Annotated in this window: 111 protein-coding genes, 6 tRNA genes, 1 other RNA gene and 1 pseudogene; 57 read left to right on the plus strand and 62 right to left on the minus strand. The window is 44.2% G+C overall.

Annotation, left to right across the window (positions count from 1 at the left end):
* Positions 1-287 precede the first annotated feature (287 nt).
* A complete protein-coding gene (locus CSUNSWCD_RS04680; RefSeq protein ID WP_009494634.1) occupies positions 288-1,844 on the minus strand; it encodes a flavocytochrome c in 1,557 nt (518 codons plus the stop codon).
* A 334-nt stretch (positions 1,845-2,178) separates the two neighbouring features.
* Here CSUNSWCD_RS04680 and CSUNSWCD_RS04685 point away from each other — a divergent pair.
* The 5 genes from CSUNSWCD_RS04685 (at position 2,179) to CSUNSWCD_RS04705 (ending at position 6,139) form a co-directional block, all read left to right on the plus strand.
* Positions 2,179-2,254, plus strand: a tRNA-Val gene (locus tag CSUNSWCD_RS04685).
* 474 nt (positions 2,255-2,728) lie between these two features.
* Positions 2,729-4,549 (plus strand): threonine--tRNA ligase, encoded by a 1,821-nt coding sequence (thrS, locus tag CSUNSWCD_RS04690; RefSeq protein ID WP_009494636.1) that lies wholly within the window; start codon positions 2,729-2,731, stop codon positions 4,547-4,549.
* A 172-nt stretch (positions 4,550-4,721) separates the two neighbouring features.
* Positions 4,722-5,237, plus strand: coding sequence for a translation initiation factor IF-3 (gene infC, locus CSUNSWCD_RS04695; protein ID WP_009494638.1), 516 nt, complete (start codon positions 4,722-4,724; stop codon positions 5,235-5,237).
* The gene (locus tag CSUNSWCD_RS04700; RefSeq protein ID WP_009494640.1) at positions 5,234-5,629 is read left to right on the plus strand and encodes a hypothetical protein; all 396 of its coding nucleotides are present in this window, start codon (positions 5,234-5,236) and stop codon (positions 5,627-5,629) included. The genes infC and CSUNSWCD_RS04700 overlap by 4 nt, the downstream gene beginning before the upstream one ends.
* Positions 5,630-5,749: 120 nt before the next feature.
* Positions 5,750-6,139, plus strand: coding sequence for a hypothetical protein (locus CSUNSWCD_RS04705; protein WP_009494642.1), 390 nt, complete (start codon positions 5,750-5,752; stop codon positions 6,137-6,139).
* A 24-nt stretch (positions 6,140-6,163) separates the two neighbouring features.
* Here CSUNSWCD_RS04705 and CSUNSWCD_RS11255 read toward each other — a convergent pair whose 3' ends face one another.
* The 6 genes from CSUNSWCD_RS11255 to CSUNSWCD_RS04735 all read right to left on the minus strand — a co-directional run bounded on the left by CSUNSWCD_RS11255 (position 6,164) and on the right by CSUNSWCD_RS04735 (position 13,300).
* On the minus strand, positions 6,164-6,301 hold the full coding sequence (locus CSUNSWCD_RS11255; RefSeq protein ID WP_009494643.1) for a hypothetical protein: 138 nt from the start codon (positions 6,299-6,301) through the stop codon (positions 6,164-6,166).
* Between the two features lie 54 nt (positions 6,302-6,355).
* Positions 6,356-6,676, minus strand: a complete 321-nt coding sequence (locus CSUNSWCD_RS04710; RefSeq protein ID WP_009494644.1) for a hypothetical protein — start codon at positions 6,674-6,676, stop codon at positions 6,356-6,358.
* Between the two features lie 156 nt (positions 6,677-6,832).
* Positions 6,833-7,951, minus strand: a complete 1,119-nt coding sequence (locus CSUNSWCD_RS04715; protein WP_009494645.1) for a DUF3137 domain-containing protein — start codon at positions 7,949-7,951, stop codon at positions 6,833-6,835.
* 8 nt (positions 7,952-7,959) lie between these two features.
* On the minus strand, positions 7,960-8,841 hold the full coding sequence (locus CSUNSWCD_RS04720; protein ID WP_009494646.1) for a methylenetetrahydrofolate reductase: 882 nt from the start codon (positions 8,839-8,841) through the stop codon (positions 7,960-7,962).
* 228 nt (positions 8,842-9,069) lie between these two features.
* Positions 9,070-11,343, minus strand: coding sequence for a 5-methyltetrahydropteroyltriglutamate--homocysteine S-methyltransferase (gene metE / locus CSUNSWCD_RS04725; protein WP_009494648.1), 2,274 nt, complete (start codon positions 11,341-11,343; stop codon positions 9,070-9,072).
* Positions 11,344-11,800: 457 nt separating this feature from the next.
* Entirely contained in the window at positions 11,801-13,300 is a 1,500-nt protein-coding gene (locus CSUNSWCD_RS04735; RefSeq protein ID WP_009494650.1) for a C69 family dipeptidase, read from the minus strand.
* Between the two features lie 212 nt (positions 13,301-13,512).
* Between CSUNSWCD_RS04735 and rpmI the strand changes: the two genes are divergently transcribed.
* From rpmI to CSUNSWCD_RS04750, 3 genes are all read left to right on the plus strand, one after another.
* Positions 13,513-13,704, plus strand: a complete 192-nt coding sequence (gene rpmI / locus CSUNSWCD_RS04740; RefSeq protein WP_002944195.1) for a 50S ribosomal protein L35 — start codon at positions 13,513-13,515, stop codon at positions 13,702-13,704.
* A gap of 82 nt (positions 13,705-13,786) precedes the next feature.
* On the plus strand, positions 13,787-14,140 hold the full coding sequence (gene rplT / locus CSUNSWCD_RS04745) for a 50S ribosomal protein L20 (protein ID WP_002944116.1): 354 nt from the start codon (positions 13,787-13,789) through the stop codon (positions 14,138-14,140).
* A 157-nt stretch (positions 14,141-14,297) separates the two neighbouring features.
* Positions 14,298-14,786 carry a hypothetical protein gene (locus CSUNSWCD_RS04750; RefSeq protein ID WP_009494656.1) on the plus strand — a complete coding sequence of 163 codons (489 nt, stop codon included), beginning with the start codon at positions 14,298-14,300 and terminating at the stop codon, positions 14,784-14,786.
* 122 nt (positions 14,787-14,908) lie between these two features.
* Here CSUNSWCD_RS04750 and coaE read toward each other — a convergent pair whose 3' ends face one another.
* Positions 14,909-15,577: a dephospho-CoA kinase gene (gene coaE, locus CSUNSWCD_RS04755; RefSeq protein WP_009494659.1), complete on the minus strand. Its 669-nt coding sequence runs from the start codon at positions 15,575-15,577 to the stop codon at positions 14,909-14,911.
* A gap of 73 nt (positions 15,578-15,650) precedes the next feature.
* Here coaE and purM point away from each other — a divergent pair, with 73 nt between their 5' ends.
* Both purM and CSUNSWCD_RS04765 read left to right on the plus strand, forming a co-directional pair.
* A complete protein-coding gene (gene purM, locus CSUNSWCD_RS04760) occupies positions 15,651-16,634 on the plus strand; it encodes a phosphoribosylformylglycinamidine cyclo-ligase (protein ID WP_034964432.1) in 984 nt (327 codons plus the stop codon).
* 401 nt (positions 16,635-17,035) lie between these two features.
* On the plus strand, positions 17,036-18,280 hold the full coding sequence (locus CSUNSWCD_RS04765; RefSeq protein WP_009494664.1) for a M20 family metallo-hydrolase: 1,245 nt from the start codon (positions 17,036-17,038) through the stop codon (positions 18,278-18,280).
* 125 nt (positions 18,281-18,405) lie between these two features.
* Here the strand turns inward: CSUNSWCD_RS04765 and CSUNSWCD_RS04770 are convergent, their stop codons facing one another.
* From CSUNSWCD_RS04770 to CSUNSWCD_RS04780, 3 genes are all read right to left on the minus strand, one after another.
* Positions 18,406-19,809, minus strand: a complete 1,404-nt coding sequence (locus CSUNSWCD_RS04770) for an alanine/glycine:cation symporter family protein (protein WP_009494668.1) — start codon at positions 19,807-19,809, stop codon at positions 18,406-18,408.
* A gap of 362 nt (positions 19,810-20,171) precedes the next feature.
* Positions 20,172-21,356, minus strand: coding sequence for a replication-associated recombination protein A (locus CSUNSWCD_RS04775; RefSeq protein ID WP_009494671.1), 1,185 nt, complete (start codon positions 21,354-21,356; stop codon positions 20,172-20,174).
* Positions 21,357-21,400: 44 nt separating this feature from the next.
* On the minus strand, positions 21,401-21,820 hold the full coding sequence (locus CSUNSWCD_RS04780) for a helix-turn-helix domain-containing protein (protein WP_034964391.1): 420 nt from the start codon (positions 21,818-21,820) through the stop codon (positions 21,401-21,403).
* Between the two features lie 110 nt (positions 21,821-21,930).
* On the opposite strand from CSUNSWCD_RS04780, the gene CSUNSWCD_RS04785 reads away from it, so the two are divergent.
* A complete protein-coding gene (locus CSUNSWCD_RS04785; protein ID WP_034964393.1) occupies positions 21,931-22,284 on the plus strand; it encodes a hypothetical protein in 354 nt (117 codons plus the stop codon).
* Positions 22,285-22,498: 214 nt separating this feature from the next.
* Here the strand turns inward: CSUNSWCD_RS04785 and CSUNSWCD_RS04790 are convergent, their stop codons facing one another.
* Entirely contained in the window at positions 22,499-24,652 is a 2,154-nt protein-coding gene (locus tag CSUNSWCD_RS04790; RefSeq protein ID WP_009494674.1) for a TonB-dependent receptor domain-containing protein, read from the minus strand.
* A gap of 154 nt (positions 24,653-24,806) precedes the next feature.
* On the opposite strand from CSUNSWCD_RS04790, the gene CSUNSWCD_RS04795 reads away from it, so the two are divergent.
* Positions 24,807-25,076, plus strand: coding sequence for a DUF5339 domain-containing protein (locus tag CSUNSWCD_RS04795; protein WP_009494676.1), 270 nt, complete (start codon positions 24,807-24,809; stop codon positions 25,074-25,076).
* A gap of 112 nt (positions 25,077-25,188) precedes the next feature.
* On the opposite strand, the gene CSUNSWCD_RS04800 is transcribed toward CSUNSWCD_RS04795, so the two are convergent.
* Positions 25,189-25,707: a pyridoxamine 5'-phosphate oxidase family protein gene (locus CSUNSWCD_RS04800; RefSeq protein ID WP_009494678.1), complete on the minus strand. Its 519-nt coding sequence runs from the start codon at positions 25,705-25,707 to the stop codon at positions 25,189-25,191.
* Between the two features lie 80 nt (positions 25,708-25,787).
* On the opposite strand from CSUNSWCD_RS04800, the gene CSUNSWCD_RS04805 reads away from it, so the two are divergent.
* The gene (locus tag CSUNSWCD_RS04805; RefSeq protein ID WP_009494680.1) at positions 25,788-26,093 is read left to right on the plus strand and encodes a hypothetical protein; all 306 of its coding nucleotides are present in this window, start codon (positions 25,788-25,790) and stop codon (positions 26,091-26,093) included.
* A 208-nt stretch (positions 26,094-26,301) separates the two neighbouring features.
* Here CSUNSWCD_RS04805 and ung read toward each other — a convergent pair whose 3' ends face one another.
* Positions 26,302-26,988 carry a uracil-DNA glycosylase gene (ung, locus tag CSUNSWCD_RS04810; protein ID WP_009494686.1) on the minus strand — a complete coding sequence of 229 codons (687 nt, stop codon included), beginning with the start codon at positions 26,986-26,988 and terminating at the stop codon, positions 26,302-26,304.
* Between the two features lie 203 nt (positions 26,989-27,191).
* On the opposite strand from ung, the gene CSUNSWCD_RS04815 reads away from it, so the two are divergent.
* The 4 genes from CSUNSWCD_RS04815 to CSUNSWCD_RS11410 all read left to right on the plus strand — a co-directional run bounded on the left by CSUNSWCD_RS04815 (position 27,192) and on the right by CSUNSWCD_RS11410 (position 29,473).
* Complete coding sequence (locus tag CSUNSWCD_RS04815; RefSeq protein ID WP_009494690.1) at positions 27,192-27,680, plus strand: YbaK/prolyl-tRNA synthetase associated domain-containing protein; 489 nt, start codon at positions 27,192-27,194, stop codon at positions 27,678-27,680.
* 657 nt (positions 27,681-28,337) lie between these two features.
* Positions 28,338-28,661 (plus strand): hypothetical protein, encoded by a 324-nt coding sequence (locus CSUNSWCD_RS11400; RefSeq protein ID WP_167536551.1) that lies wholly within the window; start codon positions 28,338-28,340, stop codon positions 28,659-28,661.
* A 25-nt stretch (positions 28,662-28,686) separates the two neighbouring features.
* Positions 28,687-29,025: a hypothetical protein gene (locus CSUNSWCD_RS11405; RefSeq protein ID WP_034964395.1), complete on the plus strand. Its 339-nt coding sequence runs from the start codon at positions 28,687-28,689 to the stop codon at positions 29,023-29,025.
* 7 nt (positions 29,026-29,032) lie between these two features.
* Positions 29,033-29,473: a DUF4209 domain-containing protein gene (locus tag CSUNSWCD_RS11410; RefSeq protein WP_167536552.1), complete on the plus strand. Its 441-nt coding sequence runs from the start codon at positions 29,033-29,035 to the stop codon at positions 29,471-29,473.
* Positions 29,474-29,597: 124 nt separating this feature from the next.
* On the opposite strand, the gene CSUNSWCD_RS04840 is transcribed toward CSUNSWCD_RS11410, so the two are convergent.
* The 5 genes from CSUNSWCD_RS04840 to CSUNSWCD_RS04855 form a co-directional block, all read right to left on the minus strand.
* Positions 29,598-29,687, minus strand: a tRNA-Ser gene (locus CSUNSWCD_RS04840).
* A 30-nt stretch (positions 29,688-29,717) separates the two neighbouring features.
* Complete coding sequence (locus CSUNSWCD_RS11415; RefSeq protein WP_004321784.1) at positions 29,718-29,873, minus strand: hypothetical protein; 156 nt, start codon at positions 29,871-29,873, stop codon at positions 29,718-29,720.
* A gap of 19 nt (positions 29,874-29,892) precedes the next feature.
* A tRNA-Cys gene (locus CSUNSWCD_RS04845) sits at positions 29,893-29,966 on the minus strand.
* A gap of 10 nt (positions 29,967-29,976) precedes the next feature.
* Positions 29,977-30,063, minus strand: a tRNA-Leu gene (locus tag CSUNSWCD_RS04850).
* Between the two features lie 25 nt (positions 30,064-30,088).
* Positions 30,089-30,163 (minus strand) — tRNA-Gly (locus CSUNSWCD_RS04855).
* Between the two features lie 118 nt (positions 30,164-30,281).
* On the opposite strand from CSUNSWCD_RS04855, the gene CSUNSWCD_RS04860 reads away from it, so the two are divergent.
* The 16 genes from CSUNSWCD_RS04860 (at position 30,282) to CSUNSWCD_RS04935 (ending at position 46,016) form a co-directional block, all read left to right on the plus strand.
* Positions 30,282-30,357 (plus strand) — tRNA-Ala (locus CSUNSWCD_RS04860).
* 139 nt (positions 30,358-30,496) lie between these two features.
* Complete coding sequence (locus CSUNSWCD_RS04865) at positions 30,497-31,192, plus strand: response regulator transcription factor (protein WP_009494700.1); 696 nt, start codon at positions 30,497-30,499, stop codon at positions 31,190-31,192.
* Positions 31,176-32,615 (plus strand): ATP-binding protein, encoded by a 1,440-nt coding sequence (locus tag CSUNSWCD_RS04870; RefSeq protein ID WP_009494701.1) that lies wholly within the window; start codon positions 31,176-31,178, stop codon positions 32,613-32,615. Before CSUNSWCD_RS04865 ends, CSUNSWCD_RS04870 begins: the two co-directional genes overlap by 17 nt.
* A gap of 97 nt (positions 32,616-32,712) precedes the next feature.
* Positions 32,713-34,779 carry a cytochrome c3 family protein gene (locus CSUNSWCD_RS04875; protein WP_009494702.1) on the plus strand — a complete coding sequence of 689 codons (2,067 nt, stop codon included), beginning with the start codon at positions 32,713-32,715 and terminating at the stop codon, positions 34,777-34,779.
* Positions 34,780-34,833: 54 nt separating this feature from the next.
* A complete protein-coding gene (locus CSUNSWCD_RS04880; RefSeq protein WP_009494703.1) occupies positions 34,834-35,646 on the plus strand; it encodes an FKBP-type peptidyl-prolyl cis-trans isomerase N-terminal domain-containing protein in 813 nt (270 codons plus the stop codon).
* A gap of 36 nt (positions 35,647-35,682) precedes the next feature.
* On the plus strand, positions 35,683-36,366 hold the full coding sequence (locus CSUNSWCD_RS04885) for a 4Fe-4S dicluster domain-containing protein (protein WP_009494704.1): 684 nt from the start codon (positions 35,683-35,685) through the stop codon (positions 36,364-36,366).
* Between the two features lies 1 nt (position 36,367).
* Complete coding sequence (gene nrfD / locus CSUNSWCD_RS04890; RefSeq protein ID WP_009494706.1) at positions 36,368-37,339, plus strand: NrfD/PsrC family molybdoenzyme membrane anchor subunit; 972 nt, start codon at positions 36,368-36,370, stop codon at positions 37,337-37,339.
* 18 nt (positions 37,340-37,357) lie between these two features.
* Entirely contained in the window at positions 37,358-40,054 is a 2,697-nt protein-coding gene (ccsA, locus tag CSUNSWCD_RS04895; protein ID WP_009494709.1) for a cytochrome c biogenesis protein CcsA, read from the plus strand.
* Positions 40,055-40,066: 12 nt separating this feature from the next.
* Positions 40,067-40,897 carry a tetratricopeptide repeat protein gene (locus CSUNSWCD_RS04900; RefSeq protein WP_009494710.1) on the plus strand — a complete coding sequence of 277 codons (831 nt, stop codon included), beginning with the start codon at positions 40,067-40,069 and terminating at the stop codon, positions 40,895-40,897.
* On the plus strand, positions 40,894-41,457 hold the full coding sequence (locus CSUNSWCD_RS04905; protein WP_244263911.1) for a hypothetical protein: 564 nt from the start codon (positions 40,894-40,896) through the stop codon (positions 41,455-41,457). The genes CSUNSWCD_RS04900 and CSUNSWCD_RS04905 overlap by 4 nt, the downstream gene beginning before the upstream one ends.
* A gap of 11 nt (positions 41,458-41,468) precedes the next feature.
* The gene (locus CSUNSWCD_RS04910) at positions 41,469-42,605 is read left to right on the plus strand and encodes a nitrous oxide reductase accessory protein NosL (RefSeq protein WP_009494712.1); all 1,137 of its coding nucleotides are present in this window, start codon (positions 41,469-41,471) and stop codon (positions 42,603-42,605) included.
* Positions 42,602-42,790, plus strand: coding sequence for a hypothetical protein (locus CSUNSWCD_RS04915; RefSeq protein ID WP_009494714.1), 189 nt, complete (start codon positions 42,602-42,604; stop codon positions 42,788-42,790). The genes CSUNSWCD_RS04910 and CSUNSWCD_RS04915 overlap by 4 nt, the downstream gene beginning before the upstream one ends.
* Complete coding sequence (locus CSUNSWCD_RS04920) at positions 42,780-43,889, plus strand: ABC transporter permease (RefSeq protein WP_034964399.1); 1,110 nt, start codon at positions 42,780-42,782, stop codon at positions 43,887-43,889. Before CSUNSWCD_RS04915 ends, CSUNSWCD_RS04920 begins: the two co-directional genes overlap by 11 nt.
* Positions 43,886-44,560, plus strand: a complete 675-nt coding sequence (locus CSUNSWCD_RS04925; protein ID WP_009494717.1) for an ABC transporter ATP-binding protein — start codon at positions 43,886-43,888, stop codon at positions 44,558-44,560. Before CSUNSWCD_RS04920 ends, CSUNSWCD_RS04925 begins: the two co-directional genes overlap by 4 nt.
* On the plus strand, positions 44,557-45,510 hold the full coding sequence (locus CSUNSWCD_RS04930) for a hypothetical protein (RefSeq protein WP_009494718.1): 954 nt from the start codon (positions 44,557-44,559) through the stop codon (positions 45,508-45,510). Before CSUNSWCD_RS04925 ends, CSUNSWCD_RS04930 begins: the two co-directional genes overlap by 4 nt.
* A complete protein-coding gene (locus tag CSUNSWCD_RS04935) occupies positions 45,507-46,016 on the plus strand; it encodes a hypothetical protein (RefSeq protein WP_009494719.1) in 510 nt (169 codons plus the stop codon). The genes CSUNSWCD_RS04930 and CSUNSWCD_RS04935 overlap by 4 nt, the downstream gene beginning before the upstream one ends.
* A gap of 401 nt (positions 46,017-46,417) precedes the next feature.
* Here CSUNSWCD_RS04935 and CSUNSWCD_RS04940 read toward each other — a convergent pair whose 3' ends face one another.
* The 4 genes from CSUNSWCD_RS04940 to rsmA are packed head-to-tail and all read right to left on the minus strand — an operon-like array spanning position 46,418 to position 51,123.
* Positions 46,418-47,191, minus strand: a complete 774-nt coding sequence (locus tag CSUNSWCD_RS04940) for a pseudouridine synthase (RefSeq protein ID WP_009494721.1) — start codon at positions 47,189-47,191, stop codon at positions 46,418-46,420.
* A 1-nt stretch (position 47,192) separates the two neighbouring features.
* Positions 47,193-48,152: a KpsF/GutQ family sugar-phosphate isomerase gene (locus CSUNSWCD_RS04945; protein ID WP_009494726.1), complete on the minus strand. Its 960-nt coding sequence runs from the start codon at positions 48,150-48,152 to the stop codon at positions 47,193-47,195.
* Between the two features lie 9 nt (positions 48,153-48,161).
* The gene (locus CSUNSWCD_RS04950; protein WP_208853714.1) at positions 48,162-50,312 is read right to left on the minus strand and encodes a ribonuclease J; all 2,151 of its coding nucleotides are present in this window, start codon (positions 50,310-50,312) and stop codon (positions 48,162-48,164) included.
* The gene (gene rsmA, locus CSUNSWCD_RS04955; RefSeq protein WP_009494728.1) at positions 50,260-51,123 is read right to left on the minus strand and encodes a 16S rRNA (adenine(1518)-N(6)/adenine(1519)-N(6))-dimethyltransferase RsmA; all 864 of its coding nucleotides are present in this window, start codon (positions 51,121-51,123) and stop codon (positions 50,260-50,262) included. The genes CSUNSWCD_RS04950 and rsmA overlap by 53 nt, the downstream gene beginning before the upstream one ends.
* Before the next feature lie 199 nt (positions 51,124-51,322).
* Here rsmA and hisF point away from each other — a divergent pair, with 199 nt between their 5' ends.
* The 5 genes from hisF to CSUNSWCD_RS04980 all read left to right on the plus strand — a co-directional run bounded on the left by hisF (position 51,323) and on the right by CSUNSWCD_RS04980 (position 55,182).
* Complete coding sequence (hisF, locus tag CSUNSWCD_RS04960) at positions 51,323-52,078, plus strand: imidazole glycerol phosphate synthase subunit HisF (RefSeq protein ID WP_009494729.1); 756 nt, start codon at positions 51,323-51,325, stop codon at positions 52,076-52,078.
* Positions 52,079-52,115: 37 nt separating this feature from the next.
* Positions 52,116-52,781, plus strand: coding sequence for a purine-nucleoside phosphorylase (locus tag CSUNSWCD_RS04965; RefSeq protein WP_009494730.1), 666 nt, complete (start codon positions 52,116-52,118; stop codon positions 52,779-52,781).
* Entirely contained in the window at positions 52,778-53,869 is a 1,092-nt protein-coding gene (gene rlmN / locus CSUNSWCD_RS04970) for a dual-specificity RNA methyltransferase RlmN (RefSeq protein WP_009494731.1), read from the plus strand. The genes CSUNSWCD_RS04965 and rlmN overlap by 4 nt, the downstream gene beginning before the upstream one ends.
* A gap of 81 nt (positions 53,870-53,950) precedes the next feature.
* Entirely contained in the window at positions 53,951-54,280 is a 330-nt protein-coding gene (locus CSUNSWCD_RS04975; RefSeq protein ID WP_009494732.1) for a hypothetical protein, read from the plus strand.
* A gap of 2 nt (positions 54,281-54,282) precedes the next feature.
* On the plus strand, positions 54,283-55,182 hold the full coding sequence (locus CSUNSWCD_RS04980) for a DUF6985 domain-containing protein (RefSeq protein ID WP_009494733.1): 900 nt from the start codon (positions 54,283-54,285) through the stop codon (positions 55,180-55,182).
* 209 nt (positions 55,183-55,391) lie between these two features.
* On the opposite strand, the gene CSUNSWCD_RS11695 is transcribed toward CSUNSWCD_RS04980, so the two are convergent.
* Together CSUNSWCD_RS11695 and CSUNSWCD_RS04990 are read right to left on the minus strand one after the other, a co-directional pair.
* On the minus strand, positions 55,392-55,589 hold the full coding sequence (locus tag CSUNSWCD_RS11695) for a hypothetical protein (RefSeq protein WP_244263912.1): 198 nt from the start codon (positions 55,587-55,589) through the stop codon (positions 55,392-55,394).
* A gap of 416 nt (positions 55,590-56,005) precedes the next feature.
* On the minus strand, positions 56,006-56,914 hold the full coding sequence (locus CSUNSWCD_RS04990) for a pseudouridine synthase family protein (RefSeq protein ID WP_009494736.1): 909 nt from the start codon (positions 56,912-56,914) through the stop codon (positions 56,006-56,008).
* A 124-nt stretch (positions 56,915-57,038) separates the two neighbouring features.
* On the opposite strand from CSUNSWCD_RS04990, the gene purB reads away from it, so the two are divergent.
* The 3 genes from purB to CSUNSWCD_RS05005 are packed head-to-tail and all read left to right on the plus strand — an operon-like array spanning position 57,039 to position 62,558.
* On the plus strand, positions 57,039-58,370 hold the full coding sequence (purB, locus tag CSUNSWCD_RS04995) for an adenylosuccinate lyase (protein WP_009494737.1): 1,332 nt from the start codon (positions 57,039-57,041) through the stop codon (positions 58,368-58,370).
* 11 nt (positions 58,371-58,381) lie between these two features.
* Positions 58,382-60,757, plus strand: coding sequence for a ribonucleoside-diphosphate reductase subunit alpha (locus CSUNSWCD_RS05000; protein WP_009494738.1), 2,376 nt, complete (start codon positions 58,382-58,384; stop codon positions 60,755-60,757).
* Between the two features lie 19 nt (positions 60,758-60,776).
* Positions 60,777-62,558 carry an AAA family ATPase gene (locus CSUNSWCD_RS05005; RefSeq protein ID WP_009494739.1) on the plus strand — a complete coding sequence of 594 codons (1,782 nt, stop codon included), beginning with the start codon at positions 60,777-60,779 and terminating at the stop codon, positions 62,556-62,558.
* A gap of 94 nt (positions 62,559-62,652) precedes the next feature.
* On the opposite strand, the gene tpx is transcribed toward CSUNSWCD_RS05005, so the two are convergent.
* Positions 62,653-63,177, minus strand: a complete 525-nt coding sequence (gene tpx, locus CSUNSWCD_RS05010) for a thiol peroxidase (RefSeq protein ID WP_009494740.1) — start codon at positions 63,175-63,177, stop codon at positions 62,653-62,655.
* 148 nt (positions 63,178-63,325) lie between these two features.
* Between tpx and nrdD the strand changes: the two genes are divergently transcribed.
* Both nrdD and CSUNSWCD_RS05020 read left to right on the plus strand, forming a co-directional pair.
* A complete protein-coding gene (nrdD, locus tag CSUNSWCD_RS11265; RefSeq protein WP_009494742.1) occupies positions 63,326-63,487 on the plus strand; it encodes an anaerobic ribonucleoside-triphosphate reductase in 162 nt (53 codons plus the stop codon).
* Between the two features lie 17 nt (positions 63,488-63,504).
* Positions 63,505-64,191 (plus strand): anaerobic ribonucleoside-triphosphate reductase activating protein, encoded by a 687-nt coding sequence (locus tag CSUNSWCD_RS05020; RefSeq protein ID WP_009494743.1) that lies wholly within the window; start codon positions 63,505-63,507, stop codon positions 64,189-64,191.
* A gap of 38 nt (positions 64,192-64,229) precedes the next feature.
* Here CSUNSWCD_RS05020 and CSUNSWCD_RS05025 read toward each other — a convergent pair whose 3' ends face one another.
* From CSUNSWCD_RS05025 to CSUNSWCD_RS05030, 3 genes are all read right to left on the minus strand, one after another.
* The gene (locus CSUNSWCD_RS05025; RefSeq protein WP_009494744.1) at positions 64,230-64,529 is read right to left on the minus strand and encodes a hypothetical protein; all 300 of its coding nucleotides are present in this window, start codon (positions 64,527-64,529) and stop codon (positions 64,230-64,232) included.
* A gap of 192 nt (positions 64,530-64,721) precedes the next feature.
* A complete protein-coding gene (locus CSUNSWCD_RS11270; protein ID WP_009494745.1) occupies positions 64,722-64,859 on the minus strand; it encodes a hypothetical protein in 138 nt (45 codons plus the stop codon).
* A gap of 87 nt (positions 64,860-64,946) precedes the next feature.
* Positions 64,947-65,381 (minus strand): hypothetical protein, encoded by a 435-nt coding sequence (locus CSUNSWCD_RS05030; RefSeq protein WP_009494746.1) that lies wholly within the window; start codon positions 65,379-65,381, stop codon positions 64,947-64,949.
* 53 nt (positions 65,382-65,434) lie between these two features.
* On the opposite strand from CSUNSWCD_RS05030, the gene ffs reads away from it, so the two are divergent.
* Positions 65,435-65,532: signal recognition particle sRNA small type (gene ffs / locus CSUNSWCD_RS11010), an RNA gene on the plus strand.
* A gap of 6 nt (positions 65,533-65,538) precedes the next feature.
* Here ffs and CSUNSWCD_RS05035 read toward each other — a convergent pair.
* From CSUNSWCD_RS05035 to dnaA, 6 genes and pseudogenes are all read right to left on the minus strand, one after another.
* Positions 65,539-66,768: an HD domain-containing protein gene (locus tag CSUNSWCD_RS05035; protein ID WP_009494747.1), complete on the minus strand. Its 1,230-nt coding sequence runs from the start codon at positions 66,766-66,768 to the stop codon at positions 65,539-65,541.
* 305 nt (positions 66,769-67,073) lie between these two features.
* Positions 67,074-67,472 (minus strand): annotated as a pseudogene (queF, locus tag CSUNSWCD_RS11700) (preQ(1) synthase); the annotation flags it as partial.
* Positions 67,473-67,481: 9 nt separating this feature from the next.
* Positions 67,482-68,873, minus strand: a complete 1,392-nt coding sequence (locus CSUNSWCD_RS05045) for an EAL domain-containing protein (RefSeq protein ID WP_009494749.1) — start codon at positions 68,871-68,873, stop codon at positions 67,482-67,484.
* A gap of 1 nt (position 68,874) precedes the next feature.
* On the minus strand, positions 68,875-71,184 hold the full coding sequence (gene gyrB / locus CSUNSWCD_RS05050) for a DNA topoisomerase (ATP-hydrolyzing) subunit B (RefSeq protein ID WP_009494750.1): 2,310 nt from the start codon (positions 71,182-71,184) through the stop codon (positions 68,875-68,877).
* Between the two features lie 17 nt (positions 71,185-71,201).
* Complete coding sequence (dnaN, locus tag CSUNSWCD_RS05055; RefSeq protein WP_009494751.1) at positions 71,202-72,269, minus strand: DNA polymerase III subunit beta; 1,068 nt, start codon at positions 72,267-72,269, stop codon at positions 71,202-71,204.
* 138 nt (positions 72,270-72,407) lie between these two features.
* Complete coding sequence (dnaA, locus tag CSUNSWCD_RS05060; protein ID WP_009494753.1) at positions 72,408-73,718, minus strand: chromosomal replication initiator protein DnaA; 1,311 nt, start codon at positions 73,716-73,718, stop codon at positions 72,408-72,410.
* 113 nt (positions 73,719-73,831) lie between these two features.
* On the opposite strand from dnaA, the gene ruvC reads away from it, so the two are divergent.
* Positions 73,832-74,305 carry a crossover junction endodeoxyribonuclease RuvC gene (ruvC, locus tag CSUNSWCD_RS05065; protein ID WP_009494754.1) on the plus strand — a complete coding sequence of 158 codons (474 nt, stop codon included), beginning with the start codon at positions 73,832-73,834 and terminating at the stop codon, positions 74,303-74,305.
* Positions 74,306-74,399: 94 nt separating this feature from the next.
* Here ruvC and CSUNSWCD_RS05070 read toward each other — a convergent pair whose 3' ends face one another.
* The 8 genes from CSUNSWCD_RS05070 to CSUNSWCD_RS05105 all read right to left on the minus strand — a co-directional run bounded on the left by CSUNSWCD_RS05070 (position 74,400) and on the right by CSUNSWCD_RS05105 (position 82,832).
* The gene (locus CSUNSWCD_RS05070) at positions 74,400-75,419 is read right to left on the minus strand and encodes a DUF6892 domain-containing protein (RefSeq protein ID WP_009494755.1); all 1,020 of its coding nucleotides are present in this window, start codon (positions 75,417-75,419) and stop codon (positions 74,400-74,402) included.
* Between the two features lie 90 nt (positions 75,420-75,509).
* Positions 75,510-76,973 (minus strand): P-loop ATPase, Sll1717 family, encoded by a 1,464-nt coding sequence (locus tag CSUNSWCD_RS05075; protein ID WP_009494756.1) that lies wholly within the window; start codon positions 76,971-76,973, stop codon positions 75,510-75,512.
* Between the two features lie 11 nt (positions 76,974-76,984).
* Entirely contained in the window at positions 76,985-77,605 is a 621-nt protein-coding gene (gene thyX, locus CSUNSWCD_RS05080; RefSeq protein WP_009494757.1) for an FAD-dependent thymidylate synthase, read from the minus strand.
* A gap of 135 nt (positions 77,606-77,740) precedes the next feature.
* Positions 77,741-78,004: a Txe/YoeB family addiction module toxin gene (locus CSUNSWCD_RS05085; protein WP_009494758.1), complete on the minus strand. Its 264-nt coding sequence runs from the start codon at positions 78,002-78,004 to the stop codon at positions 77,741-77,743.
* Complete coding sequence (locus tag CSUNSWCD_RS05090) at positions 77,997-78,245, minus strand: type II toxin-antitoxin system RelB/DinJ family antitoxin (protein WP_009494759.1); 249 nt, start codon at positions 78,243-78,245, stop codon at positions 77,997-77,999. Before CSUNSWCD_RS05090 ends, CSUNSWCD_RS05085 begins: the two co-directional genes overlap by 8 nt.
* A 111-nt stretch (positions 78,246-78,356) precedes the next feature.
* Positions 78,357-80,726: a flagellar hook protein FlgE gene (flgE, locus tag CSUNSWCD_RS05095; protein WP_009494760.1), complete on the minus strand. Its 2,370-nt coding sequence runs from the start codon at positions 80,724-80,726 to the stop codon at positions 78,357-78,359.
* 285 nt (positions 80,727-81,011) lie between these two features.
* Positions 81,012-82,352, minus strand: coding sequence for a Na+/H+ antiporter family protein (locus CSUNSWCD_RS05100; RefSeq protein ID WP_009494761.1), 1,341 nt, complete (start codon positions 82,350-82,352; stop codon positions 81,012-81,014).
* Between the two features lie 84 nt (positions 82,353-82,436).
* Positions 82,437-82,832: a hypothetical protein gene (locus CSUNSWCD_RS05105; protein WP_009494763.1), complete on the minus strand. Its 396-nt coding sequence runs from the start codon at positions 82,830-82,832 to the stop codon at positions 82,437-82,439.
* A gap of 112 nt (positions 82,833-82,944) precedes the next feature.
* On the opposite strand from CSUNSWCD_RS05105, the gene CSUNSWCD_RS05110 reads away from it, so the two are divergent.
* A complete protein-coding gene (locus CSUNSWCD_RS05110; RefSeq protein ID WP_009494764.1) occupies positions 82,945-83,763 on the plus strand; it encodes a CsgG/HfaB family protein in 819 nt (272 codons plus the stop codon).
* Between the two features lie 268 nt (positions 83,764-84,031).
* Here the strand turns inward: CSUNSWCD_RS05110 and CSUNSWCD_RS05115 are convergent, their stop codons facing one another.
* Both CSUNSWCD_RS05115 and CSUNSWCD_RS05120 read right to left on the minus strand, forming a co-directional pair.
* The gene (locus tag CSUNSWCD_RS05115) at positions 84,032-85,069 is read right to left on the minus strand and encodes a hypothetical protein (RefSeq protein WP_009494767.1); all 1,038 of its coding nucleotides are present in this window, start codon (positions 85,067-85,069) and stop codon (positions 84,032-84,034) included.
* An 8-nt stretch (positions 85,070-85,077) separates the two neighbouring features.
* Positions 85,078-86,529: an MBOAT family O-acyltransferase gene (locus CSUNSWCD_RS05120; protein WP_009494768.1), complete on the minus strand. Its 1,452-nt coding sequence runs from the start codon at positions 86,527-86,529 to the stop codon at positions 85,078-85,080.
* A 108-nt stretch (positions 86,530-86,637) separates the two neighbouring features.
* On the opposite strand from CSUNSWCD_RS05120, the gene ilvD reads away from it, so the two are divergent.
* The 3 genes from ilvD to CSUNSWCD_RS05135 all read left to right on the plus strand — a co-directional run bounded on the left by ilvD (position 86,638) and on the right by CSUNSWCD_RS05135 (position 90,432).
* On the plus strand, positions 86,638-88,311 hold the full coding sequence (gene ilvD / locus CSUNSWCD_RS05125; RefSeq protein ID WP_009494769.1) for a dihydroxy-acid dehydratase: 1,674 nt from the start codon (positions 86,638-86,640) through the stop codon (positions 88,309-88,311).
* A gap of 89 nt (positions 88,312-88,400) precedes the next feature.
* Positions 88,401-89,321 (plus strand): DNA (cytosine-5-)-methyltransferase, encoded by a 921-nt coding sequence (gene dcm, locus CSUNSWCD_RS05130; RefSeq protein WP_009494770.1) that lies wholly within the window; start codon positions 88,401-88,403, stop codon positions 89,319-89,321.
* Positions 89,314-90,432 (plus strand): hypothetical protein, encoded by a 1,119-nt coding sequence (locus tag CSUNSWCD_RS05135; RefSeq protein ID WP_009494771.1) that lies wholly within the window; start codon positions 89,314-89,316, stop codon positions 90,430-90,432. Before dcm ends, CSUNSWCD_RS05135 begins: the two co-directional genes overlap by 8 nt.
* A gap of 26 nt (positions 90,433-90,458) precedes the next feature.
* Here CSUNSWCD_RS05135 and CSUNSWCD_RS05140 read toward each other — a convergent pair whose 3' ends face one another.
* The 6 genes from CSUNSWCD_RS05140 to CSUNSWCD_RS05160 all read right to left on the minus strand — a co-directional run bounded on the left by CSUNSWCD_RS05140 (position 90,459) and on the right by CSUNSWCD_RS05160 (position 95,142).
* Positions 90,459-90,695, minus strand: coding sequence for a bifunctional hydroxymethylpyrimidine kinase/phosphomethylpyrimidine kinase (locus tag CSUNSWCD_RS05140; protein ID WP_009494772.1), 237 nt, complete (start codon positions 90,693-90,695; stop codon positions 90,459-90,461).
* Positions 90,696-90,922: 227 nt separating this feature from the next.
* Positions 90,923-92,068, minus strand: a complete 1,146-nt coding sequence (locus CSUNSWCD_RS05145; protein ID WP_009494773.1) for an iron-containing alcohol dehydrogenase — start codon at positions 92,066-92,068, stop codon at positions 90,923-90,925.
* A 79-nt stretch (positions 92,069-92,147) separates the two neighbouring features.
* On the minus strand, positions 92,148-92,276 hold the full coding sequence (locus CSUNSWCD_RS11880; protein ID WP_002943393.1) for a hypothetical protein: 129 nt from the start codon (positions 92,274-92,276) through the stop codon (positions 92,148-92,150).
* An 8-nt stretch (positions 92,277-92,284) separates the two neighbouring features.
* Positions 92,285-93,403 (minus strand): cytochrome d ubiquinol oxidase subunit II, encoded by a 1,119-nt coding sequence (locus CSUNSWCD_RS05150; protein ID WP_009494774.1) that lies wholly within the window; start codon positions 93,401-93,403, stop codon positions 92,285-92,287.
* On the minus strand, positions 93,396-94,925 hold the full coding sequence (locus CSUNSWCD_RS05155; RefSeq protein ID WP_009494775.1) for a cytochrome ubiquinol oxidase subunit I: 1,530 nt from the start codon (positions 94,923-94,925) through the stop codon (positions 93,396-93,398). Before CSUNSWCD_RS05155 ends, CSUNSWCD_RS05150 begins: the two co-directional genes overlap by 8 nt.
* Position 94,926: 1 nt before the next feature.
* Positions 94,927-95,142: a DUF4492 domain-containing protein gene (locus CSUNSWCD_RS05160; RefSeq protein WP_009494776.1), complete on the minus strand. Its 216-nt coding sequence runs from the start codon at positions 95,140-95,142 to the stop codon at positions 94,927-94,929.
* A gap of 132 nt (positions 95,143-95,274) precedes the next feature.
* Between CSUNSWCD_RS05160 and CSUNSWCD_RS05165 the strand changes: the two genes are divergently transcribed.
* Positions 95,275-96,939, plus strand: coding sequence for a CTP synthase (locus CSUNSWCD_RS05165; RefSeq protein ID WP_009494777.1), 1,665 nt, complete (start codon positions 95,275-95,277; stop codon positions 96,937-96,939).
* Here the strand turns inward: CSUNSWCD_RS05165 and CSUNSWCD_RS05170 are convergent.
* Genes CSUNSWCD_RS05170 through CSUNSWCD_RS05185 form a run of 4 tightly spaced genes read right to left on the minus strand, consistent with a single transcriptional unit; the run spans position 96,855 to position 100,698 of the window.
* Positions 96,855-97,763: an ATP-grasp domain-containing protein gene (locus tag CSUNSWCD_RS05170; protein WP_167536553.1), complete on the minus strand. Its 909-nt coding sequence runs from the start codon at positions 97,761-97,763 to the stop codon at positions 96,855-96,857. The genes CSUNSWCD_RS05165 and CSUNSWCD_RS05170 overlap by 85 nt on opposite strands.
* Before the next feature lie 3 nt (positions 97,764-97,766).
* Positions 97,767-98,540: an ABC transporter ATP-binding protein gene (locus CSUNSWCD_RS05175; RefSeq protein WP_009494778.1), complete on the minus strand. Its 774-nt coding sequence runs from the start codon at positions 98,538-98,540 to the stop codon at positions 97,767-97,769.
* On the minus strand, positions 98,534-99,589 hold the full coding sequence (locus CSUNSWCD_RS05180) for a FecCD family ABC transporter permease (protein WP_009494779.1): 1,056 nt from the start codon (positions 99,587-99,589) through the stop codon (positions 98,534-98,536). Before CSUNSWCD_RS05180 ends, CSUNSWCD_RS05175 begins: the two co-directional genes overlap by 7 nt.
* Positions 99,586-100,698 (minus strand): ABC transporter substrate-binding protein, encoded by a 1,113-nt coding sequence (locus CSUNSWCD_RS05185; protein WP_009494780.1) that lies wholly within the window; start codon positions 100,696-100,698, stop codon positions 99,586-99,588. Before CSUNSWCD_RS05185 ends, CSUNSWCD_RS05180 begins: the two co-directional genes overlap by 4 nt.
* Positions 100,699-100,873: 175 nt before the next feature.
* On the opposite strand from CSUNSWCD_RS05185, the gene CSUNSWCD_RS11420 reads away from it, so the two are divergent.
* From CSUNSWCD_RS11420 to CSUNSWCD_RS05200, 4 genes are all read left to right on the plus strand, one after another.
* Positions 100,874-101,026 (plus strand): hypothetical protein, encoded by a 153-nt coding sequence (locus CSUNSWCD_RS11420; RefSeq protein WP_009494781.1) that lies wholly within the window; start codon positions 100,874-100,876, stop codon positions 101,024-101,026.
* Positions 101,016-102,587 carry a single-stranded-DNA-specific exonuclease RecJ gene (gene recJ, locus CSUNSWCD_RS05190; protein ID WP_009494782.1) on the plus strand — a complete coding sequence of 524 codons (1,572 nt, stop codon included), beginning with the start codon at positions 101,016-101,018 and terminating at the stop codon, positions 102,585-102,587. Before CSUNSWCD_RS11420 ends, recJ begins: the two co-directional genes overlap by 11 nt.
* Before the next feature lie 573 nt (positions 102,588-103,160).
* Positions 103,161-103,352 (plus strand): hypothetical protein, encoded by a 192-nt coding sequence (locus CSUNSWCD_RS11425; protein WP_009494783.1) that lies wholly within the window; start codon positions 103,161-103,163, stop codon positions 103,350-103,352.
* Between the two features lie 7 nt (positions 103,353-103,359).
* Entirely contained in the window at positions 103,360-104,301 is a 942-nt protein-coding gene (locus CSUNSWCD_RS05200) for a TonB-dependent receptor domain-containing protein (protein WP_009494784.1), read from the plus strand.
* Between the two features lie 277 nt (positions 104,302-104,578).
* On the opposite strand, the gene CSUNSWCD_RS05205 is transcribed toward CSUNSWCD_RS05200, so the two are convergent.
* The 7 genes from CSUNSWCD_RS05205 to fliK all read right to left on the minus strand — a co-directional run bounded on the left by CSUNSWCD_RS05205 (position 104,579) and on the right by fliK (position 111,364).
* Complete coding sequence (locus CSUNSWCD_RS05205; protein WP_009494786.1) at positions 104,579-104,797, minus strand: hypothetical protein; 219 nt, start codon at positions 104,795-104,797, stop codon at positions 104,579-104,581.
* Between the two features lie 172 nt (positions 104,798-104,969).
* Positions 104,970-105,602 carry a protein-L-isoaspartate(D-aspartate) O-methyltransferase gene (locus tag CSUNSWCD_RS05210; protein ID WP_009494788.1) on the minus strand — a complete coding sequence of 211 codons (633 nt, stop codon included), beginning with the start codon at positions 105,600-105,602 and terminating at the stop codon, positions 104,970-104,972.
* A complete protein-coding gene (locus CSUNSWCD_RS05215; RefSeq protein WP_009494789.1) occupies positions 105,599-106,369 on the minus strand; it encodes a carbon-nitrogen hydrolase family protein in 771 nt (256 codons plus the stop codon). The genes CSUNSWCD_RS05210 and CSUNSWCD_RS05215 overlap by 4 nt, the downstream gene beginning before the upstream one ends.
* Positions 106,356-107,378, minus strand: a complete 1,023-nt coding sequence (locus CSUNSWCD_RS05220) for a ribonucleotide-diphosphate reductase subunit beta (protein ID WP_009494790.1) — start codon at positions 107,376-107,378, stop codon at positions 106,356-106,358. The genes CSUNSWCD_RS05215 and CSUNSWCD_RS05220 overlap by 14 nt, the downstream gene beginning before the upstream one ends.
* A 149-nt stretch (positions 107,379-107,527) precedes the next feature.
* Entirely contained in the window at positions 107,528-109,159 is a 1,632-nt protein-coding gene (locus CSUNSWCD_RS05225; RefSeq protein ID WP_009494791.1) for a flagellar hook-basal body complex protein, read from the minus strand.
* A gap of 4 nt (positions 109,160-109,163) precedes the next feature.
* The gene (locus CSUNSWCD_RS05230; RefSeq protein ID WP_009494792.1) at positions 109,164-109,868 is read right to left on the minus strand and encodes a flagellar basal body rod modification protein; all 705 of its coding nucleotides are present in this window, start codon (positions 109,866-109,868) and stop codon (positions 109,164-109,166) included.
* A gap of 47 nt (positions 109,869-109,915) precedes the next feature.
* Entirely contained in the window at positions 109,916-111,364 is a 1,449-nt protein-coding gene (gene fliK / locus CSUNSWCD_RS05235; protein ID WP_009494793.1) for a flagellar hook-length control protein FliK, read from the minus strand.
* 118 nt (positions 111,365-111,482) lie between these two features.
* Here fliK and typA point away from each other — a divergent pair, with 118 nt between their 5' ends.
* The 3 genes from typA to CSUNSWCD_RS05250 all read left to right on the plus strand — a co-directional run bounded on the left by typA (position 111,483) and on the right by CSUNSWCD_RS05250 (position 114,048).
* Entirely contained in the window at positions 111,483-113,291 is a 1,809-nt protein-coding gene (gene typA / locus CSUNSWCD_RS05240; protein WP_009494794.1) for a translational GTPase TypA, read from the plus strand.
* 233 nt (positions 113,292-113,524) lie between these two features.
* Entirely contained in the window at positions 113,525-113,785 is a 261-nt protein-coding gene (locus CSUNSWCD_RS05245) for a heavy-metal-associated domain-containing protein (RefSeq protein WP_009494796.1), read from the plus strand.
* Positions 113,782-114,048: a heavy-metal-associated domain-containing protein gene (locus tag CSUNSWCD_RS05250; RefSeq protein WP_009494797.1), complete on the plus strand. Its 267-nt coding sequence runs from the start codon at positions 113,782-113,784 to the stop codon at positions 114,046-114,048. Before CSUNSWCD_RS05245 ends, CSUNSWCD_RS05250 begins: the two co-directional genes overlap by 4 nt.
* Positions 114,049-114,212 lie beyond the last annotated feature (164 nt).

Here is a 114,212-nt window from a genome sequence, read left to right on the forward strand (position 1 = left end):
GCAAAAGAGCATAATAGCATAGATGCGCACAAGGCGAGAAACGCTTTATGTTTCATGCGAATTCCTTTCGGATGTCAAATTTACAAATTTAACTGCAAATTCGGCTTTAAATTTAAAAGTATCGCAAGCCGAATTTAGCCTGCGATACGAAATAAAAACGGATTATCGCGAGATGATTTTAAATGTTTTGAAGTAAATTTCGTCCCAAGACTAGACATATAGTCTGTCGCAGGGCGAAATTTACGAAATCATTTAAAAGTGCTCGCGAGAACTCCGTTTTACCAAATTTAGGCTAGATTTTCTCCAGCAATCATCCCAAACACTATGCAGTCGGTTATCGCAACCGTACCTAGCCTGCTCGCGCCGTGCGTACCGCCGGTGATCTCGCCTGCTGCATATAGGCCGGGGATCGGCTTATTAGTCTTGCTTGAGATGACCTCGGCTTTAGTGTTGATCTTTAGGCCACCCATGGTGTGGTGAGGCTTCGGCGATAGGCGGATGACGTAGAACGGTCCTGCCTCGTTGATCTCGCTTAGCGCGCTTTCTTGTTTGCCAAACTCGTCTTTTTTGGCTTTGACGCCTTCGTTGTATTTTTTGACGCTCTCTTTTAAGGCATCCGCAGGCACGCCGTATTTACTGGCGATCTCATCTAGACTCGCGCATTCGCCCACTAGCTTGCCGCTTGCCATGCCTTTAGAAATAACCTCTTCGCTTAGGTCTTTAAACGCCATTTTGGTATCGGCGAAGGTTATCGGATAGGCTTTCGGATCCTCGCGTAAAATTTTAAACTCCGCGTCCGCGCGGGTCTTGCGGTCCGCAAGCTCGTTCACAAAGCGCTTGCCGGTACGGATATCGACCGCGATGCCGTATTTAAAGGTGCCTTGCTGAGTTAGGATCGGAGCTGTACCAAAGCCCTTCTCATCGGGGCTCGCCCATGGACCGAACTGGATCCAATCGACCTGCACCGGATACGCGCCGATCTCAAAGGCTTTTAGTAGCGCGCCCGCGGTAGCCCCCGCGTGATTTGTGCTATCGACGTCATCAGGAATGCGCGGGTCTTGAAGCTTGCGGAAAATTTTATCGCGGCAAAATCCACCCGCAGCGAGTACTACGCCTTTTTTGGCTTTGAGCGTCTTTTTTGTGCCGCTGGTGTTTTCTAGGTCATCGCTGTAAAGCTTATCGTCAAACCTATACTCTTCTCTGATCGTCACGCCCACGACGCGGCCGCTGTCATCTAGTACGAAGTCGTCAAATTTGGCGCGGCGGCGAAGCTCGCAGCCCTTGTCTTTCAGCGCTTCAAATTTTTCAAGCATCGGTTGGATGTAGCCCGAGCCGCTATCATTTGTAGTTAGCATCGAGCGCGCGACGCTGTGTCCGCCGAAGTGCGCGCAGTGATCCATTTTAAATTGCACGCCGCTATCAACGAGGAATTTAAACGCGTCCAAACCGCGATCGGCTAGGGTGCTTAAAAGCTCAGGGTGGTTGATGCCAAGTCCTGCCTTTAAGCAGTCGTTCATAAATAGCTCTTTGCTGTCTTTAACGCCCGTTTTTTCCTGCACGGGATTCATCGGTACGCTCATACCGCCGCCGTTGATTACGGAGTTGCCGCCGATGCGACCCATCTTTTCTAGAATCAAGACTTTGTTGCCCTTTTCGGCTGCTTTTAAGCCCGCCGCAAGCCCCGCAAAGCCCGAGCCGATGATGATCACATCCCACTCTTCATCAAATTTGACGTCTTTTGCGTTTAGCGCGCTTGCTTGTGCATTTACCGAACCAAGTGCTAGCGCACCTGCACCCACCATACCTAGCTTTAACAAATCGCGTCTTGACATTTGCTCTTGCATACATTCTCCTTTGGATGAAATATCATAACGGCATTATAATTATAATATCGTGAGTTTACTGTGAGTTTTATTAAAAATTTGCTCTATCATAAATATCCCTAAATTTAGGGGATTTAATATAAATTTGACCATAAAAAGATGAATTTATGAGATTTTATTTTTAATATTTATCAAGACTTTTCTACTAAAATATAATCTTTATGTAATTTTACTTTCAGATTGTCTGGCGGGGTCAAATTTGACGAAATGCGACCGCGCCCAAATTTTGCTTTTTACGAAAAATCGCAAAATTTAAGCTAATTTCAATATTATTTTGGGTAAATTTCCATTTTTCGGTCCCGTAGCTCAGTTGGTAGAGCACTACCTTGACATGGTAGTGGTCGATGGTTCGAGTCCATTCGGGGCCACCATTTCGCTTCTTTTAATTCAAAATTTCACTTTATCTTTCACGCCGTAAATCCAAATGTCAAATTTGCCCACTAAAGCCAAAATGTATTTATTTTCTAAAATTTAACTCGTTAGCGTCAAATTTGTGCAGGTTTTTGGGAATAAATTTAAAGGTTAAAGCGCAAAGGCAACCACTCCTTTGCGCAATTTGGGAGAAAAATGAATCAAAACAATGCAAAGACGAGATAAATGCATGATTCATTCGATGAAATATTAGCGATAGTTTTCTTAAAATATAATAAATTATATTGAGAATATTACCGATTTGACAATACTTAAAATTTAATCTATATATCCTATTATATTCAAAACTCAAATTTGACCGCCGTTTAAACCCAAATCAAATAAAACATTAAGTAAAGCTTAAAAACAATTTAGCTAAAATCAAGCCCAATTCTTTCAGCGTAAGAAAGATGTTTCGATAAAAAGGACGTAAAATGAGCGATATCATCGCATACAAACTGGATGGAAACATAGTCGATACTCAGAGTATCAACGGGCGAGAAAACGCCGCAGAACCGATTTATTTTGACAACTCCCCAGACGCGCTAAACGTCATCAGGCACTCCTGTGCGCACCTCATGGCGCAGGCTATCAAAGAGCTTTATCCGCAGGCTAAATTTTTCGTCGGACCAAACGTCGAGGACGGATTTTATTATGATTTCAAGGTTGATGAAGCTAACAGCAAGCTTAGCGACGAAGATCTAGCGGCGATAGAAGCCAAGATGAAAGAGCTAGCCGAAGCAAAGCTTGACATCGTCAAAGCAAGCTCCACAAAAGCCTTTATGAGCGATAAATTTAAAGACGACGAGCTAAAACAAGAGGTGCTAAAACGTATCCCCGAGGGCGAAGTCAGCAGCTATAAGCAAGGGAATTTCGAGGATTTGTGCCGAGGACCGCACTTGCCAAATACCAAATTCTTAAGATTTTTTAAACTAACCCGAGTAGCAGGAGCGTATCTGGGCGGCGACGAGACGCGCGAGATGATAAACCGCATCTACGGCACGGCATTTGCCGACAAAGAGAGCCTAAAAGAGCACATCCGCATCATCGAAGAGGCCAAAAAACGCGACCACAGGAAGCTTGGCGTCGAGATGAAGCTATTTACATTTGACGACGAAGTGGGCGGCGGCCTACCGATCTGGCTACCAAACGGCGGACGTTTACGCTCGAAGTTAGAGCAAATTTTATATAAAGCTCACCGCGACCGCGGCTACGAGCCAGTGCGTGGACCAGAGCTTTTAAAGGCTGACGTGTGGAAAAAGAGCGGCCACTACGCAAACTACAAAGAAAATATGTACTTTACGACGATAGACGAGGCCGAATACGGCATAAAGCCGATGAACTGCGTCGGCCACATCAAAGTCTATCAGTCAGATATCCGCTCATACCGCGATTTGCCGCTTAAATTTTTCGAATACGGCGTCGTGCACCGCCACGAAAAAAGCGGCGTTTTACACGGACTTTTCAGGGTGCGCGAATTTGCCCAGGACGACTCGCACATCTTTTGTATGCCGAGCCAAATCAAAGAAAATATCCTAGAAATTTTAAAATTTGCCGGCAAAATAATGGAAAATTTCGGCTTTCACTACGAGATGGAGATTTCGACCAAGCCTGCAAAAGCGATCGGCGGGGACGAAATTTGGGAAACGGCGACCAAAGCGCTAAAAGAAGCGCTTGACGAAAACGGCTTTAAATACGGTATCGACGAGGGCGGCGGCGCATTCTACGGCCCAAAAATCGACATAAAAATCACGGACGCCTTAAAACGAAAATGGCAGTGCGGCACGATCCAGGTCGATTTTAACCTACCTGAGCGCTTTGATCTTGGCTACATCGACGCAAATAACGAGCGTCAACAGCCCGTCATGCTACACCGCGCGCTACTGGGAAGCTTTGAGAGGTTTATCGGCATCTTGATCGAGCACACGGGCGGCGAACTACCGTTTTTCGTCGCTCCGACGCAAGTAGTCATCGTGCCGATCAGCGACGCGCATCTAGACTACGCCAAAACAGTCGCCAAAGAGCTTCGCAAAATCGGCGTAGATAGCGAAATCGCGAGCAAAAACGAGAGCCTAAACAAACGCATCCGCACTGCAGAAAAACAACGCGTGCCGATGATCGCGGTACTTGGCGACAACGAAGTGGCAAATAGCGCCATCGCTCTGCGCGACCGTACGACCAGGGAGCAAAAAGATATGAAACTGGACGAATTTGTCGAGCTGCTAAAATCAAAACTCGCCGAGGTAACTTTTTGAAATACGGACCAAAATCCGTCAAATTTGAGCTAGGCGCGGCTTTATGCTAAGCCTGGCTTTTACCAAAATCTGCAAAAATTGTCACGGCGCAATAAATTTCTACGAAAAATACAATAAAAACACAATATTTTTGGATATAATCAACAAATTTCAACTTAAAGGAAAAAACTAATTGGCTAAAGAAAACGAAGTGTTGCTCAACGAAGATATCAGAGCGAGCGAAGTGAGATGCGTGGGAGACGACGGCACCGCATACGGCGTCATCCCTAGAGTTGAGGCCTTGAAAATCGCCGAGAAAATGGGGCTTGATCTGGTGCTAATCGCACCTGATGCCAAACCTCCCGTTTGCAAAATAATGGACTACGGCAAATTCCGCTACCAGCAGGAAAAAAAGCAAAAAGAGGCCAAGAAAAAGCAAAAAACGATCGAAGTAAAAGAGATCAAGCTCTCCGTCAAAATCGCTCAAAACGACATCAACTACAAAGTCAAGCACGCGCTTGAGTTTCTAGAAGACGGCAAACACGTCAAATTTCGCGTATTTCTAAAAGGCCGCGAGATGAGCAATCCAGAAGCGGGCGTCGCGATGCTACAAAAGGTCTGGGAGATGGTAAAAGACGTCTCCGACCGCGATAAAGAGCCGCTACTAGAAGGCCGCTACGTCAATATGTTAGTAACGCCGAAAAAGTGAGAAAAATTATACTCGTTTGCGCTCTTGCGCTAGCTCTGGCTGGCGCGGAGTGCAGTCCGTATCTAAGACTAGCCGTTATCGGCGCAAAATCTACATTAAATCAAGCTGATTATGATGGCGTAAAAATTGCCGATATAAGCTGTGAAAACGACGTACTCACTTACAAATATATTTTTGAAGAATCGCAAGATATAAACTGGGAAGCTATTTCAGGAGAAAATAAAAAAGATTTTTTATCTGCCATGAAAGAGATTTTAGTGGAAGAATTTTGCCTCGACGAAGATACTCTTGCGCTATTACAAAGGGCAAAAAGTATCATAATGGACTACAGTCTGCCAAGCGGGTCGCTTTTTGGCCAAATAAAGCTAACAGCAAAAGATTGCGAGAAGTAAGCGGTATAAAAATTACACAAACCGACAAGATCATAAAAACAGACAAAACTCAAAGCAAAATTTGACGACAAATATCTGCTTTTGGATCTCGGTTTTTAAATTTTAAGGCATTTTATAATCATGCAAAAAGAAAATTCAAGCAAGTCAAATCGCTACATAAACGATCAAATCAAAGAAATTTTAAAAATACGTATCGAGCTATCAAAGGGGCTTATCTCCTGCGAAATGGCGGAGCGGGAAACGCTAAAAATCGCCCCTGCCTATCCCGTTCATAATCTAAATAGCGACGCTAAGCGAATGCAAAAAACTCTTGCGGGAATAGGGCAATATTATCTTAGTTATCCTGCAAACTGGGCGCAGGTACTGCTTGAGATGACGGGCGGCGAAGAACGAGCGCAAATTTTTAAAGCACTCAACGAACAGCAGCGACTATATCTCGAAAAAGACGGTAAAAATAACAAAAAGCTAGAAAAAGTACTTCAGGCCGCCAAGCAAAATTTGACCGAATAAAATACAAAACAAGCCCCGGCAAATTTATAAAATATCGCCCGAGCCCAAATTTGTAGTCTCACGAAACATACCTACACGATAACACCAAAGAAGTAAAATTTGATAAATTTGAGCCAAAATCGCTAAACGTAAATTTCGTATGCGATCCGCTTGAGAAGTCAAATCTAGCCTTACAAGCAGCCGCATACATAAAAACAACAACTTCAGACGTCGCGATTATTTGCCTACTTTTCTGCAGCAGTCTTTTCTTAGTCCATTGCTCTTTTCACAACATCTTTCATAAGCTTGCTTTGATAGAGCAGCGTCCTTTTTCACACGCTGATCAGTCGCGCCGCCTCTGCCGTACTCATATATCTCGCCCAGATCCTTGCACGACGCGGTATCGTTCTCGCTATAGCAACCTTTTGTAAAAATCTGTACCGCCGTAGCCCACTGCCCCTTTGATACAGCTTTCGCTCCATCGCCATGGCTCTTGCCGGCCTGGGCCGAAGATAACGCCAAACACACCAAAAAGATCGCGAAAATCAACTTTTTCATGACGACTCCTTTGTGTGGATTTGTAAGGCGATTATACTACAAAAACGCTTTAATGTTTAGAAAATATTTATGTTATATCGTGATTAGATTTACGTAAAATTTTATCATTGCATTCAAATTTGAGCTGCAACCCACAAAGCCGTCCAAATTTCAAAATTACCAAATTTTGCGGTTTAAATTTAACTCTTTTACTATCTGAGTAAAGCTTGCTATCTCGCTCTCGTAAAGCGCTATGGTTTCATTACTCATTAGTGTTTTATTTATATTTGGTTCAAAACTATCCAGACCTGTCTCCATCGCAATAAGTATTTGATTGTCTTTAAAAACGGCATTTACGGGCGCACCTAATCTAAAACAAAGCTCAGTAAATTTCTCCATCAAAGCAGGACTAAGCGCATATCTAGCGCCTATTTGATCGGTTGCATACACATCAAATATCTCCTCAAATCTCACATCGTCCATATTTGCTTTTTCACCGTATATTTTTAAATTTTTTGAATTTATATGCGAAATTTGAGTTATAGAACTTAAATTTTTATTAAAATCGGCCTTAAAAAGCACGCCTTTAAATTGCACAACGGTTTCGGTATTATTTTTATTCTTTATCTTTTTAGCTGCATAAAAGTCGCTAAATTTAATCCTAACGCCCTCTATCTCGCCTTCCACAAGATCCTCCCTATGCCACTCGTCAACCCTGCAATCATAAATCACGAAAAAATCGTAAAGCTCTAATCCACGGTCTTTATCATAGCTTAGTCCATGTTTTTTTACGATATTTTCTATGATTTGCCGTTTAAAATTTGATCTAAATCTTCGCCTTTTCGAAGCAGTCAAGAGACTCATGGTCGCCGCATAAGACACCGCGCCGCACGCCGCGCCAAATATGCCGTCGTCTGATAAGCGACTCGTCACAACCCAGGCGCAAATACAAACTCCAAGAGCGATTAGGCGCGTTTCTTTAACGGCAGTCACTAAATTTAAGCGCTCGTTTTCTAGCTCGCTCAACTGGGCAGCAAGCTCGTCTGAAACCAAATTTTGAGCATTTGTGTTTGAAATTTGCGATGGTCGCTCAAATAGTTTTAAAACAAAGCTACGAACCGAAGGAATAAAAAAAACGGCGGCTATAACGCCGACAAAAATGTACCCGCCGTTTAGGGCTGCGCTTAATATCGCAAAAAAGACGGGTGCGGCGATCAAGGTCGCTACCGCGATAGCGACTATTTTGAGCGCGCCGGCGAGTTTTTTCTTAGCGTGGAGCTCGTCCGTATCCGCCATCCTCGCTCCTAAATTTGCCTAAACTCGCGAGCTAGCTCTAGGCTAGCCTCGATCTCGGCACGTTTTGCCATCACGCTTTCGATGTTTGCGCTCAAATTTAGCCCGTTTTCGTCGCCGAATTTCTTTAGTTCGCGCCAAATTTCCTTGATGATCTCGCAACTTTGCGCCAGATAGTCCTCACTAGCGTTTAACCGCACGTCGACTGCGCTAGGCACGCTAACACCTAGCCATTTGATAAACTCTAGCGTTTTTGGGTTGCCCGCCGTTGAAAACGTGAGAAATATCGGCTCGGTTATCTTTGCGGCCGCGCAGTCCTCTAAAAATTTACGCGTCATATCCGCGTCAAAAATCGCCTGCGAGATGAAAAACTTCGCCCCAGCCGCGATCTTTTCGCGCATCCTTTGCGGCTCGTCGCCTTTTTTGGCGTGACGCTCGGCGATACACACTCCGCCGACGGCCAAATTTTCAAATTCGCCAGCGATCTCGTACGCACGAGCCAAATTTAGACGCACTTTTTGCGAGCTAGACGTAGCTCCGACTAGCACGTTTAGATTTGAGCTTTGAGCCGCAATCGCCGCGCGAAATGCGTCCTCGTCGTAGCCGCTAGCCACGCGGTAAAAAACGCTCGGCGTCGCGACGTTTAGGTAGTCTCGGTAGTAGATTTCGGGACTTAGCGTGCCGCTAAACTCGAACGTCCTCTCGCTATCGTTTCGCTCGCTCTCGTCTTGCACCTCATAAAGCACGAGTCCGTCGGCGTTTATGCTCTCTATTCTACCCGTCCAGCGATCCGAGATGTCGCGCAGCTTAGCCTCGTCAAATTCGGCCTTGGGCGGCGTTAGTCCGTAGAGCACGAGCCCCTTTTCTTTGTTTAAAATTTTTTCTTTTAACATGAAATTTCCAAATTTAAAATGTAGAAAACCCCGCCGTTTGCGGTTAAATTTACACTGCGACGGCGCGTGCGCAGGATAAATTATTCGCCGCGACCGACAAATTTGCTCCGCGTCAAATTTGAGCGAGTTTTAAACATCATCGCCCAAAATTTAGCGGACAAAAGTCGCTTCGGCCGCAAATTTAAGCGGCAAAAGCGACAAATTTATCCGAGTCGCAAGCGGTCGAAATTATGAATTTCTTACGATTTTGACGGCTTCGACCATATTTTTTAGGCTCGGCTCGACCTCTTCCCATTTGCGCGTTTTTAGGCCGCAGTCCGGGTTGATCCAGAGCTGTTCTTTCGGTAGAACCTCGAGTAGCGCACGGATCTGGCGCACGATCTCGTCGGTGCTAGGTACGCGCGGGCTGTGGATGTCGTAGACGCCAGGGCCGACTTCTTGTTTATAGCCGACTGATTTAAAGATCTTTAGCAGTTCGTTGCCGCTGCGAGCCGTCTCGATGCTGATGACGTCGGCGTCCATCGCCTCGATCGTCTTGATGATGTCGTTAAACTCAGAGTAGCACATATGCGTGTGGATCTGCGTTTTAGGCTCGGCCGAGCTAACGGAGAGCTTAAAGCAATCAACCGCAAATTTCTCGTACGCAGGGATGTTTTCGGCGCGTAGCGGATAGCCCTCTTTAAACGCAGCTTCGTCCACTTGGATGATGCGGATGCCGGCATTTTGCAGGTCTGCGATCTCGTCAAATATGCAAAGCGCAAGCTGCTTAGCCACCTCGCTGCGAGGTAGGTCGTCGCGCACAAAGCTCCAGTTTAGCATCGTTACAGGCCCAGTTAGCATGCCTTTCATTATGCGACTAGTGCGGCTTTGCGCGTATTTCATCCACTCGACTGTCATCGCTTTTGGGCGGCTCACGTCGCCAAAAAGTAGAGGCGGTTTCACGCAGCGGCTGCCGTAGCTTTGAACCCAGCCGTTCTCGCTAAATGCATATCCTTCGATCTGTTCGCCGAAATACTCGACCATGTCGTTACGCTCAGGCTCGCCGTGGACTAGCACATCTAGGCCAATATCTTCTTGAAATTTGATGCAGTCGTCGATGTATTTTTTGATGCCGGCTTCATACGCGCTCGCGTCGATCTCGCCTTTTTTGAAGTTTTGGCGAAGCACTCTTAGCTCGACGGTTTGCGGGAAGCTACCTATCGTTGTAGTCGGTAGGATGCCGTAGTTTAGGCTTTCGCGTTGGATTTTGATGCGATCTTCAAATTTATCTTCACGCTCAAATTTGACTAGATTTTTCACGCGGTTTTGCACACTTGAGGAGTGGATCAAATTTGACGTCGCGCGCGTTTTAACCGCAGCTTTGTTTTCTTCGTAAATTTTGCTCTCCGCCGCGTTTAGCGCTACGCCGTTAGCTAGTTTGGTTATGATTTTAATCTCGTCTAGTTTTTCTACGGCAAAGCTCAGCCAGCTTTTGACCTCTGAGTTTAGTTTTTCTTCGTATTTTAGGGTATAAGGCACGTGAAGCAGCGAGCAGCTAGGTCCGACGTAGAAATCTTTGCCGCCGATTTTCTCGCCGATCTCGCGGACTAAATTTACCTTTTCGTCGATGTTACTTTTCCAGATATTTCTTCCGTCGATGACGCCTGCAAATAGCGTTAAGTGGCTGTTTTTGATAGTTTCAAGCGCTTCAAAATTTCTTTTTCCGTGAACGAAATCTAGTCCGATACCGTAAATTTTAGTTTTAGCTACCTCAGCGACCGCTTTTAGCGCGTGCTCGAAATAGGTCATAAATACGATTTTGACGTTGTTTGCGGCTTCGGCTAGCTCATTATATACTTTGCCGATGACGCTAAGCAGGATATCTTCGTTTTTATCGGTCGCGAAAATCGGCTCGTCAAACTGCACTAAAATCTCATCGTCAAGCGTTGAAAGTAGCTCAAGAAGCTTTTTGTATTCGGCGACTAGAGCGTTTAGGTTTTTAAACGGGCAGCTACCGTCGGTGGTCTTTGAAAGCGCTAAAAATGTAATAGGACCAATCAAATTTACCTTGCCTTTTACGCCCGCAGCCTTTGCCTCTTCGTATTCGGCAAGGATTTTTGACGCGTCTAGCTTAAAGGTCGTCTCGGCGCTAAGCTCAGGCACGATATAGTGGTAGTTTGTGTTAAACCACTTCGTCATCTCCATTGCTACGCCGGTTTTGTTGCCGCGCGCGCAGGCAAAATACTGCTCGCGTCCGCTCAAATTTGCAAATCTAGGCGGTACGGCGCCAAATGCTATGATGCTATCAAGCATAAGATCGTAAAATGAAAAATCATTTACGCTGATGGCCGAAATTTCGGCGTCTTTTTGGTATTGCCAGTGTCTGTTTTTTAGCGTTTTAGCGACGCTTAGCAAATTCTCCTCGCTAAAGCCCTCTTTGCCGGCCCAAAGACCTTCAAGCGCGCGTTTTAGCTCTCTTTTTTCTCCGATTCGCGGGAAACCCGTAACATAACTTTTTATCATTTTAATTCCTTTAAATTTGATTTTTTATTTTTAAATTTTAAGCTCATTCAAAGTCGCTCAAAAGAGCGAGCTTAGAAACGGCGGGTGGCAACCGCTTTTTCTCAAACTAAAATAAAATTTATAAAAAACCCTGCTAAACAAATTTCGCCCAAATTTCAAACACTGCCTCGCTTTATTTTTAAAAATGCAGTTGCAATGCATCGGACGCGGCGATAGAAATAAATTTATATTAATGTTTAAAAACGTGAAATTATTTAAAAATTTGGCTGTTTTTTTAAAGTCGTTTGCAGTTTTTTTGCTAAGATTAAAGAGTCTCAGGCATGGGGCAAGGCATTAAGCTCATCCTTTTGGGGTCAAATTTGAGCCGTATTATAAAGATTTTTAAAAAATAAATCAAGAAGTTTTTATCAAATTTGGGCTAATTTGAGGCAGGCCGCAGCCCGCCCCTTAAATTTGCCTAGTCTTTTTTGCCTTTGTTTAGCGATTTTAGCTTGGCGTCGGTGTCATCTGTTAGCATCGTGAAGATTTCGTTCGTCAAATTTTGCGTTAGAGCCTTGGCTTCCTTCATCATATTCGTCGAAAATTCGTTTAGCAGCTTGTTCGCTTTGGCTTTGTCTTTTTTGTAGAGTTTGACGTATTCGTCTTCAAATTTAGCCTGTTTGACCGCGAGCGCGTCTTCAAACTCCTTGTATGCCTTTTTTACGACCGGCGAATACTTATCATAGTCCATCATCACAAGAGTTTGCAACTTTCTATACGCCCAATAAATCGACTCGTCGTCGGCCTTATACGAGCCTTTATCGTAGCCGTCGATAAATTTGTCGAGGCCGTAGTAATACGGCAAATAAACGCCAAGCTCCGACATGCCAAGCGCCACGTAGGTCACTCTGCCGATCTCTTGAGGTAGCCACGGACGCACCTGCATGACGTGCGACTCGTAGGTTCTAAAGACGCTCACGGCGCGGTAGATATTTTTTTGATTTTCGTCTTTACTCGCGTAGTTATCGTAAGGCGTGCCGTCGTAGTGGGATCTAAGAGCGTTTTTTAGATCCTGCACGCTTAGCTTTTTAGCCGGTTTTAAAAATACCGGATAGTTGCCGCCATCAAGGGTCTGCTTATCTTTTAGCTCGGGGTTAAACATCTGCTGCACCCAGCAAACGCGCGGATAGTTGTAGGTCATATCTCTCTCATCGTCTCTGGTGTAGGCTTTCGTAAACTGAAATTCTCCGTCTTTTGCCGGGTCGTAGGCGCCGTTATCTTGGGCAAATTTGATCAAATTTTTCGATCCCATAAAATTTGGATCGTTTTCTTTGTAGTTTTGTAGTCTGCCTTGGTTTGCGGAGACGAAGTACTCGTCTTTTGGTAGCTTAACCGCCATCCAGTGATGACCCGTACCCGTTTCAAAATACCAAAGCTCGTTTTTATCCACGAACACTACGCCAAAACCCTCTCCCGCGCCCGTAGTTTCCACGATCTCGCCGAGCAGCTTCACGCCCTCGGCCGCGCTTTTCATCCTAGGTAGCAAGACGTCGGGGATATCGTCCTCTGTGATGCCCGTCGCTTCGTTATACGGATCGATTTTTAGCAGTTCGTCTTTGGCGTAGATGGTCTCGGTGCCGCTGATGCCCACGCCCGCGTCATTGTAGCCGACCGCGCCGTGAAGCTTGGTGTGCGAGTTTGCTATCGTCGTGTATCTCATGCCCTCTTTTGGCAACGGATAGGTAAAATCATTTGCGCCGTCATGCGCCTTTGAGCTGTGGACGCCTTTTTGATTGGATTTTTTGGGGTGTATCAAAAACACCTGCGCCTTTATCGCCTTGCTATCGGCACTCCTAGCTATTAACATCGAGCCGTCGTCAGAGGCTCCTTCTCCAACCAAAATAGTCGTGCAAGCTAGCGCGTTTGCACAAAACATCGCGCTTATTACCGCCGCAGAGGCGAGAAACTTCATCTTCATCGTTACTCCTTGATTTGAGATAATAAATCTAAGTGAAATTATAGGACTAAAAATATTAATTAAATATAAAATTTAAGCTATTTTCAAGATTGTATTGTAAATTTGTTTTGTGTTTTGACACCAGCTCCATCAAATTTAAATTTCTTAAAGGAATTTTGGGTATAATCCCACTCTTACGCATAAGGCGTAAAAGAAATTTTAAAAGGATTAGTATGCCTAAGATGAAGACAGTTCGCGGCGCTGCTAAACGTTTTAAAGTGGGCAAAAACAAGATCAAAAGAGGCTCTGCTTTTAGAAGCCACATTTTGACTAAAAAATCTCGCAATCGCAAGAGAGATTTACGCTCGCCTCAGTACGTAGACAGCACAAACGTCGCAAGCGTCAAAGCGATGCTCGGAATTTAAGTTTTTGACGAAAAGTCATTCCAAACTCCCCCAAATTTGGGGCAAGACTCACTCGGTGAGCGCCGATTTGTAAAGGATAAATATGGCAAGAGTAAAAACAGGCGTAGTTAGAAGAAGACGCCATAAAAAAGTTTTAAAACTAGCTAGAGGTTTTTTCAGCGCTAGACACAAACACTTTAGAAAAGCCAAAGAGCAATTAGAAAGAAGTTTGGTCTATGCATACCGCGACAGACGCCGCAAGAAACGCGACTTCCGCCGCTTGTGGATAGTGCGCATAAATGCTGCGTGCCGCCTAAACGACATTAGCTATTCGCGCTTTATCGCGGGACTTAAAAAAGCAAATATCGAGCTTGATAGAAAAATCTTAGCCGATCTAGCTATGAATGACGCAAAAGCTTTCAGCGAGCTAGCTTCAAAAGCAAAGGCTGCTTTATAATACTCAGGGGCGGTTTCCCGCTCCTTTTCTCTATATCTTTGGTTTAATAAAATTTATTGTTTTTCTCCGATCTCAATAAAACAAATTTCGCTCCAAATTTTAATTTTTATTTTTCGTTTTTTCCGATAAAATACCGCCTCAAATTTAAGGAGCAAAAATGGATATACAAAAACTAAATCAAAACCTAAACAAACTCAACAAATTTTTATTTATTATCTTAGGCATCGCCGTCGCGATCTGGATCGGCGTAGAAGTTTTTATAGGCAGTAAAGTAGAATACGCAAAAGAACAAATGAAAGAAAATCTATGCGAAGCATCAAATGTGCAAGAAATGCTGGTGCGACTAAATTCAGGTCTCCCGAGAAAACTAGATGAGATAAATACGCTCGAAAAAATCAGCTGTGAAAATCGTCGCATCATTTATCAATATGCGCTTGGAAAAGGGCTAGAAATGGATGAAAACGCGCTAAATGATAAAGATATAGCCAAGCTAAAAGACGAGCAAACAAAGGAACTCAAAAAAGAATTTTGCGAAGATATGCGATTAAAGGCGGTACGAGAGATAGCTGACGGCGTCGATTTTGTTTATTATATAAAGAACAAAGAGCTTATTCGGGTAAAACTTGAAAGCAAAGAGTGCAAATAAACTAAAATAATCAACGTAGTTTGCGTCACAAGTAGCAGCAGGGCTCTAGATATGACGCCAAACTGCGCTGCCAAGCAACTAAAGCAGTGTTTAAATAGCATAAAATGCCGTGTCATAACAGGTTAAGCTATTTTTTCCAAAAAAGACCCGGTTTCATCTCTTAAATTTTGCAAATCACCGCTATTATCTATAATAAAATCCGCCATGGCGCGCTTTTGCTCGATATCAGTTTGCAGCTCCACACGGTGCTTTGCAGCGTCGTAGCTAAGCCCGTTTCGCTTCATCACGCGCGAAATCAGCGTATCTTTTGGCGCATAAACGACCGCCACTTTGTCGAAAAACTCATACCTCTTGCCCTCGAAAAACAGCGGAATGTCAACGAAATAAAGCCTTCTTTTTGCCTCCAAAGCCTGCGCCTGCGATAAAATTTCAGCCGTTATCTTCGGATGCAGCAGCGCTTCAAGCTTTGCAAGCTCCGCAGGGTTTTTAAACACCAGCTCGCCTAGTTTTTTTCGGTCCACCGAAACGCAGGGCATGGACGAATTTTTCTCACCTGAACTAACGCCAAATTCCGCGTGTGAGTCCAAATTTTCGGCCTGCGCGTCTTTTTGCACGACGTATTGCGCGCCGAAAATTTCAGCCACCTGCGCGGCACAGCGATCCAAGACGCAATGCGAAATCCTATCGGCGTCTATAATCTCAAATCCGCGATCACGAAGTAGCTCGCAAACCGCGCTCTTGCCGCTGCCGATACTGCCCGTGATGACGATTGCGTGTTTAAATTGCGGCATTTTGCCTCCGATTTTTTACTCCGATTTTAGCAATTTTTGGCTAAAATTAACCAAATTTCAACAAAGGGCAAAAATGATAAGCTACAAAGAAGCTGGCGTCGATATAGACGCGGGAAATGACTTCGTAAACGCTATAAAACCGTTCGTTAAGGCAACGCAAACTCCGCACGTTTTGGGCGGTATCGGCTCATTTAGCGGCGCAGTGAGACTGCCTGCGGGATACAAAAAACCTGCGATCCTGGGCGCTACTGATGGCGTAGGTACAAAGCTACGACTCGCAATCGACGCGCGTAAATTTGACGGCGTCGGCCAGGACCTTGTCGCGATGTGCGTAAACGACCTCATCTGCAACTTCGCCGAGCCGCTATTTTTCCTCGACTACTACGCGACTGCAAAGCTCGAGATCGCGGACGCCAAAGAGGTCGTAAAAAGCATCGCCGATGGCTGCAAACTCGCCCGCTGCGCGCTGATCGGCGGCGAGACGGCAGAGATGCCTTCGATGTATGAAAAAGGCGACTTTGACCTTGCAGGCTTTGCCGTGGGTATCGCAGAAGAGGACGAGATCGACCGCAGCAAGTTCGTACGTGAGGGCGATGTACTAATCGCGCTTCCTAGTAGCGGCCTGCACTCAAACGGCTTCTCGCTCGCACGCAAAGTGGTTGCCGAGCTAGGGCTGAAATTTGACGACAAGGTAGGCGGTCGCGCGCTTATCGACGTGCTTTTGGAGCCGACCAGGATTTACGTCGCAGATTTTTTAAATTTAAAAGACAAGATCCACGCGCTCGCACATATCACAGGCGGCGGCATCGTGGAAAATCTGCCGCGCGTATTTCCGGAGGGACTAGGTGCGAAGATCGAGCATGTCGCGATCCGCACGCCCGAAATCTTTAAAATCATCGCGCAAAAGGTCGAGCCCGCCGAGATGATGAGGACGTTTAACATGGGCGTTGGCATGATCGTAGTAGCTCCGAAAGAAAATGCAGATTTTGTACTAGTAAATACCGACGGCTACGTCATCGGCGAGGTCGTAAAAGGCGCGGGCGCACAGCTAGTTTAAGCAGGCAAATTTAACTTTGGCTCGTCAGCAAATACGCTACGAGTCAAAGATTTTTAGGCGGCAAATTTATATTGCTAACCGCTCTCCTCAAAAACCACTGCTTTTGTTTAAATTTTACCATCATATTTTCTGCAAATTTATATCTCAAACCGGGCAATTTGTTAGTAAAATTTAGTATGTTATGGTATAAAGTTTTTACTTTATCTGTTTGTAAATTCTATATTCAAAAGCCGATTTTAGCGCTAAATCTTAATAAAACTAACGTTAGCGTTTGTTAGCTCTTATATATCAAACATTATCTAAACTCCAAAAATTAAATGTTATATTAAATAAAAATATTAAAGTATAAATTTAATGCTTCTTGGCTAAAATTTGATAAATTTAAATACAAAGGACGGGCGATGAGTATAAATTTAGATAGACTTAAGGTGCTTTTTAGCGAGATAAATGCGATAAACGACGAGAGCTTCGGAGCGGGAATGAGCCGCCTGGCCTACACGAGCGAAGACAAGGCCGCCAGAGAGCTATTTATCGCGCGCTGTAAGGAGGCGGGGCTAAAAGTGCGCATAGACGCCATCGGAAATATCTTTGCCAGGCGCGAGGGTACAGAGCCCGAGCTGCCGGCGGTAGCGTTTGGCTCGCATCTGGATACCGTGATAAACGGCGGCGAATTTGACGGGATTCTCGGCGTCCTGGGCGGGTTAGAGCTGATTAGATCGCTAAACGACGAGGGTGTACAGACGCGTAGGCCGCTCGAGCTGGTCGTCTTTGAGTGCGAGGAGTCGAGCAGATTTAATATCGCGACGCTCGGCAGCAAGGTAATGTGTGGCAAGCTTGGTTTTGAAAAGCTAAAAGACGTGCGCGACTTTCAAGGACGCGCTATCAGCGAGATTTTTTCTGAGTTTGGCATCGATCTAGCAAGCATCGAAAAGGCTAAAAATTTGACGCCGAATTACGAGAGCTTTTTTGAGCTACACATCGAGCAAGGACCGCTACTAGATAACGAAAATATCCAAATCGGCGTAGTAAGCGCCATCGCCGCGCCGCATAGATTTAGCGTGCGCGTGCAGGGCCAGGCTCAGCACTCCGGCACGACCGCGATGAAGTACCGTCACGACGCGCTTTGCGCGGCGGCGCAGATAGTGCTGGCCGTCGAGCACGTCGCGCAAGAAAATGCGGTAAACGGCGTGGTAGCGACCGCAGGCAACTGCACGGTAAAACCGGGCGTCATGAACGTCGTGCCGGGCGAGGCGACGCTGCTAATCGACCTGCGCGGCATCGACCTAGCCACGCGCGAGGCAGCCTACGAGCAGATCCTGGCTGAAATCTCGCACATCGAGGCTCAGCGTGGCGTCAAATGCGAGATCAAGCAACTAGCATTCGACGAGCCGTGCGCGCTAGATGGCCGCCTCATCAAACTCATCGCCCAAAAAGCCGCGGCTCTCGGGCTTAGCTTTGAGATCATGCCAAGCGGCGCAGGACACGACGCAATGCATATGAGCGCACTTTGTCCGACAGCTATGATTTTCATCCCGTCTAAAGACGGTATCAGCCACAATCCGGCGGAATTTTCTAGTTGGAGCGATATCGCTAACGGGGTAAATTTGCTAAAAAGCGTGGTTTTAGAAACGGCGGAAAGGGTTTGAATTTGACTCAAATTTGACGCCGCAAAAGTCGGTCGGTAGACTAAATTTGAAGTATAAATAAGCACGGGAAATTGCTCTCCCGCCAAAAAGAAGTAAATTAACTACCGTAAAATTTACTACGCCGCTCAAGCCTTCCTTATATACTCGTTTGGATCGTATTCTTTGCCTTCGTCGTGATCCTTCAGGAGCTTAACCACGACGGGGCTAAGCGCGATGATGGCGATCAGGTTTGGAAGCACCATGAGGCCGTTAAACATATCGGCTAGCTCCCAGACAAAATTTATCTTTAGTAAGCTGCCCGCAAACACAAATCCTACGACAAATATCTGTAAAATTCGCACGAATTTGGCACCAAAAAGATAGCGCACGTTGATCTCGGCGAAGTAGTACCAGCCCAAAATCGTCGTAAAAGCAAAGAAAAACAAGCAAATCGCCACAAAGCTATATCCGCCCGTATGCCCCAAAACATGCGAAGAAAAGGCCTCTTGTACGAGCGAAATGCCCGTTAGCACGGCTTTGCCGTTTTCAAAATGTATCACGTCGGCGCTAAGCACAACAAAAACGGTGATATTTAGCACGATAAAGGTATCGACAAACACGCTCATGATGCCAAGCACCGCCTGATCGACGGGGTGCTTGACGTTAGCCGCGGCATGCGCGTGAGGCGTCGAGCCCATGCCCGCTTCGTTTGAAAACAGTCCGCGCGCGATACCGTATCTCATCGCCGTAGCTATCGTGGCTCCAGTCGCGCCGCCCCATGCCGCGGATGGATTAAACGCAGCTTCAAATATAAGCGCTATGACACCTGGAATTTTATCGAGATTAAAGCAAATGATCACAAGCCCGACCGCGACGTAGAGGATCGCCATGATAGGCACGATCTTTTCGGCGACTCTAGCGATGGCTTTGACTCCGCCGATAAAGATCGTAGCGCAAATCGCCGCCAAAAACAGTCCGCTCGCCCAGTTTGGGATACCAAATGCCCCTTTAAAGCCGTCTGAAATGGAGTTAGCCTGGACCATATTTCCCATAAATCCGAGCGCCAAAATGATCGCCAGCGCGAAAAACGCCGCCAAAACCTTGGCATAGCGGCTCTTTAGCCCGCGACTGATATAAAACGCCGGCCCGCCGATCATGTGTCCGCTGTCGTCTTTGGTACGGTAAATTTGAGCTAGACAGATCTCTGCGAAATTCGTCGCCATGCCTAAAAACGCCGCGCACCACATCCAAAATATCGCTCCCGGCCCGCCCATGATGAGCGCGGTTGTGGCACCCACAAGGTTGCCTGTGCCCACCTGTGCCGCGACCGCGGTAGCGACGGCCTGAAACGAGCTCATGCCCGATTTTCCCGCCGCTTCGCCGTGCAATGAGAAGTTGCCAAAAAGCCTATTAAGGCCCATTTTAAACTTAAAAATCTGCACGAATCGCAGCCTAATCGTAAAATAAAGCCCAGTGCCGCAAAGTAGCGCGATGAGGAAATACGGCCCCCAAAGGAATGAATTTATAGAGCTTACGAGGTCGGTGAGCATGGATTTGCCTTTAAGTTTTTTAAAATTCATCAAGTATATTTAAAAAAATATAAAACTAAAATAAATAATAAAAATTTTTTAGCCTAATTTAAAAATATAGGTAAAATTTGAGTTAAATTTGACAAGGCGGGCGGTTTTAGAGGGCATTCTTGATTTGCGCGGAGGTTTTTGTTTTAGCTAGACCTTCTCGCTGATTTGCAAATTTGACGGCGGTTTTACGAGATTTACCGAGAAATTTAACAAGCCTGCAAAAACCCAAAAGTTAAAAATGCGCTAAATTTGACCGTAATGCTTCTTGTCAAATTTAATAAGCCGGCAGGGCAAATTTGAGTCGTCGCAAAATTAACGTAAGCCTTCCAAATTTAACCCTTAGATTTTATTTTAGCCAGCCACTCGTCCAGCGTCTTTTCAAAGCCGATGCCGTTGCTCTCGTAAAATTTAAGCGTTTTTTCGAGATATTTTTGCTCCACCCAGCCGCCGAAACTATGCGGATACAGATAGTCCTTGGCCTCGGGTGCGGTGTTGATGAGATAGGGCGGGATCTTTAGCGGCGGTTCATTTTTCACGTAGGCTAGCGCGGCGTTTATGGCCTTGTAACTGGAGTTTGACTTTGGCGAGTGGGCTAGATACATCGCGCATTGAGCCAGGATTATGCGCGCTTCGGGAAAGCCGATCTTGCTAACGGTGGCAAGCGCGTTAGCGGCTAAATTTAGCGCGTTAGGATTGGCGTTGCCGATGTCCTCGCTGGCAAATATCGCCATCCTGCGCGCGATAAAATCAGCACTCTCGCCAGCGTCGATAAGCCGTGCCAGATAGTACATGACGGCGTTTTCGTCGCTACCGCGCAGGCTTTTTATAAAGGCACTTGCCAGTCCGTAGTGCACATCGTCCTCACTAACGCCTTCGCTAACGGCGTTAGCTCGTAGCGTTTTTAAATTTTCTAACGTTATTTTTTCATCCAGACTCACGGCAAACTCGAGCAAATTTAGCAGTCCGCGCGCGTCTCCGCCGCTGCTTTTTACGAGATAGGCTTTGGCTTCGTCTGAGATATCAAATTTAACCTCGCCCCTCACGCGCTCAAGCAGCTTTTCAAAATCCTCGCTCGCAAGCGGCTTAAACTCAAAGAGCATCGAGCGGCTGCGGATGCCAGAGCTTAGCGTGAAATATGGATTTTCGGTGCTGGCTCCGATGATGGCGGCGCGGTAGTTTTCCATCGGTATCAGCAGAGCTTCTTGCTGCGTTTTGCTTAGGCGGTGGATCTCGTCGATGAAAAATAGCGGCTTAGAAAGCGCATTTTCGTGGTTTTTTAGGATTTTGCGAAACTCCTCAATCTTGAGATTTCCGCCGTCAAATTCGTAAAAATCATACTCCATCGACCGTGCGACGACGCGAGCAAAGCTAGTCTTGCCGCAGCCTGCCGGCCCATAAAATATACTGTGCGGAATTTTTTTATTTTTGATAAATTTTTTAAAAACGCCCACCAGCTCGCGCTGTCCGCAGATCTCGTTTAGGCTCGTCGGACGAAATTTCAAGGCGAAATTTTGCAAATTTGCTCCTTTTAAATTTTAAGACATTATAGTCAAATTTTGCGCTAGTTGGCAATTTGCTTTAAGATTAGATTTAATTTTTCGACGTTTTGCTTGTTTTGTTCAAGAGAGCCTTTGAGGATTTCGAGGCTTTTAGGGGATAAATATTCAAGAAGTTCTATAATATCTCTATATTTATAGTTTAGTTCATCATCCCCATATAGCCGTTTTAGTATTTTATCATTTTGCCTTTTATCGTCGCTAAAAAAATCTTGCTCAAAGACCCCAAGCGCATCGGCGATAAAAGGAAGCATATCGGCTTTTATTTCTATATTTCCGTTTAGATAGGCATAGATGCTCGATTCTGTAGGTATTTCGCCCGTTCTTGAGGCTTTCATATCGAGGTTTATTAGACGTTTTGCGAGCTCTCTTTTACTGATATTTCTCTCTTGTAAAATTTCATTTATTCTTTGTACGACTTTCATAAAATTCTCTATTTTCCAGATTTTTATGATTATATGCATATAAATTATCTATAAAGAATAATTTAAGTATTGATAAACTATAATTTTAATATCTTGAAAAAGGAGAAAAAATGAAAAAGATACTTTTGATATCTTGTTTGTTTCTGGTTGGATGTAGCGGTAGTAGTGTAAAAGAAGCGCCTCTTAAGATGTCATATTCCACACAAGTTAACCGATTTTCAGGGGTGCGCTATTCTATAATTGAAATAACTTCGCTATCAAATGACTTGGTTATTAAAGACGTAAGACTCAATAAAGGCAACTGCGTTATTAGAAAGATGATGCTCACCAATGGCAAAATAGAAGAGCTGTTTCCTATGAAATTAACATATGGCAATAGCATAAAACGCACCGCGACTTGCAAAAAAATACTGGAAGCTGAAGTTGTTACCAATGATGGCAGTTGGACTTTTACTTGGAATTAAGGATATATTATGCTAAATACAAAAAACGTAAATATAGTTTGTCTATGTGGCAAACTACTTGAAAACAGAAATATATCAAAAAATACTTCCGCTTCTTTTACCAAAAAATGTGACTGCTGCAAGAAAAATATTTTTATACAAATAAAAAATAGTGAAGTCTTTGTAAGTTATAAATAATAAAACTTAGAGGCGATTTCTCGCCTCTAACATAAATTTAAAACGTCTTTTCAAAATCTACGTAGAAATTTCTACCTTTGCCCACTCTAGAAGTATCTTTTAGGCCGTTAGCGTAAATGTATTCTTTATTAAAGATATTATTCACGCCGAAGCTAATTTTTAGCCCCTTGTTTAGCAGATAGCTGTCGAAATTTTTCGGCTCCCATCGGCCTTTAAAATTTACGATAGTAAAGGTTTCGTCTACGTATTCGTATTTTTGACCTCGCACGACGTAGTATTTCTCGTCGTTGTTAGGCCTAAACCAATGCATCATATCGCCGCCCAGACTAAGCCCCCACGGCTCGTATCTATACATCGCGCCCAAAGTTAGCTTATCGGCGTAGACGGTGAGTATCTTTTTGGTCGCCTTGTCGTAGATTTTCGTATGGTCGTATCCGAGCGAGAATGTAAGGTTGTTTATCGCGTATTTGGACTCGATTTCGATGCCGCGGCGTTTTGCGTTATCAACGTTTTCGTACATACCGTAGCGTCTGCCCGGCGCTTCGGCGTCAAACGGTGGGTTGCCCTTGTCCGGTCTTGCTTTTAAATTTATCATATCTTTGATGTTGCCGTCGTAGTAGGTAGCCTTAAAATACAGCTCGTCGTCGCCCAAAAGCCCCTGCTTGTCGATAGAAAAGCCTACTTCGTACTCTTTTGCGATTTCAGGTTTTAGGTCGGGATTTGGTATGTACCAGTAGTGCGGATTTAACGGGCCGGCCGATGACGTCTCGTTTGGCGTCGGTCCTCTAAATGTCTCTGCGTAGCCTACGAGTAAATTTATGCCGTCAAAAACCTCGTACGCAAGGCCAAGTTTCGGAGAAAATCTAGACTCGGAGTATGAGCTACGATCGCCGTTTTTGACTCCGCGTTTAAATTTATCGAATCTACCGCCCAGAGTAAACTCGAATCTACCTACGCTAAATACGTCTTGCGCGTAGATGCCGAGGTCTTTGTAAAAATTCGGAAATGAGCCAAAGTCGCTAAGCGCGCCGTTGTACCAAAATATCGCATCCTCTTTTCTATGCTCGTAGTCGATACCGGTAACTAGCCTGTGCTCTAGCACGCCGGTGTCAAAGAGGCTTTCGTTTTTGAGCCTAACGCCCCATCTGTCGTCTTTGTTTTTGTAGTCGATATAGACTGGATTGCCTCTGCTAAAGCCCGTTCTGATCCTATGATTTAGAGCTTTTGCGTTGTAGTACTGAGCGGAGAAATTTATCCATCTATTATTAAGCGGAGTATATTTGTATATCAGGCTATAGTCTCGCTGTTTTAGCCGTCCCGAGGTAGGCAGCTGCGCATCCTCGCTCCAGAAAAGCGACTGCCAAGGCGAGGAGGAGAATTTTTCGTGGTAGTTAAATACGCTAGCCTCCAGGGCATGCTCGTCGGTTATCGCCCACTCGGTTTTGGCAAAGACAGTGTTTACCTGCTCGTCGTTTTCCGCGTATTTCACGCCCGAGCGCTTGCCGTCTCTAGCCATCTTTATCTTGCCAAAGTCCGCGTGCTTGCCGTAGAGTAAAATGCCGAAATTTTCCGTCGGCTTAGCTGCGATGGCGGCTCGATTTGAGTTCATGTGGTTGCTCTCCTGGCGGTGGCCGATCGTGACGCCGTAGTCGCTGCCCGGGTTTATAAAGTCGCTCACGTCTTTGGTTATCATACTAACGATACCGCCAACCGCACCGCTGCCGTGTAGCACGGAGCTAGCGCCCTTTACGACCTCGACGCGTTTTAGCAAGTCGTTATCCACGCGAAAGGTTGAAATTTGATTAGAAAAAAGCGAAGGCGAGCGCTTAATACCGTCTTGTTCGATGATGACGCGTGCTTCGCTTTGGTAGCCGAATCCGCGGATGTTGTAGTACTGGCCGACTTGTCTACCGTGGTCGTTGCCGAGCATCACACCCGGCACCAAGCCGATAGCGTCGATAACGGACGGCGATTTAACTAAGTCGTTTTGATTTAGGACGCTGACTTGGCCCGCGTATTTAGCGACGTCGGTTTCGCTCCTGTTTGCCGTGACGGAGACCATATCAAGCTTCACTGATCCGGTCACGTTGCTATCGGCGCGCTTAAATTTGCTGTCTGAACTACTCATCTGCGCGAGAGCCGAGGCTGCACTCAGTAAAACTGCAGCCGCGATAATGCTAAATTTACCCATGACATCCCCTTTATATTAAGAAATTGATAATAGGTATAATTTTATATATTTTTCATTTAAATTAAGTTTTATTTTTAACTAATTTTTTAAATTTAAGTGTTAAAAAAAGGAATAAAGTGGTATAATTACCCCCTATTTTATCCAAGGAGAACATATGAAAAAGTCATTGTTAGTAGTTGCCGCTTTGGGCGTTATGGGCGTATCTGCCGCAGCAGCAGAGCTTTCGCCTACTTGCGAGGAGTATTTTAAACTAGTAGACGAGTTCGTAGAGAAGGCAAAGGACAACCCTCAAATGGCAGCTATGAAACCTACTTATGAGAGCCAAAAAGCTCAGTTTGCTCAGCTACCGAAAGACTCTCAAGAGGCCGCTTGCAAACCTGCCCTTGAACAAATGAAGCAAGTTATAGCTACGCTACCTAAATAATTTTTATCCCTCCGCTTGGAGGGATTTTTCGTCTTTTTCAAATTCTTCGTTGCTATCCAAATTTTAGTAGATTAATCAAATTTGACGTTGCGAGAACGTCTAAAACTTAAATTTAATCCCGAATAATCTTTGCCTTTGCCGTTATGCTCGCGATCTTTAGCTCGTAGATATTTGTCGCCTTTAGCCCGTGAGCCGCCGCGACGTCAAAGGTTCGCATGTAGTTTGGCGTGTATTTTTCGCTAAGTAGCCGTAGCGCATGCAGTCTCGCCGCCTCGTCAGTCACGGTATAGGCCTTGGTTACGGCGACGGCGGATTTGTATTCGGTCGTAAAGACCTTCGCGCCAAGCGCCTTGCCGTCGTCCTTGATCGCGTCTAGCTGCTCATCCGTCAAAACCGGCACCTGCGCGTAGCTCACGCAAACTAATGTCACGCTCTTGCCGTCTTTTAGTAGCCTTGCCTTAGAACCTGCAGGAGCGCCGTGCAAAAATACGCTCTCGTCCTCGCGCACGACCGAGATCGGCACGCTAAAAATCTCGCCCGCCTCACCAATGCAAGAGATCGTGACGTATTCGCACGCATCGATGATCGCAAGCCCCTCCTGCGCGCTTAATTCTCTATCTTTTCGTCTCATTTTCCGCCTTTAAATTTTTGAAAATTATAAAATTTTAACCCTAAAAAAGTGTATAATTTCGCAAATTTTAAAGGACGACGATGAGAAAAATATTAATATTTTGCGCTCTGGGCGCACTGGCTTTAGGCGCTCAAAACGCGTGCGAGGAGTACGTAAAGCAAAGCAAAATTTACCTAAACGAGCTTTACGAAACAAAATCCAAGCAGCTAAAAGACGATCCACAAGCGTTTAGGCTCTTTGAGCTTAAATTTAGCGAGCTGCAAAAAGCTCAGGAGGGCCAAGCGGCGCTAATCATACAAAGCGGCGATGAGAAATTTTGCGAGCGCGAATCTGCAAAGATAAAATCCATGTTAGATGAAATGAGAGCAGAAAAGGCGCAAAAGTAGGCCTGTTTTATAGAGAAATTTGAGTCGCTTTTGCCGAGTAGAGCCAAAAGCTCTACAATCAAATTTGAGACCCGCCCTAACCTGATAAGCTTTTGAATGCAAATTTGACGTAGCCTGGCGCAATTAAAACCACATGCTTACCAAATTTTGCAAACTCGCTTTAGCCAAATCGTAAAAGCTCGTTTTGTCACGGCTGCATAAAAGCACACTAACTAGCGTTATTTAAATCCCAATCTATCGGCGCTTTGCCGTGCTCGGCGAGATACAAATTTGCCTTTGAAAAGTGCCTGCAACCAAAAAACGCGCCGCGCGCTAACGGACTTGGATGCGCTGCCGTTAGTACAAGGTGTTTGTTAGCGTCGATGAGAGGGATTTTGGCCTTAGCCGGGTTGCCCCATAGCATAAAAACGACGTTCTGGGCGCGTTCGCTAAGCTTCCTGATCGCAGCATCCGTAAACTCCTGCCAGCCGAAATTTGAGTGCGAGTTAGCCTGCCCCGCACTAACGCTTAGCGTCGCATTTAGCAGCAGTACGCCCTGCTTCGCCCAGTAGCTCAGATCGCCTGAGTTTGGCTCCGCGATGCCCAGATCGTCGCGGATTTCTTTGTAGATGTTGGCGAGGCTCGGCGGGACTTTGACGCCGCGCGGCACGGAGAAGCTTAGCCCCATCGCCTGCCCCGCGCCGTGATATGGGTCTTGACCCAGGATCACGACCTTGACGGCATTAAACGGCGTGAGATTAAAAGCGTTAAATATCAGCGCATTTGGCGGATATACCTCGCCAGCGGCCTTTGCGCGCAAGAAATTTTCCTTTATGCGAGCGAAATTTTCGCTTAAAAATTCCTCTTTTAGCGCCTCTTTCCAGCCTGCTTCGATTTGGATTTTATCGATCTGCATGATTTTTCCTTTGTAAATTTGCTCTTTTTCTTTATATTCATTTTAAGGCAAATTTACGAAATGATAGCCAAAAATATTTAAATTTAAGCGGCTCAAGATGCGGTCAAATTTAGACGCATTTAGCTTGTTAAATTTCAAAAAGTGCAGGGTGGTTTTAAAATTTGCTGTATAATTTAAACCAAATCTTAAATAAAGGAACAACGATGTCCGAGCAAATTTTCGAGAAACTAAAAGAGCTGCTAAGTACGCAAAATGCGGACTTTTGCACCGTATCTCACGCGAGCGCAAAAACATCGGCCGAGGTCGCCGTGGCGCGCGGCACGGAGCTAGGGCAGGGGGCTAAGGCGCTCGTTTGTGTCGTAAAAGGCAGCGGCGCCAAACGATACGTTTTGGCCGTATTGCCGGCGGATTACAAGGCTGATTTGCAGCTCATCGCACACGCACTGGGCGGCACTAGAGCAAGTCTAGCAAGCCCCGATGAGGTCATGCGACTCACTGACTGCGTCTTTGGCAGCGTTCCGCCGTTTAGCTTTCACGAGGAGCTAGAGCTGATCGCCGATCCGAGCCTATTTACCCGCTACGCCGAGCTTGCCTTTAACGCAGGCTTGCTAGATCATTCTATCATTTTAAACACGAAAGACTATGATCGTATCACACAGCCAAGATTGGTCAAATTTGCGATAATGGAGTGAGAAATTTAGTTAAAAAGGATGAAATTTGATCGAAAAAATACAGCAAACAACGATAACTAAAGATAATTTTTTGGGTATAAATTTGGACAAAATACTCAAAGACGCAAAATATTTTGACGCTTACAGTTTTAAATTTGCGGACTTGTGCGAAGAAAATTTTAGAAATGGAAATTTAAAAGCGAGTAAGGTATTTTATTTATAAGAAATGCTTGCTCTATGGCCTTAAAGCCCGGAAGGCTAAACGAACCGTACGAAGCTGGATGTATCGCAGGCGATTGCAGATCGGCGATATTAGAGGATTTAGCCGAGCAGGATTTGAATTTTTCGAGAGTATTTTGGATGAAATGACCGATTGCAGATTAAAATCAAAGATCGCCGATATTTTATGGATTTTAAAAATTCCCAAAATATAAAATTTTTAGAGATCGCCGTAAATGAATACTCGAAAATATCTCTAGAGCCAAAGTCGCTAAATCAATTTAAGATAGATGCGTTTGAAAGGGCTATCAGGCTATCTCGACTATCCAAAATCACAAAAAATCAATACGCCGAAATATCGAATAAATTTTAGAATGTTTTAATAAAGTAGAGCCGACCGATCAATACTACTGCTTAAGGATGTCGTATTTATTGGATATTGTCAAGCTAGACAAAAAATTGCAATCAAGCGTAGCTGAAAAATTAGAAAATTTTGCCGATTCATTTGCTAAAGAGGAAGAATTTATTGCAGCGATTAGATACTATCAAGAGTCGCAAAAATGGTATAAGAAGCTCAAAAATAGCCATAAAATAGCCGAAACTGCACTCAAAATAGCCAATATCTTAATAGAAAAAGCAAAAGAAAGCAACGCTATATCGTCAAAAATAGATCTAGAGCAAGCACTAAAAGAGCTTAGAAGCATTCCTGCAAAAGATAGAAATGAGCTCGAAATCGATCAAAAAATAGACGAGATACGCAAGCTGATGGGGCAAAATAACTAAGATATTATAAGCGAAATGAGCTTGATTGCTACCGAGAATATCGATATTTCACTATCAAAATAATGCAAAGCTAGCGGTAAAAGGCAAGCGATTATCTGAAGCGGTATTATGCCTAGCTAATATCACGACAGCCCCGCTTTATGAAGGTACCAAAAAGTCATCCGAAAATCTTTTAAAGAAGTCTCTGCTTTCAAATTTTGTTACTCAAATTTACGTAGATACCGATGGAAGAAAACTACAACAAATAATAACAAAAGATGATCGATTAAAACATGAAATGTACCAGCAATACCATATACAACGTCAAGTTGGCGGTAGACGGCAGTATACTGCCCGCATTTTTGCAAATTTTAAAGAAGCATAGAGTGTCTATGCGCTTCATTTATGATATTTGCAGAAATTCTAGCGCGGTTCCGGCTGGCAGGGCAGATATCTGGGCGCAAGGTTTATATTACGTTTTTGATAGAGATTTTTTGGTTTCAAGTCATTTGCTGATACCTCAAATAGAGCATTTGACGAGAATTTTACTACAACAAGAAAAAATCCCTACGACTACTATCGATGAAAACGGCGTAGAATCTGAAAAAAGCATAAACTCGCTTTTACAAGAACCAAAAATATATAAATTACTCGGGAGAGATTTGACGGAAGAGTTAAAATTTTTACTAACGGAGCCGATGGGGTTAAACTACAGAAATAAAATATGTCACGGACTGGTCAGTGAATCCCCAAACTATGCCGATATTTATATTTGGTGGCTTTGCCTTAGGCTAACGGTTAATAACTGCGTTTCATTTGAGAACGCTTGCTAGATTTTATTACATTAGCTTACAAATAAAATATGCAATAAAGTCAAAAAAAATTACTAAAATTTAAAAAATACAACTAAAATTTGGAGATACTAATATATTAGGAGTTAATACAATAATTAGATAATGGCCGGGAGATAGGGATTCGAACCCCAGGAGGCTTTCACACCTCAACGGTTTTCAAGACCGCCGCTTTCGACCGCTCAGCCATCTCCCGTAAAAATATTTTGGCTAATTATAGCCAAATTTATTCGGTTTTTTCCTTAACGTAGGAAGCACCTTTGTTGACTTTTTCCTTTGACCATTCAACGGCGTTATTTGTGTCCTCTTTGGCTCCGCGCCAAGTATTTGAACAGCCGACCATAAACAAAGCAGCAGATAATAGCACTAGTAAATAACGCATTTTCTCTCCTTATAATTTTTGGAGGCGACACCCGGATTCGAACCGGGGATCAAAGCTTTGCAGGCTCATGCCTTACCACTTGGCTATGTCGCCTAAAAGTCAATGGTGCCCGAAACCGGACTTGAACCGGTACGGTAAAAAATACCGAGGGATTTTAAGTCCCTTGCGTCTACCATTCCGCCACCCGGGCAAAAATTCCCTAAATTTAAAACCGATGGAGCGGGAAACGAGATTCGAACTCGCGACCCCAACCTTGGCAAGGTTGTGCTCTACCCCTGAGCTATTCCCGCATTTTTGTTTGAGAAATGAGATTTTAGCTGATTTTTGCTTAAAATTTTATTTTATTTCGTCAAATTTCAAAATTTCGTAAGATAAAAATGATATAATTCCAAAATCTTTCCGACGATTGGGGTTATAGCTCAGCTGGGAGAGCGCTTGAATGGCATTCAAGAGGTCGGCGGTTCGATCCCGCTTAACTCCACCAACTTTTAAATTTCTCCCCAAATTTTGCTTCATCAAAAAATTTTGATTAATTTATATTTTATAGTTAATATCGCAATCCTTGAAAATAGTATTTTAAGCTTGCTTGTGTTAGTATCGGCAAAATTTAGTACGGGAAAAAGATGCAAGATTACTCCGTTTTAGACGTTTTATCCAACAAAAAAGTCCTTTGTTTAGAGGATGAACCATATATATTAAAAAATATGATCGACTCCCTCGAGCTGTTTTTTGCCGAAGTAAAAGGTGTAAGCGACGGCATCGAGGCGCTAGATGAAGCTATGAGCGGCTCATACGACGCCCTCGTCCTAGACGTCAGCGTCCCGCACATGGACGGTTTAGAGGTAGCTAAAAAGATCCGCTCTGCAAATCGCAAAATCCCTATCGTCATCATCTCAAGCCACACCGAGCAGGAGTATTTGTGGCGCGCAGTCGAGCTAAAGATCACGAGGTATCTATCAAAGCCCTACGATAAAGATACGTTTATAAAGGCGCTAGAAGACGTCGCGATGGAGCTCATCGACCATACGCCGATGTTTAGTATTAATAGCGAGCTCAAATACGACTTTAGTAAAAAAATCATATATATAAAGGAAGAGGCCTGTCGCCTCTCCAAAAGCGAAAGCAAGCTTTTGGAGTATTTTTTAAACAACAAAAATCAAACGATCACTTACGAGCAGCTGTTTGACTACATGTGGGAATTTGAACAACCGACCAAAGAGGCCATCAAAACCATCGTAAAAGAGCTGCGCCGCAAGATCGGCAAGGACACGATCAGAAATTTATACGGTGTAGGATATCTATGTGAAGTCCAAATTTAAATTTATCGTCCTGCTGCTCGTCGTTTTGTACGGCGCCATTACCGTTTTGGTTTTTAACTTTTACCGCGACCTTGCGCTAAAAGACGCCAAGCAGGAGGCCGTTTACGTGCTAGATGCGATGAATGGCATACGCGACTACATCTCTACCGTCCAGCGCCCGCTCATAGATGAGTTAAAAGATCACGGCGTCATAGACAAAGACCTTTTTGACCCCAGACTTATGTCCTCATCCTATATAGCTCGTCAAATTTACAAAATCCAGCTCACTAAAAAAAACATAAACTACGACTACAGGCTAACGGCGACGAATCCGCTAAATCCCGAACACGAAGGCACAGAATTTGAAAATGAAATTTTAGAAGGGTTTAAGGAGGGCAAATACGAGGTCTACTCTGACGTAATCAAAGACCAAAACGCCTCGTACTTTTTCGTCGGCCTTCCTATCAAAAACTCCCACCCGTCCTGCGTCGAGTGCCACAACATAAACAGCGCGCCTAAAAAAATGCTCGAACAATACGGAAATTTAAATAATTTCGAGGGCAAGGTCGGCGACACGATAGCGATGGTGAGCTTTAAAATCCCGGTAAAAAGCATTTTGCTCTATCATAAACAGGAGTTTATCGTTAGCGGCGTGGCGATCACGGCGATCTTTGCGGCGTTTTTATTTTTTGTTTATAAAATCCACAAAAGCAACGAAAAAACCAAGTTGCAAAACGAGCTTTTGATGATAAATCAAAGTCGCCTGGCCTCGATAGGTGAAATGATCGGAAATATCTCGCACCAGTGGCGCCAGCCTCTAGCCCAGATCAGCTCGACTCTGGTAAATTTGGAACTTTACTCCGAGCGAGGCAAGCTAAGCGAGCAGAGGCTAAAAGAGGCCATCGAGGAGGCAAACGAGCAGGTCAAATTTATGTCTGACACCATCGAGGACTTTAAAAATTTCTTTAATCCAAATATGCCAAAGAGCGAATTTGACGCAAAGCAGGCCATAGAGCAGGCTTGTAAAATTTTAAACGCGACACTCAAAAAACACGTCATAGACGTAAAAGTCGAGATAAAAGAAAATTTTACACTTTACGGCAACATAAACGAACTTATTCAAATTTTAATTAACATTATAAATAATGCCAAAGAAGCATTTTTAAATCTGCCGCAAGAGCGGGCGCAAGCAAACAGATGGCAAATTTTAATAACCGCCCTTTTGCAAAACGGCGAGCGCGCGATCACGCTCGAAAATAACGCCGGCAATATAGATAAAGCCGCGATAAATAAGATTTTCAAGCCGCATTTTACTACGAAAAAGTCGGGTAGTGGGCTTGGACTATATATGAGCAAGGTAATAGCCGAAAAAAATAACGCCCGAATTTACGCGCAAAATATAAATAATGGCGTAGTATTTACTATTAAATTTAAAAATTCATAATTTATTAAATTTCCCCTTTTTTCGCCCCCTTTTTACGATAGCATTATCAGTATGAAATCTTTTTGATTTTAGATCCAAAATTTATAAGGAGGGCGCAATGAGGAATTTAAGTAAAACCTTATTAGGTTTGCTTATGGGCGTTAGCGTCTTCGCATCGCAAGCCTGTTGCGAAGAACACAACATGCAGATGTCTCAACAAGCGCGAGACGTCATAGCAAACCCAAAAGGTACGCTTCAAAGTAGAGGCGTAATATCCTTGCAAGACTACATCGTAGAAGAGCAAGAGATGTATGAGTGGCTGTTTAAAAACCACCCGATTTTCACAAAATACGGCGGTAAAACAGTCGGTAAACTAGATGTTCACGACCGTGGACTTGAGTGGCTTGCCGAAGGTCACGGCTTTGACATGTCAAAAGCTAGTAAAAGAGACGGCGGTAAAGGCTACAGCTCTATGATGTATAGGATACCTGCTGGTTCGTCTTTGCAGTTTCCTAACAAATTCATAGGATCCGAAAAGTGCGGCGAGTGCCACCCTGCACAGTACGAAGTATGGAGCAGATCGCGCCACGCCACTACTATCCGCTTCCCTGGCGAGCACCCTGAGGTTAACAACAACCTAACTGATCCGGTATTTAGCCCAGATACCGCGTCCATCTTGCCTCAAGGCATTACTCCAGATGTTATTTACGCAACAGTAGGACACCTAAGAACCAAATTCGGCTACGTAGATGCATGGCTTCTACGCGGAACCTATCACGTAGAGGGCGGCTTACTACGAGATGGCACCGGTCAAGTCGTAGCCGGCGGTAACCAGTTCCAAAGAACTTGGGCGTTAAATTTAACTCCTGAAACAGTTAAGAAAATCAAAGATTTTGTTCCTGATTTCCCAGAAACTCTAGCCGACTACGGCGATAACGGCGGATACGTCAGAGGTCTAGCCTCATACGCGGCTAAATACAAAAAGTCAATGTTCTTCCAAGCAAACGGCTCTTACTGCGAAGTTTGCCACCCGTTCAAATTTGACTTTAAAACCAAGAAAGAGTTCTATGCGGCTCTTGGTAATGCCAAAGAGCTTCAAAAACACACTATCTCTAAAGGCGTAAGCTGTGAGGAGTGTCACGGAGCCGGCGGTCACCTTGACGGAGCTACAAACTTTAGAACTTCAAACTGCGAACGCTGTCATCAAAGATTTAACTATAGCCTAGACCTAGCTCGCGCTAATCCTCTAAATCAAGGCAAGCTTGACCTATCTCTAAGCTCTAAATTTAAATCAATGGGACCAGGATGCGGATCTGAGGGTTCACAATCATACTTTACCGCTCACTACGATAAAGGTATGCGCTGCACCACTTGCCACGATCCTCACGATAACACAGGTCCGGTTGTAGGCGATAAGACTATCAAGGGCGTAAACTATAACTCAGAGCAAGGCTACCTAAGTGCGCTTTACACCAAACCAAAAATCAGAAAAGATTGTCAAGATTGCCACAAAGAGCAAGCATATATCGCTTCTAGAGCCGATACGCACAAAGATAACACTTGCGCATCTTGCCACATGCCATTCATGATGAGCTGCGAGAACTTCTACGCTATCCAGTTCCAAGACAACGCTGGATTTGATACTCAAAGAAGATCTCACATCTGGAAGATTGACGTAGATCCTGCTAGAAAATCTCTAGTTGCGGGCGACGCGGCTAAAGGACCAAGAGACGCTAAAGATTGGCACTTCCAAAGAGATAAAAACGGACACAACTTCGTTGACCTTATGTGGGCGTGCGCTAGAACATCTTGGGCCGATAAAGATATGCAAGATACTAAAGGCTGCCACAGCCCGGTACTATCTGAGCTAAAACCTACCCTACACTTCAAGAACCAAAAACAGGTTTACGACGAAGTAATGGGATGGCAAACTCCTGTTAAAAACGACTTCTCTCAAGTCAAAATCGGTATCGAGGGACTTTATGCTATCTTAGAAACTAAGAAACTAAGCCCTAGCGATAAGACAAGAGTTTATGAGCTAATCGAAAAGGCGCAAGACACAGTTGACTTGCTACAAAAAGACGGCTCATGGGGTATGCACGGCTTTAAATATACAAAACAAAGACTCGACGCTTCTAAAGAGTACATCAAAGAAGCCCAAAGAATCATAAACAACAATTTATGATGCGATTACGGACGCCGCAAAAGCGCGGCGTCCAAATTTTAATAAGGTAAATTTATGCGTTTTAAACTTAGCAAAAACCCGATTTTAGCTCTTTGCCTAACGGCCGGTTGCGTCTTGTGCGCTAGTGCGGCGGATAAAGAGGCGATGACGCAAGAGCAAAAAGAATCATACAGCATCGGAATCTCAACCGGAACATATATCTCCGCACAACTAAAAAAACAAGAAAGCCTAGGCGTTAAATTTGACAGCAAGTCCATTTTAGACGGCTTTGCAGACGCCTTTAAAAAAGAACAAAAACTAACGGACGAAGAAATAATCTCCCTACTCAATCAGAGAGACGAAAAATTAAATAAGCTAACCCAAGACGCGCTAAAAAAAGCGCTTGAAAAAAATTTAAAAGAGGGCGAAGAATTTATGGCGAAAAACGCCAAAAACAAAAAGGTCAAAACGACTAAATCAGGGCTTCAGTACGAAGTCATAGCTGTCGGCGACGGCGATAAGCCAAGACCTGAGAGCGTAGTCGCGCTAAACTATAAAGCTTACCTCATAAACGGCAAAGTTTTTGACGAAACGTACTCTAGAAACGAGCCTGCGATCCTTTCTATGGTAAATTTAATAGACGGCCTACAAGAAGGCCTCATGATGATGAACGGCAACTCAAAATATAAATTCGTCATCCCGTCTCACCTAGCTTACGGAGACGAGGGCGCAGACGAGATACCGGGCGGCTCGACGCTGATTTTTGAAGTCGAGCTAGTAAAGGCGCTAAAACCTGGCGAGCTAGCCGGCGCAGCCAAAAAACTAAGCGAAACTCAGCCGCAAAATTTCCATGGCGCACATAGCCACGGAAGTAGCGTTGGTAGATAAATTTAGGATATTTAATCCACACGGATGGAGAAGAATATGAAAGAGCAAAATACAAGAAGGATGTTTTTTAAATTCCTTGCTTCAGGCGCGGCGGTTGCGGGAGCGACTAGCGTACTGGGCAAGAGTATAAATTTAGACGCCCAAACGGAAAACGGCAAAAAGCCGCACTACGGCATGATCTTTGATCAGAACAAATGCGTCGGCTGCACCGACTGCGAGGTCGCCTGTAAAAAGGTAAATTTGGTCCCAAAAGGCCAGATGAGGCTTTTTATCCAGGACAAAACCGATCCGCTAAATTTGAAAGAAAAGCGCTATGTTAGAGTATCTTGTCAGCAGTGCGAGGACGCGCCGTGCGTGACCGTATGCCCGACAAAAGCCTGCCACAAGGACGAAAAAACCGGCATCACGACGATGAATACCGACGACTGCATCGCCTGTAAATACTGCATCGTAGCCTGTCCTTACGACGTGCGCTTTATAAATCACGAAACAAGAGCCGCAGAGAGCTGCAACTTCTGCTTGGATACGAATTTAAAAGACGGTCACGAGCCAGCCTGCATCGAGGCGTGCAGATACGAGGCGATCGTATTTGGCGATCTAAACGACGAAAACTCGCACATCAGCCAGCTACTTCGCGTAAAAGACAGCCTGCGTATGCATCCTGAGTGCGGCACGAAGCCGAGCCTGCGCTATATTCCTGCGGTTAAATTGGGGGTGTGATATGAATGGAGCTATAAATTTCACTGCGACCTTCTCGCACGGCGTAGAGTGGGGCTGGCCGATAGCGGTTTATCTTTTGCTAGCGGGCATGAGCGGCGGCGCTTTGATCGTCGCGATCCTCGTCAAATTTTACAAAAAACAGACCGAAAGCACGCCGCTCTTTAAGGCTGCGTCGCTACTATCTTTCGTCACGATTTTACTCGGTATGGTCTGCCTGGTAGCCGACTTAGAGCGGCCGCTACTTTTCTGGAAAATTTTGATTAATTACAACTTCACCTCGGTTATGTCCGTGGGCGTTGCGGCGCTTTGCGTCTATATTCCGCTTAGCTTTGTGGCTTGCCTTTATGCGTTTGAAGATTGCCTAAGAGAGTTTTTGACGCGCAATCTTAGCTTTTTAAAAGGTCTTTTCACGCTCGTAATGAAAATTTTAAACGCGCTTCGACCGCTACTTCTTGCGCTTACGCTTGTTTTTGCGGTTGCGATCTGCGCATATACGGGCTTTTTGATCTCAGTTTTAGTTAGATTTCCTATCCTTAATACCGCCGTTTTACCTGCGCTTTTCGTGGCGTCTGGCTTATCGGCAGGCATCGCAGGCTCAAGCCTCATAGCCGCGCTTTTCTTTAAAGCAGACCCGCACGGCGGCGATCTTAAAATTTTACACGCGGTCGAGTGGCCGGTTTTAGCGATGGAAATTTTACTAATCGGCATGATTTTCGTTTCGCTAATCACTGGCAGCGACGTACAAAAAGCTGCAAGCGTTGCCTTTAGCGAGGGCGTTTACGCTCAGCTATTTTGGCTCGGCGTCGTGGGCGTAGGATTTTGCGTACCGCTGGTTTTAAATTTCGCACTGGGCAAAAAGATCGCTCACACCGCGTTTGCGTTCTATGTCAGCGCGCTTGCCAGCATGGTCGGAGTATTACTTCTTAGAATGTTTATACTATACGCAGGGCAAACTTACGATATAATAATGTAAAAACTCGGAGAGGCGATTTTGGGCGTAAATTTATTTAGATTTTTAACTTCTTACAAATTTGCGCTCTGCCTCCTCTTTATCCTAGCCGCAGGCGCTGGCGTCGCGACCTTTTTAGAGAGCATCTACGACACTCAAACGGCTAAAATTTTAGTCTATGAGGCGCGCTGGTATGAGTGCGTCATGAGCGCGCTTGCGCTTTGCTTGCTCGGCATAATCATAAAAACCAAAATGTGGCGCCGATTTGGCTCCTTCGTACTTCACGTTGCATTTATCGTTATCTTTATCGGCGCGGCGCTGACGCGTTATCTGGGCGCTGAGGGCGTACTGCACGTAAGAGCGGGCGAGAGCGGAAACGAGATGGTGAGCGTAAAACCGTTTTTACAAATACGCACCAAAGACGCATTTTTCGAGTATCCGCTAAATTTAACCCAAATCGGCGATAATAACTTTAGCTTCACGCAAAGTATAAATTCCAAAAACTTCACCGTCAAATTTGACTCCTATAAACCAGCACCCAAAGGCGAGCGCGGTACTCTCGTAGTAAAAGCTGGCTTTGAGGGGCAGCGCGAACAAACAGCCAAAATCCACGGCGGCGTAGGCTGGCTAGGCGAGCCTAGTATGCTAAATTTTGACGGCGAGGAGATAATGCTAAGCTGGGGCTCAAAACTAGTTAGCTTGCCGTTTTCGATAAAGCTTATTAAATTTGAGCTCGAACGCTACCCAGGCTCGCAAAGCCCGTCCTCATACTCTAGCGAAGTAGAGGCGCTTTCGGACGCTGGCGAGATTTTAACGAGATATAAAATTTACATGAATCATCCGCTAAATTTGCAAGGCTTTAAGCTATTTCAGTCCTCCTATGACGCGGACGAGCAAGGCACGGTGCTAGAGGTTAATCGCGATCCGGGCAAAATTCCGACCTACATCGGATATTTCTTGCTTTGCGTCGGAGTCATCGGCAACTTTTTTACTAAAAACAGCCGATTTTTAAAGCTCATAAATTTTATCAAAAATAGTCGCTTTTCTCTCGTCGCAGCATTTATCGCGCTTGGTTTTTTAAATTTTAACGCAAACGCGGCCGAGCAAAACGAGAGCGAGATTTTAAAAACTTTCGCCGCAAACACCGCCGCTCACGCTAACGGCGAATTTGCAAAGCTTCTCGTGCAAGACTACGCGGGCAGGATAAAGCCGCTTAGCACGGAAGCGGGCGAAATCGTAAATAAAATCTCCGGCACAGACTCGCTTTACGGTCTAAGCGCCGAACAAATCATTCTCGGAATGAATCTAAATCCCGCACTCTGGCAAGAGATAAAAATCGTCAAAATAAAAAACGGCGAAATAAAAAAGATGTTAAATTTGAGCGGAGATTACGCGAGTTTCAGAGATGCGTTTGACTCAAACGGCGAGTATAAGCTAGCCGCGCAGGTCGAAGCCGCGAACGAAAAACCTCTATCAAAACGAGGCACGCTCGATAACGACCTCATCAAATTTGACGAGCGGCTAAACATCGCGTATCTCACGTTTAAGGGCACGTTTTTTAAATTTATCCCGGTAGCAAACGACCCGCAACACGCGTGGCTCTCGCCAAACGACGCCTTTGGCGATGAACGAGTCGATACCAACGCAAAAAGTATACTAAACGACTATATAACAGGCCTACAAGAAGGCATCGATAGCAATGACTGGAGTAGGGCCGACTCCGCGCTAGCTGCGCTAAGAAACTATCAGCGCACGGCTTCGGCGGAAATTTTACCTAGCGTTAGCAGGGTCGATGCCGAGGTATTTTATAACCGCGCTTCGGTGTTTAAAAAACTGGTTTATTTCTACTGGATTTTGGGCTTTGCCGCGCTTTTACTAGGGCTTGCTTCGGTGTTTTTATCAAAACGGATTTTACCGATTGAGCGAACTATTTTAGCGGCGTTTGCGCTGGGATTTGCCCTGCATACGGCGGCTTTAGCTCTACGATGGTACGTCTCAGGACACGCGCCTTGGAGCGATAGCTACGAATCGATGATCTATATCGGCTGGTCAGGAGCTCTAGCGGGGATGATATTTTTTAGGCGTTCGTTGCTTGCGCTTGCGGCGGCGGCGCTGCTAGCTGGCATCGTGATGCTAGTAGCTCACATGAGCTTCGTAAATCCGCAGATAACAAATTTAGTCCCGGTACTAAAGTCGTATTGGCTCAGTATCCATGTCTCGGTTATCACTGCTAGCTACGGATTTTTAGGCCTTGGCTGCGTGCTGGGTCTTATCGCGCTAGGACTCATGGCGTTTAAAAATAAATCCAACGAGGCGAGACTAAACGAGCAGATCAGATATATCGCAGCGATAAATGAAGCAAGTCTAATCATTGGTCTTTGCTTGCTAACGCTTGGAAATTTCTTCGGCGGGATTTGGGCGAACGAGAGCTGGGGGCGCTACTGGGGCTGGGATAGCAAGGAGACGTGGTCGTACGTCTCGATCCTAGTTTACGCGATCGCGCTGCATCTGCGCTTTATACCGAAGCTAAATTCGCTCTACGTATTTTTGATCACATCGGTGTTTTCTTATGCCTCGATAGCGATGACTTATTTTGGCGTAAATTTTTATCTAACGGGCATGCACTCTTACGCCAGCGGAGATTTGCCGCCGGTGCACATTAGCGTCTATATCGCGCTTGGATGCATGCTTTTGATAACAGCGCTAGCATTTAGAGGGCGCGACGTAAAAACGATTTAAAAGGAGAAAAAAATGTATAAAAAACTACTACTGGCGGCGGTTTTATGCGCTAGCGCAAACGCGGGCTTTATCCAGGAGGGCATGCAAGCTCAGCAAAGCGGCGACCATAAAAAGCTGATAGAAATCTACGAGAAAGCCTGCCACGAGGAAAACAAGGCTTCGGGCTGCTACAACCTTGCAGTGGTGTATTTTGAAGGCACGGGCGGCGTGGAGAAAAATTACGAAAAGGCGATAAATTTATACCAAAAAGCTTGCAATGCCAAATTTGCGCTTGCCTGCAACAACCTAGGCTACATCTACGAAAGCGGCAACGGCGCGACTCAGGACTTTGCTAAAGCCGCCGCATATTACGAGAAAGCCTGCCAAGATGACGAGGGTTGCACCGCACTAGGACTTCTTTACGCAAACGGCGCAGGCGTCAAAACTGATATCAAAAAAGCCATCTCGCTCTACACCAAAGCCTGCAACTACGGCGATATGATGGGATGCAACAACCTAGGCTACCTGCACCTTGAGGGCATGGGCGTAGAAAAAGACTACTCTAAAGCAAAATCATTTTACGAAAAGGCTTGCGCGGGCGGCGTGGGTATCGGCTGCGACAACCTCGGCTTTTTATATGCATTCGGTCAAGGCACGGAGCAAGACTACGCCAAAGCTAAAGAATTTTACGAAAAATCTTGCAACCTAAACTACAACAAAGGCTGCAACAACCTAGCCATAATGTACGCCGAGGGTAAAGGAGTAAAAGAGGACGCGGAAAAAGCACGTGAAATTTTCACCAAAAGCTGTAACAATGGCCTAAAAGAGGCTTGCGAGAATTTAGAAATTTTGGGGAAACATTGATATCCTTAATGAACTGGGGCAACAAAAAGGCAAGCCTTGAAGCGCTATATCTGCTTGATAGCGCCTTGCTAGAGCCTGGCGAGGAGTATCTAAGGCTCATCTCCAAGACAAAAAACGAAAATAGCCTCAGATACAAAGTAGATAACGGACAAGGTGATCTACTAGATGTGATATTTACGCAAGATGCGGTGCTGATTAGGGGATTTGATCATGAAAATGAGCTAAATCAGTTTAGCGCAAGCATCTGGGATCAAAGCGTGATAGATAAAATTTACGAGGGCGTGGAACCTAAATTTAGCTCGCTTTTTTCGAGCAAGGAGAGGGATCAGACGACATTTTTTATCTGGTATGATGGAGCGGAGCATCAAAATTTGGTCGGCGGCAACAACGGCGGACGCTGGCTGCTTGCATATACCTTTGATAGCTTTGACAAATTTAGCGAGTTTGTCAAAGGCTACTATGAGATAAATTTTGATGATGACATGCTAAAAAAGCTATATGAAGGCGGCGAGTTATCGCAAGAAGATATAAAAATATTAAAAAATAAATTAACAAACTAAAGGGAGATAGTATGATTTTACGTTCTATTTTGGGTTCGGCGCTACTGGCGGCGCTAATGTTTGGCGCCGAAGCAAACGAACAAGCCGGCAAAATGAAGCCGATGTTTCAAAGCGTGGATCCAAGCAAAGCTACGCTCGTAGGAAGCGGCGAGGATAAAGAGTATTGCGCCGTTTGCGGGATGAATTTGGTTAAATTTTACAAAACAAACCACGTATATAACGGCAAGCAAGTAGCATCGCTACACTGCCTATACGAACTAACGGAGGGAAAAATCCCAAGCGACGCGCAGGTCGTAGATACGAAAAATCTAAATTTGATCGATGCAAATAAAGCCTTTTACGTCGTCGGTAGCAAGATCGGCGGCACGATGACTAGAAACAGCAAATACGCCTTCTCAACCGAGGCCGACGCAAAAGAGTTTCAAGCCGAAAACGGCGGCGAGATAATGGACTTTGCCAAAGCATACGAGATCGCGGGACAGGACTTTGAGGGCGATAACAAGATGATAAAAGCTAAACGCGAGGGCGGCGTTTATGCGCACGGTAAAGAATTTTACGAAGCAAACTGCGAGAAAGTCGACCCAAAAAGCTTTAAAGCCATCTCAGAGCTAAAAGCTCACCTCAAAAAAGTTTGCGACGCAAAGGGCGCTAGCAAAGCTCCTGAATACGACAAACACCTACAAGCAGCAGCTCTATATCTATGGGACGCACCGGCAAATTTAGGCGCGGGCGATCAAGCCTCAAAATCTAAGCAAAAAACGCAAAAAGCCGAGAGAATCGTCGTGCCAAAAGGCGCTCGCTGCCCGGTTTGCGGTATGCTAATCGGCAAAAACCCGCAGTGGGCGACGATGATGAAAACAGGCAAAGAGGAGCTTTACTTTGACGGCGTAAAGGATATGATGAAGTATTATTTCGAAAAAGGCAAAAAAGACGATCAAATTTTCGTTAGCGACTACTACAAGCTAAACAAAATCGACGCCAGAACCGCCTACTACGTAACCGGCTCAAATGTACTCGGACCTATGGGCAACGAGCTCATACCGTTTGCCAGCGAAGAGGACGCTAAGACCTTCGCTAAAGATCACGGCGGCAAACAGATCGTCAAATTTGACGAGATCACGACTCTTTTAGTAGAGAGGCTGATGTGAGACTCATCTGCGTTTTAGCGGGCTTTTTTACGATTCTTTACGTTTGTATCGGAGCGCATTATCTTGGCTTTGATAGAGCGGGCAAGGAGGCTCAGCTAAATTTGATCCAAAAATCCGTCAAAGACGCGCAAATTTCGACGAATTTTATTTCAAAAGAGTACGGGAAGTTTGTCTATGCCGAGTAAAAATTTTATCGATTACGCAGTTACGCTGCTTTATAAAGACCGCGCCGATCACGCTTTTAGCTTTTTTATATTCGCTTTTATCGTGTTTATCTTAAGCGCGGTTCTTTTCGTCTCAAGCTCTATCCAAAGCGACCTTACAAATTTGACCCGCTCAAAACCCGAAGTCGTCGTCGAAGCTCTACGCGCGGGCAAACGCGACCTGATACACGACGGCTACATCTATGACGTCTCAAAGATCCCCGGCGTTGCTAGCGTCGAGGGAGCAGTCGAGGGGGAGTATTATTTCGCGCAAAAAAGAGTCTGGTTTCACATCGTAGGCGATGAAAATTTGGACGAAAACGAGATGATCGTTGGCGAAGGCGTGAAAAAAGAGATGGCGGAGCTTTATTACGAGGATGTTTTTAACTTTTTAACCGAAGAAAAAATGATCCCGATGAAGATCAACAAAACCGCGCCGCATGAAACAGGCATCGTCTCAAACGACGTTATATACATGAATCCCGCCACCGCGCGCGAGGTACTAAGTCTAAAAGAGGGCGAATACACGAGGCTCTACGTCGAGGTGCCAAACGTCAACGAGATCAGCGAAGTGGCCCTAAAGATCCAAAACGTATATCCAAACACCGAGGTTACGAGCATCGAGGACGGCGTGGCTAAAATAAGGCACCTTTACTACTACAAAGGCGGCATTTTCATGGTGCTTTACGTAGTGGCGATGGTTTCGTTTTTCATCCTGCTGAAAAATCAAATTTCGCTCGCTTACGGCGAGAAGAAAAAGGAGATCGCGATATTGCGCAGTATCGGTTTTAGCGTTAGAAACATCATCGCGCTTAAATTTATCCAAAACATCGTCGTTTCTTTTAGCGCCTATTTGCTAGGCGTCGCGGGAGCGTATCTATACGTGTTTTTATTCGGTGCGCCGTTTTTACGCGATATATTTTTAGGCAGCGAGGTGGCAAATTTCACGGATTTCACGCCGATCATCGATTTTAATATGCTATTTTTGATCTTTGTTTTTAGCGTGATTCCGTTTTTGGCATTCGTCATCATCCCGTCGTGGCGCATCGCCGTTAGCGACATGAGCGAGGCGGTAAAATGAACGCAATAGAAGTAAAAAATCTCTGTAAAATTTACAATCAAAACAAACCCAACGAATTTCACGCTCTGAAAAATATAAATTTGACGGTAAAAAGCGGCGACCTAGTCATCCTAAAAGGCGTTAGCGGTAGCGGCAAAAGCACGCTGCTAGGCATACTCGGCGCGCTTAGCAAACCAAGTAGCGGCGAAGCGCTAATCAACGGTCGCAACGTCTCAAAGCTGCCCGATATCATGAGCTCAAATTTTAGACATAGCGAGGTCGGGTTTATATTTCAGTCGTTTAACCTGATCGAGGGCCTTAGCGTTTATCAAAACGTGCTAGCACCGCTAAGTCTGACTAACCTAAAAAAAGCCGAGCTAAATTCGCAGATCGATCGCGCGCTAAATCTCGCCAACATCGCGCATAAAAAAGATCAAATCATCTCAAAGCTAAGCGGCGGCGAGAAGCAGCGATGTGCGATAGCAAGGGCTCTAGCGATGGATCCTAGCGTCATACTAGCCGACGAACCGACGGCAAATTTGGACAAGCAAAACTCGCTTATTTTCATCGAAATGCTGAAAAAATTCAAAGAGCTAAAAAAGACCGTCGTAGTCGCTACGCACGATATTTTATTTGACGATCTGGACTTCGTGGACGGCTATGTGAGGATGCAGGACGGAGAGATGCTGTGAGCGTATTTTTATCGGACGTTGTCATCGCGTTTTTGCTGATCGAGCTCATCATCATCGTGCTGATGGGTATTTCGCAGTATTTCGTCGTGCGCATCATGCGGCTATGGGACTTTAACTCGACGTCAAATTTGCAATACGACCTAGAAAAACGCAACTACCTCGTAAATACGATTTTGTTTTTCGCCGTAGTTTGCAAGATCGTTTTGTTCGTATTTTTCGCGCTATCTCTAAACGAGCTAGCAGACGTGGTGCCAGGCGCCATGTGCTCTGCCGGCGTCATCGGATCAAATCAATTTGGCGGCATTTTGCTACTGCTAAAACTGCTGCTCATCTTTGGCTTTGGACTGTGGCTCATCATAAATTCGCTTGATTTAAAGGCGACGAATTTTCCGTATTTAAAGCGAAAATACGTCATTTTCACGATACTTTTTATCGCCGTTTTGGTCGAATTTGCCGCTGAAATTTTGTTTTTTAGCAACGTGCCTTTAAAAGTACCCGTCTTTTGCTGCTCGGTCGTGTTTCAGGCGCCAAAGCTACCGTTTGGCTATACGAAGTTAAATTTGGTCGTCTTTTACTATGCCGTTTTTGCGGTCATTTTGACGCTAAATTTACTCAAACAGACGATGGCGAGTTTTGTTTGCAACCTGCTGTTTTTATTTATCGCATACTACGCGATCACCTATTTTTTCGGGCTTTACGTCTACGAACAGCCAAATCACAAATGCCCGTACTGCATGCTAAAGGGCGAGTATTTTTACGTCGGCTACCTCATCTGGGGCTCGCTGTTTTTGGGTATTTTCTACGGTATCGCGGCGTTTTTAGTGGAGCTAATTGTGAAAAAACCTTACGAGCATTTGCTTAAACTTTCCTCTTTTTGGCTCGTCGTAAATGCTCTTGTTTGCAGCTTTTTCGTCGCTAAATACTACCTTTTACGAGGAGTTTTATTATGATAAAGCAAATTTTCGCCGCCGTGCTACTTATCGGCGTGGTGGCGCTGCTCGCGTTTTCAGTGGATACTAGCGAAGGCAAGATCGTCGTTCGTCACGGCAATGTAGAAAAAAAGCCGCTAGACATCGAGCTTAACAAATACCTCTGCTTTGAGAGCAAGGTGCTCATCAGCGACCTAAACAACACGGCTCAGGCGGTGATGCCAAACGGCGATACGTACTTTTTCTACGACATCTCAAACTCGTTTACGTGGCTCATGCGGCAAAAAAATAAAGACGACGTCGTGCTGTGGGTCTATTCGCAAGACACGAGCCGCTATATCCTAGCTAAAGACGCCTGGTACTCGCGCGTGGACATCACTCCGATGGGATACGGCATAGGCGCGTACGAGTATCACGTTTACGGCATCAACGATAACTATTTCGAGGATGTCATGCTCTATGCCGCCCGCGGAGAAACGCTGATAAATCCGCTGATTTTTATCTTGCTTTCGGAGAATAAAATTTAGCCTTAAGCCGGTTGGCTATTTTATTCTCCTAAATTATCTCTACAAAATAAAATAGTTAAAATTGACGGATTTAATTTTAAATTTGCCTATATTTTAAGACTTTGAAAGGAGTCAATTAATCTTTTACAACTAAATTTTAGTAAACCAAACTTAATAAGTCTCCTTTAATAAGTCTCCTCATAGTTTGCAAATTTGACGTCCAAACAGGCGTTTAAACGTTAGTAAATTTACTTGACTTATTAACGGTAAATGTTGAAATTTCATTTTTATCGGTTAAATTTGCACCTATTCCAAAAATTTGATCAATTTTTCCGCCAGTTTACCAGTTTGATGAACTATTGGCTAACGTTAATTTTTAACTATGAATTTTACATAATTAATCGCTAACGTTTTATAAAAGGTTAGTACCTAACGTTATTTACCTTTAGAAAATCCCTCAGCGCTTCGTATTCGCCGTTTTCAAAATAACGCCATTTTCCGGGTTTTAGCATACCAAGATCGACGCGACCGAAACTAACGCGTTTTAGATCCATTACCTCAAGGTCGAAATAGCCAAAAAACCTGCGTAGCTCGCGGTTTTGTCCTTCGTTTATCACGACTTTTAGCTTCGTAAAGCCACCGCTTGAGCCAAAAATTTTATAGTCCAAAAACGGCTTAAATTCCATTGATTTTATCGCAGTTTTAGCATGCGCCCCCTTGGTAGCGTCCGCAGCAAAAAACCCCTCATTCATCGCCGTTACCACTTCGGGCGTTATCTCGCCCTTTACTTTTAGATAGTATTCGCGCTCGACATCGCTATTCATCAGCGCGGTAGCGATCGCTGGAGCGTCCGTTAGCAAAAGTAGCCCCTCGCTAGCATAGTCAAGCCGCCCGATACTAACAAATTTTGCAAACTGACGATCCAAACTATCATAGATCGTTTTGCGTCCGCGGTCGTCTTTTTTACTAACGAGTTCGCCTTTTTGTTTGTGATAAACGATCATCGTAAATTCTTTTTTTAGCCTCACTATGCGGCCGTTTATCTTTACTTTATCTTCGTCGCTAACGCTAGTAGCCAGCTCGCTAACGACGCGGCCGTTTACGCTAACTTTGCCCTGTTTTATGAGCTCGTCGGCCTCTCTGCGAGAATAACTCGTGTTATGCGATATAAATTTGTTTAGTCTGCTTTTTTGCATTTTATAGTCCTAAATTTGCAAGGTCGTGTATGTGTAAAACACCGACCGGAACGCCGTTTTCTACGACGGCTAGTAACTGGATCTTGTAACGCTCGATGAGCGCTAACGCATCTATCGCTAACATCTCTTTATTATTTAGCTCTTTGGGCTTTAGAGTCGCGTATTTGATCGCAGCGTCGTTTAGATCAAAGTCCTCTCTCATCAGCGCGCGCCTAAGGTCTCCGTCGCTCAAGATCGCATCCAAAACGCCGTCTTTATCGACGATGAGGACGGTGCCGAGTTTGCCGTGCGTCATCGTGTCGATCGCCTGCTTTAGGCTCGCATTCCAGCGGACTATAGGCAAATTTTCGCTTCTCATCACGTCTTTTACTTTTAAAAATAATCTCTTGCCAAGGCTTCCGCCAGGATGAAAATTTGCAAAATCCTCTTTTTTAAAGCCTCGCTTTTCCATTAGGCAAACGGCTAACGCATCACCTAAGGCTAACGTTAGCGTCGTCGAGCTAGTTGGCGCGGCATCCAGCGGGCAGGCCTCTTTGCCAACGTCAAGCTTCACAAAGGCGTCGCTAAATTTGCCCAGCGTACTAAATTTATCCTTCGCCATCGCAACTATCGGCACGCCAAAACGCTGCACGTGAGGCAGGATTTTGGTTAGCTCCTCGCTCTCGCCGCTAAAGCTAATGGCTAGTAGCGTATCATCCTTGCCGATCATGCCCAGATCGCCGTGCATTGCCTCGGTCGGATGCATAAAAAAGCTAGGCGTGCCCGTGCTAGCAAGTGTCGCGGCGATCTTTGTGCCGACGTGTCCGCTCTTGCCCACGCCCGTGACCACGACTTTGCCTTTAGTTTGGTATAAAATCTCGACCGCATTTTCAAATTCGCCGTCTAAAATCTCGGCGTTCCTTGTTAGCTCGTTAGCTTCGGTCTTTAGCACGTTAGCGGCTATTTTTATCATCTCGCTCATTTTACGCCCTTACATCAGGTATATGATCGGCACGATGGTCGGATATTTTTTGACTTTTCTAAATATATGCTTGCGGATGACTTGGCGCACCTGCCCCTCGAGTATCCTGCCGTCTTTTAAAAGCTCCTCTTTAACATTGCTTAGATACTGCTCCAGCACGCCCTCCATCTCTTTTCTAAACTCGCCGTCTTGCTTATCGCCCACGAGTCCGTAGCTGATGACGCGAGGCTTGTTTATGAGCTTAGCGCCGTGGCGAGAGATTTGCGCGATGATCATCACGACGCCCGCTTCGGCCAAATTTTGCCTATCGATCACGACGTCGTCTGAAATTTGCTTGTTGATTTGGTTGTCGATAAAGACCTTGCCAGTTTTTACCGTCTTGGCGCGCTTCATGTATTTTTGGCAAATTTCTATCTGATCGCCGTCGCTCATCAGATAGATGTTTCGCTCATCCACGCCACATGCCACGGCAGTTTCTTTATGCTTTGCGATGTGGTTGTATTCGCCGTGAACGGGAAGGAAAAATTTAGGCTTTATCAGGCGCAGCATCAGTTTTTGCTCCTCTTGCGCGGCGTGACCGCTCACGTGTATCTCGCTAAAGTCCTGATACGCGACGCTAGCGCCTGATTTGATGAGAAAATTTAGCACCGTCGAGACGCTGCTTTCGTTGCCAGGGATCGCTTTTGAGCTGATGATGATCTGATCGGTCGGCTTTATTTTGATGTATTTGTGCTCGTCTGTAGCCATGCGGTACAGCGCGCTCATCGTCTCGCCCTGAGAGCCGGTGGTGACGATCAGCACCTCGTTATCTTTAAATTTGCCGACTTCGTTAGCGTCGATGAAAATTTTCTTATCGAGCTTGATGTAGCCAAGTTCCATCGCCGTGTAGAGGTTACGCTCCATGCTGCGGCCGATGACGCATACCTTGCGGTTGTATTTTAGCCCCCAGTCGATCGCCTGATAGACACGGTGGATGTTGGAGCTAAACGTGCTCATTATCACACGACCTTTGGCTTTGGAAAATATCGCGTCAAAGGTTCTGCCTACGCTGCTTTCGCTTTTTGTAAAGCCCTCGCGGTAGCTGTTCGTGCTATCGCTCATCAGGCACAGTACGCCGCGTTCGCCGTAGTATGCGAGTCTGCCAAGGTCTGTTGGGTAGCCATCAATCGGCGTGTGGTCGATCTTAAAGTCGCCCGTGTGGATGATAGTGCCCGCCTTTGTCGTGATGGCAAGCGCGCTGGCATCGATGATAGAGTGCGTGATATGTATCCACTCGACCTCAAAATCTCCGATCAAATACGGCTTACGCTTCTCAACCGAGCGGAAAAGCGAACGCTCCTGTTTTAGCCCGTGCTCTTCAAATTTGTTATTTATCATACCCAGCGGCAACGGCGTAGCGTAAATCGGAAATTTAAACTCTTTGTAAAAGTAGGGCACCGCGCCGATGTGATCCTCATGGGCGTGCGTGATGACGACGCCTTTTATCTTGTCTTTTATCTTGCGCACATAGTCAAAGTCTGGGATCAGGATATCCACGCCGTGCATACTCTCGCTAGGAAAACTCATGCCGATATCGACGATGATCGCGCTCGTGTCAGTCTCAAATACGGTCATATTTCCGCCGATCTCGCCTAGTCCGCCAAGAGGCGTGATGCGGATCCTATGATCGGTCGAGTTTAGGTATTTCATCGGCTCCAGGCGCAGTTCGTGGACGGCCTTATTTGCCTCCATAGACGCGGCGATATCTTGCTGCCACTGCTCGTTACCATTTAGCTTGGCGGGTAAATTTTTCTTCGGCTTTCGCTGTTTTTTCGGCTTAGCTTCGCCCGTTTGATTTTCGGCGTTTGCGGTTTGTTTGTTAGCGTTTTTATTTTCGCTTTGCGCACTGTTTTGAGAGTTTTGTTTGTTGTTTTTACTGCGATTTCTTTTGCCATTTTGTTTGTTAGCGTTAGCTTGTTCGCCGTTTTGCGCGTGCTGTTCGCTACCGTCAAAAGGCTCTAAAAAGAAATTATCTATCACGCTTTGACTAGCTTTTTGTTCGCCGTTTTGCGCGTTTTGATCTAAATTTTCTTGTTTATTTTTATTTCTTGGGCGAAATCTGCGCTTTTTATTGCTCTTGCCCTGAGAAACTACCGCTTTTTCTTCGTTTTTGTCGTTCATTATCTTCCTTTAAATTTTTAAATACTTCTAGATAAAGATCGACATTTAGCTCGTGTGGACGTATGTTTGCGCTCAAATTTAGCATGCTAAAAATTCGCTCGATTTCAGGCTTGTTATAGCTTGAACTCAAATTTTTCATCAGCGTTTTTCTGGGTGCGCTAAAGGCGATTTTGAGGTAAGTTTTAAATTTTTCGTATTCAAATTTACTCTTAAATACGCCCGTTTCGTCTATTAAATTTTTACTTTTTTGCAGTTTTATAACCGAGGAAGTCACCTTCGGCGGCGGATTAAAGCAGCTCGCATCCACGTCAAAAAGCAGCTCGCAGCCGCCTTGAAGCGAAGCCAAAATCGCCAAAGAGCTAAAATCTCTATCGCCGCTTTTCGCGCTAAATTTGAGCGCGACTTCCTTTTGTATCATCACGACCAGACCGCGACATTTTTCGTCTTCGATCGCATTTAGGATCATCTTCGTAGCGACGTAGTAGGGCAGGTTTGCCGCTAAAAAATACGGCTCATCGTTTAGGCCGCCTTCACTCCACTGATCCAGCGCATCTTTGCAAAAAAGTTTCAATCGTCCGTTTTGAATTTCGTTTGCGAATTTTTTCTGTAGCAACGCAAAAAGCTCGGTATCTATCTCATAGCTAGTTACGCCGCAAATCCGCAAAATTCTAAATGTCAAATCACCTAAGCCAGGCCCAATCTCAACGATATTTCGCGTATCTTTGGGAATCGCTTGGATGATTTTGTTTAGCGTCGCTTCGTCGTGTAAAAAATTTTGTCCGAAGCATTTTTTTGCTTTAATATTTTCCATTTTAACTCCGCAGAGTAGCGAAGCCACTCTTTACGGGCGGGAGCAAGCTCCCTGCACCCACCTAAAGCACACCGATGTTTGCGGCATCGGCGTAAATTTACCTTAAATTTTTGCCGATTTTACCCAAAAATATCTTATGTAATGATTAGATAAGTCAAATTTAGCTAAAATAAAGCGAAATTTTAGCTAAAGAAGAGCGATGAATCATTTTGCAAAACGTATAATTCCGTGCCTAGACGTCAAAGACGGACGAGTGGTGAAGGGCGTAAATTTCGTAGGTCTCGTGGACGCGGGCGATCCGGTCGAGATAGCCAAACGCTACAACGAGGAAGGCGCGGACGAGCTGTGCTTCCTCGATATCACGGCGTCACACCTTGAGCGCGATACGATCGTGGATGTAGTAGAGCGGGTCGCACGCGAGCTTTTTATCCCGCTAACAGTAGGCGGCGGTATCCGTACGATCGACGATATCTCGCGTCTGCTAAACGTCGGATGCGACAAAATTAGCCTCAACTCAGCTGCGATAAAAAATCCAAATTTGATAGACGAAGCGGCAAATAAATTCGGCTCGCAGTGCGTCGTAGTCGCGATCGACGCAAAGAAAACAGGCGATAATTACAGCGTTTTTATAAACGGCGGTAGGCTAGATACGGGCAAGGACGCTCTTATTTGGGCGAAAGAAGCGCAGGAGCGCGGTGCGGGCGAAATTTTACTCACGTCGATGGACTGCGACGGCGTTAAAAACGGCTTTGAGTTAAATTTGACGCGCATTTTTAGCGAGCTTGACATCCCAGTCATCGCAAGCGGCGGTGCGGGCAATATGGAGCACTTTAAGGACGCATTTTTAGCGGGTGCGGACGCGTGTCTGGCAGCCTCTATCTTTCACTTTAGAGAGATCGAAATCAAGGCGCTTAAGACGTATTTGCGTAATCAAGGTATCGAGGTTAGGCTGTGAAATTTGAGCTCAAATTTAGTGCGCAAAAGGGCTGGGCGTGATTATTTCAGCCGGACGAAATGAAGTATTTGCATTCGCTCTACCTATGGGCGTGGGGCTAGTGGATATGAGCATAAATTTGACGGCGCTTTTGCAAAAGCGAACTATGGTCGATGGTTGTGACAGATACGAGCAAAATTTGGCGGCTAATGGACAGTTTGACGAAAGGCTAAATTTGATAGATTCGCCTATTTTGCAAAGCACGAAATCCTCACAAAACCCTAATAAAGTTTTAAACGCACTACCGAACGAGATTATTTTTATAGGCTCGGCAGGGCTTTACAGAGAGGGTGAAATTTTTAAAATTTACGAGAGCTCAGTCGCGGCAAATATAGAAATTTCAAGCCTAGAAAATAAAAGCTATTCGCCGATAGAGAGTGAAATCGTTTCTATTGTTCCACGTGGAACATGCAAGACAAACTCCTCAAATTTTATCACGACCGATCAAAATTTAGCTCACGAGCTTTTTTCGCGCGGATATTTTTTAGAAAATATGGAATTTTTTGCCGTCCTCAAAGTCGCGCAAAAATTTCAAATCCCCGCTTACGGCATTTTTGTCGCAACGAATTTCTGCGATAAAAATGCGCATGCCGATTTTATAAAAAATCACGAGCAAGCCAAAAAAGAGCTCGAAAAATACCTAAAACAAAAGGAAATCATTTGAAAAATTTGCTTGATTTTACATTAGACGAGCTAAAAGAACAGCTCTCGCCACCATTTCGTGCGAAGCAAATTTTCGAGTGGCTATACAAAAAAAACGCAACTAGTTTTGATGAAATGCTAAATTTACCGAAGGATCTGCGCGCAAATTTGGCGCAGCAATTTTACCTTGATCCGCTAAAATGTGTCAAATTTGAGCAGAGCGCCGACGGCTCTATAAAGTATCTTTTCGAGCTCAAGGACGGACTGCGGATAGAAAGCGTACTACTACCGATGAAAGAGGAACTCAGCGACAAAAACGGCGAGGTAGCGCGCCATGCTCGTTATACGATCTGTGTTAGTTCGCAGGTAGGCTGCCGTATGGGCTGTTCGTTTTGTCTAACGGGTAAGAGCGGACTAACGAGAAACCTAACGCCGGGCGAGATCGTAGGGCAAATTTTATGGATAAAAAGAGAAAACAAAATCCCATACGAGCGCCGCGTAAACGTCGTATATATGGGCATGGGCGAGCCTCTAGATAACCTAGAAAACGTTAGTAAAGCCATAAAAATTTTAAAGGAAAACGATGGATTAGCTATCGCACCGCGCCGCCAAACCGTTAGTACTAGCGGGCTAGGTAGCCAGATAAAAAAGCTCGGCGAGATGGATCTGGGTGTGCTGTTAGCGATATCTTTACATGCCGTTACTAACGAGCTTCGCAGCAAGCTGATGCCGATAAATAACGCCTACAAAATCGAGTCCGTTATGGAGGCGGTGAGGGGGTTTCCCATCGATATGCGCAAGCGAGTGATGTTTGAGTATCTCGTCATAAAAGACATGAACGACGGCATAAAGGACGCCAAAAAGCTCGTCTCGCTGCTGCACGGCATCAAGGCAAAGGTAAATTTGATCTACTTTAACCCACACGAGGGTAGCGAATACGGACGCCCAAACACAGCCGATATGGAGGCATTTCAGACGTACCTGCGAGATCACGGCGTGACCTGCACCATCAGGCAGAGCAAGGGGCTAGATATCAGCGCAGCGTGCGGTCAGCTAAAAGAGCGAGACAACCAAACAAACGGCAAAACGCTAGCCAAGACGGCAAAATGACACTGCTTGATATATCCCAAATAGTTTTCGTTTGCATCGTGGTTTTTATAGGGCTTGGTCTAATCATAAAGACGGCTTTTTATGACGAACGTGACCGATGATATAGCATTTTTAAGAGAGCAAATAGATAGAAATAACGATAACTCGTTTTTCGTTTTGCTCTACGATTTTTGTTATTTTGATAAGAAAATTTTCAAAAAAATCCTAAAAATCTGCCTAGAAACTTATATAAAAGATAAAAATTTAAGGGCCGAAATTTTAGATATTTTACACTTTACAACCTATCTGATACTCTGTCATCGCGACAAAAAAGATGTGTATAGGATAAAAAACTTTAAAAAAGTAGAGAAAAAATTCGGTGATTATTTTCAGACCGTAAGGCAAATCAGTAGAAAATTTATAACGGAGTAGCAATGGACGCTCAAAAAATAATGGACGAGATCGGCATATTCTTAGACAAATCGTTACTTAAAAAATCCAAAATCACAAGAGCGGAAATCATTCGCTTTATAGAGGAAAAATGGGCAGAGGCTGATGATGAAAAATATCGTGTTTACGCCTCATATATCTATGCGGCACGTATGGTAAATGAGTACAAATGGGCGGGCGATGCCCCAAATATGCTGTACTGGCTGGGTGAGATGGACAAGCATGCCAGAAGCAAGGAAGATCCGTCCTACGTAAACGATTATTATAACGGCGAGTGCTGCTTAGAGTGCGGAGCAGAGCAGGAGGCGCTTGAGTTTTTGAGAAAAAGATACGAAGCAAATGAGGAGTATCTTTTCACCCGTAGCCCAAAGGTCGCGGAGTTTTTTAACGCACATCTTACGGAGCCCAAAATTTTATCTAAATTTGAAGATGAGAAATACCAAGACTTAAGCTTTCCGCTGCGACTGGATTATTTTAACAAAATTTTAGAGCAAGAAGGCGAGCTTCATTGCTTATTTTTAGATGAGTACGGCGAGAAGACGAACGAGCCGAATCAAGCACAAACAGATGTGCTGGAGTTTTTAAAGCAAAATCAGGAAGAAATTTTAACAGACATCTTAACCGAAATTTTAAAAAACTATCCAAAGTTACAGGAAATTTACGACTACCCGGATGAGATAAAAGGCGATTTCATGCCAGACATATGCGAGCCGAAGGAATTTAGCAAGCTATTGGAGCTACAAAATATCTATATCATAGGCAACACCGCAAAGATCGGCTTTCAGTTTAGTTGCTCGTGGGACATGGAGCACGGCTTAGGTGTGATGACACAAAGCGGCAATGTAATAAAAATCGGCAGCGCCGAGGCGGCATTCGGGTTTTAACCTTTGGCTATAAATTTGCCGAGCCGCCTACGCGCAGGTTGATTTTCACTCGTCAAAAGTTTTATTTTTCGTGTGATAAAAATATAGATATAAAATTCCTACCGGCGCAATAAAAACTGCAAAACTCCAACAAATAAGCATCGTCATAAATTTAGCGACGAGTAAAAAAATAGCATTTACAAAAAAGACGTTTTTGCCAAATATGAAGCCTACGATACTTTCATAAACAAAGCGAGAATATGGATATAAAAAGGTGTTTCCTGCAAGGACAATATATGTAAGAACTCGTTTATCTCCCATACTATAAAAAGTATGACATATAAAGTCGTAAAAATAGCGCCGAAAAATAGATGTCGCAGGTAATAAGACGCGCTAAGTCCGCCGAAAGTTTTTTTAATAAAACTCATGAAAAATACTCCTTAAATAAAATTTTGCGTAATTCTACCCCCCCCCATAAATTTCTGCTTAATCCAACCGGTCGATGCTAAAACCCGTTTTCAACCGTCTAAATTCAACCGAGCACTAACCAACAAGACCAAATTTACTGACAAGAATTATGTTAGTTTATCTTTTGAGCTTTTTACTAAAACCGAAGTAGAACAGGCTTACCAAGCAAACACACAATACTAATACTATATAGCCAAAGTAAAAATGCTTTTTATGCAGGCATATAGCGTCTAATCACAGCTAAATTTTGCTACATCGTTTTGCGAATAACACTATCGCATACGGATGTTGTGTATCTAAAATTTACTGCTTCTATGCCGTCAGATTTTATAAAACTAGCGAACGGAAAACACCGGTCGTAAAAATGGCTCAGAATTTATCCGTGCTTTACGAGTTTATAAAATTCATCTTGTGCGTCGAATTTAGATTTTATTCTGTATTCTATACCATCGAATTTAAAACAAATTTCATCCGAGTGCAGCAACAGTCTAGGCGCTCCGGTCGTTAAAATTCGCTCGGTTTTGCTCATCTCTTTATCTAAAATTTTCTCGATTTGCGGTCGTGCTAGGCCGTAGAGCGGTTCACCTAAAATCTTATGTTCCACGTGGAACAAATGCAAACGAATTTGATGCTGTCTACCCGTGAGCGGTACGGCTCGAACCAGCGTCGCATCGATATCGGCAAAATACTCTAACGGCAAAATCTCCGTAACCGCGCTTTTGCCGTCCTCGCAAATTCGCATTCGCATTTTCACGTCGTCGTAGTCATTTACTAGATTCATATTCGCTTCGATATGCAAATTTCCGCTTATTTTTCCGTGTACGAGCGCGACGTAGCTTTTATAAACCCGCCGATTTTCAAAAAGTTTTTTCAAATTTACGACCGCATTTTTATCTTTACCTACGACGATGAGTCCACTCGTTTCACAGTCCAAGCGATGTGCGACCGACGCCTCGCGGCCGTATAGTGACCAAATTTCGTCATTTAGCGAGTACTCGCAGTGCCTGCCGTTTGGGTGGCTAAGCACGCCGCTGGGTTTATCGAAAACGGCAAATTTATCGCACTCAAAAACCGGCTTTAGCCCGCGTGGATTCGTCTCATACTCTATCAGGCAAATTTCACCGCTTAGCAAAGTGTTTTTCTCGCTGACGACCGCGCCGTCGCAGATGAGTCGGCCTTTGTCGATGAGGCGCTGGGCTTCACGCATTTTATAGCCGTTTTGTAGCAAAATTTCATACGCTTTTTGCCCTTCGGCATGCGCAATAAATTTATGAATATAAGGCAATTTTCACTCTTTAAATCTAAAATTTAAGGGCAAATTTAGCGGATACTAACCGCCTTTTCAGCCCAGTTTTTATATAATCTTTCCTTAAAAAATTATACAAAAATTCGCATAAAAAAGGCTAAAGATGGTAGAGAGATATTCGCGCGAACAAATGGCGCAGAAGTGGAATATGCAGGCAAAATACGGTGCGTGGCTGGAGGTCGAAAAGGCCGCGGTCAAAGCGTGGAATAAGCTGGGTTTTATCAGCGATGCGGACTGCGATAAAATTTGCAAAAACGCTAAATTTGACGTAGCGCGCATCGACGAGATAGAAAAGACGACCAAGCACGACGTGATCGCGTTTCTAACGAGCGTGAGCGAGAGCCTGGGCGAGGAGAGCCGCTTCGTGCACTACGGCATGACTAGCAGCGATTGCATCGATACCGCCGTCGCGCTTCAGATCAAAAGCAGCATGGAGCTCATCATCGAGGACGTAAAAGGCCTCATGAGTGCGATCAAAACCAGAGCGCAGGAGCACAAAAACACGATGATGGTCGGCCGCAGCCACGGCATCCACGGCGAGCCAATCACCTTCGGGCTCGTGCTTGCGGTCTGGTACGACGAGGTCGCGCGAGCGCTAAAGTTGCTACAAGATGCCAAAGAGGTCGCCGCCTACGGCAAACTAAGCGGCGCGATGGGAAATTTCGCTCACGCACCGCTTGAATTTGAAGAGCTAACCTGCGCCGAGCTTGGTCTAAAGCCCGCCCCGGCGTCAAATCAGGTTATCCAGCGCGACCGCTACGCTCACGTCATCAGCGCGATCGCCGTGCTAGCCGCCACCTGCGAAAAGATCGCTGTCGCCGTCCGCCACTTCCAAAGGACGGAAGTTTACGAAGCCGAGGAGTACTTCAGCCCAGGCCAAAAGGGCTCCAGCGCGATGCCGCACAAACGCAATCCCGTGCTTAGCGAAAACATCACCGGCCTTTGCAGGATGCTGCGCTCATACGTGACGCCGGCGCTCGAAAACGTCGCGCTCTGGCACGAACGCGACATCAGCCACAGCTCGGTCGAGCGATTTATCCTGCCCGATGCCTTCATCACGGCTGATTTCATGCTCGCGCGTATTACGAATTTGATCGCAAATTTGGTAGTTTATCCCGAAAATATGATGAAAAATCTAAATTTAACAGGCGGGCTCGTCTTTTCTCAGCGCGTGCTTCTGCAGCTTCCACAGCGCGGGATTTCGCGCGAAAATGCGTACAAGATCGTACAGCGCAACGCGATGAAGGTTTGGGCTGATCTACAGGAGGGCAAAAAGGCGATAAACGAAAACGGCGAGAGCCTGTTTTTACAAAATTTGCTCGCCGACGAGGAGCTACGCGCAAGCCTGGGCGAAGCCGAGATAAAAGAGTGCTTTGATTATGCATATTACGCGAGGCACGTAGATGGGATATTTGCGAGAGTATTCGGAAAGTAGGGCGAAATTTAATGAAAGTACTAAAACGAAATGGGCGCACGGAAGAGCTTGACGTAAGCAAGATCAAAAAATACACAAGCGAGGCGGTCGCAGGGCTAACAAACGTGAGCCTAAGCGAGCTCGAGGTGGACGCGAAAATTCAATTTCGCGATATGATAACGACCGAGGAGATACAGCAAACCCTCATAAAAACGGCCGTCGAAAAGATCGACATCGACCGCCCAAACTGGACATTTGTTGCGGCGAGGCTATTTTTATACGACCTTTATCACAAGGTCACGGGCTTTAGCGGCTACAACCACCTGCGCGACTATCTACAAAAAGGCGAAAAAGCGGGCCGTATCATCCCAGGGCTAAAAGAAAAATACAATCTAGACGACCTAAACGACTACATCAGGCCCGAGCGCGACTTGCAGTTTGCATATCTTGGTATCAAGACGCTATACGACCGCTACCTCATCAAAGACCGCAGCGGCGCTCCAATCGAGCTACCGCAGCAGATGTTTATGGCGATCGCGATGTTCCTCGCGCAAAACGAACTAGACTGCCAAGGCTGGGCGAAGAAATTTTACGACCTCATATCTAAATTTGAAGTCATGCTCGCCACTCCGACGCTCTCAAACGCCCGCACGACGCGCCACCAGCTAAGCTCTTGCTACGTTGGAAGCACGCCTGATAATATCGAGGGAATTTTTGATAGCTACAAAGAGATGGCTCTTCTTAGCAAATTTGGCGGCGGTATCGGCTGGGACTGGTGTAAAGTGCGCGCTATGGGCGGCAGCATCGACGGACATAAAAACGCCGCAGGCGGCATCATACCGTTTCTAAAAGTCACGAACGACATCGCCGTCGCCGTCGATCAACTAGGCACGAGAAAGGGCGCGATAGCCGTCTACGTCGAGCCGTGGCACATGGACGTGAGCGACTTCCTGGATCTGCGCAAAAACTCGGGTGAAGAGCGCCGCAGAGCGCATGAGCTATTCCCTGCGCTTTGGATAAACGACCTTTTCATGAAACGCGTAAAAGAAAACGCGCGCTGGAGCCTGTTTGACCCGGCAGAGGTCGCCGATCTGTGCGATCTATACGGCGACGAGTTCGAGGCGCGCTACCTAGCATATGAAAACGATGAAAAGATCCAAAAAAACGTCGTCATGGCAAAGGAACTGTGGAAGAAAATTTTAACTAGCTATTTTGAATCAGGCATGCCGTTTTTGTGCTTTAAAGATAATGCCAACAAAGCCAATCCAAACGACCACGACGGTATCATCAGAAGCTCAAATTTATGCACCGAAATTTTCCAAAACACGCAACCAAACTACTACAAGATCAAGATCACGTTTGATAACGGCTCCGAGCGGCTGTTTGACGAGGAAGAAGACGTCACTGTTGATAGCGGTATAACCAAAAAGGCCAAAAAGCTAAGCGCGCTAGATAGTATCGGCGGAGAGCAAATTTTCATCGTCGAAAAAGAAAGCATCGAAGGCAAAACCGCCGTGTGCAACCTCGCGAGCATAAATTTAAGCAAAATCAACAAAAAAGAGGACATCGAGCGCGTCGTGCCGATCGCCGTACGTATGCTAGATAACGTCATCGATCTAAATTTCTACCCGCACAAAAAGGTCAAGCACACCAACCTAGCCTCTCGCTCGATCGGCCTTGGCGTCATGGGCGAGGCGCAGATGTTAGCCGAGCGCGGCGTGAAATGGGGCAGCTACGAGCACCTAGCACTCATCGATAGCGTGATGGAAAACATAAGCTACAACGCCATCTACGCCAGCTCAAATTTGGCGGTAGAAAAGGGCGTTTATCCACTCTTTGAAGGCTCAAAGTGGAGCAGGGGAGTGATGCCTATCGACACGGCAAACGCAAATGCCAAAGCGCTTCTAAACGATAGAGGCGGGCTATTTGACGAAAATGCCTGCGACTGGAGCAAACTGCGCGAAAAGGTCAAAAAAGACGGCATGCGAAACGGCTATCTGATGGCTATCGCACCGACGTCAAGCATCAGCATACTCGTGGGCACCACGCAGACGATCGAGCCCGTCTATAAGCGCAAATGGTTCGAGCACAATCTAAGCGGCATGATACCAAATGTCGTGCCAAATCTCAGCCCTGAGACGTGGCAGTTCTATACGCCTGCGTATGAGCTAGATCAGCGCGTACTCGTGCGTGCCGGCGCCATCCGCCAAAAGTGGATCGACCAGGGGCAAAGCCTAAATATTTTCATGAGCCTAGACAAGGCTAGCGGCGGATATCTGAGCGAAATTTATACGCTCGCGTGGGAGCTGGGACTAAAATCGACCTACTATCTACGCTCCGAAAGCCCGGATAGCGAAAAACTAAACAACGTCGCCGATCGCTCGATCGAGTGCGAGGGGTGTCAGTAGAGAGCAAAAAGATTAACATATGAAACTAGATAGATTTGAAATAAAAAATTTTCGTTCTATAGAAGATATGAAGATAGATATCAAAGAAAAAAACGGAAAAAAATGTTTAGTCTTAGTAGGCAAAAACGAGGCTGGAAAAAGCAATATATTAAAGGCTGTATCTGCAGTATTTGGTGGATATAAGGTTAGCATAAAAGACCAAAGAAAAACAGCCTCAGATGATGACGAATGTTATATTTATGCCATATTCAAACTCAACCAAGATATGTTTGATATTATTGAAAAAAAATTAACCGAAGAATATACTATAGAAAGCTTAGATATTTTTGAAAATAATTTAAGTATTACAAATTTTATTAAAGACGCTTTTGATGAAATCGTATTAAAATTAGATATAAAAGACAATGCGAAACCGAGCTTAACCTATTGGGAACATGAAGAACTAAATGATAAATATAAAGTATCTAACTTATTCTACTATCATGTAGGTAATAGGCAAATCACAAAATTAGAAAGCGAAAGTAATAGTTCTTTGTTTGAGCCTTTGACATATGATTACGTAGAGAGAATTGTTTTTAAAATAATAAAAAATATAATACACATAGAGAATATTTATAGGCAAGTTATGTTTTGGGAGTATAGCGATAGTCATTTATTGCCATCTAGTGTAAACATAGAAGACTTTAAAAATAATCCAGATATGTGTATACCTTTAAAAAATATTTTTTATTTAAGCAATATAAAAGATATTCAACAAGATATTGAAAATGCAACCAAGAAAGATAAAGGGCTACATAGCTTTTTAGAAAATATATCTAAGAAAGCTACAAAAGAATTTAGAAAAATATGGCCTGACTTAAAAAATATAGAGTTTGTTATAAGAAAAGATGGCGAAGAGTTTGATATACGAATAAAAGAAAAAGAGTTTTATTCTAATGAGGATAGGAGCGATGGCTTTAAAAGGTTTATAGCGATATTGCTTATACTTTCGATTGAATCTAGAACGCAAGAAGCCTATAGTAGATTAATTTTATTTGATGAGCCAGATACTTTTTTGTATCCAACTAGTGCGAGATTTTTAAAAGAAGAATTACTCGAAATTTCAGAAAAAGCTGTTGTAATTTATTCTACTCATTCTCCTTTTATGATAGATAACGAGTGCATAGAGAGACATCTAGTTATAGAAAGAAAGGATGATATTTCAGAAATAGTCCCACAAGGCAAATCACCGTTTCAAGAAGACGAACTTTTAAAAAGAGCGATTGGAAGCCATATATTTGAAAGTATACAGTCAAAAAATATTATTTTTGAAGGATATACGGATTATAAAATGTTTAAAATTGCCTATAAAGATAAAGATTTTAAAGATTGTGGGCTAGTATATATAGGTGGTATAAAAGAAGTTAATACAATAACTACAATGATGATGTTAACTGGTAAAAAATTCCTCATAGTATCTGATAGTGATAAGGCTTCAAAAGACAAAAGAAAAGATTTTGAAAGAGATTTTCCTGATTTAAAAGAAAATTGGCTTGAGTATGATGAAATATCTGATAAATCCAATACAATAGAAACACTTGAAGATTTTTATAAAGTAGATTATGTATCAGATAAAATCAAACAGTACAATGAAAGCTATGAATACGATAAAAAGAAATCTAGTATTTACAATATAGATAAAGCCGTAGATCAAAATAAAGAAAAAAAACAAGAGATAAAAAATACACTAGCAATTAATGCTAAAAAAGAAAATATAAAAAAGAATATTTTGACTTTATTAAAAAGATCAAAAATAAACTAGATAGTGAAAACTAAGATAATAGCATAAGTTACTAATTCTATTATCTTTTATAATTTTTGCAGAAAAGACCGCTCTCGCGGCCTTTAAATTTGGCTTACATGCACCCGCAGCCGCAGCCTCCGCTTGATTTTATCGCGTCAAATACCGCATCGTAGTTCGGCTCGTCCGCGATCTCAGGGACGATTTGTTTGTGGATGATAACGCCGTCTTTGATAACGAAAACGGCTCTAGCTAAAAGCCCCGCAAGCGGTCCTTCGCCGATGATTATGCCGTATTTTTCGCCAAACTCTCTAGCTCTAAAGTCGCTGCCGACTTTTAAATTTTTGATGCCCTCCGTAGAGCAAAATCTCCCCATCGCAAACGGCAGATCCATCGAAATCACGCTTAGTTTGATCGCCTGTTTTGCCGCCATTTTTTCGTTAAATTTACGCGTCTCAGTCGCGCAAACGCCCGTATCTAGCGACGGGACAGTCACTAGTATCTCGATGCCGTTGTTGCCGCCAACCTTAAACTCACCTAGATCCTGCCCGACTAGCGTGACCTCAGGCGCATATGAGCCTACGAATACCTCTTCGCCTTTTAGCGCGACATCTGCGCCGTGAAATTTGACTTTTGTCATGTTTTTCCTTTGTTTTAAATTTAATCGTAACGCGGATATTACCATACTTTTAACAATGGCTGAAAAACAAAGGCGCGCCGATAAATTTAAGACGGTAGTTATCTACAAAGTGCTATACTATTTGACATCAATTATCAAGGAGTGACAAATGAGCGACAAAGAAATCCTAGCTTCGCTCGAAGCAAAACGCACTAAATGCGTCGTCTACACCCGCGTAATGGGCTATCACCGCCCGGTAGAGAGCTTTAACCTCGGCAAAAAAGGCGAGCACAAAGAGCGCGTCAAATTTTGCGAGCCAAAATCCCACTAAACTCCTGCGAGTAAAACGTGAAAGACGCTGATTTTCCGCTTTACTCGCTCACCCCCTTTACGACCCTAGACTACCCCGACAAAACCGCCTGTATAGCGTGGTTTGCGGGCTGTAACATGCGCTGCGCCTACTGCTACAACGTCCCTATCGTCACGGGCGCTGGACAGATCAGCTGCGCCGAGTTTATCAAATTTTTAGACAAGCGCAAAGGCAAGCTTAGCGGCGTGGTTTTTAGCGGCGGCGAATGCACGCTTAGCCCAGCGTTTTTACCGCTAGCTCGCGAAGTAAAGTCTCGCGGCTTTTCGCTCAAAGTAGATACCAACGGCTCAAATTTGACCGCGCTTGGACAGGCTATCTCGCTAAATTTGATCGACTATATCGCGCTTGATTTTAAAGCGCCGAAGGAGAAATTTCTAAAGGTTACCGGCTTAAATTTATATAAAAATTTCTTGCAAACGCTTGAGTTTTTACTACAAAACGGCTTTAAATTTGAGATTAGAACGACGGTGCACGCGGACTTGCTGGGCGAGGACGATATCTCGGCGATGAGCGAGATTTTGTACGAGCACGGATACAGAGGCGTTTATTATCTGCAAAATTTCCTCGACACTGGCGAAAATTTTGGAAATTTAGCGCAAGCAAAGGCTAAATTTGATCCAAATTTGATCCGTTCAAATTTGAAAATAGGGCTTAGAAATTTTTAATATTTTTAGTCAAATTTGACTTGCAAAACGGTAAATTTTTATTTCCAGTTGTGATATTTGCTGATTTTAATAAACGTCACAATCTTTTTTAGCTCAGGCGCGTCGCTTAGAGCCTGCACTTTTACGCTATATTCGCCTTTTTCGAGCTCAGCGCGGAGCAAAACTTCATCGTGAGCAAAGCCTCCGTTTGGCGCGCTGTACCATGAAGCCGCGCCGTATTTTGACAGATCAAAGGTTTCGGTTAGGGTGCTTAAATTTTGCTTTAGCTCGTTTACCTCGCCGCCTTTTGCGTAGCTTATTTTGCGGTTATGTAGAGATTTGAGCATAACTTTTGGCAAGATTTTTTCGCTCGTACAGGCCGCTTTTTCCTCTTCACTCGTGCCAATTGGCTCAGGGACGCCTTGCGTCGTATAACCGTAGTATCCAGCCAGCTTAGCAGCCGTAGACTTCTGGCAAAACCACTTCGTAAACGCCTCTTTACCGTATTCTGGGAAGGCCTCCTCGCTGCGTTTTTCTTCCTCTTTTTGCTTTTACGGATCTTGTGCGTAGATGAAACTTATCTCGTAGATATCGGCCTTTTTGACGGTAAAATTTATATCGGTCGCGCTACCGGCATTCGACATATCGACCTCTTTGTAAATACCATCATCAAGCGTATCGCCTCCCAAAAATCAAATCCATAATAAAACACCGCATAAAAAGCGCCGCTAAAGAGCAGTAAAAATAGGAAAAATTTGATCTTTAAATTTGAGGTTTTATCTGTTTGGCGCATAGGTTTTTACCTCGTAGAGTAAAAAATCATACACGCGCTGCTGCACTAGGCCTTCGTATTCGTCGGCGTCGATGAGTCTGCGTAGGTGCTCAAAGTCGATCTTTAGCGCATAGTTTTTGTTCGCTCTGATGGCCTGGTCGATCGCCAAAAGCAAGCTATCAAGCGTCATAGGATCTTTGCGCTTTATGCGGGAGACGTATTCTTTGGTGGTTTCTATAAGCACGAGTTTGCGGTTCTCGTCGCTGCCGTAAATTTCGCTCGAGATATCGTATAAATTCTCAAAATCATCCTCTTCGGGATTGAGTTTGGCCGAGATGATAGCCGCAAAGACCTTCGCGCGAAACTCTAGCGAGCGGTGATGATAGACCAAAAACTCCCTAAACAACGACAAAAATTTACATTTTATATCAAATCCCATGTTGCCGCCTAAAATATATTTAAGTAAAATTTGAGTAAAATCGCTCTTGCCCTTTCTTAGACCTGTGCAATGTCTCTTCTAGGCACCGCTTCAGGGTGGGAACACAGCAGAGCACTTAGGCTAGGCGTGTGCCGCAGTCATCTGAGAGAGGGTTTTTTTAAACCTGCAAAAGCGAAAAATGTTCCTTAAAATCATCGCAAACTTTTAAAAAATTCACTCCGTCCAAGCTCTGATTTTTCTGAAAAAATTTATCCATATTATTAAAGCCTTCGGTTAGTTCGTTTGACTTCACGCCGTAGCTGATCGAGATCCCCGCCTCGAAAAACGCCGCGAGCTTGTCGCAAAATTTAAGCGCTTTGCCGTCGATGGCGTTAAATTTATCCTCATTTACGTTCTCCATCGTGCCCTCGTGATGCAGAGGCTTTTTCTCGCAGATCCTATTTTCAAACTCGTTTTTGATAAATTTGCCGCCTTCCATGCGGATACCGAGGATATAGCTAAACTCGTCTCTAAAATTTTCAGGCACGAAAGGCAAAATTTTCTCGTCTATCAGGCGCATTTCGTATTCGCTGATTATCTCGTTTAGCCCTTCGATACCGTATTTTACGGGGCTAATGATATCGCGCGTTAGCGACTCGGGCAGATCGTGAAAGAGCGCGCAAAAGAAGTTGTTTTCTAGCCTTGATTTGCAGGCCTTTACCTCAAGCGAGTAAAAATAACTCAAAATCGCCACGACTAACATATGGCCTAGAACCGCCGTTTCAGGGATGCGCGGCGTCTGCGCCCAGCGCTTTTGAAAGCGCAGTCTGCCGGCTAGATCGACTAGCTTGGCTAGCTTTTGATTCATCACGATTTTGCGCACGCCTATTAGCTCGTAATAATCCTCCAGCTCCTCCTCCACGCGCGCTTTTAGCTCGTCTATGTCGCTTAAAAATTTGCTCGTTTGATAAACGATCGAAAACTCCCAGCGCGTCGCGAGATAACTAGCGGCCTTTAGGATCAGGCGCTCTTTGGCGTGAGCTTTGTCTTTGTGCGTGAGATAGCGGCGCATTCGCTCTAAAAATTTACCGCCCTCGACATCCTTTACGAGCCCTTCTAGGATCGTTAACACCCAGGCGTTTATCTGCTCGTTTTTGGTTTTTTGCATCTGATGAAACACATCGGGGCGTATATCCGTGACCACGACTCGCGCGAGAAACTCGAAAATACCGGCCTCGATGATGTAGTTCATATCGGCGCCATGCTCGAGCTTTGCAATAAAATACGCGATGATAAATTTATGCGCCTGCTTGTCAAGCTCGACTAAATTCGTCATCTTGGGATAGTCGTTCCAGCGCGAGATGGACGCAGCTTTAAAGATATGTTCGATCAGCTGCGCGCTTATCATTTATCTTCCGATGATTTTTTCACGACGCGGGCGCGCTTTTCGCCGGCAAATTCAGGCTTTTTAAAACCTTCTTTGCTACTAGCCCTTCGCGGTTTATCGTCAAATTTATCTTTACTCGCGCGAGGTTTTCTATCACCTGTTTTCGCACCTTTTTTATCGGCGCCAAAACTCTTACCGCGAGAGCCGTCTTTGCTAAATTTAGACTCGCGTCCGCCGTAACCGCTTCTATCGAAACTACGCTCGCTATCTCGCAAAAATTTCTCAAATTTCGGCGCTTCAAAGCTTTGCTCTTGCGTTTTTTTGATTATCTCGTCCGAGCAAATTTCAATCACCGTATGGACATTGCCGCGCGGGTTAAAATCACCCGTGATCTTCATCCATTTTGGTGCTAGCTTTCGCTCTAAAACTTCGTAAATTTCGTTTATGCTATCTTCATGGCTGATGTTTCGCGTCATGAAGCTATTGATGTAAAGTTTGATCGCTTTTAGCTCGACGACGAATTTAGCCGGCACATACTCGAGATATATCGTCGCAAAATCAGGATACCCAGATCGCGGGCATAGGCAGCAAAACTCTGGCAGCGTGATCTTGATCTTATAGTCGCGCTCGTGCTTATTTTCCCATATTTCTAGGTCTTTTTCTACGTCAAATTCGCTTATTATTTTCTCGCCGTATTTTGGCTCTACGACCTCATTTTCTTGCATTTTTTTCCTTTAAATTTCTTTTGGCTTCTCTATCAAAAAGCCTTGTGCGAAGTCAGTCTGATAGCGCTCCGCGATGTTGTAAAACTCGTCATCCTCTACAAATCTCACGATGGATTTTACGCCTACTCTTTTTGCGGTCAAATTTAGATTTTCTAACAGGGTTTTAAATTTGTCGTTTTTGATATTTTTGTTAAATTCGATGTCGTAAATAACAAAATCTATCGGCAAATATTTAAAATATTCAAAGCCCGCGTTGTTGCCGCCGAATTTATTAAGCGCAAAGCGGAAACCGAGGTTTTTATACTCCGTTAAAATTTCTCTAAATCTATTTATCTCATCATATACTAGCTTCTCGCTAAACTCGAAAATAACGCGGTTTGGATCGATTTTGCCTAGCTGTACGAACTCTTTTATAAAATTCGTAAATTTTAAATTTCTAATCGAAACCGACGAAATTTCGATAACGATCGGATCTTCGTCTTTAAATTTAAGCTCGGATAGCTTTTTGATGACGTTTATGTCAAAAAGTACCTCGTAGCCGTTTTTGTTCGCGATATTTTGCACTTTTGCTTTTGAGACGAGACCTTGCTTATCGGTGTAAACTTTTACAATGATATTTTTCAAATTTTGCCCGAAACGAAGGCTTTTAACGAGCTGAGTTTGGAAGATAAATCTTTGCATATCGATGCAGTTGCAGACGTCTTTTTCAAGATCGTCGGTGATATCTACTTTATCTTCGCTATCGCTTTCGTTTAGCTTTTGGATGAGATATGAGACCGAGTTTTTGAGGCTTGCTGAGTGATTTATATCGATAGCGTCAAATTTGATCTTTAGCTCGATATTGTAAATTCCGTCGCTTAAAATGCTCTTTTCAAAAACGTTTAAAAGATGGATTAGCTCGGTACTTTTACTCTCGCAAAAGATTAGAAAATATTCGTTTGAATATCTACCTATAAGCGTATTTTTAGACACTTTTTCATTTAGAAATTTTTCCAGTCTCTCGACTAGTCGTTTGAGCAAAATATCGGTGCTAACAAAGCTATAACGTTCGTTTATATCGTTTAAATTTTCGATCTTTAGCATTAGCATATTGCCGCCGCTTTTGCCTTTAAATTTAGAAGCTTGCTTTGATAAAAGTCTTAAAATTTCGTCTCTATTATAGGCTTTTGTTACTTGATCAAGTACGCTCGTTTGAAAGCTTTGATAAATTTTGTAGGCCGTAAAATAAACTTGACATAGAACTAAAATAGTGATCAAAATGATGTCATTGATGTCAAAATCTATATCATCTTTTTTAACGAAAATATACATCAAAATAATAACGCTGAAAATAAAAATAGAAGAGATCTCGAGCGCGGTTTTAAACCTATTTGATCGTTCTTTTAGTTCTGATTTTAGCATTTTACACGTCCAAATGTTTCACGTCTTTTGCGTGCTCTTGTATATAGTTTCTTCGCGGTTCGACCTCGTCGCCCATGAAGAGATTAAACGTATCCGAAGCGCTTACTACATCGTTTATGTTTATCTTTAACAAACGGCGATTTTCAGGGTTCATCGTCGTTTCCCATAGCTGTTCCGGATTCATCTCGCCAAGGCCTTTATAGCGTTGTATATAGGCGCCTTTTTTGGCATTTTTCTCTATCTCGTCTAGTACGTCTATTACATCGCCTTTTAGCTCGATGCCGCGCTCTTTTATCTTTTGACTGATATAAAGCGCTTCCTCATAAAGCGGATTTGTAAATAAATTTTCATTTACCAAAAGCTCTTCCAAACCGCTTTCGGTTTGTACGTAAATTCGTGCCTCTTCTTCACTGACGTATGAGTTTAGGATATTGTGCCCCTGAGCTTCTAAATAATTTTTCAAAATTTCATAAATTTCACCGTAGCTTTTTGAAACGATATCTGGATTTTCAATCATATATCTAACAGCAGAAATCACGCTAAAGCGCTTTTCAAGCTCTTTTAACACGCTTCTATAAGCCGCGACTAGCTTTAAAAAGTCTATGAGATCAGCGTTTCCTATACCTTCAAACTCGACCCCTTCGATACCGGTTTCGATTAGAAATTCGTTCAGTGCTCTTTCATCTTTTAGATAAATCTCTTTTTTGCCCTTTTTATAGCGGTAAAGAGGAGGCTGAGCTAGATAGATGTGACCGTTTTCCACGACTTTGTGTAAAAATCTAAAGAAAAACGTTAAAAGCAGCGTCTGGATATGGCTACCGTCGACGTCGGCATCGGTCATGATGATGATTTTATGATAGCGAAGTCTCTCGGCATCAAATTCGTCGCCGATACCGCAGCCTAGAGCGGTTATCATATTTTTTATTTCGTCTGATTTTAAAATTTTATCTAAGCGCGATTTTTCGACGTTTAAAATTTTACCTTTTAATGGCAAAATCGCTTGAAAAACTCTATCGCGTCCTTGTTTAGCCGAACCGCCCGCAGAGTCGCCCTCCACCAGATAAAGCTCGCTGATCGTTGGATCTTTGCTCTGGCAGTCGGCTAGTTTGCCAGGCAGCGTTCCTATGCTTAAACCCTCTTTTTTACGCGTTAGATCGCGAGCTTTTTTCGCCGCTTCACGTCCGCGCGCCGCCATCAGCGCTTTTTCCATTATCGCGCGAGCTTCGATCGGGTTTTCTTCAAAATATTTACTAAGCACCTCAAAAACCATCTTTTGAACGATAGGTTTTACGTAGCTTGAGCCTAGTTTTCCTTTTGTCTGGCCCTCAAACTGCGGCTCTGGTACCTTTACGCTGATAACTGCGATAAGGCCCTCACGGATATCTTCGCCCGTGATTTTTGTGTCTTTTTCGCGGGCTGCGGCGTTTGCAGAGATATAGTTTGTTATCACGCGAGTTAGACCAGCGCGAAATCCCGCTTCGTGCGTACCGCCGTCAGGAGTTTTGATGTTATTTACGAAGCTTAGTAAATTTTCGCTATAAGTGTCGTTATACATCAAGGCAAAATCAACTAACACATCTTCTTCGCCGCCGCTAAAAGATACCGCTTTACTTACGGCTTCGTTTTTATTTAAATCGGTTACAAAGCTCTCAAGTCCGCCCTCGTAGTGAAAACTCTCGCTTCTACCGTTTCTTTGATCTTTAAAATTTATCGTGATTTTTGGGTTTAGATAGGCTAACTCTCTAAAGCGTTTAGTTAAAATTTCATCGTTAAATTCCGTAACCTCAAAAATGCTGTCATCCGGCCAAAACTCTACCTGAGTTCCGGTTCTATTTGTAGTTTTTATAACTTCCAGGTCGCTTTGCGGGATACCTTTTGAAAACTCTTGTCTATGTAGTTTGCCGTCGCGTTTGATATTTACGACCAGTTTTTTAGAAAGGGCATTTACGACGCTAACGCCAACGCCATGCAGACCGCCTGAAACCTTATAAGTATCTTTATCAAATTTACCGCCTGCGTGAAGTACGGTTAAAACTACAGTAGCGGCTGAAATTTTCTCCGTAGGGTGCATACCTACCGGTATTCCGCGTCCGTTATCGGTGATGATAGCAGAGCCTTCGCGCGTTAGCTCGATATCAATCGTATCGCAGTAGCCCGCCATCGCCTCGTCTATGGAGTTATCGACGACTTCGTAGATCATGTGGTGTAGGCCGCTTATGTTGGTATCGCCGATGTACATGCCTGGGCGTTTTCTAACCGCTTCGAGCCCTTTTAAAACTTTAATATTTTCCGCGCCGTAATTTTGCTGCATTATTTACCTTTGTTTTTTTATAAATTTATCGGCATGATTACCGTTTTTAGCTCGTTTGAGCTCACCGTAAAGGCTAAATTTGAGTCGTTAAATCCAAATTCGAAATATTCCTCTTCGATGCTTTGTAAGAAATCGAGCAAGTATCTATTTTTCACGCCAACGTAGATTTCTTCTTCTAGTCCGGTTGCAAAATCTATTGTGGTTTTAGCCTCAGAGTTATCCTCTACGATGCTTTCAAAGCTTATGGTTTGTGGAGCAAATACGATCTTTGTGCTCTCAGAGATGATTGAGACGGTTTTGATACCTTCTACCATTTTATCTCTGCTTAGTCTTAGTCTTCGTTTTATCTCTTGCGGGATTACTCTGTTGTAGTCAGGAAATCTGCCGTTTATCAGCTTTGTAAAAAACTCGAAATTTGCGCTTTGAGCGATCAGAGTCGTATCGTCGTAGTAAATTTCAATCTTGTCAAAAAATAGCTTTTGTATTTCGCTAATAGCTTTTTTCGGGATTATTAGTGAAAATTCGCTCTGAGTCGGTGTTTCAAATCTAAATACGCTAAGCCTTTTCGTGTCGGTACCGACGATATTTATGTAGTTTTGTTTGATGTCTATAAGAGCGCCGTTTAGCTCAAATTTAGGGTTATTATTGTCGATGCTTGTAAAAATTTTCTTTAAACTTCGTCCAAGCATTACGGCGTCGACTTCAAATTTATTTTTATTTTCTATCGTCGGGAAATTTGGAAAATCTTCAAATTTATACATCGGAAGTTTATATTTTGAGTTTTTTTGTTTTATGTAGAGGTAGTTATTTACTGTCTCTAGTGTGATTTCTTCGTCTTTTAAGCTTCTTATTATGTCAAGTAACTTCTTACCGTTTGCAGTAGCGTTTCCCTCGTCCATGATTTTGACGTTTGAGAGCTTATAGGCTAGACCGATCTCGTGGTCTGTTGCTTTTATATTTAGGATACCGTCTTTTGCTCCAATAAATATATGCGAAGTTATAGCGCTTAGATCCTTTTTCTCTAGGTAAGAATTGCTATTTGTTACGATGCTTTCTAAAGCGTTTTTATTAATCGCGACTTTCATTTTTTTCCTTTTGTTTTTAAATTTCTTTTAGTAGCATTAGTAGGGGGCGTGAAAAGTTTAAAACTGCTTTTATTTGCTTTAAATAGGGCATTTGCAGCGTTAAAAAAACTGCTTATTTTTTCACTTTTATTCACGTTTTTACTCTTTGGTTAAAATTTTATTCTTTAGTTCTTCGACGCGAACTTTAAAATACTCATTCGTTTCGATTAGTTCGTTTATTTTTTTTATGCTGTGGCTTACGGCTGAGTGATCTTTCATGTTAAAAAATTGCGCAATCTGCGGCATCGAGTTTGGCGTCAAATTTTTAGCCAGATATATCACGATGCGTCTAGCCTCGACGATATTTTTCGAGCGGGATTTACTTTTCATATCGCTTGGTTTGACGTTTAGCTCTTTGCTCACGATTTCAACGATATTTTCTAGGTTTATATTTTCGCGTTTTTCTTTTATCTGATCGCGCAGGATATTTTTTGCAAACTCTAGCGTGATTTCCTGCCTCATGAGCCTTGCGTAAGCGTTTAAATTTATTATCGCGCTTTCGATTTCTCGGATGTTGTCGCCCATGTTTGTTGCGATGTAGTTTATGACGTCTTTGTCGAGGTAAATTTTATCAAATTCGCATTTTTTCTTGATGATTGCGATTTTAGTATCGAGTTCCGGCGGCGTGATGTCTGCGATGATACCCCACTCAAAACGCGTTCTTAGTCTATCTTCAAAGCCTTTTAGCAGCTTTGGTTGGCGGTCCGAGGTCATCACGATCTGGCCGTTTTTGGCGTGAAGCTCGTTAAACGTATGGAAAAATTCCTCTTGGATTTTATCCGTTTTGCCTAAAAACTGCACGTCGTCGATGAGTAAAACGTCGCAGTTTCGGTACTTTTCGCGAAATCGCTCCATCGAGTGGTTGTTGAGGTTATAAGTAAAATCCGTGATAAACTGCTCGCTTGTTACGCAAATAACCATTTTGCCGCCGTTTAGGCAAAAATTTCCGACTGATTGCAAAAGGTGCGTTTTGCCAAGTCCGGTTGGGCCGTAGATAAAAAGCGGATTGTAAATTTTACCCAGCTGCTCGGAAACAGCTTTCGCGCTTAAAAATGCGAATTGATTCGAGTCGCCGACGACGAAATTTTCAAAAGTGTAGCTTGGATTTAGCAGGCTGCTTTGCGCTTTTATCTCTTTTACGTCCACTTTTTTAGCCGGTTTGCTTTGCGTTTTGGTCGCGGCTAGGACGTTGATCACGGGTTTTTGTCCGGTTTTTACTTCAAAAAGATGAGCGATTTTGGAGGCGTATTTGGTCTGGATAAATTTAGCGATAATCTCGTTTGGCGCGTTAAATACGACGTTCGTTGAGTTTGAGCTTTTTTCGTTAAATTTAAGCTGCTTGATGTAGCATTCAAATTCCGACGGTAAAATTTCTTTGGAAAGTAGCTCCAAAACCTCGTTTGCGACCAAATTTTTGCCTTTAAGATTAATTCGCTAGATTTTATCTTAAATTTGTTAAAATGGCGTTGAAATTCGTTTTTCACACCGTGAAAAAAGCGTGAAAAACTGTTGAAAAGGATGAGATGAAAATTTTAGGAATCGATCCGGGATCGCGAAATTGCGGCTATGCAATCGTCGAAAAGACGCCCGTGAAAACCTTTTTGATCGAGGCGGGACTAATCAAAATAAAACCGAATTCTTTGCAGTATCAAATCACCGAACTTTGCGAGGGACTTGATCTGATTTTTAAAAATCACAAATTTGACGAAGTGGCGATCGAGGACATATTTTTTGCTTATAATCCAAAAACGGTTTTAAAGCTCGCGCAGTTTCGAGGGGCGCTTAGTCTTAAAATTTTGCAGCTTCACGGAGATTTTGCCGAGTACACGCCGCTTCAGGTTAAAAAAACGGTCACCGGCAAAGCCAAGGCAGATAAAGAGCAGGTGGCCTTTATGGTTAAGAAAATTCTGGGTATAACAAAGGAGATCAAACCGCTTGATATCACCGACGCTATCGCTATCGCGCTAACGCACGCAAATAATCTACGCTTAAAATAAGTTCAAATTTTTGATTGTTATTTATTAAAATTTGGCTTCAAATTTTGCCCTTTGTTAGCGCAAAATTTGATTGCTTGAAAATTTATCTCCGCGCTTAATCAACTACCGTAATCCCCGCATCCGCGCAGGCTTTTCTCGCCTTTTTGGATATGCCGATGCCGGTCGTCTCGATTTTTTTAAGATTAATGAATGGCGCAAGCTCGGCAGCATCGATGTTTTTGATGTCGAAAAGCTCGTCCTCGCCGTCCCAATCAGGCGCGATTTGCAGATAAATTTCGTTTCCGCCGTCAAGATAGAGCTCGCTCACCTGCTCCGCCAGATTTGCAGGAACCGGATAGTCCTTGAACCACTTTTTGGCTTGCGGCAGCGCGCCGAAGTCCGCATACGGATCGATGCCGCGCTCCTTGCAGTACTCAAACACGTCAAATTTAGGCTCCAGCAGTGCTTTTTCATACATCAGCTCGTTCATCACGGCGAGCTTGAAATTTAGGTTTTTAAACATGAGTTTTGGCTCGTTTGTGCGCACGATCTCATACTTGTCGCTTGGCTTAGCATGAGATTTTTTAGCATCGTGGTAAAAGCAAATCTCGCTGATCGGCACGGGTGCGTTTCGCACGATACCCTCTATCTCGCCAGTTTCGCTTTTTGCCAGGCGCTCGGCAAAGCTAAATTTCTCGATCCGCTCTCTCACGGCGTCCGCTAACGTCAGCGAAATTTGATACTCGCCGATTCGCGCGTCAAGATAGATGTAGGCGTCTCGCAGCTGCTTTTCCTTGACCGCATCAAGCGGGGCTTTACCACCAAAGGTGATCTCGCCGTTAAAAAGCTCGCGCGGAAAGAGCCTTTTGCCTGTGTCTTTTTGGCGTTCGATGAGCAAATTTATCTCTTTTATCCTGCCGCTAGGTTCCGCAAAACACCAAATACCAAGCTCGTCGTAAAGGGCTAAGGCGTTTGGCTCATATCCGCCATTTTTTGCTGCTTTGTAATCAGGCGGCACGATGCGCGGGACGAGGTTTAAAATTTTGTTTAGTTCATCGATCAGAGCGTCATTTGCAAGTAAAATTTTATTTATAAAAATGCCCTTTTTATTCACGTCGATTTTGATGTTTTGCATTTTGCTTTCCCTATGTACTTTTAAAAGATAAATTTATGATTTCTTAAAATAATTTTTAGATAGTTATATTCTTTATCTAAACTATACATATTAGCTATCATATTCTACGAGGGTATCAAATATATTCAAAATATTATCTGGTTGTAGTGCCCATCTGTAAGATGGATGTATTTCCCAATCAAAGCCAAAATCTGTATGTGTATTTGCCAAAAACCTATTTTCTTCGAAATACTTTCTTATTATTTTTCCATCAGATTCTTTTTTTCTAGCGGTTAAAAAGTTAATTTTATACATAAATATGCAAAGATCTTTTTCTGTTGCTTCTTTTCCATTAGCAAAAATAAATTTAGGCATATTGTTAATTATATTTTTAACTTTTTTATTTAAATTTGCATCTGTAAACTGATATGCTTCACCCGAATTCTTTTCATATTTTGTAGGTTTCATATTTAGAAGCAATCTTTCAATAGTAGGTAATTCAGATTTAAATTCATTAATGGTATCTTGAAGTCTACCTTGTGAATATAGTTCAAATATTTTGTTTAATTCCTCTGTCCCAATTTTATTGTGGTTATTTCTTTTCGCTTCTTTTGCAGATAGCCAACAAAGTTTAATAAGATCACGTGGTCGTTTTCTTATTAAAGACATAAGTAATTTGTATATTGGTATATTGGACCACTTTCCGTGTCCGTGAAATCTATCTTCAAATACATAGCTAAGTATATTATTGGAAATTTCAGTTTGTTCTAATTTTAATAACTCTCTTTCTTCAACATTACCACCAAAATACGTAACAATTCTTTTAGCAAGTAATGCCAAGATACCATGATTATCCCAGGTAACCCACACTACATTACTCTCAACTTTATCAGTAGACTCATCATTTGTTCTATATAAATAATAAACATCTGTACGAAGGCTTATTTTAAAATTTATAGATCTATTGGTATTGGAAATATCTCTAATAGCATTTAGCATAGCTGAAATTCTTTTTATATCATCCCTTTTACCTTCCCAACCACGATCTAAATCATCTATAAAAATAATTATTTTTTTATCACTTAAAAAATGTTGAGCAATTGCATTTTTTTCTTGACTAATATTAATTTTTAAATTTTTTAAACAATCCACCAAAGTGTCTATTATGCTAGATTTTAAATTTTTTATTGGTTTCCCAAAAGTACTAATTTTATCAATGGCTTTATTTATGATGATTTTTGTGAGCTCATCTTTCCATATTTTTACTAATTTATTATGACCATCATCTTTTGATTCGTTTATACCTTCAATATCATCTGGTGTTAGCATTATAGTTAGTATATTATCTTTTTCAAATTCTTGTCGCATCACTTGAAAAATAGCTGATTTTCCAATTCCTTTATGTCCAACAGCTATACGAAGTGGTAAATTCGCTTTTATTTCTTCGTATATATCTGCCTTAAAGTAATATTCTATCAATCTTTCTGGCTTTTCATCCTCTGCAGCTTCACTTCCGAATAATGCCGCTATTTCTTCATCATTAAATTTTAATTCCTTTTTTTTCATATTGTACATTTTTTACTCCTTTATTTTATATCTATACATTTTTCAAAGATAAATTTATGCTCCTGAGGCAGCGACTCGTAAAGCTTTAGCGAGAGGTTTCTGATCTCCCAAAGCGCTGATTTTGAGCTGCGTAGCGAGAGGAAATTTTGCAAACTGCGCGCGTTTACGCTCCACGTGAGCTCGGTTTTGTAGCACTCGGGTAAGCAGTACTTGACGATGTCGAGGCTTTTTGTGGTGTTTGCGAGGATCTCGCGCAGATTTTCCAGCGCTTTGATGCTTGCGTTATCGACCGTTTCGTCACCCGTTAATACAATAAATCTCGCCGCCCGCTCAAAGTCGCCAAGCTCAAATTTAGCCTCTTTTTTTAGCTCTTTTAGCGTGTAGCGCGTTGATTTGACGCTGAGGCTCGCCACGCGGTGACGGGCTAGTTCTTGTAGCAGGGCGCGCGAGATGCCTTGGATGTAGAAGTTGTAGGAAAGGTGCTCGAGCGTGCTGGCGTGTTTAAATTTATTGCCGACGCGCTCGATGAGCTCGACATCTTTTTCACCGCCATTGTCGCCTTTTTCAAAGCTTTGCCAACACGTACGGATCGCGTGCGAGCAGATATTTAGCGGAGTATAATTTAGAAGCGTTACTTGCATTTTTGACTCTTTTAGTTAAATTTAGCGGTAAATTTAGCTAAAAATTGATAAAAATTTGATTTTAAACTTGTATTCTAGTTTTTACCGACAGTACGGTAAAATTTACAAATTTAGTTCTAAATAATGTCAATACAATTATTTATCTCTATAATGAGAGCCGCACTGAATGATTTTAATAATGTCGTTTTCTATTTTGTAGACTATCCTGTTTGCACCGTCTATGCGTCTACTATGATACTCACTTAGATTACCCGTTAGCCTTTCTGGTTTACCAATGCCTTCATAGCCGTTTCTATCGATATCTTTTATGAGCTCTAAAATTCTTTTTAAGACTTTTTTATCATTTTGTTGCCAGTAAATAAATTCGTCCCAAGCATCGTCCGACCAAGCCTTAATCATTCAAAACCTCATGAATTTGACCGCCCGTAGTTTTCATTTGCTCCGCATTTTTTTCGAGCCTTTTTAAATTTTCTTGCGAAAAAAATGGGTCGGCCTTAAGCTCAAACGGTATACCTCGATGCATTATAATTTGTTTATAAAATGCATTCGTAGCCGAACTAAGAGTGAGACCGATATCAGCTAAAATTTGCTCGACAGCTTTTTTATCGTTATCGTTTACGCGAATATTTACGCTTGCCATTTTATATCCTTTTTGATTTGCATTGTATCATTTTGTATTTACTATGTAAAGGATTATTGTATTTTTTAGATAGAATAAGACGCTAAAATTTAGCGTCTTATTTGGGTTATTTTATTTTAATTGAAGCAGCGTGTTTAGCATTTCGTCGCTAGTCGTGATCGTCTTTGAGTTAGCTTGGAAGCCACGCTGTACGACGATGAGCTGAGTTAGCGAGCGAGATAGATCGACGTTGCTCATCTCAAGGCTCGAGGCTGAGATCTTACCGCGTCCGGCAGTTTGAGCCGCGCCGATGATCGGATCGCCCGAGTTTGCCGTGCGCGAGAAGAGGTTTCCGCCTTCGCCGGCTAAGCCTTGATTGTTTGCAAATTTAGCAACGCCCACTTGCGCTAGTCCTAGGCTTCGGCCGTTCGTAAATGATCCCACGAGCGTTCCGCTTTGATCTATCCTGATACCGTTTAGCTCGCCGCTAGCGTAGCCGTCTTGGCTGATGTCTGCGGTGCTTGAGTTGTTATCGGTGCTCGTTAGTCCGTCCGTGGTCTGCGTAGTGCCGAATTTTAGTTCGATGTGCTGGCCTATAGCTGAGCCGTTTTGTGCGCCGAAGGTAATGCTAGCCGGGCTATATGTCGCTAGCGAGCCGTCCGGGTTAAATCTCACGTAACCAGTGATCACGTTTGCAGGTTCGCCATCTTGATTTATTCGGTTCGGTTCGGCTACTTGGATAACCATCGTCCACTCGGTTCCGCCGTTTTCTGTGTAGCCGCGTTTTACGAAGTCCATTTTTATATTATGCTTCGTACCTAAGCTATCGTAAAGATCGGTGCTTGAGCTATGAGCCGCCATATTCAAACCATCGGTAACTCTTGCAGAGTCGCCAGAGCTTAATGATCCTGAAATAGGCGCCATAGATGCGGTAAATTTGACGTTTTCGGTTACGTTATTGGCGGCATTTGTTAAGCCCGTAACTGTCAGGTTCATATTATGGTCATCCATAAAAGTATCTGCTGTAGGAGTATCATCATTGTCATTTGATGCATCTCCTCTAGGGTTTCTTATCTGAAATTGCCCATGTTCATTAACGGTTACTTCGACACCGTCGTTTTTATTACCTGTTTTTTCTGACGGACCAGGGGTTCCAGTAGAAGCTAAAGAGTTTGTAAAAGTGGTTTCATTAGGGGTAGATCCAGTATTTCCTACAACTGTACCATTATAATTCGTCCACAATCTTGCGTCTTTTTGCATAGCTTCACGTAGATCCTCGGTAGTTGTTACTTGTCTAGCTACTGCATCATCGTATTTATGTACTGCACTTACGCGAGTTTTATTGTATGTATATTGATATGCCGTTATTATATTAGTATCAGCAAAAGTTTTATCCGGGTCGGTGCCAGTATGTGAAGTAATTGTATTTCCTGCATTTAAGACCATTTTTATATTTTTAGTATTTGCTGTGGTGCCTAAATTATTTCTATTCGTAAGTACTAGTTTATTTCCATTTGAAACACTAGCTTCTACTCCAGTTTTACTATATCGTTCGTTTATTACAGATGCTAGCTGACTAATGTTTTTAATATCATTAGCTACTATAGTCTCTCCATTTAGGGTTATGTTAAGAATTTTTGCTGGACTGATGTCTCCAGTATTGCTTGCACCGACATCTAAAAGTTGAGTTTTAGCATCGGCGTAGCTAGCCCATATGCCTTGACCTGTTCTTAAATTATACGCATCGCCGGCATTATTAAATAAAACGCCAAGATCGGCTCCGCGCTCCGTCATCCTCTGTTCACCGTTTCTATTTACGTAGAATCTATCCGAACCTATATTATTTTCATCATGTTGCTCGGTTGCTACGTCATTTACGCCGTTATTATTTAAATCAACGAAACCGTGGTGTTGATCAAGTCGGTAGATAGGTATCTTTTTATTTCCTACGTCGTTACCGCTGTCTAAGTTTCCTTTTAGCGCGATGTTTGTCGTAGCGCGCGCAGGCACGGTTAGGCCGACTGGGATCTTTATATCGCCGATAGGTCTAGTAGGATCGATCTCTCCCGTTTCCTCGTCTCTCATCCAGCCTTGTACGATGTTGCCGCCGTTATCGACGAAGTTACCTTCGCTATCTCTTGAAAAGTCGCCGTTTCTGGTGTAGTAGGTGGTTTTGCCGCCGTCCGAGCTCACCATGAAAAATCCGTCGCCCTGAAGCGCGATATCGGTTTGTTTGTCGGTGGTTTGCAGCGAGCCTTGCTTAAAAATCCTCGTAGTGGAGTTTATCTGCGTGCCTAGGCCAACTTCCATGTTATTTACGCCGCCGTGTTGATTTTGCGGTGCGGTGGCGATACGCGAAGTTTGGTAGATAAGGTCGTCGAAATTTGCGCGGTTGTATTTGTAGCCGACGGTGTTTACGTTAGCGATGTTGTTACCCTCAACATCCATAGCGATCTGGTGAGCTTGCAGTCCCGTAACGCCCGACCAAAGTGATCTCATCATAGCTTTATCCTTTTTGAAAAGTGAATTTTAAGATGACTTAAGCAAAAGACGTTCCAAATTTAAATTTGATTTTAGTTTAGTCTTCGCGAAGGTAGTAGCGAAAAAGAGTATATGAGTTAAATTTGTAAATTTACTTCAAATTTAAGCAGAAAAAGTTAAGGCGAAGTATCGCGAGATGGATTTAAGGGTTGCGACGTAAAAATTTAGCGAAGATAAGACATGTAGTCTATCGAGCTAAATTTTTACTAGCTCCGTTAAAGACGCTCGCGAGACAAGCCGCCAAATTTAGAGAATCATCGCGCCTATTACACCGCCGATTAGTAGCGGTATATTAAAGAAGATGAAAGTCGGCACGCACGTATCGTAAATATGATTGTGCTGGCCGTCGGCATTTAGACCGCTCGTAGGCCCTAGCGTGCTGTCGCTAGCTGGACTGCCCGCATCGCCCAGAGCCGCCGCGATACCAACTAGCAAGATGATAGCCGCCGGAGAAAATCCCAGCGAAAGCGAAAACGGCACGTAGATCGCCGCGATGATCGGTATCGTGCCAAAGCTCGTGCCGATACCCATAGTAACGAGCAAGCCGATAGCCAGCATCAGTATTGCGCCGCCTATTTTGCCGCCGGCGACTGCACTAGCAAAGCTCACTAACTGCTCGATACCGCCGCTCTCGCGCAAAACCGAGCCAAAGCCCGCGGCAACGAGCATGATAAATGCGATAAAGCCCATCATCGCTAGACCGCTGTCCATGATTTTGTCGATTTTTCGGTACTCGATACCGCCAAAAACCACCATAACGAGCAGGCCGATAAGCGCGCCAAGAGGCATACTCTCGGTATAAATTTGCACTCCAAACGCCGCAACCGCACCGCCTAGAACCGCCCACTCTTTTTTCGTCATTTTTAGGCTTGCGGCCAACTGCGCCTCTTGCTCTTCGCTCGTTTCAAATTTGGTGTGCGCGTAGTCGCGTTTTTTGCGGTAAAAGACGAAAACGGCTAAAAGCAAGCCCACTAGCATAGAAAGGCCACCGATCCACATTACGCTTGAGATCTCGCTCATCTGCACCTCTACGCCGTTGTTTGCGAGCTCTTTTTTGATGATACCGTGAAAAATAAGTCCAAAACCAACGCTAAGGCTCACGTACGGCGCCTCTAGTCCGAAAGTTAGCGCGCACGCGACGGCTCGGCGGTCGATGCCTAGGCGGTTCATCAGCGGCAAAAGCGGCGGGATAAGAATCGGGATAAAAGCGATGTGAACCGGGATCAAATTTTGCGAAAAGCACGCAATCGCGGCGATTATCAGAGCAAAATAGGTGCTAGTTTTTGCTAGAGCCTTGCTAACGGCGTTTATGAGGATCGCGGTTAGGTTTGTGTTGGCTATCGCGGCTGCGAGAGCGCCGAGCAGGATATAGCTGAGCGAGGTTTCTAGGTTGCCTTTCATACCCGTTATCAGCGTCGATGTGGTAGCCGTTAGCGCGTCGAAAAACGCCCCTACGCCGGCAAATCCGCCGTGATAGATGAGACCCGCGACTAGGGCGGAGACGAGGATGGAAAGCAGGATATTAAACCTTAACAAACAAAGCACAGTCATCACGAGGATACTGATTACGACGGGGTTGGTTAGCATTATTTTCCTTTTTGTAAATCAAATTCTTAAATCAAATTTCACCGCCGATCAAATTTGACGACTAGCGGCGAACGGGCGTCAAATTTATCTAACGCGGATGCCTACTTGCGGGCGAGGCGAATAGTAATAATCGTCGCGTCTGTCGCGGTATCCGTCATCGTATCCGTCGTCATAGCCTCTCTCGTAGCTTCGGTCGTCCGATTTGCTCGAGCCGCCTTTTTTTATGTTATTGTTTTTTATGTATTGATCGACTAGTTTATCGCGATAGTCTCTGCCTCGGTCGGTTTGTTTGTAGCCGCCGTACGGAGGGTCCATATATATCACTACGTCGTCGTCGTATCTATCTCGGTGGCGGCGTTTTTTGTATTTGTAGCTGTTGTCCGGGATGACTATTAAAGATTCGTTTGAATAACGGTCGTAAGCGTTTGCCAAATTTAAACAAAACGCTGTAAAAAGAGCGATTAAAACAAGTTTTTTCATGTCAAATCCTTTCTGGTTATTTCTAAATCATTTTATAACATCAAATTTAAAATAAAGTAAATTTTTAGCGCAAATATATTACAATTTTGTAAATTTCCCCAAGGAGTTTTCAATGAAAAAATCGTTTTTTAACGCATCGAAGATTGCGGCTTTGGCTCTGCCTTTTCTTTTGACGGGTTGCATGTCGTCGATGAGTATGGGCTCACCTGAGGCTAAAACGACGGCCACTGGCTCAGCTGCGGGCTCAAACGTGCAAAATGCAAACCCCGGACTAACCAGATGTACCGAGTCTATGGGTACGGTTACGATTTATGAGGATAGAAACAGCGACTGGTACTCCGTCGTAACCGGGCAGTACAAGCTAACATCTACTATCCCGGTTCTTAGGCTCCTAGCTCAGCAGTCAAACTGCTTCGTCGTCGTCGAGCGCAGCAAAGCGTTTAACCAAATGCTAGAAGAGCGCGCGTTGATGGAGTCGGGCGAGCTTAGAAAGAACTCGAATTTCAAAAAAGGTCAGATGGTTGCCGCGGACTACACTTTAACTCCTACGATAACATTTAGCGAGAGCAACACTAGCGGTCTAGGCGGTGTCGTAGGCGCATTTTTCGGCTCAGTCGCAGGTGCTGTAGCCGGCGGGTTTAGCACAAGCGACGTAAGTACTGTTCTAACGCTAATCGAAAACCGATCGGGCGTACAGTTAGCGGCAGCCGAGGGAAGCGCTAGAAATACGGACTTTGCAGGACTTGGGGGCTTATTTGGTAGTAAGGTAGGCGGAGGACTTGGGGCCTACGCTAATACGCCTGAAGGTAAGGTTATAGTAGCAGCCTTCACCGACTCGATGAATAACCTAATAGAAGCCGTCAGAAACTACAAAATGCAAACCGTAAAAGGCGGTTTGGGCGCGGGCGGCGCGATGAAAGTAGCGGATTAATTTTATCTTCGTTAGGCTAGAGTGACCAGAATCGCTCTAGCCTTTTATAAGCACAAAGCAATCTCTGCATTGCGCTTAAATTTGAGCTTTCGGGCTCAAATTTGCATATTTTTCTACGTCAAATTTCGATTTCCTATTTAAAAAGACCTGCGTTAAATTTACTTCAAATTCTAGTTCGAAAAATTATAGCGGTGAGTAAAATTTACTCAAATTTGACTTAGTTAGAAAGCAAAAGTCCAAATTTAGGCTCGGTAATAAATATTAAATTTTACTTCGCGTGTAGCTCTTTTGCGTATTTTGACTTTTCGAGATTTTCGATTAGCTTTTGCGTGCGCATATCTCTGGCCTCGGGCACTAGATGAAACCACGTATCGTGCAGAAATTTACGCGGAAAATAGCTATCTTTATAATCGCCGATCATCTCAAAGCCGTTATCTTCGATGAGTTTTTTTACGTCTTTTAGAAATTTTTGATTATCCGCGGCGTGCGGGTAGTTTAGATCGTAGCAGTCGTCGCCTGCGACAGCCGGGTAGGTAAAGATAAATTTGATCCCTTTTTCGCGCTCAAGTTTTTTCATAAAATTTAAATTTTCTTTGAAAATATCGCTTATACCGATTTTGCCGCCTGAAAAATCAGTAAAAAATATGTATTTTTGGCACGGCATCTGTGTGTCTTTGGCTTCTTCTACTTTGCCGGTGTATTTATAATCGCCGCGTTCGCCGTTTCTAAAATCCGGCGAAAAATCGTGCACGGCTTGAGGCTTGCGGTTGATAAAGTTATCGAAATTTATCTCAAACGCCGCTATTTCTTTATAGTCTCTTATTGCCGCGTTTATAAATGCTTGAAACGGGATTTGCGATATAGTTTTTAGCTTTTCAAAAAACGGTAAATAGTCGTAAAAATGGTGAATCTCAAAAAAAAGTCCGTAGTAATAAGTATCGGGCGGAACATCGTTGATGTAGTACCTGTACTCCAAAGGCAGGATAAAAATATCTCCTTTATGCGCTAGTTTGGCCGCTCGGTAGAGTCTGTGGCGTAGCGGATAACCGCCGTGATCGGCTAAATTTATAACCAGCTTGCCAAAGTGCTTTTCAAGCATCTGGGAGTTGATACCGTGATAGGAGTTTGAGCCGCTTTCGACGATGATACGGTTTTGTTCGGTCGTGTTTGAGATGAGGTAGTTTTTATACGCGTAGTGATGAGCCGACGAAACCCTGATGAGAAACATCGCAAACGCCATATAAAACGCGATCATAACCAGAGTCAAAATAGGAAGCGTCAAAAGAAAAATTTTATATTTTTTCAAATTTAATCCTAAAAGTTAAAGTACAAAAACGGCGACTCCTGCGCGCCGGAGTTAATCGCAAAAACCAAAGCAAGCAAAAATGCCGTAAAGAGTGCGGTAAGAAAGCCAAATTTTGCTCTAGCGGCCATTTCGTTCGAGTTTCGCCCAAAAATCGTAACCAAAAGCGTAATACCCATAATAGCGCAAAACGTACCCATGGCTATTTGCGGTGTTTCCATAAAATTTATTTGATTGTATCCCAGAGAGTTGCTTATGTACTCTAAGTAGTTAAAATTTATCTTAACCGAGCTAAAATCAAACATGCCTTTTAGCACTTTCATCGCGCTATCTAGGTCTCTGGCGCGGAAAAATATCCAAGTGATATTTATAAAATTAAACGTTATAAACCAAGCTAAAAATTTATTCATCGGGCGAAAATGCGCGCCGTAAAATCTACAAATCATCATCGCAAACCCGTGTAGCGCGCCCCAGATGATAAACATCCAACCCGCTCCGTGCCAAAGTCCGCCTAGCAAAAATACCGCAAAAACGTTGGCGTAAGTGCGGTATTCGCCTCTGCGGTTGCCGCCTAGTGGGATATAGATGTAGTCGCGTAAAAATCTCGAAAGCGTCATATGCCATCTGTGCCAAAAGTCTTGGATATTTAGCGCTTTGTAGGGAGAGTTGAAATTTAACGGTAGGATAATGTTAAACATATATGAAATGCCGATCGCCATATCGGTGTAACCGCTAAAATCGAAATATAGCTGTAAAGTGTAGCTAAGGCTCGTGATCCATGCCTCGCTCATGCTAAGAGTCGTATACACGTCAAAACCATGAAGGGCAAATCTAGCGAAAAAATCTGCCACTACGACTTTTTTAAAAAGCCCGATCGAAAATAAAAAAAGTCCGATGCTTAAATTTTTATAGTTTATGCACTTTAAACGTAAATTTGCAAACTGCGGCATCATCTCGGCGTGGTGGATGATAGGACCGGCTAAAAGATGCGGAAAATACGTCACGAAAAGAGCGTAGCGAAGGAAGCTGGGCTCTTTTACTTTTTCGTGATAACAGTCTACTAGAAACGCTATTTGCGTAAATGTAAAAAAGCTGATGCCAAGAGGTAAAATAACGTGGTGAAGCGGTACGTCGGCGCCGAAAATTCCGTTAAAATTTTCTATCAGAAAGTCGGTGTATTTGTAGTAGGCCAGTAGGGCTAAATTTGCCGCGACGCCTGCCCACAAAATAAGCTTTTTGCGAGATGGGTGAGCGCAGAGCAGATGACCGACGTAGAAGTTAAACGTAATCGAACCTAAAATAAGCGGGATATAAATAAAATTCCAATATCCATAAAAAAATAGCGAAGCGACCGTGAGCCAAAAGATACTGAGTTGAACGAATTTGAGCTTATTTAAAACAAAATAAACTCCAAAAGTAATCGGTAAGAAAAAAACTATAAACGCAAATGAGTTAAAAAGCATTTTTACCCTTATTTTAAAAGAGTTTAAATATACTCAAATTTGATTTAAATTAAGCTTTTTAAAGCTAAATTCGATAAAATCGCCTAAATTCCATTAAAAGGATCAAATTTGAGAAGCGATATAATCAAAAAAGGCTACACAAGAGCCCCACACCGCTCACTTTTACGTGCGACTGGGTTAAAAGACGAGGACTTTACCAAGCCATTTATCGGCGTTGCTAACAGCTTTATAGAGATTATCCCTGGGCACTTTTTCTTAAACAAATACGCTCAAATTTTAAAAGATGAAATTCGCAAAAATGGCTGTGTGCCGTTTGAATTTAACTGCATAGGCGTGGATGATGGCATCGCGATGGGGCACTCTGGGATGCTATATAGCTTGCCAAGCCGCGAGATCATCGCAAACTCTATAGAGACCGTAATGAACGCGCACGCACTTGACGCGCTTGTTTGTATGCCAAACTGTGACAAGATCGTCCCTGGCATGGTTATGGGCGCTTTAAGGGTCAATGTCCCGACCATTTTTGTAAGCGGTGGTCCGATGAAAAAAGGCCACACAAAGGACGGCAGGCCGATAGATCTTGCGACTGCGTTTGAGGCGGTTGGCAAATTTGAGACCAAAGAGATAGACGAAGCCGAGCTAAGAGATATCGAGTGCAATGCATGTCCGAGTGGGGGCAGCTGTAGCGGTATGTTTACGGCAAACTCTATGAACACACTTTGTGAGGCGATGGGTATAGCGCTTTCTGGCAACGGTACTATCCTAGCACTTACCCCAGAGCGCGAGGAGCTCATCAGGCAGGCTGCTCGCAGGATCTGTCAGATCGCCCTTGATGAGAAATTTAAGATAAGAAACATACTAAATGGAAAGGCGATCCGCAACGCACTTGTCGTTGATATGGCGATGGGTGGCAGCAGCAACACCGTCCTTCACATGCTAGCTATCTCAAGAGAGGCTGGGGTAAATTTAGACATAAAAGAGCTAAATAAGATCAGTCAAAACATCGCCCATATCGCTAAGATCAGCCCGAGCTTGCCAAACGTACACATGGAGGATATCGGCAGGGCTGGTGGCATGAATGCGGTGATAAAAGAAATTTCACGCAGAGATAACGGCATGCTAAGCTTAGACAACCTAACAGTTAGCGGCGAAACTTTGGGCGAGCGCGTACAGGCTAGTGACATCAAAGACGAAAGCGTCATCCACAAGGTGGAAAATGCCTATTCGCAGGTTGGCGGACTTGCCATTTTGTTTGGAAATTTAGCCGAGCAAGGCTGTGTCATCAAGACGGCTGGCATCGTTGGCGAGCGTAAATTTAGCGGTAAAGCGGTCTGCTTTAACTCACAAGATGAAGCCATAGCTGGCATCTCAAGCGGTAAAGTCGATAAAGGCGACGTAGTCGTCATCCGCTACGAAGGCCCACGCGGAGGCCCTGGCATGCAAGAGATGCTAAGCCCTACTTCACTCATCATGGGGCGTGGCCTTGGCGCAGACGTAGCGCTCATCACAGATGGTCGCTTTAGTGGGGCGACAAGAGGTCTAAGTATCGGCCACGTAAGCCCAGAAGCTGCTGAAGGCGGCATGATAGGCCTGCTACAAGATGGCGACATCATCGATATAGACGTCGATAAATACGAGATAAACGTTCGCCTAAGCGATGAGGAGATCGCCGAGCGCAGGGCTAAATTTAAACCAGTAGATAAGGCACTAACCTCTCGCTGGCTAAGGCAGTATCAAAAGCTAGTCACAAACGCAAGCAATGGAGCGATATTAGAGGTGTAAATAACTAAAGAGCTTTTGCTCTTTAGATTAAATTTAAAGGATATTTTTGAAACATAAATTTACTTATATAGACCTTTTTGCAGGAGTTGGTGGCTTCTCTTTTGCACTTAAGTCAATGGGGGGGGGTAGCAAGCTGTTTATATGCTAGTGAAATAGATAAATTTGCATCCATCACATATACACTAAATCACAACCTTACTCCGTTTGGTGATATAACAAAACAAGAGACAAAAGATAAAATCCCAAAAAATTTTGATATTTTGTGCGGTGGTTTCCCTTGTCAAGCTTTTTCGATCGCTGGTTATCAAAAAGGTTTTGATGATGCCCGAGGAACGCTGTTTTTTGAAATTTTATCAATCGCAAAAAAACATAAGCCTAAAGTCTTATTTTTAGAAAATGTCAAAAATTTAAAAAATCACGACAACGGCAACACTTTTAAAGTAATAAAAAATTCTCTTGAAAGCATAGGCTACTATGTTTATAGCGATGTTTTAAATTCTGCTACACACGCAAATATCCCACAAAATAGAGAGAGAATTTTTATAGTTGCATTTAATAAAAACAAAGTTAAAAACTATGAAAAATTTACATTTCCAAAGCCTATAAAACTAACAAAAAAGATAAAAGAGATCATTTTAAAAGAAAAACAGGATGATTATTTTTACTACACACCAGAGAAAAACAAATTTTATGCCGAGTTAAATGACGCTATAAAAAATCAAGACACATTGTATCAATGGCGTAGGCACTACGTTAGAGAAAACAAGTCAAATTTGTGTCCAACTTTAACCGCAAATATGGGAACAGGTGGGCATAACGTCCCTTTACTAAGAGATAAATTTGGCATAAGAAAACTTACTCCGATCGAGTGTTTTAAATTTCAAGGATTTCAAAACATTATTTTGCCAGATATTGCTATATCAAAACTTTATATACAAGCTGGAAATAGCGTAACAATACCTCTTATAAAAAGAATAGCAGAACAAATTATAAAGGTCTTAGATGATTAATTTTGCCGACAAAGATATAAAAGACAATGGAGAGTATTTAAATTTGTTATCCATTATGGCTTCACTATCTAGACTTTTTAGTGAAAGCGAAACTCCTTTTATATATTACAGATTTGCCGAAAATGTATTTTGTAAATGTTTTAATGCTCATAATTTGAGCAGAAGTGATACAGCATTTGATGCCAAAATAGACACTCTTGGCATTGGACTAAAAACTTTTACATTCACTTCTAATTCTTCTTTAGAAAAAGTTGCAGAGTTTAATGCTTTATCAAGAGAGTTTGATGATCTAAATCCTGACGAGTTAGCATTTAAACTATCAAATTTTAGAAATGACCGCATAAATTTAGCCAAACGAACATATGAAATAGACGATGCCTTGTATCATATCGTGGCTAGAACGAATGGTAAGCTTGTATTTTTTGAAACCGACTACGATGAAATAGATATTTCAAATTTACAAGATATCAAAAGTACAAAAAGTGGCATAAAATTTAGTGACGGTATAAACGAGTATAGCTTTAACAGATCAAAAAGCACACTTTTAAGAAATTTTAGCATTCCAGATAATGCATACAAAAAAGACATAGAGATTATTGATGATGTCTATTCTTTACTCTCAAAGCTAGGTCAGATAAACTTAACACCTTCTAAAAGAGCAGGGATTGACTACATTGTATTGCCTCTTTATTCTATAAAAAATGGTAGAAAAATTATTTTTGAAAGAAGTAGTTTAAATCAATGGAATGCTGGTGGTAGAGCAAGAGACATCAATGAAATGTATATAAATTATCCAGCTAAAGCAAGAGAAATAAACGAAAACTTTTTTCCACCAAGGGATCAAGAATTTATCCTTCAAACACCTACTGGAGAAAATTTACGTGCAAAAATTTGTCAAGATAATAATAAAGCCTTAATGACAAATCCAAATAAGGCTATCAGCGACTGGCTTTTGAGAAAAGTTTTAAAGCTTGACGAGGGAGAACTAGCAACTTATGAAAGACTGGAAATTTTAGGATTTGATAGTGTTATTGTTTATAAACAAGATAACCTTTATAGCATAGATATAATGCCACTTGGTTCATATGAGAAATTTATAAATTTGTTTTAAAACCAGCTAGAAACTAGCTGGTAAATTTACTTTGCTCCGTGCCAAAGAAGGCGGTTTTTGCCTAGCTTTGTGTCGATACTCTCTTTTATAATGGAGCAGATATACTCTTTTGAAAGCCCTATGGCTTCCTCTAGGCTCTTGCCCTTTGCTAGGTAGCAAGCAAGTGCCGTTGAGAAAGTGCAACCAGTCCCACTCATCACAAGCGGACTAGCAAGCGGGGTTTTGCTAAATTCTAGCGCGATTTTTATCGTTAAAAGCCTCAAATTTACTTTGGCTAGGCGCGTCTAATCCAATGCGCCGCAATATCGGAATAGTGAGATTTGCTGCGGACTGTCCGCAGGCTGTGACCCAGCACACCTTTTTTGTTACCTCCGCTTATCTTTTTACGCGCCGAGCGATAGTGAAGTAAAAAATCAAACTATAAATTCACGATATAATCGCAAATTTACGAAATTTCGCAAAAGATGTCAGTTGGTAAATTTGATCAAATTTACTTCGCCAGCTCAAAAATCTCTTTGATATTTTCCTTCGTGTAGAGCTTATCTTTGCGCCAGTTTGCCGCGTAGTCATAGGCTAAATTTACCACCTCCTCTAGCGTTTCGCCCTCTATGCCGACGGCTTTTAGGCTAACTGGAGCTCCGATTTTGCTAAGCCACGCTTTAAATGCTGCGATGCCTTCGTCGGCTGAGCTTGCGCCAAAAATTTCCCGCGCAAAACGCTCGAAAGCACTCAAATTTCGGCTCTTATACCACTTCATCCACGCAGGCATTATGACTGCTAGACCCGCTCCGTGCGCGCAGTTTACGACCGCGCTCATGGCGTGCTCGAGCATGTGGTTTGGGTAGGAGTAGCCGTGCGTACCGACGTAGGTTAGGCCGTTTAGCGCCATCGTCGCCGCCCAGGCAAACTCGGCTCTAGCGTCGTAGTTGTCGGGACCAGCTAGTAAAATTTCAGTCGTTTTCATCACGGTTTTGATGTTGGCTTCGATGTAGAGGTTGATGATATCAGGCTGCACTTTAGCCGTGAAGTATCCCTCGATGCTGTGCGCGATGATATCGGCGGCGGAGTAGACTAGGTACTCACGGCTAACGCTTGCTTGTAGCTTAAGATTTACGACAGAGACTAGCGGATAGAGGACATCGCCGTGGATGGCGAATTTTTGTTTTGTAGCTTCGTTTGTCACGACCGCACCCGAGTTCATCTCGCTGCCCGTCGCCGCAAGAGTTATGATGTCAAAGATTTTTAGCGCGCGACTCGGGTCTTTGCCCGTGAAAAAGTCCCACACGTCGCCCTCGTACAGCACGCCCGCGGCGATGGCTTTGGCGCTATCTAGACAGGAGCCTCCGCCTACGCTTAGCACGCTATCGGCGTTAAATTTCCTAGCTAGCTCGATGCCTTCGTAAACTTTGCTTAGCACGGGGTTGCTAACCACGCCGCCAAGCTCTATAAACTCGATGCCGTTTTCTTTTAGGCTAGCTGCTACTGTGTCAAAGAGTCCGTCTTTTTTGATGCGTTCGCTGCCGTAGATCAGTAGGGTTCTTTTAGCGTCAAATTTACGCATATAAAGCCCGATATTTTGCTCTTTGTCTCTGCCGAATTCTATTCTTGTGGGGTTGTGAAAAGTGAAGTCAAACATCTCGTTCTCCTTAAAATTTTAGCCTCATTATAGCGACAAAAGCTAAAATTTAAGTAGAACGAGATTTGCGGATTAGCGCTTATTCGCGCAAATTTCCAAAGTATTTGTCGTCGTTTTTCTCGACGTGTTTGATGTTAAAATGGACGAATTTATATCCGCCAAAAAGCGCCAAAACCCAAAGAAAAAGAAAAACTATCGCTTCTATCATTTTTATCCTTAATATGCGTGATGATCGTGCTTGATCTCGCCTGCGGTGATCTTTTTGCTATCCATCGCGCGCCAAACGACGAAAATATAGCCCAAAACAAACGGCACTAGCAGGCTCACGTAGGCCATGACGTTTAGCGTGTAGTGGCTAGAGCTTGCGTTTTTGATCGTGAGCGAGCTTTGCAAATTTGAAAACGACGGGTAAAATGCCGTGTCCGCAAGCCCGGCTATCAAAAATAGTCCAGTAACCGTTAGCACTACGCCCGCGCCGTAAGGTACTACGCCGTAGATGCTGGTCGTAAACGCACCCTTAAATATACCAAAAAGCACGAGTACGACGCCTATAACTATCATAGCTGCAACAAGCGGCATCTGGAGTAAATTTAGAGCGTATTTAAAGCCAACTAAGCTCACTACGCCGCTCTCGTCGTATGCAAAACCGGCTTTGGTAAATACCCAAGCGATGAATATCAAGAAGAACGGTAAAAAGAAAATCGTATTTTTTAGCGCCGCTTTTCTGGCGTTGGCTCTGATCTCGGCATCGCCTATATTGTTGATGAGGTAGAGCGCTCCGCCCACGCGAGCTAGGAAAAACATCGCGATACCTAGAGGATAGAGCATGATATTGCCCAGCGCTTCAAGTCCGCGAAACGGCGTTTGCCACTGTACGAAGTTGTGCTCGTTTAGTAAAAAATCGCTTCCCGAAAAAAACGTGCTAACGGCCATGCCGATTAAAATAACGCCGAGAGAGCCGTTTATGAAAAGGAAAATTTCATATGTTTTTTGACCTAGGAAGTTGTCCGGTTTTTTGCGGTACTCGTAGCTCACGGCTTGGAGAATAAAGCAAAACAAAATCGCCAGCCACACCCAGTACGCACCGCCGAAGCTTGTCGCGTAAAACAGTGGGAATGCCGCAAAGCACGCGCCGCCAAACATTACGAGCGTGGTAAACGTAAGCTCCCATTTGCGTCCGATAGAATTTATCACCATGTCCTTTTGCAGTTCGTTTTTGCAAAGCCCAAAAAGTAGTGTCTGCCCGCCCTGAACGAACATCATAAACACTAGCAAACCGCCTAGCAAGCTAACTACGCACCACCAGTAAATTTGTAAAAATTCTAAACTAAGCATGGTTTTCAAATCCTATTTTTATTTGTTTTAGCATGATTTTTATCTCGGCTATGAGTAGGGCCGTGAAAAGCACTGCAAATAGTATAAACGAAATTTTGACGTTTGTGCTTGATAAATTCGTCGCCCCCACGCCCACGGTCATGAGATCTTGCACGACCCAAGGCTGACGACCGACTTCGGCTACTATCCAGCCTGCCTCGATAGCTACGTAGCCAAGCGGTATCGTAAATACACAAATCCAGAGCAACTTTTTGAAATTTTCGATATTGTTCGCCATGCAAAGATAAAGCACGACGAAAAATAGCGCTAAAAAGTAGGTGCCAAGCGCAACCATCACGTGGAAGCTATAAAACGTTAAGCCAACAGGCGGCACGGCGCTTTCCGGGGATTTTAGGTATCCGTAGCCTAGAAATTTCATATTTTGAGCCAGAGTTTGCTCGGCTTGTTCCATCGCGGCTTTATCGCCCGATTTTTTAGCGGCGTTGTAGCTAGCTAGCGCGCTAACGGCTAGCGAGCCTTTGGACATTTTGCTTGCGACGCTCTCTATGCCGTGAGTTTCATTGCCATACACTAGATCGTCTATGCCGGGCGTAAAGTTATTAAACCCTCTTGTGGCCATAACTCCGAGCGCGTAAGGAAATTTTATCTCGAGCAAGAACGGATCTTTGTCGTCGCCAGGTTTTTTAGAGGGATCTAGCACGCCCATAGCGACTAGACCGGCGTTTGTTTCGCCTTTATAAAGGCCTTCCATCGCGGCTAGTTTCATAGGCTGGGTGCGCGCGACCTGATATGCACTCTCGTCGCCGCTAAACATCAAAAACAGCGACGTAACGAGGCCGAAGCTTGCCGCTACGATGATGGATTTTTTAGCCATGATTAGGTGGCGTCCTTTCAGGATAAACCACGCTGAAATTCCTATCACGAAAAGCGCGCTAGCGACGTAGCCGCTAGTAACGGTGTGTAAAAATTTGATAATGCCAACGGGGCTAAGAGCAACCTCGAAGAAATTTTCCATTTCCATTCTTGCGGTTGCTGGGTTAAATTTCATGCCTATTGGATACTGCATCCAGCCGTTTGCGATGAGGATCCAAAGCGCGCTCAAATTTGAACCGATAGCCACGAGCCAGGTCGAGATGAGGTGAAATTTCTTGCTAACCTTATCCCAGCCAAAAAACATAACGGCAAAGAACGTTGCCTCCATAAAGAACGCGAGTATACCCTCGATAGCCAGCGGCGCGCCGAATATATCACCGACAAACCAACTGTAGTTCGCCCAGTTGGTGCCGAACTCAAATTCCATTATGATACCTGTAGCCACGCCGATAGCGAAGTTTATACCGAAGAGTTTTAGCCAAAATTTGGTGATTTTTAGCCACTGCTCGTTGCCGGTTTTGACGTAAATACTCTCCATAATGGCGATAATAAAGCTAAGTCCCAGCGTAAGCGGAACAAACAAAAAGTGGTAAATCGCGGTGAGCGCAAACTGCGCCCTAGACCAATCGACCGAAGCGATTTCAGACATTTTATTCCTTTGTCAAATTTGAGATGACGAAGTCGGCTTTAGCCTCGTCGCTCTTAAATTTTGAATTTAAACTTTCATCAAAGATAAATACTTTTAAAACCCCGAACATTATAAGTAGCTTGATGGCTATCACGAGCCACAGGCTCTTTCCAAGCTTCATATTTCTAAAGCCGTCTATATACAAAGACGAGATGTTTTTAATATATTTTTTAATCATAACTTAACATATTACAGAAATTTAACTTAAAATATTATTTTAAAGTTTTGATTTTATAAAATTATTTATGTCCTCAAGCGTTTATAAATTTTAAATAAGGTATAATCTCGCTAAAAATTTAAAAGGCGCGATATGCAAAAAAATCTAAACGAAACAAAGTATATTTTTATAACGGGCGGCGTATTAAGCTCGCTAGGTAAGGGCATCGCGGCGGCTTCTATCGCCACGCTTCTTAAAAATACAGGCTTAAAAGTAAGCATGCTAAAGGCCGACCCATACATCAACGTAGATCCCGGCACCATGAGTCCGCTCGAGCACGGCGAGGTTTTCGTCACCGACGACGGCGCGGAGACGGATCTGGATCTGGGGCACTATGAGAGATTTTTAGACGAGAGCCTAAGCCAGGATAATAACTTCACCACCGGCCGCGTTTATAGCTCCGTCATCGAAAAAGAGCGCAGGGGCGACTATCTGGGCAAAACGATCCAAGTCATCCCGCACATCGTAGGCGAGATAGTTGATCGCATCAAAAAAGCTGGCGAGGGTCGCGACGTACTGATCGTTGAAATCGGCGGCACGGTAGGCGACATCGAGGGCTTACCGTTTTTGGAGGCTATCCGCGCCCTTCGCATCGAGGTCGGCCGCAAACGCGCGATGAATATCCACCTAACTCTCGTGCCCTTTATCAAGGTTGCAGGCGAGCTAAAAACCAAACCGACTCAGCACAGCGTCGGTGAGCTGCGCCGTATCGGCATTAGCCCAGATATGATCATCTGCCGCGCCGAGCAGCCGCTAAACCGCGAGCTAAAGGATAAAATAGCCGCCAGCTGCGGCGTAGAGCGCAACTGCGTCATCGAGAGTATAGATTCGGCCAGCATCTATCAGGTGCCTCTCGCGTTTTATAACCAAGATATTTTAACCCCGATCGCCGAAATTTTAAATTTGGGCGAACTAAAGCTTGATATGCGCAACTGGGACAGCCTAGTTAAGCGCATCATCGCACCGACGAAAGAGACCACGATAGCGTTCGTGGGTAAATACGTCGACCTCAAAGAGAGCTACAAGAGCCTGACCGAGAGTATCATCCACGCGGGCGCGAGTCTTGATGCGAGGGTAAATTTAAAGTGGATAGATAGCGAAAAAATTGAGCCTTCAAACGTAGAGGAGCTGCTAAAAGACGTGGGCGGCGTGCTAGTTGCCGGTGGATTTGGCGAGCGCGGCGTGAGCGGCAAGATCGAAGCGATCAAATACGCTCGCGAAAACGGCGTGCCGTATCTTGGCATTTGCCTAGGTATGCAGCTAGCGCTCATCGAGTTTGCCCGCAATGTACTAAAGCTCGAGGACGCAAATTCGGTCGAATTTAAGCCCGAGTGCGTAAATCCTATCATCTATCTCATCGATAGTTTCATCGACGCGCACGGCCAGACGCAGATCCGCACGCACCAAAGCCCGGTCGGCGGCACGATGAGGCTTGGCGCTTATGCTTGCGACGTGAAGCCTGGCTCGCTACTATCTCAAATTTACGGCGGCGCTAAAAGCGTCAAAGAGCGCCACCGCCACCGCTACGAGGCAAATCCGAAATACAGAGCCGAATTTGAAGCAAACGGCCTGATAGTTAGCGGCGAGAGCGACGGACTGATCGAGGCCGTCGAGCTTAGTCCGCCTGCGGCGGGTGCTAAAAACTCGCATCCGTGGTTTGTCGGCGTGCAGTTTCATCCTGAATTCACGAGCCGCCTAACAAACCCAAATCCCGTAGTTTTGGGCTTTATCAAAGCTAGCTTAGGAAACCCGAAATAAGAAAATTTATCCAGGATTACTTTTACGAATTTTTCGGTAGAGTTTTTGCCGTAGCTAAAATAAAGACTAGGCTCGATAAGCTCAACTTCGTTGATTAAAATTTTATCTTTTGCGCCGATTAGATCTATCCTTGCGTAGACGGGATTAAAGGCAAGCCTAGCTAAAACGTCTCGCGCGACGTTTAGAAAGGCTGCAGTCGGCTCTACCGAGCTAATTTTAACGCCGAAATTCGAGTTTGCTCTATAATCCTCGCTAGCAGGCGAGCGGCGTACGGCGTGAGAAAAAACGCCGCCTAAAAATATCAAGCAAATTTCGCCGCTAACGGTGATCTCTTCGATAAAAGGCTGAAGCAAAGCCCCGTTTTTATATTCGCTTAAATTTGATATTTCGTCGATTTTAGCTACGCCGTTGCCACTCTGTCCGACGAGCGGCTTTATCACGCCGCTCGGGCAAATTCGCCTTAGCTCTTCTATATTTTCGTCGCCGTTTAAAAGCGTGCTAGGGATCACGGGAAGTCCTAAGGCTTCAAGTTCTAAGAGGTATTTTTTCGATAAATTCCAGCGCACGATCTCGGCACCGTTTATTATCTTCGCTCCGCTTTTTTCAAGCTCGCTCAAAAACGATAAAAATTTAGCCACGTCTAGGCTGTAATCCCAAGTCGCAAGCGGTAAAATCAAAGAATCTTCGTCTAGCGAACCGACGTCTAAATTTTGCCACGGCACTATCTCGCACTGTGCGCCGCCGTCGCTAAACGTGCGGCTTAAATTTCGCAAATCCTCGTTGCCCTTTGCGTAAGCAAGGCAACTTAAGATAAAAACCCTCACGTGCTACTCTACCCCAAACGCTGACTTTGCGACTACGGCCGGTACGCCGGCATCGTCGTAAAAAATATCCACGTTTACTTTATAAAGCTCTTGTATTAGCTCTTTAGTTATAGTTTTTTTAGCTTCGCCTTTGGCTTTTATCTTGCCGTCGCTTAGCAGCAACACCTCGTCGCTAAACTGCGACGCCAGCGATAGATCGTGCAGTATCATTACGGTGGTTATGTCGTGCTCGCGCGTAAATTTCCTAACGCAGTCCAAAAGTACGCATTGATGGTGCATATCAAGAGCTGAAACAGGCTCGTCCAAAAGTAAAATTTTAGGCTTTTTGATAAGCACGGAGGCAAACATCACCATCTGGCGCTGACCGCCTGAGAGCTGCATCACGTCGCGACCTGCTAGGTGTAAAATCCCTAGTTTTTTCATTATCTCTATGGCCGAGTTTATTTGCTCGTCTTTTAGATAAAGCCCGAGACTATCCATAAGCCCTAGCAAAACGACCTCAAGAGCCGTTAAACTCGCGTCTACGTAGCTATCTTGGGGCATGTAGCCGATTTTCTTTTTCCACGAGAAATGGTTTTTGAAATTTAACCTCTCGTCGCCGAATTTAATCTCGCCCTCATAGCCCATCTCGCCGAAAATCGCGCTTATGAGCGTAGTTTTGCCTGCGCCGTTAGGCCCTAGTACGGAGTAAACCTTGCCTTCTTCAAAGCTAGCGTTTACGGCATCTGCCGTGCAAAGCGAGCCGCGGTATATCGTTAAATTCTTAAGCTCTAGCATACGTTTTTCCTTGAAAGGATGATCCAGAAGAAAAACGGCACGCCCACAAACGCCGTGATAATGCCGACCGGAAAGAGTCCGCCCGGATTTATAACCTTAGAAAGTACCGAAGCTATCGATAAAAACGCCGCACCGACGAAGATAGTAGTAGGCAGGAAAAATCTCTGATCCTCGCCGACTAAATTTCTAGCGATATGCGGAGCGACCAGGCCGATAAAGCCTATAACGCCGACGAAGCTAATAACCGTAGCCGTCATAACCGAAACTATAAGCAAAATTTTAATCCTAAGGGCGGATAAATTTACGCCCATGCTTTTGGCTCGCTCTTCGCCCAGTTTCAAAGCCGTTAGCGCCCAAGTATTTAGCATCAGTAGCGAAATGCATACGACCGTTACGACCGTAGCGACGGCTAGCGTACTCCATTTAGCCTTTTGGAGGCTACCGAACAGCCAAAACAAAATCGCCTGCGAAATCTCGGGCGCGGACAAAAACTGCACCAAAGAGAGCATAGACTGAAACAAAAACAAAAGTGCGATACCGACCAAAACCAAAGTAGCCGACCCAAATCGCCTCATCATCGAAAACAAAAACAGTATAGACGCCGCTAACATCGTCATGATAAACGCACCGATAGGCACGGCGTAAATTTGAGGTAGTCCAAACGAACCAAACGCCATCACCAGCGATGCGCCAAATCCCGCCGCCGCGGCAAGTCCCAGCGTATAGGGGCTTGCCATAGGGTTGTTTAAAAGCGTCTGTATTTCTGCGCCGCCCGCTCCCAAAGCCGCGCCTACGACTAAAGCCATAAGCGCTACGGGAAGCCTGATATCGTAAACGATGTGGTATAAAAATTTATCCTGCTCGCCGCCTAAAATCGGCTGTAAAAGTGTATCTACGACTTCTCTTGGCGAGAGCATCGCAGGCCCGGTACCGATATCAAACACCATCGATACAAGACCCACGGCTATAAAGCTCAAGATGATGATTAAGCGTTTAAATTCGCGCTTTCTATGAGCCTTTACGACCTCTTCGGAACTTATTTTATTCATTTTTCGTCCGCTTGGATGGCTATAGTACCGACGGGAACGACAGGTAAGTACTTTTTATGAAAATCAACGTAGGTCTTTATCGGATCTACGTCTTTAAAAAGCTGCGGATACAAAGCTTTTGCGATATATTGCACCATCGCCATATCCGCAAGCGTTCTTGACGCACCCATATATAGGCCGTATAGGCGGTTATTTTTGATAGCCGGAAGCTCCGACCAACCGACGCGTTTTTTAAATCCGTCCAGTCTTTTTAACGCTTCGGCTTTATCTATGTTTATGCCCATCACCATCGCAGTCGGTTCTTTTTTTAGTTCGGTTTCGCGGCCTGTTATCATTATAACGTCGGGTTTTGCGGCTATGACTTGCTCGGCGTTGATGGGCGCCCACTGCTCGACTAGATCGGCTGCGATATTATCTCCGCCGGCTAAATCTATCAGCGAACCCCACATATCTTTACCGTAAGTTATCCCTGTGTCGTCAGGACCGCCGCGGCCGAATTCTATATAAATTTTAGGTTTAGGCAAATTTGCTTTTGCGATGCGGTCGCCCACTTCTTTTACGGTGTCTTCGTATAGTTTAGAGATCTCGTCCGCTCTTTTTTCCTCGCCTAAAATTTCGCCTAAAATTTTAGTGCTTTTTACGTGAAGCTCAACCTTCTCACGGTTATAATCAAGCACGACTATCGGGATATTTAGATCGGTTAGGGGCTTTAAATCAGGCTCTAACACGTTATACTGCCAAGATGCGAGTATTAGCAAATCGGGTTTTAGAGAGATAACTTTTTCTACCGAGAACGTACCAACCTCTACCTCGCCGAAGTCCGCAAGCTTATTTAGCTGCGGTAGGGCTTTGCTATATAGATCCCAGCTAGCAGGCGTCCAGTCTGTCCAAACCTCTTTTGAAAAGCCTACGACTTTATCTAAAGCCTTAGTGCCGCCGACGGCTAAAAAGTCGGTGTAGTAAAAACCCAAAGCTATGCGTTTAACGGGCAAATTTACCTTTACTTCGCGACCCAAGACGTCTTTTATGACCTTAGTTTCGGCCGCCGCTTGGGTTGCTGAAAATACCGCAAAAAGTACTAATAGCGCTTTTAAAAAAGTTTTTTTCATATCGTTCCTTTTTGTTGAAATGAGAGCTTAATAATACAAAAATGCATCTTAACCTAGGTTTAAATATAATAATTAAAATCATTTCAAATATAATTTCGACTCGTTTAAAATTATAAGAAATTAAATTTCAAAAAGCTATAATTTGCGCATTAGAAAATAAAAAAGAAGGAAAAAGATGAAATTTGAACCAAAATTTAGCCTTTTTTGCGGCGTTGCGGGAGTAAATTTGACTCCAGAGGCGAGCGAAAATTTAGGCAAAAACGGTGGCAAGGCGGCGAAATTTGACGGCGAGGCTTACGCAAAAGCCCGTCAAAACGATGTTGAATAAGGAAAAAATAAAGGAATTACTGAATCAAAGATTTGAAAAGGATATCCACAAAAAACTTTCAGAAATTCCTACGCCTGATGCGTTAAAGGATGTATTTAAGGGTGCCGAGCGCATAAAACGCGCGATCGAGCGAAACGAAAAGATCGTCATCGTCGGCGACTACGACGTGGACGGCGTGATCGCCAGCGTCATAATGGCCGAATTTTTCGATGATTTGGGCGTTAGCGAGTATTTCGTGCGTATCCCAAACCGCTTTAGCGACGGATATGGGCTAAATCCGCAAATCGTCGAGGAGATTGCGGATGCCAGCCTCATCGTGACCGTAGACAACGGTATCTCGGCAAACGACGCGGCTCAAATTTGCAAACAAAAAGGCATCGATCTCATCATCACCGATCACCACATGCCCCCAGACGTCCTGCCCGAGGCCTACGCGATCATAAATCCAAAGCAAAAGGATTGTCCTTTCCCAAACGTCGAAATTTGCGGCGCTCAGGTTGCGTGGTATCTAGTGGGCGCGCTAAAAGACGTGTGCCGTATCAACTACGATATGGGTAAATTTCTCGACCTCCTTGCTATCGCGATAATCGCCGACATGATGGAGCTTCGCGACCTAAACCGCATCCTGGTAAAGCTTGGCGTAAACCGCCTAAACAGCTCGCGCAGGCCTGCATTTACCGCGATAAAGCAGCTTTACGGCAAGGATAAATTTGAGTGCGACGACATCAGCTTTCTCATCGCGCCGCTCATAAACTCCTCGGGCCGTATGGACGATGCGAGCGTATCTTTTGAGTTTTTGCGCGCCAAAAATTTAGACCGCGCCTGCGAATGCCTCGACACCATCGTGAGCTTTAACAACTCGCGCAAGGAGGAGGAGCGCACGCTTTTTGAGTGCTCGTTAAAGGATGTGCGCGAGGACGAACACATCATCGTGACCTGGGGCAGGGGCTGGCACGAGGGCGTCATCGGTATCGTCGCATCGCGTCTGGCAAAGCAGTTTAAAAAGCCCGCCATCGTCTTTAGCATCGACGAAAACCGCGCCAAAGGTAGCGCTAGAAGCGTTGGCAAGCTAGACATCCTCTCGCTCATCGCTAGCCACGAAAATTTACTCGTGGGCTACGGCGGGCACAAGGGAGCGGCCGGCATCGTGATAGATCCGGCAAATTTAGAAGCGTTTAAAAACGCGATAAATAGCTCGTGTATGCTGATGGATTTGCACGAATTTAGTGCGTTTGACGAGCCTCTGGGCGAGATAGAGGCGGGCGAGGTGGACTTTGAACTGCTTGAAATTTTGGAGCATTTCGAGCCCTACGGACAGAAAAATCCTCGCCCGCTCTTTGAGATCAAATCCGCCGTCGTCAAAAACAAAAAACTAATCGGCAGGGAGCAAAATCACCTAAAGCTCATCCTGCAAAAAGACGGCAAGTGCCTCGAGGCGCTGTTTTTTAACTTCACTCGCGAGCCGCATGCGGGCGAGAGTATCGATCTTGTTTTTTCGGTGTCGAAAAACTCGTTTCGCGGACTGGTTACGCCGCAACTACTGGTAAAAGAGATATCGTAAATTCGGCTCGCTATGGCAGGATTTTGGATTAAATTTAGGGATTTTTCGGCGGTAATTTTATGGTTAAATCTAAACAAATAAAAAATAAATCTAGCAAAAAGAAAACTATTTTTAGTCAGTTAAGAATCTATGATATTTTATTTTATACGTTTATCGCTATCGTCATTGTTATCTTCTATATCATTAGCACGTTTACTCATAACAAGAAAAAGATAGTCTGCGAAGAACAGCCGCCCGAAGTCATTCTGGGGGCGCTCATAGAAGGTACGCCAGACTCGATAAGAGAGGCAATGAAAAAGGTAAACTGTAGAGAAGTATACGGGCATTCTCGCCATAAAAGATTTTTCTCAAGAAGAATGCGCTAAATAAATTTAAGTGGATTTTTATCCGCGACTTCGCCCTACTATTTATCGGTTTTAAAAGATTTTGATATAAATTTTCCTGCGTAGTTTTAGCACTACATCCAAATTTGGTTTTGTTACTTTTTAAAACATAATAGTAACTATCCCGTTTGCGCGAGCTTAAGCTAAAGAGGGTCAAATTTATTTCATCTCAAAATCAGACTACGCCGCAGTGCGTGAATATTTTGCGTCAAAGCCGGACACGGGACGCGGCAAGGGATACAGCATCAGCCACCCGATACGCGATATGTACGGCTTTAAGCTAGAAGGCGAGCTAAATTTCGACAATCTAACAAGCTATCTTGGCGCTGGGTACTCTGAGGATGTATTTAAGTGGAGAGGCCGCCGGAGCCGGCGTATCTAAAGCTGAAATGGACGCAGCCGTATCAAAGCCGCACGCAAAAGAGCGCAAGGTAACGTATAAAACGATATATACTCAAAACGAATACGTCCTAGAAAACGACTATGGGCTTTTTGGCGGACTTAGGCTGGACGCGGGCGAGAGAAAACTGTTAAAAACGCATAAGAGCAGGAAAGAAAATTTAATCTCCGGTTTTTTCAGATATGAAAAATATCTACAAAATTTAACTCTCTACGCAGGTCTAGGGCATGCACAAAGACTGCCTGATCACTGGGAAACAAATAAGGACGCGAACTTAGAACTACGTAAAGAAAGAAATACTCAGCTGGATTTTGGCGCCGTGCTAAAAGATAAAAACTACGAACTAAACGCAAATTTCTTCGTCTCAAAGATGGATGATTATATCATGCTAAAATATAATCCTATGGGCATGTCCTCAGACGCCTTTAATACCGACGCCCTGCTATACGGCGGCGAGATCGAGGGCACTACGCTACTAGCCGATATGTTTAGGCTGGGGGCGGGAGTATCCTACGTCTACGGTAAAGTAACTAAAAATGCAGGAGGCCTAAAAGACGGCGACGCGCTGCCTAAGGTTTCGCCTCTAGCGTTTAAACTAAGCGCGGGGCTAGAAAAGCCCGACTGGTTCGTTAAAGCTGACTTCTACGCTAACGCGTCGCAAAACCGCGCGCAAAAAGGCTACGGCGACGTGGGCGGCATGGACCTGGGCAAGAGCGATAGCTTTTGGACGCTGGGGCTAAGCGCAGGCTATAAATACAAAAATTATCAATTTTTGCTAGCGGCGGAAAACCTAAACGACGCCAAATATGCCTATCATAACTCAAAAGGCGGCTATGGCGGCGGTATCGCAGGCTACGAGACTATCCCGAACGGCACGAGGCTTTATGAGCCGGGCAGAAGCTTTTGGGCGAAATTTAAGGTGCATTTTTAGGGCGTAACTCAGTTAAATTCGGCGCGGTTCGGATTTGGATTATTTTCTCTCGAGACTGCGCCGAATTTATGCTAATATTAAATTTGCCGCGTTGGGATTTCGGCGATACTTTGTTTGTTTTTGCGGGTTTTTAAAATTAAAGTCAAATTTAACCAAAGCGAGCATTAAATTTGGCAAATTTGGAAATTTTTATAGTGAGGTAAAGAAATAAATTTAAAAATGGCGGAGTATATAAGTAGAAAATTTTGATAGAAATTTCGGGGAAATCCCCCGAAATTTAAGCTCTTTTATCTTCCAAGCGATTTAAAACGGGTTTTAAAAACTCGTCAAATTCGTCTTGCGTTAGCACTCTTTTGCCTAGTTTTTCCTTGCACTCTTTGCCAAGCTCGCAAAGCACCTCGCGGTTTGCGATGCTTTGAGCCTTGCCGTGTCTTGCTAGCACCGTGTTTAGCTCGTGTTCCTCTGAGAAATTAACCAACTCGCGATCTGTTGCCATTTTAGCTCCTTTGCTGAGAATTTGTATGGTGATTATACAGTTTTAGGTTTAACGTATGGCTAAATTTGCAGGGTAGGCGAGTTAATTCGGTACTAAAAAGCGACGTTAAATTTGAGTAGTTAAATTTAACGCGCTGCTTTTTAAGCTGTAGCGTCAAATTTGACGACCTGCGCTACTCTATCCCGCCTAAAAGCGGCACAAATAAGCACTCGTCAAGCGCTTTTTGCGTTATCTCGCCGCGAGCGCCCTTTGTAAATTTGACGATAAACTGTTTGCCGTCTTTTTTGATAGGAGCTACTAAAATACCGCCGTTTTTTAGCTGGTTAAAAAGCGGCGGCGGTACCTGCTGCGCCGCCGCCGAGAGCAAGATTCTGTCGTATGGCGCGTAGCTTTTCCAGCCGACGTTTCCATCGTCAAATCGCACGTGGACGTTGTGAATTTTAAGCGCCTCAAAGCGTTTTTTGGCTTCGCTTGCGAGCTTTTCTATGCGTTCGACGCTAAAAACCCTGTGCGCCAAATGCGATAAAATCGCTGCCTGATAGCCGCTACCGCAGCCGATTTCTAGGGCGTTGTCGATATCTTCAGCCTCAAGCGCCAGCGTCATTTTGGCGACCGTTAGCGGCGAGCTGATCCATTGATTGCCGCCGATTGGCTGGGCGTCTAGGCTGTACGCGTGGCGCGTGACGGGCGCAAAGATCTCGCGCGGCGTGTCGCAAAGAGCCTTGTAAAGCGAGGGCGTCAGAGTGAGTATATCGCCGATCTCATCGGCCATGTTTGTGCATTTTGATTTTTCAAGAGCGGTCATAAAATCCCCAAATTTCGTTTGGCTTCAAGGATCAAATTTGCGTCAAATTTAGTCTCTTTCGCAAATTCGCCGCTTGGCAAAAACACGCCCGAAAACTCTAAATCAAGCGAACTTGCGGCTACGACGTAGCAGCTGTTAGCAAGCGCTAAGGCCTTGCAAAGCGTAAGATATGCGTCCTCTCGCGCCTTGCCCCACATGGCGGGCACTAGGATGACGTCGCATCCCTTTAGTTGCTGCCAAAGATGGGCAAATCTAAGCTCAAAGCAAATGAGAACGCCGATTTTTAGACCCTTAAAATCAAACGACTTTATCGCAGACTCGTCGCCTGCAGCGAAAATTTCATGCTCTAAATTCGGGCGAAAAAGCTTTGATTTGTTTTGCGCGTAAAAGACGTTTTGGCTGTTTAGCAGGATAAATTCGTTGTAAATTTCATTTTTTTGCGCCTGCGTGATTGAAATTTGCGCTAGACCTTTGGCGCGGTTTAGGCTCGTTAGATGCGTGAGTCCGAGAAATTTATCAGGGCTCAGCGCTTCTTGTAGCGCTTCAAAAAGTATAGCGTCAAAGCTGCCGATTGAGCCGCCCAGCATAGCGCGGTTTGCGCCGCTAAAAAATCCGTCGAAATCATACCCGCTCACGCATAGCTCGCTGGCTAAGATGATGGAATTTCTGGGTGCTGCGGCGATTTTTTCTAGCAGTTCGTCTTGTCTTTGCTGGCAGGTCGGCGCACTTAGGACGATAGGGCATAAATTTGGACTAAAAGTCGTCAAAGCTGATGCTTCCCTTGCTGTAGTTTGTCACCTTTGCTTCAAAGAAATTTGACTTTTGGTCGTTAAATTTCGCAAAGTCATCGACCCATTTGATCGGGTGAGCGACGTTATACTTGCGTTTTAGGCCGATCGCAACTAGACGCTGGTCGATAAGATAGTGGATATACTGCTCGATGATATCGTCTGTAAAGCCCATTATTTGGTTTTGGGTGATGTATTTGCCCCATTTTATCTCTAAATTTCCAGCTTTTTCAAACATATCATAAATTTTCGCCTCAGTCTCAGGCGTGAAAAGGTCAGGCCTTTCCTTGCGGACTGAATTTATCATGTTTTGAAACAAAAGCAGGTGCGTGATCTCGTCACGTTGGATAAAGCGGATCATCTGCGCCGAGCCTAGCATCTTGCCAGCACGTGCTAGAGCGTAGATCGCTGTAAAACCGCTGTAAAAGTAGATGCCCTCTAAAATTTGGTTTGCCACCATCGCAAGAAGCAGCTTCTCGTCAGTCACCTCGCCTGCAAGCTCCTCGTAGACGCTTGAGATGTAGTCATTTTTCTCGCGCAATACGTCGTCGTGCTTCTCCATCTCGTAAATGAGGTCGGTGTTGTCACAGATCGCCTCGACCATTACAGCGTAAGACTTGCTGTGGTTGGCCTCTTCGTAGGCTTGGCGGCTTAGCACGGCGTTGATCTCTGGTGCGGTGATGTAAGGGTTGATGTTATCTGCTAGGTTGTTTGTCTGAAAGCTATCCATCGAGATGAGCTGGCTCCAGACGAGGTCGTACATGCGTTTTTCAGCCTCTGTGAGGTTGTAGGCGTAGTCGCGCACGTCGTCGGTGGTGTCGACCTCTTTTGGAAACCAGGTGTTTGCCTCCATGAGGTCCCAAAGCTTTAACGCCCACTCGTATTTTGCCTTGGTGAAATTTAAAATGCCGTGTGGGTTGCCGTTAAAGACTCTTCTGTCGGTCAAATTTTCATTTGAACTTGGGTTGTAGATTCTTTTTCGGTTCATAATTTTTTTCTTTATTAGGTAAATTCTCGGGGCTGATTTTAGCTAAAAAATTATTTAGATATCTTGAAGTAGACTATTTTATCGCGTTAAATTTGGCTTTACGGATGCAGCTAAAATTAAAAAACCCGCGTCAAATTCGCGGGTTAAATTTAGCGTTTTAGCTCGATTGCGCGTTGGAGCATTTCGTTGCTAGTCGTTATGCTCTTGGCGTTAGCGTCGTAGGCCTTTTGCGTGACGATGACCTCAGTTAGAGCCTGCGCTAGATCGACGTTTGACTGTTCTAGCGTACTGCTAGCCAGTTTGGCGCCGTAGATACTTTTGCCGCCTGCGTCTTTGTAGAAAAAGGCCGCACCGGAATTCGCGCTTTGCGAATAGATATTATCGCCCATTTTTGCAAGACCTTGCTCGTTTTGGAAGTGATAGAGAGCGACTTTGCCGATGGAGCGGACTTGGCCGTTTGTAAACTGCGCCAAGATATTTCCCGAATCGTTAGTGTAATAATCCTTTAAAATACCCTCGCGTACGCCGTCTTGCGCGATCGAGACACTTTTTGCTTGAGACGTGCTAGTGACGCCTGAGTAAATTTGACCCGCAGCCACAGGAGTGCCGAAGTCTAGCTTGATTTGCGAGCCGTTATTATCTAGAGCGCTTAAAGTAGAGCTAACAAGCCTACCTTCGTAATCAAAATTTAGCTCGCCGTTAGTATTTGAGACCACTGCGCCGCTTGCGTCTTTTACGATCGCCGCCGCATCCCAAACTGTACCGTTAGCGCCCTGAGGTATGCGTTTTGTTAGCGTTAGCTCAAGTTTATTTTTTGTGCCGTCTGCATTTAAAAGCTCGGTTACGAATTTTTCTTGATTTGCCGCTTCTTTAGTCGTGTTTATTTTTGCAGTCAAATTTGGGGCGGTCGTTAGGTCAAAATCCCTTTCAAATTTTTGACTTATGCTCCAGTTGCCGTTTTCGTCGATCGGAGCGCTAAATTCAGCCGTTTTGCCGTTCGCGTCGGTTGCCGTTACGGTTACTAGATCGCCTTTTCTAGGGCGGGTTATCGTATCGTCAGCCGTGACTCGTCCGCGTAAATTTATAGTTCTAGAGGGGTTATTTATGCTGCTATTATATGTAGCGTTATCGACTGGCAAAGTAACCGGCTCAGTTTTGAAAGACGAGTCGAGATTGCCTTTAAAAGTTACCTTCGACGTCGGTTTAGTCGGCAGATATAAAAACTCCGGTAGGCGAATCTTGCCCTGAGAGCCGATGTCGCCGACGTCAAGGTCGGTCGTATCGGCGCCTAGCGTGTAGGCCTGCGTGACGGCGGCTCGTCCGTTTACTCTACCGAAAGCCTCTATCGCGCCCTGACTTGGAGTTACCTGCGTTAGCGCATTTTGCGTTCCTAGTACGTAGTTGCCTTGATTTGTTACGAGATATCTTTCTTTATCGACGCCAAAGCTACCGGCGCGCGTATAGTAGGTACCGGAGCCGTTCGTTACGCCGAAAAATCCCTTGCCGCCGATCGCCATATCCAGGACGTTATCCGTTTTCATAAACGGGCCTTGCTTGTAAAAGCTAAGCGCCGTCGTCATGCCGGTGGCGCCGAGGCCGACTTGGTCTTGGGTAGGGTTGTTGCCCGCAGCAAAGGAGGTTTGATAAAAAATGCTCTTAAATTCCGGTATCGAAGCGGTAAAGCCGACGTTATTTATGTTGGCGATGTTGTTCGCCCATACGTCCATGCTAAACCCCTGGGTTCTGACGCCGCTAACGCCGTTATATAGGCTTCTTACCATGGATTTATCCTTTTGACGGCTCGGTAAATTCTTTTACTTTGTCGATGCTGACGTATTGTCCGCCGACCTTTACTTGCGCGACGCCGTCGATAAATTTGACGCCCTCTACTAGGTAGTTGCCTACGCCGCCGGTTTTGGCGCCGCCAGCGTGATCGACATAGTTTATCTCTACCGAGTAGGTGCCTGCTTTTGCGTCGTTGCCCGCGCTATCCTTGCCGTCCCACTCGAATGTATTGGCTCCGGCGCTAGCTTGGCCGAATTCTAGCTTTCTTACGAGTTTGCCGGTGCCGTCTTTGATATTTATTGTGCCGCCTTTTGCCGCGCTTTCTAAAAATCCCGCAAATTTGACGCCCGAGCCCTCTTCTTTTACGATACCGCTATCGCCGATTTTAGCCATCTTGCCTAGCACCCCGACGGCGTACATATTGGTGCTATTTTTTAGCTGATCAGCTAGCTTTTGCATCATTTTGTTCGTATTTTCTTGCATTTCAAGCGAGGCTAGCTGGCTAGTTTGAGTTAGCATTTTTTCCGTATCCATCGGACTTGTCGGGTCTTGATACTGAAGTTCGGTCAAAAGAAGTTTCATAAAAGCGTCCTTGTCTAGCTGGGCGTTTGGATTGGTGCCTGCGGCCTTTTGTAAGGCGTCCGCCGATTTTTTGGCGGCTTGGTTGTTTACCGTAAAGTTATTGGTTTCTAGTCCGTTTGACATCTTTTATCCTTTAAATTTTTATATCTCAAGCAAATTTGATTCCAAATTTACACATATCGTGGAACGACGAGCTCTAAACGAGGCGCGGACGGTTCGCTTTGCTCTGCGTCGTCGGAGCTAAATTTGGAGCCTTTGTAGCTCTTTTGCCCTTGCTCTTTTTTAGGCTGATTTTGATCGCTAAAGTTCATCTCAAGCTCGGTAAAACCCATGTTTACGAGGCTGTTTTTAAACTCGGCCTGATTTTGTAAAAATAGGTTCATCGTCTGCGTATTTGAGTTGAAATTTATATGCAGATTGTTGCCGCGATTTACCATCGTGATCTCGACCTCGCCCAAATTTAGCGGATTTAGCGTGATGTTAAAGCGCATGAAAGGCGATTTATATGCTGCGACTTGCTCTTTTAAATTTGAGCTAAAGTTATCAAACGTCTCGCGCACGGCCTGGAAATTTCTACTTTGCGCCTTGGCGTTTGAGATGACGTCTTTTACCATCGCGTTTAGTTCGCTGTTTTCGCCGTTATCGCTTTGGGTCTTGGTTAAAATTTGCTCTTCGGCGTTTTCGCGCTCGGGAAATAGCAAATTTTGTAAATTTATCTTTTTAGAGTCTTGGCCGAGCACTGATTTTTCGCTTTTTGCGGCGGTTAAATTTAGCTCGCTTTCGGCTTTAAGGTTTGGTTTCTCGTCTTTTAAATTTGTCTCTTTTTCGCCATCGTTTTTTACCGCTTCTTTTATGATTTTGGAGTTTTGAGCCAAATTTTGTGCGTCTTGCGCTTTTGCATTGGCGTCTTTGGGCTGGGCTTTGTTTTGCTCTTCTTGTACGGCGGCGAGTAGTTTATTTAGCGTATCTTTGGGTTCTGGCTCGCTTGCGCTTATCGTCTCTTCGACCTTGTTTTTTAGCTCGCTAAATGCGAAATTTTTCTTAGGAGTTACTGGTTCAAAGAAATCTTTTTTCGCCAAATTTGGAAATTTCTCACCCAGTTCGTCAGCCTGAGCTTGTGTTACTTCGATATTTTCTAGACCTAAATTTAGCTTATTTGCGATCTCTATTAGCTCGTTTAGATTTTTGGCTCCCCTTAGCTCGTTTAGCGTCGTTTCGCTTGAGAGTGCTTTGGCTAGGCGGTTTTCGAAATTTGGAAATTTGCTGATTTTTTCGCCGCCGCTAAGCATCTCTAAAATTTGCAAAAGCTGCATAAAAGTCGCGTTTTCAAATAAATTTTCTGCCGCTTCCTCGCCTAAAATTTCTTTTACGTCTGTGCTTTGTATGGGCGCTTTGGTTTGCTGATTTTGAGCCGTTTGAGTGGATAAATTTACGGCTTTTGCCATCTCTTTTAGGTCTTTTGCGCTTAAATTTTCGCCCTTTTTCGCGGCCGCGTCTAGCACCATAGAGAGAAATGCGCCGTCCTCTTTACCGCCTTTTTGCGAGCTTTTGCTCTGCTTTTTCACGCCGCCTTTGATGCTCGCGTCAAAGGACAAAATATCGTTTTGAGTTGTCTGCATAAAAACCCTTTAAATTTAACTTTCATGAACCTTGCAAGAAACGTTCCAAAGTAGCTTTATTATTTTTATAAGGAAAATTTGGCTAAAATCAGCCCCATTTTAATAACGGAGAAAAATTTTGGAAAAGATACGAAACATCGCCGTCATCGCTCACGTCGATCACGGCAAAACCACGATGGTTGACGAGCTCTTGAAACAATCGGGTACTTTTAACGAGCACCAAGCCGTCGGTGAACGCGTGATGGACAGCAACGACATCGAGCGCGAGCGCGGCATCACGATTCTCTCGAAAAACACTGCGATCCGCTACAAGGACACCAAAATCAACATCATCGACACCCCGGGCCACGCCGATTTTGGCGGCGAGGTGGAGCGCGTGCTAAAGATGGTCGACGGCGTTTTGCTGCTCGTAGACGCACAAGAAGGCGTAATGCCGCAGACTAAATTCGTCGTGAAAAAAGCGCTCTCGCTCGGCCTTCGCCCAATCGTCGTCGTAAATAAAATCGACAAACCCGCAGCCGATCCTGATCGCGTGATAAACGAGATTTTCGACCTTTTCGTGGCGCTTGAGGCAAACGACGAACAGCTGGAGTTCCCAGTCGTTTATGCAGCGGCTAGAAACGGCTACGCGAAGCTAAATTTGACCGACGAAAACGTAAATATGCAGCCGCTTTTCGAGACGATTTTATCTCACGTTCCGGCTCCTAGCGGCGATATAAACAACCCTTTGCAGCTTCAGGTTTTCACGCTTGATTACGACAACTATGTCGGTAAAATCGGCATCGCTCGTATCTTTAACGGCAAAATTTCTAAAAACCAAAACGTGATGCTCGCTAAAGCCGACGGCACGAAAACTACGGGCAGAATTTCAAAACTCATCGGCTTTTTGGGTCTTGAGCGCCGCGACATCGACGAGGCGCAGGTGGGCGATATCGTGGCGATAGCGGGCTTTGAGGCGCTGGACGTCGGCGATAGCGTCGTAGATCCAAACTCTCCGATACCGCTTGATCCCCTAAAAATCGAGGAACCTACGCTTAGCGTCGTGTTTAGCGTAAACGACAGTCCGCTAGCGGGTACCGAGGGTAAACACGTAACATCAAACAAACTCGACGAACGTCTAGCTAGCGAGATGAAAACCAATATCGCGATGCGCTACGAAAACATCGGCGAGGGTAAATTTAAGGTTAGCGGCCGCGGCGAGCTACAGATCACGATTTTGGCCGAAAATATGCGCCGAGAGGGCTTTGAGTTTTGCCTCGGACGTCCCGAGGTTATCGTAAAAGAGATCGAAGGCGTACGCTGCGAACCGTTTGAGCTGCTAGTGTGCGACGTGCCGGACGAGTTTAGCGGCACCGTGATCGAAAAGCTCGGACGCAGAAAGGCCGAGATGGTCTCGATGCACCCGACCGGCGACGGACAGACCAGGATCGAGTTTGAGATCCCTGCGCGCGGTCTTATCGGTTTTAGAAGCCAGTTTTTGACCGATACGAAGGGCGAGGGCATCATGAACCACAGCTTCCTTGAGTTTCGACCGCTCATCGGTAGCGTCGAGCACCGCAGTAACGGCGCTCTAGTCTCGATGGAAAACGGCGTGACGCTAGCGTATAGCCTCTGGAACTTGCAAGATCGCGGCGTCCTTTTCGTCGATCCGCAAACCAAGACCTACGTGGGCATGATCATCGGCGAGCACAGCCGTCCAAACGATCTGGACGTAAACCCGATCAAGGGCAAAAATCTCACCAACGTGCGCGCTAGCGGCTCTGACGATGCTATCAAGCTCGTGCCGCCTAGAAAGCTCAGCCTAGAGCGCGCTTTGGAGTGGATCGAGGAGGATGAGCTGGTCGAAGTCACGCCGTCAAACATACGCGTGCGTAAACGCTATCTAGATCCTACTATACGCCGCAGAATGGCAAAAACCAAAGAATAAATTTTATAAATTTAGCCTGTAAATTTGCACTTTTGCGGGCTAAATTTTGCTCTTTAAGTGTTCTCGCAATATTTTTCACTCGCTTTAAATCCGCTCAAATTTGATGTCAAATTTTAGTTTTAAATATAAGTAAAAAGTAAATTATATTACATTTTAATATAAATAGAAATAATAAATATATAAGAAATATAGTGATACAATTTCACATCAAATATTATTTTTAAGGAGCGATTGTGAAGAAAATTTTACTTTTGGCGGCGATTTGCGGCGCTGTTTTTGCGCAGCAAACCTACGAACTAAATGTACCAAATATGAACTGCGGCGGTTGCGCCAAGAAAATCGAAGATGCCGCAAAGGGCGTCAAGGGTGTCACCGCAGTGAGCTATGATCTAAAAAGCAAAGACGTAAACATCACCGCAGATAACGGCGTGAACGTGATGGATGTCGTGAACGCGATCCAAGCCAAAAAATACAAAGTCGGTATCAAAGAATGAAAAAGCTAGCTCTAGCGCTGGCGCTTTGCGCGGCGGCGTTTGCGGACAAGACTTTAGTTTACGAGATCCCAAACATGGCCTGCGTGAGCTGCTACGAGGTCATCACGCAGACGCTAAATACGCTTAACGGCGTGAAGAAATTTGAGGTAAATTTGGAAGCTAAAACGGCCGACATCGTCGTCCAGGACGACTTTGCCGAAAATACGGTCGTAGAGGCGCTCAAAAAACAGGGCTATCAGGCGATTTTAAAATCTGCTAAATAGTGTTTATCGGTCGTATCTGAGTTTAAATTTACGATGATTTTGGCTTCGGATACGGCTTTTTGAAAACGTTGCTTCACTCTAAGTGGAGTAAATTTTAGCAATAGCCTTAAAATTTTGCAAAAGAGTTTTAAGGCTCTAAAACTCTAGCCTCAAATTTTATCTCT

The organism is Campylobacter showae CSUNSWCD, assembly GCF_000313615.1.
In the GTDB taxonomy this organism is placed as follows: Bacteria; Campylobacterota; Campylobacteria; order Campylobacterales; family Campylobacteraceae; genus Campylobacter_A; species Campylobacter_A showae_A.

Bases quoted from the DNA above. Each gene is read 5' to 3' on its own strand.
- CSUNSWCD_RS04680 (WP_009494634.1), bottom strand. From the start codon at position 1,844: ATGCAAGAGCAAATGTCAAGACGCGATTTGTTAAAGCTAGGTATGGTG.
- thrS (WP_009494636.1), top strand. From the start codon at position 2,729: ATGAGCGATATCATCGCATACAAACTGGATGGAAACATAGTCGATACT.
- CSUNSWCD_RS04705 (WP_009494642.1), top strand. From the start codon at position 5,750: ATGCAAAAAGAAAATTCAAGCAAGTCAAATCGCTACATAAACGATCAA.
- CSUNSWCD_RS04710 (WP_009494644.1), bottom strand. From the start codon at position 6,676: ATGAAAAAGTTGATTTTCGCGATCTTTTTGGTGTGTTTGGCGTTATCT.
- CSUNSWCD_RS04715 (WP_009494645.1), bottom strand. From the start codon at position 7,951: ATGGCGGATACGGACGAGCTCCACGCTAAGAAAAAACTCGCCGGCGCG.
- CSUNSWCD_RS04720 (WP_009494646.1), bottom strand. From the start codon at position 8,841: ATGTTAAAAGAAAAAATTTTAAACAAAGAAAAGGGGCTCGTGCTCTAC.
- metE (WP_009494648.1), bottom strand. From the start codon at position 11,343: ATGATAAAAAGTTATGTTACGGGTTTCCCGCGAATCGGAGAAAAAAGA.
- CSUNSWCD_RS04735 (WP_009494650.1), bottom strand. From the start codon at position 13,300: ATGAAGATGAAGTTTCTCGCCTCTGCGGCGGTAATAAGCGCGATGTTT.
- rpmI (WP_002944195.1), top strand. From the start codon at position 13,513: ATGCCTAAGATGAAGACAGTTCGCGGCGCTGCTAAACGTTTTAAAGTG.
- rplT (WP_002944116.1), top strand. From the start codon at position 13,787: ATGGCAAGAGTAAAAACAGGCGTAGTTAGAAGAAGACGCCATAAAAAA.
- CSUNSWCD_RS04750 (WP_009494656.1), top strand. From the start codon at position 14,298: ATGGATATACAAAAACTAAATCAAAACCTAAACAAACTCAACAAATTT.
- coaE (WP_009494659.1), bottom strand. From the start codon at position 15,577: ATGCCGCAATTTAAACACGCAATCGTCATCACGGGCAGTATCGGCAGC.
- purM (WP_034964432.1), top strand. From the start codon at position 15,651: ATGATAAGCTACAAAGAAGCTGGCGTCGATATAGACGCGGGAAATGAC.
- CSUNSWCD_RS04765 (WP_009494664.1), top strand. From the start codon at position 17,036: ATGAGTATAAATTTAGATAGACTTAAGGTGCTTTTTAGCGAGATAAAT.
- CSUNSWCD_RS04770 (WP_009494668.1), bottom strand. From the start codon at position 19,809: ATGCTCACCGACCTCGTAAGCTCTATAAATTCATTCCTTTGGGGGCCG.
- CSUNSWCD_RS04780 (WP_034964391.1), bottom strand. From the start codon at position 21,820: ATGAAAGTCGTACAAAGAATAAATGAAATTTTACAAGAGAGAAATATC.
- CSUNSWCD_RS04785 (WP_034964393.1), top strand. From the start codon at position 21,931: ATGAAAAAGATACTTTTGATATCTTGTTTGTTTCTGGTTGGATGTAGC.
- CSUNSWCD_RS04790 (WP_009494674.1), bottom strand. From the start codon at position 24,652: ATGGGTAAATTTAGCATTATCGCGGCTGCAGTTTTACTGAGTGCAGCC.
- CSUNSWCD_RS04795 (WP_009494676.1), top strand. From the start codon at position 24,807: ATGAAAAAGTCATTGTTAGTAGTTGCCGCTTTGGGCGTTATGGGCGTA.
- CSUNSWCD_RS04800 (WP_009494678.1), bottom strand. From the start codon at position 25,707: ATGAGACGAAAAGATAGAGAATTAAGCGCGCAGGAGGGGCTTGCGATC.
- CSUNSWCD_RS04805 (WP_009494680.1), top strand. From the start codon at position 25,788: ATGAGAAAAATATTAATATTTTGCGCTCTGGGCGCACTGGCTTTAGGC.
- ung (WP_009494686.1), bottom strand. From the start codon at position 26,988: ATGCAGATCGATAAAATCCAAATCGAAGCAGGCTGGAAAGAGGCGCTA.
- CSUNSWCD_RS04815 (WP_009494690.1), top strand. From the start codon at position 27,192: ATGTCCGAGCAAATTTTCGAGAAACTAAAAGAGCTGCTAAGTACGCAA.
- CSUNSWCD_RS11410 (WP_167536552.1), top strand. From the start codon at position 29,033: ATGCGCTTCATTTATGATATTTGCAGAAATTCTAGCGCGGTTCCGGCT.
- CSUNSWCD_RS11415 (WP_004321784.1), bottom strand. From the start codon at position 29,873: ATGCGTTATTTACTAGTGCTATTATCTGCTGCTTTGTTTATGGTCGGC.
- CSUNSWCD_RS04865 (WP_009494700.1), top strand. From the start codon at position 30,497: ATGCAAGATTACTCCGTTTTAGACGTTTTATCCAACAAAAAAGTCCTT.
- CSUNSWCD_RS04875 (WP_009494702.1), top strand. From the start codon at position 32,713: ATGAGGAATTTAAGTAAAACCTTATTAGGTTTGCTTATGGGCGTTAGC.
- CSUNSWCD_RS04880 (WP_009494703.1), top strand. From the start codon at position 34,834: ATGCGTTTTAAACTTAGCAAAAACCCGATTTTAGCTCTTTGCCTAACG.
- CSUNSWCD_RS04885 (WP_009494704.1), top strand. From the start codon at position 35,683: ATGAAAGAGCAAAATACAAGAAGGATGTTTTTTAAATTCCTTGCTTCA.
- nrfD (WP_009494706.1), top strand. From the start codon at position 36,368: ATGAATGGAGCTATAAATTTCACTGCGACCTTCTCGCACGGCGTAGAG.
- CSUNSWCD_RS04900 (WP_009494710.1), top strand. From the start codon at position 40,067: ATGTATAAAAAACTACTACTGGCGGCGGTTTTATGCGCTAGCGCAAAC.
- CSUNSWCD_RS04910 (WP_009494712.1), top strand. From the start codon at position 41,469: ATGATTTTACGTTCTATTTTGGGTTCGGCGCTACTGGCGGCGCTAATG.
- CSUNSWCD_RS04920 (WP_034964399.1), top strand. From the start codon at position 42,780: ATGCCGAGTAAAAATTTTATCGATTACGCAGTTACGCTGCTTTATAAA.
- CSUNSWCD_RS04925 (WP_009494717.1), top strand. From the start codon at position 43,886: ATGAACGCAATAGAAGTAAAAAATCTCTGTAAAATTTACAATCAAAAC.
- CSUNSWCD_RS04935 (WP_009494719.1), top strand. From the start codon at position 45,507: ATGATAAAGCAAATTTTCGCCGCCGTGCTACTTATCGGCGTGGTGGCG.
- CSUNSWCD_RS04940 (WP_009494721.1), bottom strand. From the start codon at position 47,191: ATGCAAAAAAGCAGACTAAACAAATTTATATCGCATAACACGAGTTAT.
- CSUNSWCD_RS04945 (WP_009494726.1), bottom strand. From the start codon at position 48,152: ATGAGCGAGATGATAAAAATAGCCGCTAACGTGCTAAAGACCGAAGCT.
- CSUNSWCD_RS04950 (WP_208853714.1), bottom strand. From the start codon at position 50,312: ATGAACGACAAAAACGAAGAAAAAGCGGTAGTTTCTCAGGGCAAGAGC.
- rsmA (WP_009494728.1), bottom strand. From the start codon at position 51,123: ATGGAAAATATTAAAGCAAAAAAATGCTTCGGACAAAATTTTTTACAC.
- hisF (WP_009494729.1), top strand. From the start codon at position 51,323: ATGAATCATTTTGCAAAACGTATAATTCCGTGCCTAGACGTCAAAGAC.
- CSUNSWCD_RS04975 (WP_009494732.1), top strand. From the start codon at position 53,951: ATGACGAACGTGACCGATGATATAGCATTTTTAAGAGAGCAAATAGAT.
- CSUNSWCD_RS04980 (WP_009494733.1), top strand. From the start codon at position 54,283: ATGGACGCTCAAAAAATAATGGACGAGATCGGCATATTCTTAGACAAA.
- CSUNSWCD_RS11695 (WP_244263912.1), bottom strand. From the start codon at position 55,589: ATGAGTTTTATTAAAAAAACTTTCGGCGGACTTAGCGCGTCTTATTAC.
- purB (WP_009494737.1), top strand. From the start codon at position 57,039: ATGGTAGAGAGATATTCGCGCGAACAAATGGCGCAGAAGTGGAATATG.
- CSUNSWCD_RS05000 (WP_009494738.1), top strand. From the start codon at position 58,382: ATGAAAGTACTAAAACGAAATGGGCGCACGGAAGAGCTTGACGTAAGC.
- CSUNSWCD_RS05005 (WP_009494739.1), top strand. From the start codon at position 60,777: ATGAAACTAGATAGATTTGAAATAAAAAATTTTCGTTCTATAGAAGAT.
- tpx (WP_009494740.1), bottom strand. From the start codon at position 63,177: ATGACAAAAGTCAAATTTCACGGCGCAGATGTCGCGCTAAAAGGCGAA.
- nrdD (WP_009494742.1), top strand. From the start codon at position 63,326: ATGAGCGACAAAGAAATCCTAGCTTCGCTCGAAGCAAAACGCACTAAA.
- CSUNSWCD_RS05030 (WP_009494746.1), bottom strand. From the start codon at position 65,381: ATGGGATTTGATATAAAATGTAAATTTTTGTCGTTGTTTAGGGAGTTT.
- CSUNSWCD_RS05035 (WP_009494747.1), bottom strand. From the start codon at position 66,768: ATGATAAGCGCGCAGCTGATCGAACATATCTTTAAAGCTGCGTCCATC.
- CSUNSWCD_RS05045 (WP_009494749.1), bottom strand. From the start codon at position 68,873: ATGCTAAAATCAGAACTAAAAGAACGATCAAATAGGTTTAAAACCGCG.
- gyrB (WP_009494750.1), bottom strand. From the start codon at position 71,184: ATGCAGCAAAATTACGGCGCGGAAAATATTAAAGTTTTAAAAGGGCTC.
- dnaN (WP_009494751.1), bottom strand. From the start codon at position 72,269: ATGAAAGTCGCGATTAATAAAAACGCTTTAGAAAGCATCGTAACAAAT.
- ruvC (WP_009494754.1), top strand. From the start codon at position 73,832: ATGAAAATTTTAGGAATCGATCCGGGATCGCGAAATTGCGGCTATGCA.
- CSUNSWCD_RS05070 (WP_009494755.1), bottom strand. From the start codon at position 75,419: ATGCAAAACATCAAAATCGACGTGAATAAAAAGGGCATTTTTATAAAT.
- CSUNSWCD_RS05075 (WP_009494756.1), bottom strand. From the start codon at position 76,973: ATGTACAATATGAAAAAAAAGGAATTAAAATTTAATGATGAAGAAATA.
- thyX (WP_009494757.1), bottom strand. From the start codon at position 77,605: ATGCAAGTAACGCTTCTAAATTATACTCCGCTAAATATCTGCTCGCAC.
- CSUNSWCD_RS05085 (WP_009494758.1), bottom strand. From the start codon at position 78,004: ATGATTAAGGCTTGGTCGGACGATGCTTGGGACGAATTTATTTACTGG.
- CSUNSWCD_RS05090 (WP_009494759.1), bottom strand. From the start codon at position 78,245: ATGGCAAGCGTAAATATTCGCGTAAACGATAACGATAAAAAAGCTGTC.
- flgE (WP_009494760.1), bottom strand. From the start codon at position 80,726: ATGATGAGATCACTTTGGTCGGGCGTTACGGGACTGCAAGCTCACCAG.
- CSUNSWCD_RS05100 (WP_009494761.1), bottom strand. From the start codon at position 82,352: ATGCTAACCAACCCCGTCGTAATCAGTATCCTCGTGATGACTGTGCTT.
- CSUNSWCD_RS05105 (WP_009494763.1), bottom strand. From the start codon at position 82,832: ATGAAAAAACTTGTTTTAATCGCTCTTTTTACAGCGTTTTGTTTAAAT.
- CSUNSWCD_RS05110 (WP_009494764.1), top strand. From the start codon at position 82,945: ATGAAAAAATCGTTTTTTAACGCATCGAAGATTGCGGCTTTGGCTCTG.
- CSUNSWCD_RS05120 (WP_009494768.1), bottom strand. From the start codon at position 86,529: ATGCTTTTTAACTCATTTGCGTTTATAGTTTTTTTCTTACCGATTACT.
- CSUNSWCD_RS05135 (WP_009494771.1), top strand. From the start codon at position 89,314: ATGATTAATTTTGCCGACAAAGATATAAAAGACAATGGAGAGTATTTA.
- CSUNSWCD_RS05145 (WP_009494773.1), bottom strand. From the start codon at position 92,068: ATGTTTGACTTCACTTTTCACAACCCCACAAGAATAGAATTCGGCAGA.
- CSUNSWCD_RS11880 (WP_002943393.1), bottom strand. From the start codon at position 92,276: ATGATAGAAGCGATAGTTTTTCTTTTTCTTTGGGTTTTGGCGCTTTTT.
- CSUNSWCD_RS05150 (WP_009494774.1), bottom strand. From the start codon at position 93,403: ATGCTTAGTTTAGAATTTTTACAAATTTACTGGTGGTGCGTAGTTAGC.
- CSUNSWCD_RS05155 (WP_009494775.1), bottom strand. From the start codon at position 94,925: ATGTCTGAAATCGCTTCGGTCGATTGGTCTAGGGCGCAGTTTGCGCTC.
- CSUNSWCD_RS05160 (WP_009494776.1), bottom strand. From the start codon at position 95,142: ATGATTAAAAAATATATTAAAAACATCTCGTCTTTGTATATAGACGGC.
- CSUNSWCD_RS05165 (WP_009494777.1), top strand. From the start codon at position 95,275: ATGCAAAAAAATCTAAACGAAACAAAGTATATTTTTATAACGGGCGGC.
- CSUNSWCD_RS05175 (WP_009494778.1), bottom strand. From the start codon at position 98,540: ATGCTAGAGCTTAAGAATTTAACGATATACCGCGGCTCGCTTTGCACG.
- CSUNSWCD_RS05180 (WP_009494779.1), bottom strand. From the start codon at position 99,589: ATGAATAAAATAAGTTCCGAAGAGGTCGTAAAGGCTCATAGAAAGCGC.
- CSUNSWCD_RS05185 (WP_009494780.1), bottom strand. From the start codon at position 100,698: ATGAAAAAAACTTTTTTAAAAGCGCTATTAGTACTTTTTGCGGTATTT.
- CSUNSWCD_RS11420 (WP_009494781.1), top strand. From the start codon at position 100,874: ATGAAATTTGAACCAAAATTTAGCCTTTTTTGCGGCGTTGCGGGAGTA.
- recJ (WP_009494782.1), top strand. From the start codon at position 101,016: ATGTTGAATAAGGAAAAAATAAAGGAATTACTGAATCAAAGATTTGAA.
- CSUNSWCD_RS05200 (WP_009494784.1), top strand. From the start codon at position 103,360: ATGGACGCAGCCGTATCAAAGCCGCACGCAAAAGAGCGCAAGGTAACG.
- CSUNSWCD_RS05205 (WP_009494786.1), bottom strand. From the start codon at position 104,797: ATGGCAACAGATCGCGAGTTGGTTAATTTCTCAGAGGAACACGAGCTA.
- CSUNSWCD_RS05210 (WP_009494788.1), bottom strand. From the start codon at position 105,602: ATGACCGCTCTTGAAAAATCAAAATGCACAAACATGGCCGATGAGATC.
- CSUNSWCD_RS05220 (WP_009494790.1), bottom strand. From the start codon at position 107,378: ATGAACCGAAAAAGAATCTACAACCCAAGTTCAAATGAAAATTTGACC.
- CSUNSWCD_RS05225 (WP_009494791.1), bottom strand. From the start codon at position 109,159: ATGGTAAGAAGCCTATATAACGGCGTTAGCGGCGTCAGAACCCAGGGG.
- CSUNSWCD_RS05230 (WP_009494792.1), bottom strand. From the start codon at position 109,868: ATGTCAAACGGACTAGAAACCAATAACTTTACGGTAAACAACCAAGCC.
- fliK (WP_009494793.1), bottom strand. From the start codon at position 111,364: ATGCAGACAACTCAAAACGATATTTTGTCCTTTGACGCGAGCATCAAA.
- CSUNSWCD_RS05250 (WP_009494797.1), top strand. From the start codon at position 113,782: ATGAAAAAGCTAGCTCTAGCGCTGGCGCTTTGCGCGGCGGCGTTTGCG.